Genomic DNA, 115343 nt, shown 5'->3' with positions numbered 1-115343 from the left:
GTTGGGAGAAAAGACGGACTTCCCAAAAACTTTCCAGCAAAAAAATAATGGTAAATACAAATGTTATAGTTTGATTCACTGTTTGTCACCTTAATTAAAATGTAGGCTTAATTTTTAGAGCTTTTTGCCTACTTAAGTCTGCATCGGGATATTTATGCTCAAGAGCTGCTAAAAGAATCTTTTTAGCAATTTCACCATTTCTTGTAAGAATGGGACCGTGGAAATACGAGCAATAAGTATTTTTGTAGATTGCCCCTTCGGTATGGTCTTCACCGTTATTCCCATTACCAGAAATTACTTTCCCGAGCGGCCGTTCACCTTTTCCTAAGAAGGTGCGACCGTTGTGATTTTCAAAACCATGGTATTCTTGATTGCTTTCTTCATTTTTGATGGTAATGTCACCAATGAAACGGTGATTATCCTGACTTAAAGTATAGTGATCAAGGATGCCCAGTCCTGGAATCTTTTTGCCATCAGCACCGATATAGTAGTGACCAAGAAGCTGGTATCCTCCACAGATAGCAAGAAAAGGTTTGCCATCGTTAATAAATTGATCAATCCCCGCTTTTTTGTTTGGGAGATCTTTGGAAACGACAAGTTGTTCGTAATCTTGACCACCACCAAAAAGGGCTAAGTCAAAATCTTGCGGATTAAACTCGTTGTCGATACTAATGACTTTGACATCAATATCGGCATCCATCTGTTTAGCGTAATATTGAAGGGCAATGATATTGCCGACATCACTATAAGTATTTAATAAATCGCCGTAAAGGTGGGCGAGGTGTAAGTGATATTTTGCCATTAGTCCATTCCTCCTTTGATATAGCCTTTTTCTGCTAATTGTTTTCGCAATTGCAGAACGGCTGTATATGTTGCCAGAATATAGACATGTTCAGTTGGCATTTCCTTAATTTTATCAATTACCTGGGTGAGATCTGGTTCATGCCACATATCTTTTACTCCAGCCATTGTTAATCTGGTGGTAATATCTTTATAGCGTTCTCCTCCAGTCATGTATTGAGGAATTTGATGCTGGGTAAGTTTTTCAAAGTCACCGTCCCAGATCCAGCTGGTGTCAATACCATCAGCGTAATTAGCATTTAGTAAGAAGGCAAAGCTAAATGGCTTGTCATCCGTCTCGATCATATCTAAAACCTGATTAAGGCCAACTGGATTTTTAACTAAGATCAAAGTAACTTGTTTTCCATCGATATTAATCACTTCTTGCCGGCCAAATACTCGTTCGTCTGACTCAAAAGCATCTTTAATTTGTGTTTGGCTCACTCCGAGAAAACGGCCAAGCGAGTATGCGGCAAGAGCATTATAAATATTATACAAACCACCAATCCCGATGGTATATTTTTGTCCATCAATTTCAAAAGTTGAATGAGTTGGGGTAAGTTTATCAATTTTGGTAACAGCATACGTTAATTTTGGTCGATGGAAACCACAATTTGGACAGAAGTAGTTACCTAAACCGGCATAAGTTCGCATCCGATATTTGAGAATGTGCTGACATTTAGGACAAAGGAGCCCATCAGTGTTAGCTGGGGCATTAAAGAGTTCTTTTTTTTCGTGGTTAAAGCCATAATAGATGATTGGGTTAGGCAAGTCTTTACTGTTAAAGAGCTGTTCATCCCCATTCGCAATGATGGTTGCTTTTGGTGCTAACTTAACACCTTTTAAGATCTTGTTATAAGTGGTGTAAATTTCACCATAACGATCCATTTGATCACGGAAGATGTTAGTGAAGACAAAGGCGATTGGTGTGATATATTTACATACCTTAACTACATTGGCTTCATCAACTTCTAAGACGGCCAAGCCTTTTTTCTTTGGACGGGGAGCTGTAATAAAGGTGGTTACAATTCCCTGCTCCATATTAGAACCAGTCGGATTAGTAAGAACTTGGTCATACTTTTCCCGTAAAACGCGGACACTTAACGCGGTGGTTAATGTTTTTCCGTTAGTCCCTGTTACAATAACAAGGTCATACTTTTTGCTAAAGGCTTGGAGAATATTTGGATCAAGCTTTAAGGTTAGTTTTCCTGGAAGGGAACTTCCTCCATTCATAAAAGTATGGAGGAACCAGTAGCTTGACCGCCCGGCAAATTCGGCAAATGAACTTCGAACTGTCATGAATATATGTATTCCTTTCGTGTCAATTGTAAGTGATACAATAGTGATGATTAAAATTACCGTTTAATTTTAAACTTTACGATAACAAAAAGAAAGTTATTAAACTGAAATTATTATAAGATTAAAGTTATTCAATGTAAAAAAACTCTTTCCTAATGTAGAAGTATTTAAATGACACAAATTTTTGGATATAATGAAGAGTACTATGCAAACAAAAAGGAGCAATTGTAGTGGCACAACTATTCTTTAAATATGGCGCAATGAATTCTGGTAAGTCGATTGATATTTTAAAGGTTGCCCATAACTATGAAGAACAAGGGAAGCCGGTTGTTTTAATGACGAGTGGCGTCGATGATCGTTCTGGTCGCGGAATTATCGCCAGTCGGATCGGCCTAGAGCGTAAAGTAAAACCAATTATGGATGACACCAATATTTACGATTACGTTAATAAGATGGACCGTAAGATATATTGTGTCCTGATTGACGAAGCACAGTTTTTAAAGAAAGGGCATGTCTTACAATTAATCAAAATTGTTGATGAGCTAAATATTCCAGTAATGGCTTTTGGACTAAAAAATGATTTTCGTAATGAATTATTTGAAGGTTCAAAGTATTTACTAATCTATGCTGACAAAATTGAAGAGATGAAAACAATTTGCTGGTTCTGTCCCCACAAAGCTACGATGAATTTACGGATTCATAATGGTAAACCAGTATATGAGGGTGAGCAAGTCCAAATTGGGGGAAATGAATCATATTACCCAGTATGCCGGAAGCACTATTTTCATCCCCAATTAAAAAAATAGGAGGAATAATCAAGAATGGAAATGGAAGAAATTTTCGATAAACTTCAAGCGGTTGCCGATCGTTATGATGAATTAAATGAATTGATCAGTGATCCAGAAGTAATTGCCGACTCGCAACGTTTTATGAAGCTTTCAAAAGAAGAAGGAAGCTTACGTGAAACAGTTGAAAAATATAATCAATATAAACAAGTCACCCAAACTATTAGTGATGATGAAGAACTATTGCGTGAAACTAATGATGATGATTTAACCGCCCTAACTAAAGAGGAGTTAACAGAAGCGCGAGAAGAACAAGCACAGTTGGAAAAAGAACTTGAAGTGCTATTAATTCCGAAAGACCCTAATGATGATAAAAACATTATCATGGAAATTCGTGGAGCTGCTGGAGGGGATGAAGCAAGCCTATTTGCTGCTGATCTTTATAGCATGTACCTTCACTATGCTGAAAAGCAAGGTTGGAAAGTAGAAGTTGTTGATCGAAATGAAACTGAAGTCGGTGGTTTTAAGGAAATTGCCTTAATGATTACTGGGGATAAAGTTTATTCTAAGCTTAAATTTGAAAACGGTGCACATCGTGTTCAACGGGTTCCGGTTACCGAATCAGCAGGCCGTGTTCACACATCGACTGCGACTGTTGGGGTAATGCCAGAAGCTGAAGACGTAGATGTTGATATTGATCCCAAAGATATTCGGGTTGATGTTTACCGTTCAAGTGGGGCTGGTGGTCAGCACGTTAACAAGACTTCATCTGCGGTTCGAATGACTCACTTGCCAACCGGAATTGTTGTTGCAATGCAAGATGAACGTTCACAACAACAAAATCGGGCTAAGGCAATGCGAATTTTGAAGTCGCGGGTTTATGATTATTATCAACAACAAGAACAAAGCGCTTATGACCAAAAGCGGAAAGATGCGATTGGTACAGGTGACCGATCAGAACGGATCCGTACGTATAACTACCCTCAAAACCGGGTAACAGATCATCGAATCGGCTTAACGTTAAACAAGCTTGATAAAATTATGGCTGGTGATCTCGATGAAATTATTGAAGCATTGATTGTTGCCGACCAAACACAAAAGTTGGAGCAATTACGGAATGAGTAATTGCGTACCGACCAACTATTTTATGGCGCAGCGATGGGCAAAAGAACAATTACAAGGAACAGATATTGATCCAAGTGCTCCTCAGTTTTTACTTCAGCAATCCCATGGTTGGGATGCAACTCACTTACTTTTACATAATCGTGATGAGATGCCAGCTGACGAAGTAGACTGGTGGAAGGATGCTATAACAAGATTGCTTAATCACGAGCCTGCTCAATATGTTGTTGGGCAGGCCCCGTTTTATGGCCGAACCTTTAAGCTTAATAAAAATGTTTTGATTCCAGAAGCTGAGACAGCAGAATTAATTGATTGGGTATTGCAAGAAATGCCTGCTAGTCCATTAAAGGTCCTTGATTTAGGGACGGGGAGTGGGGTAATAGGCATTACGCTTGCACTTGAACGGCCAAACTGGCATGTAAGCCTAAGTGATATTTCAACCGCTGCGCTTGCTGTTGCTCAGGAAAATATGGCTAACTTTAACCTAGAATTGCCGTTGATTAAAAGTGATTTATTTGAAAATATTGATCAGCAATATGATTTAATTGTGACTAATCCGCCTTATATTGACCCGGATGATACGGGTAAAATTGATCAAGCAGTCCTTGAAAATGAACCAGCCATGGCCCTATTTGCTAGTGAACACGGTTTAGGATTCTATCATTGTTTATTTAAGCAAGCAGGGCAGTATTTAACTACGGCTGGTCAAATATTTGGTGAAACTGGTTATGATCAAGAAGAGTCAATTCAAGAATTACTACATCAAACCGATAAACACGCACAGATATGCCCACGACATGATGTGGCAGGAAAAATGAGGATGATACACGCATGGGATTTTTCAAACGCAGGAGGAAGATAGTAAGAATGGATACGAAGATTTTTCGACATGGTGAGATTGCCCAGGCAGCAGCTGCGATTAAGCGTGGTGAATTAGTGGCTTTTCCAACTGAAACTGTTTATGGATTAGGGGCTGATGCAACCAATGAAAAAGCCGTAAAGAATGTTTATTTAGCAAAAGGACGGCCAAGCGATAATCCATTGATTGTTCATGTTAACTCTATTGCAATGGTTGAAAAGTATGCTGCCGAGATTCCTGATAATGCCCGAAAGTTGATGGATACATTTTGGCCTGGTTCTTTAACCATTATCTTGAAAATTAAGAAGGGAGCACTTTCAAAAACCGTCACAGGTGGTTTAAAAACTGTTGCCTTTCGTTATCCAGACTGTCAACCAACTCTTGACTTAATTGAAGAAGCTGGTGTTCCACTGGTGGGACCGTCTGCTAATACTTCTGGGAAGCCGAGTCCAACTACCGCCCAACACGTTTATCATGACTTGCATGGTAAAATCGCTGGAATTGTGGATAATGGTCCGACACGGGTAGGAGTTGAATCAACTGTCCTTGACATGTCAACAGATCATCCTGTAATTTTACGTCCTGGTGCTGTTACAAAAAAGGACATTGAAGCAGTGATTGGGTCAATTGACCTCAATCATCACAAAGTAGGAAAAAATGAAACTCCTAAAGCTCCCGGAATGAAATACAAGCACTATGCCCCTAAGGCTCAAGTATACATTGTTGATGAAGATGCTGATTGGGATAAAGTTGTTGAATGGATACGACAACAGCCATTTGATGTTGGGATGATGGCTGAAGAAAAGGTTCTCCAACAAGAAGTATTACCGATGAACGCCATTCAATTTTCATTAGGGAAGAATGTTGAAGATGCCAGTGCTCGTTTATTTGATGGCTTACGACAATTTGATGATCAACCTAATGTTAAAGCAATTGTTACTCAAGCTTTCCCAGCTCATGATTTAGGGGGCGCATACATGAATCGTTTGAATAAGTCTGCCGGTGGTATGCACTTTGATAGTAATGCGGTAAAATAATAAGAGAACGGAGTGGAAGAGGTACCACTCTTAAAATCTCAATAAAATAATAAGGAGACTGAGTAGATTCCCAGCCTCTTTATTTATAACTAGAGGAGATGTTGTAAATGAACTATGGTAAAAAATCACCCCAGCTATGGGCAGCTATTGAAAATGAAGAACAACGCCAGCAAGATACGATTGAGCTAATTGCCTCCGAAAATATCGTTTCAGATGCTGTTCGTGAAGCGCAAGGATCAGTTCTAACAAATAAGTATGCTGAAGGATATCCTAATAAGCGGTATTACGGTGGTTGTGAGTTTATAGATCAAGTTGAACAATTAGCAATTGATTATGCTAAAAAATTATTCAATGCAGCATATGTTAATGTTCAACCACATTCTGGGTCACAAGCTAATATGGCAGTTTATCAAGCACTCCTCAAACCCGGAGATGTGATTTTAGGGATGGGAATGGATGCTGGTGGGCACCTAACTCATGGCGCAACAGTTAACTTTAGTGGAAAATTATATAAAACGTATGGCTATGGCCTAAATCCAGATACTGAAGAGCTTGATTATGATGAAATTATGGATTTAGCTAAAAAAGTCAAACCGCAATTAATCGTTGCGGGGGCCTCTGCCTATAGTCGGATTATTGATTGGCAGGCATTTCGTAATATTGCTGATGAAGTTGGGGCTTACTTGATGGTTGATATGGCCCATATTGCCGGATTAGTAGCAACTGGTGTCCATCCAAGTCCACTTCCAATTGCTGATGTTGTCACTACTACTACTCATAAAACTCTCCGTGGTCCGCGGGGAGGAATGATCCTCTCTAAATCAACTGAGTTGGGACGGAAAATTAATTCAGCAGTATTTCCGGGAATTCAAGGTGGACCGCTGGAACATATAATTGCGGGTAAGGCTCAAGCGTTTTATGAAGATTTACAACCGGAATATTCGGAATATATCCAACAAGTTGTAAAAAATGCTCAAACAATGGAAAAAGTATTTAATGCTAGTAAACAGATTCGGGTAGTTTCAGGAAAAACAGAAAATCACCTTCTCGTTCTAGATCTTACTAAGACTGGTTTAACAGGAAAAGATGCGCAAAATCTTCTTGACCGTGTCCACATTACAACTAATAAGGAAGCTATTCCGAATGACCCACGGAGTCCATTTATCACAAGTGGTTTACGGATTGGAACTCCTGCTATTACAAGCCGTGGATTTAAGGAAGAGGATGCGCAAAGAGTCGCTGAATTAATCAGTACAGTTTTAACTAATCCAACCGATAAAGAGGGGCTACAAGAAGTAGCAAAAGGTGTACATGAATTAACCACAAAGTACCCGATTAACTAAAAAACTAGAACATAAAAAGTTGTTATGATCCTTTGTCATGACTTGATTTTTTTGGTAGAATAGTGAAGAAATTCAAAGGAGTGTATATAGGCATGGGTAAATTTGAAGTGTTAGATCATCCATTGATTCAGCACAAGCTAACAATGATTCGGGATAAAAATGTTGGGACAAAGTTTTTCCGGGAAACAGTCAAGGAAATTTCAACTTTAATGGCTTATGAAGTTGCACGTGATATGCCATTAAAGGATGTTGAAATTGAAACGCCAATTGCTAAAACGACTCAGAAGGAATTAGCGGGTAAAAAGGTAGCGATCATTCCAATTCTTCGGGCAGGAATTGGAATGGTTGATGGGATGACTGATCTTATCCCAGCAGCTAAAATTGGCTTTATTGGAATGTACCGTGATGAAGAAACATTAAAGCCACATGAATACTTTGTTAAGTTACCTAATGATATTACAGAACGGCAATTATTTATCGTTGACCCAATGCTAGCAACTGGTGGTTCAGCAATGATGGCAATCGAAGCCTTAAAGAAGCGCGGTTGCTCAGAAAAGAACATGAAATTTGCTTGTTTAGTTGCAGCCCCTGAAGGAGTGAGGGCTGTACGTGATGCTTATCCAGATGTTGATATTTATACAGCAGGTCTTGATGATCATCTTAATGAAGATGGATACATTGTTCCTGGATTGGGCGATGCTGGTGACCGTCTTTTTGGTACTAAGTAGATAATTAAAAGATTAAAAGCATGATCTGTAGAAAACTGTTTAGCTTTCACAAATCTTGCTTTTATTTTTTGGGTTTGTGTTGAAAAGGCTTTCGCGTATAATAGGTACTATACCAGAAAAGAGGAATTGATTAATGGGGACTCAAATTAATGGAATCGCAGCTAGTGATGGGGTGGGAATTGCACCTGCTTACTTATTAACGAAGCCTAATCTTAGTTTTGAAAAATATCATATTAGTGACCCCAATAGTGAAAAAGCAAGATTACATAGTGCTTTTGAGAAGATCATTCAGAAATTAAGAGAAACCAAGAAGCGGCTTGTTGATAGGATTAATGCCGAAGATTTGGCAATTTTTGATACTCATATTGCAATCTTAAATGATCCTGAAATGATTAAACAAGTTGAAAACCGGATCGCCAATCAACGCTTAAATGCAGAATCGGCTTTTGCAGAAGTAATTACTAAGATGATTAAAACCCTTCAGGCGATGACTGGAAATGAATATATGCAAGAGCGAGCAGCTGATTTCCAAAATATTCAAGACCAGGTTTTAGCGGAATTAGAAGGAAAGAAGCTCCCTAATTTACGTGAATTAGATCATCCTGTTATTGTAGTTGCTCATTCAATTGGTCCAGCCGATACCTCACAGATGGATAGTCATTTTGTTAAGGGAATTATTACCGATTTAGGGGGACGTACTAGTCATGCAGCGATCATGGCTCGTTCCTTACAGATTCCGGCAATCGTTGGGTGTAATAACATCACTAGAAAAGTTCAGAATGGTCGGCGAGTAATTGTTGATGGATTTGAAGGTAATGTAATTGTTGAACCATCAATAAACGATGTTAAACAATACCAACAAATTGCGGATAAGTTTATGAATGTCCGTCAGCAGTGGAAAAAAATGATTAATCAGCCTTCAGTAACCGCTGATGGTCAGCAGTATAAAATTTCGGCTAATATTGGTTCTTCAGTGGATATTTCGTCAGCAATAAAAAATGGTGCTGATGGTGTTGGCCTATTTCGAACTGAATTTCTTTATATGAAAAGCGATCACCTCCCAACTGAAGAAGAGCAGTTTAATGCCTATCGTCGAGCTGTTGAGCAATTAAATGGGAAACAGTTAGTAGTTCGGACCTTAGATATTGGGGGAGATAAACCACTTCAATTCATGCCATTACCTAAAGAAATGAACCCATTCCTTGGTTATCGGGCTATTCGGATTGCTCTTGACCGGCCAGAAATGTTTAGGACTCAGTTGCGGGCTTTACTTCGTGCATCCGAATTTGGGAAGATTAATATTATGTTTCCAATGATTACCACGCTTGAGGAATTGCAAGCAGCTAAGAAAATATATTATGAGGAACAGCAGAAATTAGCTGTCGATCATCCAGGGATTGGCAATGATGTTCGTCTTGGAATAATGATTGAAGTTCCATTAGCTGCGTTAAATGCTGATCGCTTAGCTTCAGAAATTGATTTCTTTAGTATTGGAACCAATGATTTAATTCAATATTGTTTTGCGGCGGACCGTGGGAATGATTCAGTTTCGTACCTCTACCAGCCTCTAAATCCGACTTTCTTAAAATTAATTAAGCACATTATCGATGCTGGGCATGCTCATGATACAACTGTAGCGATGTGTGGAGAAATGGCAGGGGATCGATATGCCTTACCACTATTAATTGGAATGGGATTAGATGTTTATTCAATGAGTGCTAGTTCTATTTTGCGGACGCGTTCAATGATGAAACAATTGGATAGCAAGAAATGTCAGAAACTCTATCAACAGGCGATTACAACTTGTGATTCAATGATCGGGGTAAAAAAGTTAGTTCAAGAATGGTTAATAGCCAACTAAAAAAGGATTTAGGAAAAGTAAAGATTTTTCTTAAATCCTTTTTTTAGATCTTGTTAAGAGTAAAATGGCAATAGTTTTGCTGTACTAAGGGGATGTAAAGTTGTGATTAAGCAATACTGGACAAAGCAAAGGATCTGGTTATTAATTCTTTTGGTAGTAGTAGGGTTGGGGGCGCTTTTATTTACTAGTCATAATGAGCGCTTCTACCAACAACCAATCGCTAAAGTAACTAGCGAAAAAACCGTGAGTAGGCAAAGGGTGAAAGACCAATTTGACAATGTTGACCATCAATATAATCAGGAGCTCCAAGTAAAATTATTGAATGGCAAATATCGCGGACAAAAATTAACGGTACAAAATACATATAGTGATTCGCAACCGATGGATCAACATTATCGGGTGGGAAATAAAGTGTTTTTGACCCAGCTGCGTAAACGGGGCGGAAAACTAACAGCCAATATTAATGGCTTTAAGCGTGACACAGTAATCGTCTTTTTACTTTGGCTGGTTGTCCTGATGTTGCTTCTGCTTATGGGACGTTCAGGCTTATTTGCATTCTTAAGTGTAGTAATTAATGCTCTTTTATTTATAATTGCAATTGAGATTGACTTAAAACAAAATGGTCAACATATTATGATGCTTTTTAGTATGCTTGCCATAATCTTTACGTTTATTAGCTTATTATTAGTTCTTGGCTTTAGTAAAAAGATGCTGGCGACTTTTGCGGCAACGGTTATTGGGACGTTTGTGGCCTTGGGATTGAGTATGCTTGTCTTTATATGGACTCATGAGCGGGGAATTTACTATGAATCAATGGAATATGTTACGCAGGTTCCTCGTCCACTTTTCTTAGCTGAAACGTTATTGGGGTCTTTAGGGGCGGTAATGGATGAATCAAGCGATATTATCGCCACTCTTTTTGAGTTGAAACAGTTAAATCCTGCTGTTACCCGCAAACAGTTATTTATCTCTGGCCGTAATGTCGGTAAGTCAATTATGGGACCGTTAATAAATGTTTTATTTTTAATTTTTATGGTGGATACTTTTACTGGTAGTCTTTTGTATATCAAAAACGGTAACTCGTGGGGCTATACCTATGCAATGAATATGAGCTTAGGGACTATTCAGAGCCTGATTAGTGGAATTGGGATTGTCCTTTCAGTTCCCCTTGTAAGTCTATTTGGGGCATTGCTCTTAAGAAAGAAGGTGCAAAGATGACGACAATTACGGGTCTTGGTTTGGTCTTGCTAATTTTGATGGTCCTTGTGGGAGGAAAACAGGGCTGGACAGCTTTTTTGAGTTTGCTTCTTAATTTTGGCTTTTTATATTTTGCAATTATTTTAGTTGCGTTTCATGTTCCCCCTTTATTTGTAACCGTGACTATTGGGATTACAATTTTAGCGATAACCATTTTCATGGGAGAAGATGATTTGCGGACAACCGTGACGGCATTTTATGCTTCACTCATCGTGGTATGCTTAATTTTAGTGCTGATCTTTATTATTGAGCACTGGGCAATGGTACAAGGCTTTGGAACAGAAGATAGCGATGAGTTAGAAGGGATGTCAACTTTAATTGGAATTAGTTATTTCAAGGTTTCTGTTACTACTACTATTTTGAGTTCTCTCGGAGCAATTGCGGAAGCAGCAATGGCAATCTCCTCTGGGCTGACGGAAATTCTTGAGAATCATCCCGAAAGAACTAATCGTCAATTGATTCATAGTGGGATGGCGATTGGACAACAGATTATTGGAACAACTTTCAATACGCTTTTCTTTGGCTTCTTTGGTGGATTCTTAGCACTATTTATTTGGTTCTTAGGTCTCCATTATTCTTTTGGCACAATTATGAATAATAAAATCTTTGTGGCAGAGATGATTGAAATCCTGATCTCTTTCATCGGGGTATTGATCACTGTTCCCATGACTGCTTGGGTGATGACAAAGCGTCGTAAATCTGTTATTGACAATTACACTAAAACAAAGTAACATACGAATAACTTATAATTAGACCTTTAATCGGAGTCCTGTGAGGCTTCAAAGGTACGGATAAATTCTCCTTGCTCTTTCCACAGTTAGGATTGGGTAGGAAAATAGACGACTTTGGAGCAGGAATTCCAAAGTCGTTTTTCTTTAGGAGGATTTATATGGCGCACCGTGATAATGTTGTTTTAGATGTAGACGAACGGCCAGCTCCTTGGCAGTGGTTTGGTCTATCCTTGCAACATATGTTTTCTATGTTTGGCTCCACTGTTTTAGTCCCAATCTTGGTAGGATTAAATCCAGGAATTGCCTTGTTTAGTTCAGGGATAGGGACCCTGATGTATTTACTCATTACTAAGCATAAGATTCCGGCTTATATGGGATCGAGTTTCTCATTTGTTGTCCCAATGATGGCCTTAATGAAAACTACTGGTTATCCGGGAATTGCACAGGGGACTATTGCAGTGGGGTGCGTATATTTAATCGTATCAGTAATTGTAACGCTGGTTGGGTCACAATGGATTGATCGCATTCTGCCACCAATTGTTGTTGGTCCGATTGTTGTTGTAATCGGGCTGTCATTAGCAGGAACAGCCGCTAAAGATGCTACCATCAATTCAGCTACTGGCCATTATGATTTACGCTTTTTTGCGGTCGCAATGCTTACGATGGCAATAACAGTTATCTTCAATATGTATTTTAAAGGATTCCTCGGTCTAATTCCGATTTTGATGGGGATTGTTGCTGGTTATATTATTGCGGTCTTGTTTGGAATTGTGGACTTTTCTTCAGTTGCGCATGCACATTGGTTTAGTTTGCCCGACTTTCAGATTCCGTTTGTTGATTATCATCCTCAATTATACTGGGGTGCGATTTTGAGTATGGCACCGATCGCCTTTGTTACCATGACAGAACACTTGGGTCATATTATGGTTCTGAATGAGTTGACTGAACGAAATTACTTCAAGGAACCAGGCTTGAACCATACGCTTGCAGGAGATGGGATGGCTTCAATTATTGCCGGATTCGTTGGCGGACCGCCCGTAACTAGTTATGGTGAAAATATTGGGGTAATGGCAATCACGCGTGTCCATTCAGTTTACGTTATTGCTGGAGCAGCTGTATTTGCCATCTTCTTTAGTTTTATTGGCAAATTAAGCGCCTTGATTGAATCGATCCCTTCACCGGTTATCGGTGGAATTTCTTTCTTATTATTTGGGGTGATTGCCTCTAGTGGTTTGCGAGTGATGATTGAAAATAAGATTAATTTTAATGAAAAAAGAAATTTAATGATTTCATCGGTTATTTTAGTAATTGGGATTGGAAATGCCTACCTTCAATTAGGAAAATATCAATTCTCTGGATTAGCTGTTGCAGCTGTCCTCGGGATAATAATGAATTTAATCCTTCCACAAAAAGCCAAAAGTGAAATGTAGTTTGAATTTTTAAGCAAAGTAAGATAAGGAGGACACTCTCTTCTTACTTTGCTTTTTCGTTTGATAACGAAACAAAAAAATTGAGAGGTCGTGAAAAAAACAGATTGTAATAAAAAGTTTATCAAAGCAACGGAAGCGCTTTCTTCCTGCTTTTAGCAACTGATTAGTAGGTATATATAAATCTAATGTTCTTTTGAATTTTAACGAAATTAATGATATATTAACATTCGTAACTTGGGGTAGTTCGTTTTCTTTGCAACGTTCATCCAATTTACAAGCCAAATTATTGTTATAAGGAAAGAGGTGGAATATGAATGGGCGGTGATGCTTTAACTTTTAAGCTTTTCGGACTCACGTTCAATACTACGAACATTGTTTCTGGACTGATTATCTACGCAATCGTGTTCTTCACTCTTTACGGGATGTCACGAAAGATCCAAATGAAGCCTACTGGCGCACAAAACGTATTTGAATGGTTAGTAGATTTCACTAATGGAATTGTGCGAAGTCAGATGCCAGCATCCGAGCAAGGTCACTATAGTTTCTTTGCCTTTGTTTTGTTTGTCTTCATCTTCTTTGCTAACCAATTCGGTTTGATTTTCCAATTTCATTGGAACGGGGCTGAAATACTTAGAAGTCCAACGGCAGACCCAGTTGTTACGTTAACACTTTCTTTAATGGTAATGGTATTATCATTCGCTGCGGGAGTAGCGAATAATGGCCTTGGTGGATACCTGAAAGGATACACTAAACCATTTACTTTAATGCTTCCTGTTAACATTATCGAAGATTTTGCTAACTTCTTAACTCTTGGTCTCCGTATTTTTGGTAACATTTTTGCCGGTGAGCTTTTAATGAGTTTGATTGCTAATATGGCATTCTCACATGGGATCCTAACCATTATTCCAGGATTGTTTTTGGAACTTGCATGGCAAGGATTCTCTGTATTTATCGGTTCAATTCAGGCATATGTCTTTGTAACATTAACGACGGTTTATATTTCTCGGAAGATTTCCGAATAATAATCCCTAAGGAGGAATTTAAAAATGGCATTAGGAGCAATTGCTGCAGGACTCGCGGCTATGGGTGCCGCTATCGGTGGTGGTATCGGTGACGGTATCTTAATCGGACACACAGTTGACAGTATCGCACGTCAACCAGAATTACAAAGTAGATTACAAGCAACGATGTTTATTGGTGTTGGTTTGATTGAAGCCATGCCTATTATTGCCATCGTTATTGGCTTCCTTGTTATGAACAAGTAATTATTTTAAGTTTTTTATTTTAAGATAAGGAGGTGTCAATAGATGTTTGTAAACAGTGTGTTAGCTGAATCAAACAGTTTATACATTGGTGACTTAGTATTCTACATCGTTACTTTTATCATCTTAATGCTATTAGTTAAGCATTTTGCTTGGAAACCAGTAACAGATATGATGAAGAAACGTGCAGATAAGATTGCTAATGACATTGATAATGCTGCTCGTTCACGTGAAAGTGCTGAAAAGATGGCTGCAAAGCGACAAGCTGAGTTACAAAATTCACGGCAAGAAGCTGCTGATATTGTAAGTAATGCTAAAAAGTCTGGGGAAACTCAGCGAGCACAGATTGTTGAAACGGCGCAAAAAGATGCCCAAGCTCTCAAGCAACAAGCACAAAAAGATGCTGAGCAAGCACGTCGCGATGCATTAAATAGTGCTAAGGATGACGTTGCAAACTTATCTATTGAGATTGCTTCCAAACTCATCCAAAAAGAATTAAAGGCAGACGATCAAAAAGAATTGATCGATTCTTATATTGAAGGGTTGGTAGAACATGAGTCTTGATAAGAAGACAGTTGCTGATCGCTATGCGAAAGCACTGTTTGAATTGGTCGATGCTGATAACGAACTCGATCAAACTTATCAAGAATTGATTGCTTTACGCCAAGTCTTTGAGGACAACGAGGGATTGGACGCCGCACTTGCGGGAGTTCAACTGTCACTTGATGAAAAGAAATCATTGATTAAAGAGTTACAGCAAGGTGCTTCAAAGTATGTTGCAAACTTAATTCAAATGGTTTTCGATTACGGCCGTATTGACTGCATGGTCGCAATTATTGATGAGTTTGAACGGCGGTATGACCGTAGGATGAAACGGATGCATGCTGACGTTACCACAGCGATCCAACTCGATAAACAACAAGAGGATCAACTTAAGGCTAATCTTGCAAAACGTTTTGGTGCTAATGAAGTTACCTTAACAGAACATGTTGATCCAGAAATTTTAGGTGGGGTTATTGTCCATGTTGATAATAAGACATTAGACGGTAGTCTCAGCTCAAAGATTAAGCAAATTCGTCGTTTACTAGTTAGATAAATATATCTTTTTTCAAAGAGGTGAGACCTTTATGAGCATTAAAACTGAGGAAATCAGTTCACTCATCAAAAAACAACTCGCCAACTACCAAGACAAAGTATCTGTCGAAGAAACCGGTACTGTTACCTATGTTGGTGATGGTGTTGCTCGTGCCGATGGCTTAGATAATGCTATGGCTGGTGAGTTGCTCGAATTTAATAACGGGGTCTACGGAATGGCTCAAAACCTCGAAAGTAATGATGTTGGTATTGTTATTTTAGGGGATTACACAGGCATTCGCGAAGGAGACACCGTTAAGCGGACGGGTCGAATCATGGAAGTACCCGTTGGCGATGCATTATTAGGACGGGTCGTTGACTCATTAGGTCGTCCAATTGACGGTCTTGGTGAGATTAAAACAGATAAAACTCGTCCAATCGAACATAAAGCTCCAGGTGTTATGGAGCGTAAGAGTGTTAGTGTACCACTTCAAACTGGTATTAAGGTTATTGATGCCTTAGTTCCAATTGGACGTGGTCAGCGTGAATTGATTATTGGTGACCGTAAGACAGGTAAAACTGCCATTGCGTTAGACACCATTATTAACCAAAAGAACCAGGACGTAATTTGTATTTACGTTGCTATTGGTCAAAAGGAATCAACTGTTCGGGCTAGTGTTGAAACTCTTCGCAAGTATGGAGCATTAGATTACACAATTGTTGTTTCAGCTAGTGCTTCAAATCCTGCTCCAATGTTATACGTTGCGCCATACGCAGGGGCTGCGATGGGTGAAGAATTTATGTATAACGGTAAAGATGTTCTAATTGTTTATGATGATTTATCAAAACAAGCGGATGCATATCGTGAACTTTCATTAATTCTTCGTCGTCCTCCTGGTCGTGAAGCTTACCCTGGTGATATTTTCTATACTCACTCACGGTTACTAGAACGTGCTGCTCGTTTGTCTGATGATCTTGGTGGTGGTTCAATGACCGCCTTACCAATCATTCAGACACAAGCTGGTGATGTTTCTGCATATATTCCTACTAACGTTATTTCTATTACTGATGGTCAGATCTTCTTAGATTCAGATGAATTCTATGCAGGGCAACGTCCAGCTATCGATGCTGGTACTTCAGTTTCTCGTGTTGGTGGTGACGCTCAGATTAAAGCAATGAAGAAAGTTGCTGGTACATTGCGTTTGGATATTGCTTCATATAATGAATTGGCATCCTTTGCGCAATTCGGTTCAGATCTTGATGCAGCTACACAGGCTAAATTGGCTCGTGGTCAACGGACGATGGAAGTCTTGAAGCAGGGATTGCATGATCCACTGCCAGTAGAAGAACAAGTCGTAACATTATTTGCTCTTTCACATGGCTACATCGATAAGGTCGAAATTGAAGATGTTCAACGTTATGAAAGTGAATTGGCTGCTTATATGCATGCTAACCACCAAGACCTCTACGACACCATCAAGAAGACTGGTAAGCTACCAGAAGGCGATGACTTGCAAAATGCTGTTGCTAAGTTCTCTGAAACATTTCAAGGAACTAAAAAGCAAGTCGCTGAAGAAAAATAGTTAATGATGATTAGTCGAAAGGACGGTGAGATTTAGTGCCAGCTTCACTCGCTGCAGTTAAACATAAGATTGATTCCACTAAGAGTACGCGTCAGATTACTTCGGCGATGCAAATGGTTTCAACCGCAAAACTGAATCAAATTCAACACCACACTCAGACCTACGAAGTATATGCTGAGAAGGTTAAGCAAATGTTGTCTGATCTGGTTAAATCTCACAGCGCAACATCTGCAGCTTCGCAAGATGATGTTTACGCTGCACTGTTTAAAAAGCGCGCAGTTAAAAAGACTGGGGTGCTTGTAATTACGTCTGACCGGGGTTTGGTTGGTAGTTATAATAGTAATATTATCAAACAAACGTTAGATTTGATGGCAAAGCACAATCTTGATAAAGACAACACCGTATTCTTGACGGTTGGTAAAACAGGAACAGAATTCTTTAAGAAGCGAGGCATGAATGTCGTTTACGAATATTCAGGCGTTAGCGATGTTCCTACCTATCGGGAAGTTCATAGTATTGTAAAGACTGCTGTTCAAATGTACAGTGACCAGGTATTTGATGAAATGTATATGGTTTACAGTCATTATGTTAACCGAATTACATCAAATGTTATTACTCACGATGTACTTCCAATTACTGAAAAGTCATTACTCGATGATGGAAGTGAAGTACAAGAAAACACAGAATTAAATAATTCTGATGTAAGTACTGCTCATGTTTCAGCAGAGTATGAATTTGAACCGTCAGATACAGAAATCATTTCTGCATTGGTTGCCCAATATGCGGAAAGTTTGATTTATGGAGCGATTCTTGATGCTAAAACATCAGAACACTCTTCAAGTGCAAATGCAATGCGTTCAGCTACAGAGAATGCCGATGACATTATCTCTACTCTCGAATTGCAATATAACCGAGCACGGCAAGCAGCAATTACCACTGAAATTACAGAAATTACTGGTGGGATGACTGCTCAAGAATAATTTTTCTAACGTAGGAGGAAACAACATGAGTTCTGGTAAAGTTTTACAAGTTATCGGACCAGTTGTTGATGTGGAGTTTCCCTTAGATGAAAAACTTCCTGAAATTAATGACGCTTTGAAGATTAAGGAAAGCGATGGTAAGACTTTAACAACTGAAGTTGCCTTGGAATTAGGTGATGGTGTTGTTCGAACAATTGCCATGGACGGTACTGATGGTCTTCAACGGGGGATGGAAGTTGAAAACACTGGTGCACCAATTAGTGTACCAGTTGGTGATGATACTCTGGGACGAGTATTTAATGTCTTAGGGGAACCTGTTGACAACGGACCGAAATTTGGCCCTGATGCGAAACGGATGCCTATTCACCGTGATGCACCAAAGTATGATGACTTAAATAATGCTACCGAAATTTTGGAAACTGGAATCAAAGTTATTGATTTACTAGCTCCATATGTTCGTGGTGGTAAGATTGGTCTATTTGGTGGTGCTGGTGTTGGTAAGACCGTTTTGATTCAGGAATTGATTCATAACATTGCCCAGGGTCATAATGGTATTTCTGTCTTCACAGGAGTTGGTGAACGTACCCGTGAAGGTAACGATATGTACTATGAAATGAAGGCCTCTGGAGTTCTTGAAAAGACGGCCATGGTTTATGGTCAGATGAACGAACCACCTGGTGCCCGTATGCGGGTTGCCTTAACTGGTTTAACAATTGCGGAATACTTCCGTGATGTAAAGGGGCAAGATGTTCTGTTATTCATTGATAACATCTTCCGGTTTACGCAGGCTGGTTCAGAAGTTTCTGCCCTTTTGGGGCGGATCCCTTCTGCCGTTGGTTACCAGCCAACATTAGCTACTGAAATGGGTCGGTTACAGGAACGGATCACTTCAACTAAGAAGGGATCAATTACGTCTATTCAAGCCGTTTATGTTCCTGCCGATGACTATACCGACCCGGCACCAGCTACAACATTTGCCCACTTGGATGCAACTACTAACTTGGAACGTCGATTAACTCAAATTGGTATTTACCCAGCCGTTGATCCACTAGCTTCAACTTCGACTGCTCTTACCCCAGAAATTGTTGGTAAGGAACACTATGAAGTTGCTACACAGGTTCAACACGTTCTTCAACGATATCATGAACTTCAAGATATCATCTCTATTTTAGGTATGGATGAATTATCTGATGAAGAAAAGACAATCGTTGCTCGTGCACGGCGGATTCAAAACTTCCTATCACAAAGTTTTAGTGTTGCTTCCCAATTTACAGGTTTACCTGGTAAATATGTTCCATTAAAGGAAACAATTAAGGGCTTCAAGGAAATTCTTGCTGGTAAGTATGATGATCTTCCAGAAGAAGCTTTCCGGTTAGTGGGACCAATTGAAGACGTTGTTGAAAAGGCAAAGAAAATGAAAGCTGATACTGACGAAGATAGCTCAGAAGACTAGGAGGGATAATTATGGCTGAAAATACTTTTAAGGTCACTATTATTACTCCAGATGGCACCGTCTATGATAATGATAAAGTTACCATGCTTGTTATGGACACTGCTGGTGGACAAATGGGAATCATGGCTAACCACGTCCCATTAATTGCTGCGCTTGAAATCAGTACAGTTCGAATTAAACATTCTGAAGGCACTGATGAAGTTGCGGCGGTTAATGGTGGGATCATTCAATTTGATGGTCAAAATGCTACGATCGCAGCTGATAGTGCTGAAATGCCTGAAGCAATTGATGTTGAGCGGGCAAAGAAAGCCAAAGAGCGTTCTGAGTCTGCAATTACGGAAGCAAAGAAGAAGCAGAATCAAAGTGACTTGTCACGGGCAGAGGTTCACCTCAAACGTGCAATTAACCGTTTGAATGCCGCTTCTAAGCAACGTAATATTTAATACAGAACATTAAAGAAGGATTATGGGAGACCATGATCCTTTTTTCGTTTAAAAGATCATTAAGCTTTTTAACGAATTGATAATTTAATCATGTGATATGATATGATTAAATTTAGTTTAAAAGAGGGTGATCGATTGCAAATTACAGGATTGCGGGCACTAATAGAAATAATAGTACAACTTGCATTTGTTTGGTTAGCATTTATTGCTATTCAAGGGATACATTTGGAACATTTTTTTAACCGACCACCACGCACATTACCTTTACTCATTGTTTTAATGGCTACTGGACTAGGATATCTATGTGCGACATTTTTCTTAAATATCTTAAGTGCAATTGGTAATTTGACATATTTAATTCGATAGTATTTACTGGAGGAACTTATGGAAAAAATTGTTGTTAAAGGCGGTCAGAGGTTAACTGGTCGAGTTAAAGTTGAAGGAGCTAAGAATGCAGTTTTGCCGATTCAAGCAGCAGCTATTTTAGCTTCTAGTGGAAACATTAAATTATCAAATGTTCCAATTTTATCGGATGTAACGACAATGAATCAGTTATTACGGTTTTTAAATATAAAAGTAGATTTTGATAAGAATAAGCACATTTTGACGATTAATGCAGCTGATCCCGTATCGTCTGAAGCACCATTAGAATATGTTAGCCGAATGCGAGCTTCCATGGTAGTTTTGGGACCCTTGTTAGCTCGAACAGGTCATGCACAAATTGCGCTCCCTGGTGGATGTGCGATCGGTTCTCGCCCAATTGATTTACATCTGAAAGGATTACGGCAATTGGGCGCAGTTATTGAACAACATGATGGGTATGTAGAAGCACGAGCTGAACACTTAATTGGTGATCATATCTATTTAGATTTTCCTAGTGTGGGCGCAACGCAAAATCTGATGATGGCAGCTACTCTTGCCCAGGGAATTACAACAATTGAAAATGCGGCTAGTGAGCCGGAAATTGTTGATTTAGCAAACATGCTCAATAAAATGGGTGCGCGGGTTCATGGTGCTGGAACAGATGTTATTCGTATTCAGGGTGTTAATTTCCTTCATGGCTGCGAGCATACGGTAATGGCCGATAGAATTGAAGCAGGGACGTTTATGATTGCGGCAGCCATTACTAATGGTGACGTAGTGGTTGAAGGAGCAGTTGCTAAGCATAACACTTCATTGATTGCTAAATTGGAAGAAATGGGTGTGACTGTTATTAACCAAGAAGATGGGATTCGTGTTCTTGGGACATCAGTTTTAATTCCTACAAATATTAAAACCCTCCCATACCCTGGCTTCCCTACAGATCTTCAACCTCAGATGTCGGTCCTCCAGCTTTTAGCAAATGGGACAAGTACTTTAGATGAGACTATTTTTGAAAATCGCTTTATGCATTTAGAAGAATTGCGTCGAATGAATGCTGACTTCCAAATTAATGGTCCGGTTGCGGTTTTAAATGGGCCAACTCGTTTTAGTGGAGCAGAGGTAGCTGCTTCCGATCTACGAGCAGGAGCTGCTTTAGTACTAGCTGGGTTGGCGGCTGATGGAATTACTCAGGTTCGTAACTTGAAATACATTGATCGGGGATATTACCATCTTCACCAAAAGTTACAACAATTAGGAGCCAAGATTGATCGAATCGACGTTGAAGACAAATTTAAATTGGCGGTAAAGCCTTCAAAGAATAAAACAAATCAAGATTAAAGATTCGTAAGCGACATCTGTTTGTAGCCCTATTTTGTGGTATAATTACGAACGATATTAACGAGTTTAGTGTTAACACTTAACTAGCTAGAAGGAGAAGAAATTAATGGCAAAGGATATTGGAATTGATTTAGGAACGGCCAATGTTTTGATTTATGTTCAAGGCAAGGGTATTGTTCTAAATGAACCGTCAGTTGTGGCGGTTGATACAAAGACCAATAAAGTATTGGCTGTTGGTTCAGAAGCATACCGAATGGTTGGACGTACTCCTAGTAACATTCGGGCCATTCGTCCATTAAAGGATGGAGTTATTTCTGACTTTGACGTTACCCAAGAAATGCTTTCGTATTTTATCGGTAAACTAAGCGTTAAAGGGTTCATGTCAAAGCCAAACATTATGATCTGCGCGCCAACGAATATCACCGAAATTGAACGAAAGGCAATTATTCAGGCTGCCGAACAATCTGGTGGCGGAAAAGTTTATCTTGAGTATGAGCCAAAGGTAGCAGCAATTGGTGCTGGGCTGGATATTTTTAAGCCTCGTGGAAACATGGTAATCGATATGGGTGGTGGTACTAGTGATATCGCCATTCTTTCATTAGGAGACATTGTTTCGAGTCGTTCGATTAGGATGGCTGGTGACAAGATGAATAGTGATATTGCCGCCTATATTAAGAGTAAGCACGGCTTAGTAATTGGTGAGCATACTGCTGAAAAAATCAAGATGGAACTTGGGACTGCATTACGAGTTGATGATCCTGAAACAATGGATGTTCGTGGCCGTGATGTCGCTACTGGAATGCCAAAACAAATCACAGTTAATGAAAATGAAATTGAAGAAGCATTGCATGATACGCTTGAACAAATTGTTGCAGCAGCTGTAAATGTATTAGAAACAATTCCACCAGAGTTAGCTAGTGATATTATTGACCGGGGAATAATGTTAACCGGTGGTACTTCCTTATTAAAGGGTGTTGATCAATTATTCAGTGCTCGTCTAAAAGTACCAGTTGTTGTTTCACAAGACCCATTAGACAATGTTGCTAAAGGTGCTGGTGAAATGTTAGAACGGATGCAGAAGACTGAACGAAAGAAGTAGTTTGAAAATGGTAAGGATTTTATGTGACCTTATTCGATGGTATCAACAAGGTATTTCCGCGCAACGACCATTTCCTATATGTCGCTTTACGCCCTCATGTTCACAATACATGTTAGAAGCTCTGCAGCGCTTTGGCTTAAAAGGAATATTACTCGGAAGTTGGCGTCTCCTTCGTTGTCAGCCGTTTTCTCATGGTGGCTATGATCCAGTACCTAATCATTTTACTTTTCGTCGTCAGGGGTAATAATAGTTATTAAGGGTGAAAAAGTGTCAAAGAAAGATAAAAAAGTAGAAGTCAGCGTTAAAGATATTGAACGTCGTAATCAACCTGTTCAACAAATTTTTATTGGAGACCGGTTAATTGGTGAAGTTGTAACCGATAATGAACGTTTCAAAGCAATGCTGATAAGTGAACAGAGCGAATTTTATGTTCGTTCTCAAGAAGAAGGATTAGAAATAGTTCTTCAACAATATCATCTTCACCAGCATTAGTTTGGTGAACCATCCTCTTTGATTAATAATTTGTAAAGGAGTTTGGTAATGCAACGTTCGCAAAATGATGTAGAAAGTCGGATTGACTGGGGAATTATATTCTGTGTGCTTTTGTTAGCCTTGATTGGACTTGCTTCAATTTATGTCGCGGCAGTTCATGATCGTCAACAAACTAGTGTTGCACGTCAGGTTATTACCCAGTTGGTTTGGTATGCGGTCGGGACAATCCTTATTATTGTAATTATGCAATTTGATGCTGAACAATTATGGAAACTGGCACCAATTGTATACTGGCTAAGTGTGTTTTTAATGTTTGCAATCCTCGTTTTTTATAGTCGAGCTTATTATGCTAGTACAGGAGCTAAGAGTTGGTTTGCGATTGGACCATTTACGTTTCAACCTTCAGAAATAATGAAACCTGCCTATATTTTAATGATGGGGCGGGTCATTACGACTCATAATAATCGATATAGTGTCCATACAGTTGATTCAGATTGGCGATTGATTGGAACAATGTTCTTATGGCTAGTACCAATTTTGATTTCTCTTAAGTTTCAAAATGACTTTGGGACGGGGTTAGTTTTCTTCGCTATTTTCTGTGGAATGATCTTAGTTTCTGGAGTGACCTGGCGAATCTTGGTACCAGCAGCTACAATATTAGTGGTTGTTGGTGGTTCGGCTTTAGCGATGGTAACTAGTTCGGTAGGTCGGCAAATACTAGAACATGTTGGATTCCAAGCATACCAGTTTGACCGGGTTGATACCTGGCTTCATCCGGAACAAGATACAACTAACCAAGGGTATCAGTTATGGCAGAGTATTAAGGCTGTTGGTTCTGGTGGCATTACTGGGACTGGTTTTAATAATTCCAAGGTGTATGTTCCTGTCCGTGAGTCGGATATGATTTTTTCTGTTATCGGTGAGAATTTTGGATTTATTGGTGGGGTTTTATTAATCCTTATTTACTTGTTACTGATTTACTTAATGATTCGGGTAACATTTGATACCAAGAACGAATTCTATGCTTATATATCCACTGGAGTTATCATGATGATTCTGTTCCACGTTTTTGAAAATATTGGAATGAATATTGGACTATTGCCTCTAACAGGTATTCCACTTCCGTTTATTAGTGCGGGGGGATCCTCCTTAATTGGTAACCTGATTGGGATTGGAATGGTGATGTCAATGCGTTATCATCATCATTCTTATATGTTTAGCAGTAATCGTGAATTTAGATAGTGGGGTCGTAAAATGGCAAAAAATTATTTTTGGGTAAAAAAACAAGCAGATGGTACTAAGCGTGTCGGTTTAAACGATGAAGGCCGAGATAAGTTAGGAGAGGTAAGTTTCATCGATGTGCCAGCAGTTGGGACAACTTTGAAGCAGGCTGATAAGTTTATTGCGGTTGAAGCAGAAAAGGCAGTTACCGATGTGGATAGCCCTATTGATGGTAAAATTACTAAAATAAATGAAGCTATTGTTGATGATCCAGCTGGATTAAATTCAAGTGATATGGAAAAAAACTGGATTGTTGAAGTTAAATAAAAAATAGGAGATTAGAACTAGGGAGGCCTGGTGCTTGTCTCCTATTTTTATTGGCAGATTTTTATCGTTCATGTTATACTTAAGATTCTAGGGAAACGGTTAAGATAGAATATTTAAGGTGGTATTTATTATGACCAAGAAATTACATATCGCTTTATTATTTGGGGGAAACTCCTCTGAACATGATGTGTCAAAGCGATCAGCACATAATATTTATGATGCTCTTGATAAGGAAAAGTATGATGTAAGTCTTTTTATGTTTACTAAGGATGGAATTCTTTTAGGAAATAAGGACTCGCAAAAGATCTTTGATGGTGAACCTGAAGATCAAGTAGTGGCAGAAGCATACCAAAAGATGGATATGAGTAATCCATTAGCACCAATTATGGCCTTAAATGAACAAAGGGAAATTGATTTCTTCTTCCCAGTTATTCATGGTAATTTAGGAGAAGATGGAACTATTCAGGGCCTCTTTAAACTCCTTAATAAGCCATACGTTGGTTCAAATATTGCAGCTAGTGCAATGTCTTTTGATAAGGATCTTACTAAGAAGATTATTAGTCAAGCTGGAATTCGTAACACCCCTTATGTAGTAGTTACACCAGAAAATCGAGCTGACTATTCATGGGGGCGGATTGAAGAAAAATTAGGTGATCTCACTTTTGTCAAACCAGCTAAGCAAGGCTCTTCCGTTGGAATTCATCGAGTTACTAACGCTGAAGAATATGAAAAAGCGTTAGACGATGCCTTTAAGTATGACTACAAAATTTTAGTAGAACAGGGGATCGACAATCCTCAAGAAATTGAGATTTCAATTTTAGGAAATGAACACCCCATTGCATCTAAATTAGGAGCTGTTCGTGTTCCTAAGGATGATCCATTCTATGATTATGAAAATAAGTTTGTAGATGCCAGTGGAGTTGTTTTTGAGCTTCCTGTAAAATTACCACAATATTTAGTGGACGAAATTACGGACATGGCATTGAAAGCATATAAGGCATTAGGGATGAAGGGAATGGCACGAATTGACTTTTTAGTTGATCACAACAATGTCCCTTATCTTGGCGAACCAAATACTTTACCTGGATTTACTAACATTAGTTTATACCCCCAAATGTGGGAAGTTTCTGGCATTTCATATCCTGACTTGATTGATCGGTTAATTCAATTAGGATTACAAGAATATGAACGAAATAGTAAGATTAAGTATGATTTTCGTAAGCTCGGGACTGAACGGGTCGGTCAAAAGAAATATAACGAAGACTAAAGAGTAATTATTTAATGGTCAGGATGTTGTGAGTGCAACATCCTGACCATTTTTGTTATCAAAATCATCAAAGGGAGAAAATAATTTTATATTAGTAAAAAATCTTTAGTTTAGTATTGCAGGAATACAAAATTATAATATAATTTATAATGTAATAATATTATGTGATATTTTGTAAGCGGTGGGTTCTCTTACAGTCACGCTATTTGCTGTACTTTATAACTATCATAGAGTTAATCATGAAGATGGTTATAAAGTATTTATTCTTATAAAATTAATCATAAGAATAGTATTAACTTAATTTTAGCTTATAATAAAAGACTTAGTGGAAACTAAATTAATATTTATTACAAATTAGTGATATAATATAATTGGTAATAATGCCGTTTATAGAGTACATGTTTTTTATTCAACAATTATGATTAAGGGAGATAAACAATGAAACTTCGAGGAGACGTATTAAAACAAATTCGTCGTAAGCGTGGATTGTCCCAAACGGCTCTAGCTGAAGGGATTTGTACCCAAGCGACAATTAGCCTAATGGAAAAACAAAATCGCTTACCCAAAATGGATATTTTAACGGCAATATGTGAACGCTTAAATATTTCTTCTGATAGAATTGTCGAAAATGAAATTAGCGGAATAAATGAAATATTTAATCAGATTGTTGATAATTTGATTATACGCAACTTTGAAGATGCTTCAGTACTTTTGAAGAAGGTTCATGTAAAAAATCTAGAAAGTGATTTTGATAAACAACGTTACTACTATCTAGTAGGAATGGTTCAAGTTGAAAATAACCAAATCGATGAAGCTATTTTCAATTTTGAACTCGTATTAACTCAATTTGCTACTACTAGTGCTAATATTTATTTAGCTATGACAACTGCGGGAATGGCTCTTGCCTACTTAAAGCGTGGTGACAAGGAACGTGCAGCACGATTAACTAATCGGTCTGTTAAATTGATTGATAATAAAAAGTTAATTGGGAGTCTTCGGCAATGGGCATCAATTGATTGTCAAATTGCCGAATTATATCTTCAACTTGAGGATCCAGATCATGCTATTGAAGTTGCTAATAAGGGAATTGAACTTTGTCGAGAACATGACTCATTATTCTTATTGGATGAATTGTACTTATGTATTGGTCGTAGCTACATCCTAAAGAACGACAATGAAGAAGCTAAAAAAGCTTTAAAGATTGCGGAAAGCCTTAGCATTGCTCGTAATGGATCAGTAGCAGAAGATACAATTTTATTAGAGTTAAAGAATTTAGAAATTTAGTTAGAATATGTGTAACTAAAAAACGAAGCTGAGAGATGGTTGACATGTCTAAGCTTCGTTTTTTGAGTTTAAAATCAAAAATTTATACGTACAAATAATTAATGAAAACTTAATTGATTATTAAGGACTAATTCCAGTTTTTTTATGCATTAAACCGGAATTAGTCTTTTTTAGTAGTAAAAAAATAAAAATATTTTTCACATGCATAACAGCTTCTAAGTACAAGATAGACACAGGGTCGTTAAATGTATAAAACAACTTTTCACAATTGGTTATGATTAATTTTAAATAATGCACTTGATTTATACGGATAAATATTCTATAGTAATAATTGTTCAATGAAAGCGCGTTCATGTTCATAAATAACTATTATCTTTTAATTTTTAAGGAGGATGAATGTAATGGCTAAAGCCAAGAAGAAAATATCAAGTGCATTTATCTACTTCTTCGGATCATTTGGGGGCATCCTATTTGGTTACGATATTGGTGTTATGACTGGTGCTTTGCCTTTCTTGCAAGCTGATTGGCACCTTGAAAATGAGGCTTCTCTAGTTGGGTGGATTACTTCAGCAGTTATGTTTGGGGCTATTTTCGGAGGTGCATTAGCCGGACAACTTTCTGATAAGTTTGGTCGGCGGAAAATGATTTTAATGTCTGCAATTGTATTTATGATATTCTCCGTTTTATCTGGTGTTTCACCAGATATGGGCGAAGCAAGTGCCTACTATCTGATTATTGTCCGGATGTTTTTAGGTTTAGCGGTGGGGGCAGCTTCAGCCCTAGTACCAGCTTATATGTCCGAAATGGCACCAGCTAAAGCACGTGGACGTTTATCTGGACTTAACCAAACGATGATTGTTTCTGGAATGTTGTTATCATATGTTGTTGATTTCCTGTTGAAGGACCTTCCTGGTGAATGGGCATGGCGCCTCATGTTAGGATTGGCAGCTGTTCCTGCTTTAATCTTGTTCCTTGGTGTTCTTCGTTTGCCTGAATCTCCACGGTTTTTATTACGTAAGGGTGATGAAGCGCAAGCACGAAAAGTTCTTTCTTACATTCGTAAAAATCCAGCTGAAATTGATCAAGAATTAGCAAGTATTAAAGAAACTGCTAAAGAAGAGCAACAAGCAAATCAAAAGACAAGTTGGTCCACATTGTTTAGTAGTAAGTATCGCTACCTAGTTATTGCCGGGGTTGGAGTGGCGGCCTTTCAACAATTCCAAGGTGCAAACGCGATCTTCTACTACATTCCATTAATTGTTCAAAAGGCAACTGGTCAAGCAGCATCTTCAAATTTAATGTGGCCAATCGTTCAGGGGATTATCTTAGTTATTGGTTCCCTAGTATACATGTGGATTGCTGATAAATTTAACCGGCGGACATTGTTAATGGTTGGTGGTGCTGTCATGGGACTTTCCTTCATTCTTCCAGCCGTTATTAATTGGATGATGCCAAATATGAATCCGATGACAATTGTTGTGTTCTTATGTATTTATGTTGCTTTTTACTCCTTCACATGGGCTCCGTTAACATGGGTGCTTGTTGGTGAAATCTTCCCACTAGCTATCCGGGGTCGTGCATCTGGTTTAGCTTCATCATTTAACTGGATTGGATCCTGGTTAGTTGGTCTTATCTTCCCAATTATGACTGCATGCATGCCACAAGAAGCTGTTTTCGCGATCTTCGGAATTATTTGTATCTTAGGAGTTATCTTTGTTAAGACCTGTGTTCCTGAAACTCGTGGTCACACTCTTGAAGAAATTGAAGAGCAAGGAACAAACCGTGGTCGAGTAAAAGCCACCAATCCTGAAAATTAGGAGGAATACTCTATGAATTTACGTGAAACAGCGACACAGTTAAAAAATGGTCAGGCTTCACTTGGAATTGAATTAGGTTCTACCCGAATTAAAGCAGTTTTGATTAATCCTGATTTCGAAACCATTTCTTCTGGGAGCTATACCTGGGAAAACCAATTAAAAGATGGAATCTGGACATACCCACTGGATCAAGTTTGGGAAGGAATTCAAACTGCTTATGCCGAGATTAAGGCAGATGTCCAAAGTAAGTACCATGTGAGTTTGGATGAAATTAGTTCAATTGGTGTCAGTGCTATGATGCATGGGTATTTACCATTTGATAAAAATAACCAATTACTTGTTCCCTTTAGAACCTGGCGGAACAACATTACCGAAGAATCTGCAGATCAGTTAACTGATTTATTTGATTTTAATATTCCACAGCGATGGAGTATTGCTCACCTCTACCAAGCAATTTTGAGCAAGGAACCGCATGTTAAAGATATTGATTTCATTACAACTTTAGCTGGTTATGTTCATTGGAAGCTTTCGGGTGAGAAAGTTTTAGGAATTGGAGATGCATCAGGAGTATTTCCAATCGATGATCAAACATTAACTTATCGTCAAGACTTTATTGAAAAATTCAATTCATTACCAGAAGTTGAACAATACCCATGGCAACTTAAGAATATTTTGCCTGCAGTCCTGGTAGCTGGACGCGATGCAGGTCACTTAACTGCTGATGGAGCAAAGTTGCTTGATCCAAGTGGGACTTTGCAAGCTGGTAGTTTGATGGCCCCTCCAGAAGGGGATGCAGGAACTGGAATGGTTGGAACTAACAGTGTTCGAAAACGGACAGGAAACATTTCAGTTGGAACTTCAGCCTTCTCAATGAATGTGTTGGATGCTCCATTAAAGAAACTTCACCGTGATATTGATATTGTTACTACTCCAACTGGTGATCCAGTGGCTATGGTTCATATCAACAATTGTTCCTCAGATATCAACGCTTGGGTTGGCTTATTTAGAGACTTTGCTAATGCAATTGGGGCTAAGATTGATACCAATACGCTTTACGAGACCCTATTTGATTCAACGGTTCACTCTGACCCAGATGCTGGTGGATTAATTAATTATAGTTATCTTTCTGGTGAAAATATTACCAAGATTCAAGAAGGACGTCCCTTATTTGTCCGTACTCCAAATAGTAAGATGAACCTCGCTAACTTCTTCCTTACTCAACTCTACGCAGCGTTTGCGCCATTGAAGATTGGAATGGATATCTTACTAAATGAAGAACATGTTCAAACCGATGTCATGGTTGCGCAAGGGGGACTCTTTGGGACACCAGTTATTGGGCAACAAGTTTTAGCTAATGCCTTAAATATCCCAATTACAATCATGAATACTGCCAGTGAAGGTGGACCATGGGGAATGGCAGTTCTTGCTAAGTATGCTGAGACTTACGGGAAAGAATCCCTAGCAGATTACCTTGATGAAAAAGTCTTTAAGAATCCAGAAAGTATGACCCTTACGCCAGAACCTGCTGGTGTAAAGGGATACGAAAGCTTTATTACTCGCTACCAAGCAGGCTTACCTGTTGAAGCATTAGCTGGTGACGACATTAAAGAACGTAAAGAGAAAGGGAGTAAATAGTACATGTTAGAAGATTTAAAGAAAGAAGTTTATGAAGCAAATATGCGGCTTCCTAAACTAGGGCTTGTTTCCTTTACCTGGGGCAATGTTTCAGGAATTGACCGTGAAAAAGGATTGTTTGTTATTAAACCTTCTGGAGTTCCATATGAAGAAATGAAGCCGGAAGACATGGTTGTTGTCAACTTGGATGGTAAGGTAGTCGAGGGTGACTTGAATCCATCCAGTGATACTCCTACTCACACTTACCTTTATAATCACTTCCCAAAGATTGGTGGAGTCGTTCATACTCATTCACCATGGGCAGTAGCATTTGCAGCTGCACGGATGGATGTTCCAGCGATGAATACCACGCACGCTGATACTTTCTATACCGATGTCCCAGCCGCTGATGCTTTGACGAAGGAAGAAATTGAAGAAGACTATGAAGGTAATACAGGAAAGGTAATCGTTCGTTCATTTAAGGAACGGGGCTTGGACTATGAAGCAACCCCAGCGGCATTAGTAATGCAACATGGTCCATTTACCTGGGGCCCAACACCTGACAAAGCAGTTTATAATGCTAAGGTGTTAGAAGTTGTGGCAGAAGAAGATTATCATGCAATGCAATTAACGCACCAAGATCTTCACTTACCACAATACTTATTGGACAAACACTATTACCGCAAGCATGGGGCGAATGCATATTACGGACAAAATAATGCGCATTCAAAAGATCATGCAGCTCACGCTTAATTAATTTGGTAGCTACATTTAAAAACTTTTTAGCATAAAAGGAGTGTAATCTCATGGATATTAAGAATTACGAATTTTGGTTTGTTACTGGTAGTCAATTCCTTTACGGTGAAGAACAATTAAAGTCAGTTGCTGCTGACGCTGAAGATATTGTTAATAAGTTAAACAAAAGTGGTAAGTTGCCTTACAAGGTTGTCTTCAAGGGTGTTATGACAACTGCTGAAGGAATCACTAAGTTTATGAAGGAAGCTAACTACAATGACAATGTTGCCGGTGTTATGACGTGGATGCATACCTTCTCACCAGCAAAGAACTGGATTCGGGGAACTAAGCTTTTGCAAAAGCCACTACTTCATTTGGCAACCCAATACTTGAACAAGATTCCATATGACACCATTGACTTTGATTACATGAACTTAAACCAATCAGCTCATGGTGACCGTGAATATGCTTACATTAACGCTCGTTTGCAAAAGCATAACAAGATTGTTTACGGCTTCTGGGGTGATGAAGAAGTTCAAGAAGAAATCGCTGACTGGCAAAATGTTGCAGTTGCTTACAACGAAAGCTTTAACATTAAGATTGTTCGTTTTGGTGATACAATGCGGAATGTTGCCGTTACTGAAGGTGATAAGGTTGAAGCCCAAATGTTCCTTGGCTGGACTGTTGACTACTGGCCAGTAAGTGACTTGGTTGAATATGTAAATGGTATCAGTGAAGATGAAATTGATGCTGCTTACAAGGACTTAGCAAGTCGTTACGAAATGGTCCAAGGTGACAATTCTAAGGAACACTATGAACACTCAGTTCGATACCAACTTCGTGAATACCTTGGTTTGAAGAAGTTTATGGATGAAAAAGGCTACACTGGCTTTACCACTAACTTTGAAGACTTGCATGGCCTTGAAGAATTGCCTGGCTTAGCTGCTCAATTATTGATGCGTGATGGCTACGGCTTTGGTGCTGAAGGTGATTGGAAGTCTGCCGGCATGGACCGCTTATTGAAGATTGCTGCGGATAATGTTGCCACTGCCTTTATGGAAGACTACACCTTAGATCTTCGTCCAGGTCACCAAGCAATTCTTGGTTCACACATGCTTGAAGTTGACCCAACAATTGCTTCAGATAAGCCACGGGTTGAGGTTCATCCATTAGACATTGGTGGTAAAGATGATCCAGCACGGTTAGTATTTACTGGTCGTGAAGGTAAGGCTGTCGATGTTACCCTTTCATACTTCAACGATGGTTACAAGGTTATTGGTTACTCAGTTGATTGTCACAAGCCAGAAGCTGAAACGCCTCATCTTCCAGTTGCTAAGCAGTTATGGACACCAACTGTTGGCTTAAAGGAAGGTGCTGAACGCTGGATGCATGCTGGTGGTGGTCACCACACAATCTTGAGTTTCAGTTTGAAGCCACAACAAATTAAAGATCTTTTCGGAATGTTAGATGTTAAAGTTGATTTTATTGAATAGTTAATTTTAATTGAAAATCCTCAAAATGGTTCTACTCGGCAAACCTCGAGACGAGTAGAATCATTTTTTATCAGGAGATGGAAATAATGAAAACTGAAAAAGAGAAAATGCTAGCAGGGGAAGTTTTTAATGTTTATGATCCTGAATTAGTTAAAGAGCGTCAATATGCCCGCCAATTAGTTGAACGATTTAATGCTCTTGGTGAAATGAACCCGACTGCAAGCAATACTGTGATTCGTCAACTATTTGGGCACGTTGGCGAAAAGTGTGAAGTTCATCCGCAATTTAAGTGCGATTATGGTTATAACATTTATGTAGATGATGATTTCTTCGCTAACTATGATTGTGTCATGCTTGATGTAAGCCCAATTCGGATTGGGAAGCATTGTTTATTGGGACCGCGCGTGCAGATTTATACTGTCAATCATCCCCTTGACCCACAATTACGACGAAATGGAGCTTATGGACAAAGTAAGGATGTCACTATTGGGGATGACGTATGGATTGGTGGGGGATCCATTATTTGTCCAGGTGTAACTTTGGGTAATAATGTAATTGTTGGTGCTGGAAGTGTAGTGACAAAGTCGTTTGGTGATAATGTTGTTATTGCCGGTAATCCAGCACGGATCATTAAAGAGAATCCATATGTAGAATAATTGATTATTTCCCAGGTTATCTTTAACGCAAAAAGGGAACTAAGATATGGTCATGTGACGGCCGTTATCTTGGTTCCCTTTATCATTCTTAATATTTAAGATTATATTCGTAAACTAGTGCTGGTTCTTTACCTACGCGTGTAAAGTTATTTAAGTTATTAATAGCAGTCATTTCCTCGTTGCTTAATGTGAAGTCATAGATGTTAATATTTTGCTTGATTCGCGCTTCATGAACTGACTTCGGAATGAAGGCGACCCCGCTTTGCAAATGCCAGCGGAGGACAACTTGGGCGGCAGACTTATGATGGTTAGCAGCAATCTTATTGAGGGTTGGATTATCGAGGATGGTTCCACGCCCAAGCGGACTCCACGCCTGGGTAACAATACCATGTTCTTTATCGTATTGGAGCAAGGGTTGTTGGTTGAGGCGTGGGTGACGTTCAATTTGATTGATGACGGGCATCTCATGTGCTTGGGTAGCAAGATATTGGAGATGGATCATTTGGTAGTTACTAACACCAATTGAACGAGTCAGACCTTCTTTCTTTAATTCTTCAAGAGCTGCCCAGGTGTCAAAGAAAGCTCGTTCAATTGGCCAATGAATAAGCAGAAGGTTAACATAATCGAGTTTCAATTTTTGAAGTGAGTCTTTAACAGAGTCAATCGTTTGCTTAAACCCTTGATTAGGTTCCGATACTTTTGTAGTAATAAAAAGTTCCTCGCGAGGTAAACCAAGCTCCTGCAAAGCATTTCCAACTTCTGCTTCGTTTTTATATAATTGTGCGGTATCAAAAAGACGATAGCCAGCATCATAGGCATACTTTATCGCTGAGGTAATCGTACTTTGATCAGTGATTTTATATAAGCCAAATCCTTCTTGAGGCATTGATTGACTATCAGCAAGTAATAATTGTTTTACTTCATTATTCATTTGGATTCTCCTTTGAAATAAACGGGGCAGTAGATTGTCCCTTAAGTATCGTTGGGGTATAAACTTTTGAAGAAACTTTTTCGCCAGCAATCATTTTTAAGATCATTTTCCCAGCATCTTCGCCCAGTTGACGTTTAGGGTGATTAGCCGTCGTAAGACTGGGTGAAATAATTTGTGCCATTTCATAGTTATCAAAACCTATTACTGAAATATCAGTTGGAACACGTTTTCCTTGTTTCTGAAGATAACTAATAACTCTTGTTGCCAGCCGGTCATTATAGCAAGCAATAGCGGTAATGTCATTATTACTATTAAGCATCGTATCGACTTTTTTGATAATATCTTCGTAATTTTCATTTGATTGGTACATAATAACATTTGATTTAGTGGTAGGAATATTGTTATCTTGATATGCTTTGATCATTCCAGTCATGCGGTCGACCCCTTGTTGATCATCTATTTGGAATACTCCTAAAATATTAGTATGTCCAAGGCTAAAGAGGTATTTCACTAATTCTTCCTCAGCTTCCCGATCTTTTGTTAGTAAAGAAGGAAAATTAAAACCGGGATAAGTAGAGTGAAATAGTATTGTTGGAATTTTATATTTCTGGACCTGACGATAGAGATCTAAATTAGGATTAGGCATGGCGCTTTCAGTAGGCTCAATAATTAATCCAGCAATTTGTAAATCTAACATATTTAAGATTGTTTGGCGTTCACGTTTATGGTCATTAAGCGTGTTTCCAACAATCATTGAGTAACCTTGTTCTGTTATCACACTATCAATTCCAGAAATAATTGGGGGGAAGATATAGTCAGCCATGTGAGTGCTGATTACCCCAATTATTTTATTCTTTTCACTTTTTGTCCAGTCACGTTGCCAATCTTGGACAAACATTCCACCACCTTGAATACGGTAAATATAGTGCTCGTTTTCAAGATCACCAACAGCGCGACGAATTGTATAACGCGACACATTAAAACGCTTCATTAAGGCACTTTCAGTTGGTAATTTTTCATTGATTTTATATTTTCCATCAATAATTTCATTTCGTAAAGTTTGCTTTACTGTTTCATACTTTACTTCCAATGCATTGCGCTCCTATCTTAATACAAGTAGTTTTGAATATACAAAAAATGCTCCATATAATTAGCAACCTGCTAACATTTATGAAGCATTTGATTGATTTTATCTTGATGTTTAGAACCGACGCTTCTTTGGATTTTCGATTGGTTTGTTATCTAAATCGGTCCGTACTACTAAAACATCACAAATTGCTGTGCGGGTAACGTATTCGGTAACGGAACCGATTAAAATTCGTTCAACAGCATTTAGTCCAGTAGCACCAATCATGATTAGGTCAGCACCCATTTCTTTTGGCATCTCCCGAGCAATAATTGTCTTTGGAGCACCATATTCAATGGAGTAACTAGCATTTTTAACACCGTGCTCTTTAGCATAATCAATGTACTTATCTAAAGTCTTCTTAGCGGTTTCTGTAACTTGTTCTACCATTGAAGTATCGAAACTAGAAATATTTTGGAATGCACGTGTGTCAACAACGTGAAGTAAACGTAATTCAGTATCCGCACCATTACGTTTTGCTACAGCAACAGCTTTCTTAAAAGCTAACTCAGCTTCTTTAGAACCATCAACTGGAACTAAAATATGTTTGTATTCTTGTGCCATAATTGTAGTGCCCTCCTGAAATCTTATATCTTATATTATTTATTATACACTTTTTCACTATTGAGCGTAAAGCGCCTGCGAAACATTACTTGCGATGATTTACCCGAAAATCAGCTGTAATTGCAAAGGCCATTAACGTTTCACTTATACATCCAATAATTACCATCACAACAAGGAATCCAGTATTATTTGTCCATCCAGAAATGATACTTAGGATTCCAACGATGGTCATCACAATTCCCCAATTTTTTAATTGAGGAGCTAAATATTTACTTTTAGTAGGATCAAAAACAAGAAATGGTTTATGAATGTGAGTTAGAAGAAAGAGCCCTTCAAAAAGAGCAATCAATCCAAAAAGGGTCATTAGAATTGGTAACAACATAAAAATCTATCCTATCTATAATGAAATTAAAATAAGGGTGAGAAAAAGCAAAAGTCCTTTCTCACCCTCACTAAATATGTACGAAAACTCCGTTGGTGCCGTTAATTGTCATTCAGTGTTGACCTGTGTTTAAGACAGGTGGGACATGGCTGCCTAATATTCAACTACCAAGTGTAAAGGCATGTTGTCCAAAAGGCAATGCACTAGTCCCAAAGTAATAAGAATGTAAGGCAAACCTGCGTTTAGACAACGCGTACACTACAGAATTTTCACTTTCATAATAGCATTTTTAAGTGGTTGGCGCAATTATTTACTCGGATGATGTTTTCCCCGTAAGTTGTGTTGCTGGGCCTTGCGTAATTGCCAATATTGTTGTCCTAAACTAGCTTCAAACCGCCCATTATTTTTGGGTTGATAGTATTGAGCATCTTTGATTCGGTCTGGCAAATATTGTTGAGCTACCCAATCTTGTGGGTGGTCATGTGGGTAGTCATAATCTATCCCATGCCCCAACTTAGCAGCTCCTTTATAGTGGGCATCTTTAAGATGGGCTGGAACATCTCCAAAGCCTCCTTGACGAACTTGAGCAAGTGCTTCATCAATGGCATTAATTCCCGAATTGGATTTTGGCGATAAGCACAATTCTATGACAGCATCCGCTAAAGGAATGCGTGCTTCGGGAAAACCAACCCGTTCTGCAGTTTGAACCGCCGTAACAGCTCGTTGAACAGCAGGCATATTAGCAAGGCCAATATCTTCATAGGCCGTGACCATTAAGCGCCGTGCAATAATAGGAAGGTCACCAGCTTCGATTAAACGTGCAAGATAGTGGAGGGCCGCATCAGTATCTGATCCACGAATGGATTTTTGAAGGGCAGAGATGACATCATAATGAGCATCACCATCTTTATCAGCAGATAATGCCTTTTTCTGGACGCTTTCTTCAATAATCGGTAGCGTAAGATGAATTTTTCCGTCTTCGCTTGGATCAGTTGATTTTGCGGCAAGTTCTAAGCCATTTAAAGCACTTCGCAGGTCACCATTAGTTGCTGCTACTAGTTGGTCTTCAGCGTTTTCTTCTAGGACTAATGGTAAATTACCCAAACCACGTTCCTTATCAACTAATGCATGTTGGATAGCGATCTTCATCTCATCAGTTGAGAGTGGGTGAACCGGAAAAATTTGAGTTCGACTACGAATTGCGGGATTAATACTAATGTATGGATTTTCTGTTGTCGCTCCGATAAGGATGATTCGTCCATTTTCGAGGTGTGGGAGAAGAAAATCTTGCTTTACTTTATCTAACCGATGAATTTCGTCTAGTAGCAAAATCACAGTCCCGCTCATTTTAGCTTCTTCTGCAACAATTTGTAAATCTTTTTTTGTATCAGTTGCCGCATTTAGTTTTCGAAAAGCATATTTAGTTGAACCAGCAATCGCACTGGCAATACTTGTCTTACCAGTTCCAGGAGGACCGTATAGAATCATTGAAGAAAGCATTTTTGCCTTAACCATACGCGAGATGATTTTACCAGGGCCGACAAGGTGTTGTTGACCGACCACTTCATCTAATGTTCGTGGCCGCATTCGATAAGCAAGTGGTTGTTGCATATATTAGCCACGATCCTTTCTATGGAAGAGATGATGAAAAAAACCTTGATGTTGATCTATTGTTTTTTCAGCCGTACTATTATTTGCATTTACCAGATTAGGATATCGTTTTTTGACATCGACTGGTGATTGGTAGACAGCTGTTTTTGCGGCCACGACAATTGCTAATGAATCTGGGTCAGTTTTATATTCCGGATCAGTTTTTAAGGTAAACTGAGCATTATCTTTAGCGGCAGTTTGAATGTATGGATGAATTTCATCATGAGGAAGATTACCGTTGATAAAGACAAGGTTACCAATTCCACGATCTAACTCGGCAGTTAATGCCTTTGTCCAATCTTGTTCGTGTAGTTCTTGAACACTTATTGTTAGACAGACGCGTTCACGGAATGTTCCGAGGTATTTTCGCTGTTCATCGGGCTTGATTTTTGGTGTACCGTAAACAGCATTGTCAATTCGCTGTTGAGCAGCACTTTTTTCTTGTTCAGACATATTGAACGCCTCCTTATCATGCAATTGTAACACGAAATACAAAAAACTATATTTCTTGATAATGCTATAATTCTTGTTATATCATGATTATGAAGAAATAAAAGTAAACTAACATTATAAGGGAAGTGGTTATTATGTTTAGTGCAGTATTTTGGGTTTTAGCATTTTGGTTTATTGTCAACCTAGTTTGGACAATTGCGCGCCTTAATAATCGGATGATGTCAAGAACGTTTGCCTGGATAAATTTAGTGGCAGTAATAATTGGCTTTTGGACGTTTTACGCTGCCAGCAATGGTGGTGGTGGAATTTCTCCCTGGTTTCGATTGATTAATTGGGCAAACATTGTTCTTGCTATTTTTCAATTTTATAACGGATACCGTCCACATCAATATGATAAAAATCATAGTTCTAATTAAGAGTTTGTAAAAAGGCGAGGCTGGAAAAGTTTTCCAGCCTCGCCTTTGGTGTTTTATTTTACGATTTCGCAGAATTCGATTGTTTCACTGTTAGGACCTTCAATGTTGAAGAACTTAATTCCCTTATCCCAGAAGTCAAGGTGTTGAACTTCATCGTCCTTTAGTTTGAAGCCTTCAGCCTTAGCAGCCTTGAAAGCAGCATCAGCATCGCTAGTATTAAGGGAAATATGGTTAATAGCACCCGTTTCGTGAACTGCACCGTCACCAGTCCAGATTTCTAAAGTGAGGTGACCGTATTGCATAAAGATAACTTCATTTCCTTGGTTATCAGTATCAAATTCACCAAGCTTCTTAAAACCAAGCTTTTCCCAAAAGGCAATCGTCTTTGCCATGTCATCGGTTGGAATCCCAATATGTTGTACATCATCAAAGTAACCTGCTAAACTCTTGTTAAATGCCATAATAAATCACTCCTGTATAAATATAGTCTTAATTACCAATATCAAGTGCCTGGTGCTTTAATTTAGGGAAGATATAACGATCTGCCCAACCAGTGATTGCCCCCTGAAAGACAAGGGCAAATAGTGTTCCTAAACCAAAGTTATAAATCCCGCCTTGCATGAATGCGGCGATAATTGCCATAATTGTTGGAGGAATGTATGATAACCACATCGCAATTGTTGCGTTACCATGGCAATAACGGAAACGAATAATTTGGAACAGGTCATCAGCAGGGTGTAATACGAGGTTGACGCGCTGATAAATTGAAATAGCGGTTCCGATGAAAGCAACCCCTAAGAAGTTAATGAAAACGTAGAGGATAATCATCGGTAAAGTAGTGGCATCCGGCATAATACGATTAAAAATGTCAGAAAACCACTGAATAAAAATAGAAAATGGCAACATGAAAATAAAATTACCACCAATTCGTTGCCAGTCCCACTTATGCATCAAAATTGCGTTGAGGACAGAAGTTAACATTCCTAAAACCATGAAAGCCCAGAAAAGGGTCATCGAATTATTCCCTAAAACGGCAATCCCTAGGTTGTTTTCGGCAGCCGTCCAATAAGCGGAGCCAAGAAATTGTGGATGGACATGTGAACTTGTAACAAGCGTTAGAACATTCCCCAATGAGTTAATAACAATTGACAGTGCAAAGTATGCCCAACTGGTAGTTAATGAAATTGTTCGTTCGGCAACTTGACCTTGTACTGGAACTTTTTCTTGTTCCATTATATTCTCCCTTCAAACTTGACCAATCATTTGGTGAAGTTATTCACTTTCTCTCTTCGATGAATTAATTTACAACCATCAAAAAAGCTTGTCAAGCGCTTCACAAGCTGAAATGACGGGATTTGTCCTATACCAAAATTATTGAAACGATTTACTGAAAGCGTAAACATTAAATGGCCATAGGAAACATAAATCTAATTAGACCAATTAGCTGGAAAAGATTACAAAAAAAATTTTGAAAGGATGAGATATGTGAAAATAATTATTTCTCCAGCACGAACAATGCAAGTTGATACCGACTCCTTACTTTACAAAGATTCGCCAAAATTTCTTCAGCAAACAAAAGATATCTTAGGATGGATGAGGAGTTTATCTTATGATGAGTTACATAAAGTATGGGGGAATTGTAGCTCGCGTTTAGCAATGAAAAATTATCAATGGCTCCATCAAATGGATCTTCAACGAAATTTGACGCCAGCAATTATTGCCTTTACTGGGCTACAATATCAATATATGGCGCCAAGTGTTTTTTCGGATAATGGGCTGAAATACGTTCAAGATAATTTACGGATATTATCAGGATTTTACGGCATTTTACGGCCATTTGATGGGATAATACCTTATCGCTTAGGGATGGGTGACATGGCGCCAGTAAATGGCTATAAAAATCTTTATGACTTTTGGGGGGAACAACTTTATCGTGAACTTTATAAGAAGAATGATTTAGTAATTAGCTTAGCCTCGGTCGAATACGAAAAGGCAATTACTCCTTATCTACAAACTCAAGATCGATTTATCAAATGTATTTTTGGAGAAGAAGTAGATGGGAAGATAAAACAAAAAGCAACATTAGCTAAAATGGCGCGTGGGAATATGGTGCGATACTTAGCAGAAAATCAAATTCAAACAATTGAAGACGTCAAGCACTTTAATATCGGTGGCTATCGTTTTCGGAAAGACTTGTCAACAGATGCAAAATTAGTTTTTGAACTGGTAAAATAATCATATTATTTGCTAACCTTTTTGAATTGTCTTATAAAATAATTGTATACAAAACTACCATCAGCGCACTGATTCTATTGAATTTTTAATGATAAAAGGGGAGTTAAATTATGGTAGGCAATTCTTTAACTAAGACAGGTGCCAATTTATTAATCGAAGCCTTGCAAAAGAATAACATTAACCGGATGTATGGAATAGTTGGAATACCGGTAACTGATTTAGCGCGGCTTGCTGAATTACGCGGAATGAAATATTATGGTTTTCGCCGTGAAGATTCGGCGGTTAATGCTGCTGCAGCAACTGGTTACTTAACGCAAAAACCTGGCGTTGCATTAACTGTTTCAGCACCCGGTTTTTTAAATGGATTAACAGCCTTGGCTCAAGCTACTAAGAATTGTTTTCCATTGATTATGATTTCAGGTTCATCTGAACGCCATATTATTGACTTATCACAGGGCGATTATGAAGGGCTCGACCAATATAATGCAGCAAAACCTTTCTGCAAAAAGGCCTATCGGGTTGATCGAGCAGAAGATATGGGATTAGCTGTTGCAAGAGCCATTCGGACAGCGGTTTCAGGTCGACCTGGTGGTGTTTATCTTGATATCCCGGCTGATACAATCGTTCAGGAGGATGATGCTTCTGATCAAGCTAATTTAGGTGTCTATAAGCTGGTTGATCCTGCTCCTAAACAAATACCTAATGATGAGGCGATATCACGGGCAGTTGATTTAATCAAGAACGCGAAAAAGCCACTTATTATTTTGGGAAAAGGAGCTGCCTATGATCGTACTGAAAAACAAGTGCAACAATTAGTAGCGAAAACTAATATTCCTTTTTTACCAATGTCGATGGCAAAAGGGTTGATTCCAGATGATAGTCCTCATTCTGCTGCTGCGGCTCGTTCACTTTCACTGCGAAATGCTGACGTAGTAATTGTAATTGGTGCACGTTTAAACTGGATGCTTTCATATGGGAATGCACCTCAATTTAACCCGCACGCAAAATTTGTTCAGCTCGACATCGATGCCACGCAGTTTGATTCCTCACAGCCAATTAGTGCCCCGCTCCAAGGAGATCTTAAGTCGATTTTAGATAAATTGGTTCCAGCGCTATTGGCAACTGGATATCAAGCGCCAGAAACATGGTTAGAGCAAATTGCGCAAGATACTGAGAAAAATGACAAAAAATTTGCGCAACGGATTGCTAATGGTAAAGTGGCACAAAAATTTGGCTATTATGGAGCGATTGCGCCTATTGCGGAATACTTCCAACAACATCCTGATACTTATCTAGTCAGTGAGGGGGCTAATACGCTTGACATTGGGCGGGATATGATTGGAATGCAACTTCCCCGTCATCGGCTGGACACGGGAACTTGGGGCGTGATGGGTGTTGGCCTTGGTTATGCAATTGCGGCGGCCGTTGAAACAGGAAAACATGTTGTTGCGCTTGATGGCGATAGTGCATTTGGTTTTGATGGGATGGAGATTGAAACGATCTGTCGATATAAGTTGCCGATTACGGTCGTTATTATCAACAATGGCGGAATTTATAACGGAATCGGCCAGGTTGTTCCCAATCAACTTGGGCCAACTACTCTTGATCCAACTGCAAGGTATGATTTAATGGCTAAGGCCTTTGGTGGTGATAATTATTTTGTAAGTAATTACGATGAGATGAAAAATACTTTTGCAAGGGCTGTTGACTCGGGACGTCCAAATATTATTAATGTTCAAATTGCGCCATCGATGGGAAAAGAATCTGGCCATATTGGGAATTTAAATCCAAAGCTTAATTTACGACCACTTGAAGAAAATGAGAGGAGCCATCATAATGACTGAACAAAGTGAAAATGCACCATTAAAGGGAATTAAAGTTGTGGACTGGACACAGGTTCAATCGGGACCTTCCTGTACGCAGCTTTTAGCATGGCTAGGAGCGGAAGTTATTAAAATTGAACGTACTAATACTGGAGACCCAACTCGTAATGAACTGCTTGATATTAAAGATTCATGGAGCCTTTATTATTTACAATTAAACGCAAATAAAAAATCATTAACGCTTGATATTAAAACTCCAGAGGGTCAAAAAATAATGTATGACTTACTGAAGAAGGCTGATGTTTTTGTGGAGAATATCAGGCCTGGTGCAGCGACTAGGGCAGGTTTTGGCTGGGAAAAAGTACACGAATTAAATCCGCGTTTAATCATGGCTTCCTTAAAAGGATTTAATAAGGGATCACGTTTTGCCAATGTAAAGGCCTTTGAACCTGTTGCGCAATCTGCTGGTGGTGCAGCTTCGGCAACTGGGTGGAATGAAGGAGCTGCCAATATCCCAACACAGTCAGCGGCTGCATTAGGAGATTCTAACTCTGGAATGCATTTAACGATTGCAATTCTAGCTGCTTTGCTACAGCGAGAGCATACTGGTAAGGGAAGCTATGTTTATCAGTCAATGCAGGATGCAGTTATTAACCTTTGTCGGATTAAATTGCGGGATCAATTGATGTTAGACAATCTTGGAGCATTACCATTTTATGCAGTATATCCTAATTATAAATGGGGAAAGGCAATTCCGCGGGCAGAAAATAGTGAAGGCGGGCAAGTAATTGGCTGGACTTATAAGGCGAAAGGCTGGGAGACAGATCCTAATGCCTATGTTTATATTGTTATTCAAAATAAAAACAAAAGTTGGGAGACAATTGCTAATACGATGGGGCATCCTGAATGGGCTACTGATGAACGATTTAAGGATTGGGAACATCGCCAGCTTCATAAGCAAGAAATTTACCCCTTGATTGAATCGTATACCAAGAATTACGATAAATATGAGTTAACTAAAAAACTTGGAGAGGCTGGGATACCAGTTGGTCCAGTTTTAGATTGGCATGAACTCGAAAATGATCCAGATTTAAATGAAGATGGTACTCTGGTTAAGATTAATCAGGGAGGAAATCGTGGCGAATTTAAGACCGTGGGGATGCCGTTTACGATGTCAAACTATAAGCCAACCTATAAGCGCGCCCCAGATCTTGGTGAAAATAATAAGGAGATTCTATCTTCGCTTGGTTATGATCCTGAACAAATTGAAGAATTAGTAGCTAAGGGCGTAATCTCGAAAGTAGAAAAGCCTCATAATCCACGGACAAAAGTTATTAAAAACTAAAAATTATTGTGGCTTATGTGGCTAATAAAAGAAAGGAGGCTGCAAATTAACTTAGCCTTCTCTATCTTCATAAACAATTGTAAGATAACGTGGAAAACAACCTTAAGACTCGAGACTAGGTATAAATAATAATTAGTCCGTGCCGCATCAATTATCGTTTTAGTTTAGCCCATTGTTCTATCGAGAAGAATGTTTTCTACTCTTATCTTTTAATTTAGAATGGTATATAAAAAAGGCATTCCCAATTTTTATTAGGAATGCCTTTTTAGTCGAATTAAACAAGTAATTATCAGATTACTTGTTGTAGAATTCAACGATAAGAGCTTCATCAATATCAGCGTTCATATCTTCACGGGCTGGAATGCGGTTAAGCTTACCTTCAAGCTTGTCGGCATCAAAGTCAACGTATGAAGGACGAGAAACAACAGCTTCCACAGCGTTCTTGATGATGTCTAAGTTCTTAGATTTATCACGAACAGCGATGATTTGACCAACCTTAACTTCGTATGATGGAATATCGACACGCTTACCATCAACAGTGATGTGACCGTGGTTAACCAATTGACGAGCTTGACGACGAGTAGTAGCCAAACCAAGACGGTAAACCATATTATCAAGACGGCGTTCAAGCAATGCCATGAAGTTAGCACCGTGAGTACCTTCCTTGATCTTGCCGGCACGAACGAAAAGATTTGAGAATTGACGTTCAGTCATACCGTACATAAAACGTAGCTTTTGCTTTTCACGTAATTGTGTACCATATTCTGAAAGCTTACCGCGACGATCACGACCGTGGTCACCAGGAGCGTAAGCCCGACGTGCTAATTCTTTACCAGTACCTGAAAGTGAAACGCCAAGACGACGTGAAACACGCCAACTTGGACCAGTGTAACGAGACATAAATAAATTCCTCCAATAATTTTAGTTGGAGTAAAATAATCCGATTGTGAGCTTAGCATTCGTGCAGGCTGATTTGAATTTTTCACCCTAGCAGCCGGGTTACTAAAAACACCGTCTGGCACCAGTCTGTTGACGAGCTTGCTCCTCACTGCTGCATTATTTTACACAAAAACTAGTGTACAACGTTTCACGATAATAAGTCAATCTTTTCTTTAGCAACTTTGTGCTTTTTTCGAACTTTAATCAGGGTGGTGAATAATATAAAAGTTTATTAAAGTAGATGTTTTTTTATATCTTTTAAAGCAGGCGCATTGTGGTATGCTATAATTTTGAATAGGATTATACGGATAATTATTGTGCAAGAGCAATAAACAATAAAAAATAGTAGGTGGAAAAAGTGGTTTTTCAAGTATTGATTGGTATTTTAATTATTGTTGTAGCAATATTAGCTTGCGTATATTTTTATCAACGACGAGTTGTCAAACAAATCAACGACCTGATGGAAAGTGAGAAAAGGTTAGCAGATCAAAATGTAGACCAACAGATAAAGAATGTTGAAGAATTACAGCTAGTTGGGGATGCTAAAAAACAATTCGAAACAGTTAAAAATAAGTATGAAAAACAAGTGCGACCAGCTATCACAGCCTTCAATAAACGGGCGCCACAGTTATTAGCCGATTCACGGACTAGCAAGTTACTGACAATTAATACTCAGATTCGTGATTTACAAGCAGATTTGGCGAAGTTAACGACAATGCTTCAACAAATCCAAAAAGAATTACAACATCTTCGTCAACAACAGCATACGCATAAGCAAGCTGTCGAACAGATTAAAAATAAATATCGTCAATTCCACCGACAATTAAATGAAAAGAGTTTCGAATATGGCGATAGTGAAAAACAATTAAATAGTCGGTTAAATGAATTGGAGGACCAATTTGCTCAATTTACTGATTTGACTAATAAGGGCGATATTGAGGCGGCCCAAGAGATTTTAAGCAATTTACAATCTGAAAATAATAAATTTGAACAAGATTTTAATAAGATTCCTAAGCTCTATAAACCAATTGCAACAGAGTTTCCGGAACAATTATCCGAACTAAAAAGTGGTTATGAAACACTCGTAAAACAGAATTTTCACTTTACGGAGAAAAATATCGATAAGCAAATTAAACAGCTTAAATCTAAGCTGGATCAGACAGTTGACCAACTTAACAATTTACAATTAGATATTGTAGAACAATCTAATAAGGACCTTAGTGACCAGATTGATTACCTATATGGGGTAATGCAAAAAGAAATTGATGCTAAAAATGAAGCAATTCATTTAATTGATGTAATGAAGAATTTTACTCAACATGCTCAACGGCAAAATGATGAATTGGGGGTAGAACTTGACCGGTTAAGTTTGAATTACACGCTTACCAATCATGAACAGGAAACCGTTCGTGAACTTGGTGAACAAATTAAAGCGATTATTAAACAGTATCGTGATGACGCAGAAGCAATCGCCAATAAAACAGCCGTTTATAGCCAAGTGCTTGATCGGCAAAAGTCTAATCAAAAAAACTTGACGGAAATTGAAAAGAGCCAAGAAAAGCTTAATGATGAGGTTGCTAAATTGCAGACTGATGAACAACGGGCCCGGCAAATGCTTCAAAAATATTCTACCCAGATTCGCACAATTCATCGTCAAGTGGAACAATTGAATCTTCCTGGCTTACCTAAAGATTACTTAGATTACTTCTTTGGTGTAAGTGATGAGATTAAAAAGTTAGCTGATGAATTGAATGAGTATAAGATCAATATGGATGAAATTACGAAGCAACTAATTATCGTTGAGTCAGACCTAGACACATTAAATGACAAGACTGATATTCTTCGTGATAGTGCGGAATTAACTGAACGATTCCAACAATATGCGAACCGGTTTAGTGATAACGAAAAGATTGCAGCGGCAGCTAAAAAATCCCAAGAACTTTTTAAGCAGTTTAACTACACTGCAAGTTTAGAGGCAATTGCGACCGTTTTAGAGGAAGTAGAACCTGGTAGCTACAAACGAATTGAAGATACCTATTATCGTGAAATTGGTAAAAATTAAAAGATCTGAGAGGAAATTGGGCAAAGAATCCTGATTTCCTCTTTTCTTATTAAATGATAGTGATAATTAATGCCTAATAGCTAATTTTCTGTTATAATATAAAACCGTTTTAAGAAGAGTCGAAATCTTCAGCAGTAGCCTATCCTATACTGTTGAAATCATAATCAGAGTAGGTTACCCATTTGTAACAACCCTGTGTATTACTTTTAGGAAGGAAATTAGTATGATCTATTTTGATAATAGTGCGACGACAAAGATACTACCGGATGTTTTGTCGACATACGAAACCGTGAGTCAAAAGATCTGGGGGAATCCAAGCAGTTTACATAACTTTGGTGAAAATGCTTGGAACCTTCAAGAACAGGCACGCCAGCAGATTGCAAAGCTATTCGGGGTTAAACCTAGTGAGATTATTTTTACTAGTGGTGGTTCTGAAGGAGATAACTGGGTAATCAAAGGAACCGCAATGGCTAAGCACCGTTTTGGCAAACACATTATTACGACCAGTGTTGAACATGCGGCAGTAAAAAATGCATTGGAGCAACTAAAAGATTTTGGATTTGAGGTTACTTATCTCCCTGTCGATAAAGAAGGACGGATAAATCCTGCTGATGTAAAAGCTGCTATTCGTCCAGATACTATTTTAGTGTCTATCATGGCGGTTAATAATGAAATTGGAACGATTCAGCCAATTAAAGAAGTGGGAGAAATCCTTAAAGATTATCCAAATATTCATTTTATGGTGGATGCTGTTCAGGCAATTGGTAAGGGATTAGATGACCAAGTATTTAGTGATCGCGTTGATTTTGCTACTTTTTCTGGTCATAAATTTCATGCCCCGCGAGGAACCGGTTTTGTTTACGTCAAGAGTGGTCGTAAGTTAGAGCCCTTGATTGCTGGTGGCGGTCAAGAGCGGACACTACGAAATGGAACAGAAAATACACCGGGTAATGTTGCGATGGCAAAAGCAATTCGGCTGGTAAAGGAAAATGAAGCAGAATCAGCCAAACGTGAACAAGCAATCAAAGAACGGATTTACGACCATTTAAGTAAATTTGATCATGTAAAATTGATTTCTGGCCGCGATCAAGGTTTCGCTTCCCATGTACTGTGCTTTGCAATTGTAGGAGTTCGGGGCGAAACGATTGTTCATGCCTTTGAAGACAAGGATATCTATATCTCAACTACTAGTGCTTGCTCGTCTAAAAAGCATTCCGAAGCCGGAACATTAGCTGCCATGAAGGTTCCAGAAAATATTGCGACAAGTGCAGTTCGGATTAGTCTTGGGGATCAAAATACCCTTGAAGAAGCTGATCAGTTCAATAAAACATTTGATGAACTATACGCTGGTTTTAAGAAAATTATTGAATAAAATCTGAAAGGAGGATATAACGTGCAATATACAGAAATCATGGTTCGCTATGGTGAGCTTTCGACAAAGGGACATAATAAAAAGTCCTTTATTGATCGTTTAGGGGTAAACGTACGAAAGGCCCTTCATAGTTTTGACCAAGTAAAGGTGCATGCACAACGTGATCGGTTACATGTTGAATTAAATGGAGCTGACTATGATCAAGTGATGAATCGCTTGAAGTTAGTGTTTGGGATTCAAAACTTTTCGCCATCAATTAAAGTTGATAAGACTTTTGAAGCAACTGCAGAGGCAGCCGCTCAAATGATCGCTGAACAAGTAGATAAACCAATTACCTTTAAAGTGGAAACTCGTCGGTCGGATCACCAATTTGCAATTGATACATTTGAAATGAACAACAAGCTAGGAGGATACCTCTTAGATAAGTTTCCTGATAAATTAAAAGTTGATGTTCACCATCCGGACCTAACTTTGCGAGTTGAGATCCGCCTTAATGGAATTTTCCTTTCAAGTGAAACGATTAAGGGTGCTGGTGGCTTGCCAGTTGGTACAGCTGGTAAGGGAATGATGATGATGTCTGGTGGAATTGATTCACCAGTAGCTGCTTACCTAGGGATGAAGCGTGGTGTTTCAATGGAAATGGTTCACTTCTTTAGTCCGCCATATACTAGTCCCCAAGCTTTAGCAAAGGCCAAGCAACTAACTGAACGTCTTGCAAAATATAGTGGAAGTATTAAGTTTATTCAGGTGCCATTTGCTGAAATTCAGGAAACAGTCAAGGAAAAAGTTCCTGAAGGTTACCTAATGACGATTCAACGGCGGATGATGCTTCGGTTGGCAGCTGCCTTAATGATCAAACGTCATGGCCTGGCTATCTTTAACGGTGAATCATTAGGTCAAGTTGCTTCTCAGACAATGGAAAGTATGCTAGCGATTAATGATGTAACTTCTTATCCGGTATTGCGACCAGTATTGTCATTTGATAAGACTGAAATTATAAAAATTGCCCAAGATATTGATACCTATGATCTTTCAATTCTTCCATATGAAGACTGTTGTACTGTCTTTACCCCGCCATCGCCTAAGACGCGGCCAAATGTTGAGCGGGCTCGTGAATACGAAAAACGACTTGATATTGAAGGATTAATGCAACGAGCTCTTGATGGGATTGAAATTACGGAAATTCATCCTGGCGAAGATTATTTAAACCAAAATGAAGATGTTTTTGCTGAATTACTTTAATTAGGCCTTGACGAGGTTTGATAATTTAGCTATGATACATTTTAATAAGCATTGACCGAAAGAGTAGTAAAGTGGCACCTAAAAAGCGAGATCCTGATAGTGAGAGAGGATTAGTTAAACTTTATGAAGGTAGTTCGGGAGCTGATATACTGAAATTAATAGTAGGTATATCCGGTTCATTTACCGTTATGAAATGATAAAGTGGAGTATTTTATACTCAAATTAGGTGGTACCGCGATGATTCGTCCTATCGATTGTGATAGGGCGTTTTTTAGTTAATGCACAAAATAAAAATGAAGATTGCTTTCTGAAAGGAGTTTCTGCCATGACAGAAAAAGATATGTCAACCAAGTACGATCCAGCGGCGGTTGAAGAAGGCCGTTATCAATGGTGGATTGATCAAGGATTCTTTAAACCAAGTGGTGACAAAAAAGCTCACCCATATTCAATTGTTATCCCACCACCGAATGTTACTGGTAAGTTGCACTTAGGTCACGCTTGGGATACAACTTTACAAGATATGATTATTCGACAAAAGCGGATGCAAGGCTATGATGTATTATGGGTTCCTGGAATGGACCATGCTGGTATTGCCACCCAGGCGAAAGTTGAAGCCCGTCTTCGTAAACAAGGAATTTCTCGTTATGACCTTGGCCGTGACAAGTTTGTTCAACAAGTTTGGGACTGGAAAGATGAATATGCTGATATTATTCACCAGCAGTGGGCTAAGATGGGTATTTCTGTGGATTATGACCGCGAACGTTTTACCCTAGATGAAGGATTAAATAAGGCTGTTCGGAAAGTCTTTGTTGATCTCTACAATAAGGGCTTAATTTATCGTGGAACTTACATCATCAACTGGGACCCACAAGCACGGACGGCCTTATCAGATATTGAAGTTATTCATAAGGACGATAAGGGTGCATTTTATCATGTTAAGTATCCATTTACTGATGGCACTACTTTTAATGGTAAGGATTACATCGAAATTGCCACTACTCGTCCAGAAACAATGTTTGGGGATGAAGCGGTTGCCGTTAACCCTAATGATGAACGTTACAAGGACTTAGTTGGTAAGAAGGTCATGGTACCACTTGTCAACCGGGAAATTGAGATTATTGCTGATGACTATGTAACACCTGAGTTTGGTACTGGGATGGTTAAGATTACCCCAGCTCATGATCCAAACGACTTCAAGGTAGGTAAGCGTCACAATCTTCCTGAACTTAATACAATGAATGAAGATGCTTCCATGAACGAAAATGCTGGTAAATACGAAGGTATGGACCGTTTTGAAGCTCGTGAAGCAATCGTTAAGGATCTTCAAGATCAAGGTTACATGTTAAAGATTGACCCAATTGTTCACTCTGTTGGTCACTCAGAACGGACAGGAGTACAAGTTGAAGCCCGTCTTTCAACACAATGGTTTGTTAAGATGAAGCCATTAGCCGAAGCAGCTCTTAAAAACCAAGATACTGATGACCGGGTTAATTTCGTTCCAGAACGATTTGAACACACCTTTACGCAATGGATGGAAAATATTCATGATTGGGTTATTTCTCGTCAATTATGGTGGGGTCACCGGATTCCAGCTTGGTATAACAAACAAACTGGCGAAGTTTATGTTGGTATGGAAGCTCCTAAAGATGCCGAAAATTGGGAACAAGATAAGGATGTTCTTGATACATGGTTCTCCAGTGCGCTTTGGCCATTCTCAACGATGGGCTGGCCTAATACCGATTCAGCAGACTTTAAGCGCTACTTCCCAACTAATACTTTAGTTACTGGTTATGACATCATCTTCTTCTGGGTTTCCCGGATGATTTTCCAATCGCTTGAATTTACGGGTCGGGCACCATTTAAGAATGTCCTTCTTCATGGTTTGATTCGTGACGAACAAGGACGAAAGATGAGTAAATCCTTGAGCAATGGTATTGACCCAATGGATGTTATCAAGAAGTACGGGGTAGATGCCCTACGGTGGTTCTTAATTACTGGGTCAACTCCAGGTCAAGATATTCGATTTAGCTACACTAAGATGGATGCGGCTTGGAACTTCATTAATAAGATTTGGAATGCTAGTCGTTACGTTATCATGAACCTTGGTGAGATGCCTGCCCCAGTCCTTCCTGATAAGAGCAAGTGGGATTTAGCTGACCAGTGGATTTTGAGTCGGTTAAATGCAACGGTAAAACAAGTTAACGAACAGTTTGATAAGTTTGAATTTGGTGAAGCTGGACGGGCCCTTTACAACTTCATTTGGAATGACTTCTGTGACTGGTACATTGAAATGACTAAGGAGAAGATTAATAACGGTACTGACGAAGAAAAGACAGATACCAAGAATATCCTTGGTTATGTTCTTGATCAGACTTTAAAGATGATGCACCCAATCATGCCGTTTGTTACCGAAAAATTGTGGCAATCAATGCCTCATGATGGGAAGTCAATCATGGTTGCTAAATATCCAGTAGCTAATGAAGAACTTGATGATCCAGCAGCGACTGAACAAATGAATAGCCTGATTGAATTAATTAAGGCTGTTCGTAACATTCGAAATGAAGCTAATGCACCAATGTCTAAACCAGTCGACATTTTGGTAAAGGTTGATAACGATCACCTGGCTCAGATGTTGAATGATAATCGTGACTACATTGAACGTTTCTGCCATCCAGAAAACTTAACTATTGGCAAGAATGTCGACGCTCCTAAGCTCGCAATGAGCGGTATTTTAACTGGCGCAGAGGTTTATATTCCGATGGCTGAATTAGTTGATCTTGATGAAGAACGAGAGCGAATGGAAAAAGAGATTGCTAAACTTGAAAAAGAAGTAGAACGTTCACAAAAGAAACTCGGCAATGAAAAGTTTGTTAATAATGCACCAGAAAAGGTTGTTGAAGCCGAACGGCAAAAGGCAACGGAATGGCAACAAAAATTAGCAGCTGCTAGGGAACGACTTCACTCATTACAACAAGCATAGTATCAATTTATAGTAGGATAATTAATATTTTTAATGATAAATGAAAAAATATATCATTTTATTAAATCGATGAGCCTACTGTGGAGATACTATTTGACGTAATGTTTATAAATATAGTTTAAAATTAGATTAAAAAGGAATTGGCAATTGCTGATTCCTTTTTTAGTTAATATGAAAAATCAATCATACATCACTCGAAAATTTTTATCGTTCGATAAGGCATAAAAAGTTGATAGTTAAGCGTTTTATTTAGAAATTATTTCACATATTTGCCATTTATTTATTGTAATTATTTATCACAAGTATTATGATTAATTGTGGAGAAACAGGAAACGGTTTCAACTATTCTTTTTATTGATGTACTTCGGAGGGAGGTATTTATAATGACTATTCTTAGTCTGGCACGTTTCCAATTTGCCATGACGACGGTTTACCACTTCTTCTTTGTTCCATTTTCGATTGGAACAGCTTTTATCGTCGCCATTATGGAAAGTATGTATGTCTCGACTAAAGACGAAACATACAAAAAAATGGCAAAATTTTGGGGAAATATTTTCTTACTTAGTTTTGCGGTTGGTGTTGTTACAGGTTTGATTCAGGAGTTCCAATTCGGAATGAACTGGTCGGATTACTCACGGTTTATGGGTGATATCTTTGGTGCCCCATTAGCTCTCGAAGCTTTGCTATCATTCTTTATTGAATCAACATTTATTGGCTTATGGGTATTCACCTGGAAAAAGGTTAAGCCAGGGCTGCACCTTTTCTTTATTTGGATGACGAGTTTTGGCTCTTTAACATCTGCTTTATGGATTTTAACCGCCAACTCATTTATGCAACACCCAGTTGGTTATGAAATCAAGGGTGGCCGTGCAGTAATGGTTAACTTTGGCGCACTGCTTAAAAATCCTCAATTATGGTATGAATTTGGGCATGTTATCCTTAATGCTATCATGATGGGTGGAATTATTATTGCTGGTTTAACAGCATTTCAACTTCTTAAAAAGCAAAAACTATCAGAAGCTAATAAGAAGTTCTACAAGAAGTCAATGCGTTTAGGACTTTTAATTTCATTGATTTTCTCTATTGGTGGAATTGCCTTAGGGGATGCCCAGATGCAATACTTAATCAAAGAACAACCAATGAAATTTGCAGCTACTGAAGATGTTTTCACAACTACTGGTAAGCATGCACCATGGACAATTGTCGGTATTGCTGATATGAAAGACCATGAAGTAAAAGGAAATATTGATATTCCATATGCTCTAAGTATTTTGTCATATCATAAAACTACTGGTGCAGTTACCGGGATGAATGAACTTAATGCCCAATATAAGAAAAAGTACGGTAAGAATCTTGATTACTATCCACCAGTAAATACATTATTCTATAGTTTCCGGATTATGTGTGCTGTCGGTGCTTGGATTTTCTTAGTTTCATTAGTTGGATTAATTATGACTAGAGAAAAAAGCAAGAAACCACTTGCACAACGCCGCTGGGCACTTTGGTGTATTGCAATTACCACTTTCTTACCATTTATTGGTAATACTGCTGGTTGGTTTGTAACCGAATTTGGTCGTATTCCATGGACAGTTTATGGCTTGTTTACAATTGCAGAGAGTGTGTCGCCGAACGTTTCAGTTGGATCACTACTAACATCAAATATTGTTTACTTTGTATTATTTACAACTCTTGCAATTACATTAATTTGGTTAATCGTTCTTGAGTTACGTAAAGATCCATCTGAAGCAATTGAACCTAAATTCAAGAAGGTTCTGGACCCATTTGACAAGGAGGCGTTCTAGATGAGTTTTCTTCAATTATTATGGTTTGTATTGATTGGAGTGCTTTTTGCCGGCTTCTTCTTCCTAGATGGATTTGATTATGGGGTAGGAATGGCGGTCGAAACACTTGCTCATAATGAATCAGAGCGTGATCAACTTGTGCGGACAATTGGACCGGTTTGGGATGCAAATGAAGTATGGTTAATCACGGCTGGTGGTGCAATGTTTGCCTCATTTCCATATTGGTACGCTAGTCTTTTCAGCGGATATTATTTAATCTTAATGATTATTCTAGCTGGTTTAATTATTCGTGGTGTTTCTTTTGAATTTCGCAAAAATAGTCCAATGCCACAAAAGCGGATTTGGGATTGGGCATTAGCAATTGGTAGTGCCATCGTTCCATTTTTCCTCGGTATTATGTTTGTTAGTATGATTCATGGAATGCCAATTGATGCTAATGGTAATTTCCATGCTGGATTCTTTGATTATTTCAACTGGCTTTCAGTTGTTGGCGGAATTGCCTTATTGCTATTAACCTACTTACATGGAATTAATTATGTTGCTTTGAAGACGACTGGTCCGGTTCAAGAACGAGCCCGGAACTACGCTGAATTTTTGTACTGGATTCTTTATGCTGGTGAAGTTGTCTTTGCATTATTATTAATCTTTATGACTGACTTTATGGCTGTTCATCCAGTTGGCACAATCATCATGCTGGTATTGATTGTTGGCTTCTCAGTTTTGGCTCAAGCGGAAACCTTTGCTGGTCATGAACTGGTTGCATTTATTTCAAGTGGGTTAACCTTAGTATCATTGGTTGTACTGATCTTTATTGGTCTCTTCCCACGGGTACTAATTAGTAGCATTAGTCCGAAGTACAGTATTCTTATTCAAAATGCTTCCTCAACAGAATATACGTTGACAGTTATGACAATTGCCACTTGTTGCCTTTTACCATTTGTTTTGGCATACACGATCTGGGCTTACTGGATTTTCCGTAAGCGGATTGCAATGCCAGCTATTTCGGAGGTTAAATAAAGATTTATGATTGATCGACTACTCTTCAAAATCGAGGGGAGCAGACATATCATGATTAAGCTTGTGGGGCTTTATGTCCTGCAAGCTTTTCTTATCCTTGGTCAGGGATTAAGCTTGGCTGCTTTACTAACAGGTTTATGGCAGGGGCATTCTCTCTCAAGCCAAGTTTATGGATTAAGTGGGTTTATTGTTTGTTACCTTTTGCGTTATGGACTAACTGAAATTAGCAATAGTTGGCTTGATAAGTATTCGGCCGATGCTGCTCAAAATTTTCGTCAGCAATTATTAAAAAGGGTCTTTGCTCTTGGACCAGTAATTGTTCAACGTGAGGGAACCGGTAATATGGTTACTCTTGCCCTTGATGGAATTAAGGAGGTCGAAAATTATATTCGGCTCATCTATAGTAAGGTAATCAGCATGATGATTATTCCAGTCATTATTTTGATTATTTGTTTTTGGCTTGACTGGATTTCTGGTATTGTTATGTTGTTGGCCTATCCTTTGATTGTTTTATTTATGATTATTTTAGGCTATGCGGCTAAGGCAAAGGCTGATCGACAGTTTGCTGCATTTCAAATTTTGTCCAATCACTTTATTGATTCTTTACGGGGAATTGATACATTGAAGTATTTTGGTCTTAGTAAGAAGTATTCACAAAGTATTTATCGGTCCAGTGAACGTTTTCGTAAGTCAACAATGAGCGTGATTAAAGTAGCAATGTTATCAACCTTTGCTCTTGATTTCTTCACTACATTAGCTATTGCAATCCTAGCGGTTTTCCTTGGCTTGCGCTTAATCAATGGTCACTTATTGTTATTCCCAGCATTAGCGATCCTAATCTTAGCTCCGGAGTATTTTTTACCAATCAGAAACTTCGCAAGTGATTATCATGCAACCTTAAACGGTAAGAACTCATTTCATGCTGTCCTACGAATTCTTAAGATGCCATTACCTAAGAGACCTGCTGTTGAATTACACCAGTGGACAGGAACAGATGAGTTAAATTTTAAGAATGTTGGGTTTATGTATCCTCAAAATGGCAGTGAATTAACAAACCTTGATTTAACGGTTAAAGGGAACCAAAAAATCGGCATTATTGGGATGAGCGGAGCTGGTAAGACAACTTTAATTAACCTTTTAAGTGGATTTTTGGCTCCCACAAGTGGTCAGATTACCATTCAAGGACAAAAAGTAACAACTTTAGATATTCACGACTGGCAGAAACAGATTCTCTACATTCCCCAGACGCCCTATATCTTTGCTGATACGTTAAAAAATAACATTGCTTTTTATACTCCAAATGTCAGCGAAGACAAAATAAAAGAAGCAATTCATGTTGTTGGCCTAGATGGCTTAGTTGCTGAGTTACCTCAGGGATTGGATACGATGATTGGAAGTGGGCATCGAGCATTAAGTGGTGGACAGGCACAGCGAATTGCTTTAGCACGAGCATTCCTGGATCCAAAACGCCGGGTAATGATTTTTGATGAACCTACCGCTCATCTCGATATTGAGACAGAGCTAGAATTGAAAAAGAGGATGCTTCCTTTAATGGAAAAGAGATTAGTCTTTTTTGCCACCCACCGTTTACACTGGATGAAGCAGATGGACTACATTTTAGTATTGAAAAATGGCAAATTGATTGAACAAGGAACATATCAGCAGTTGCTTGATGAACATGATTATTTTACAGAATTAATTGATCAAACACGCGGAAAGGGGATAGCCCATGAATAAGATTCCTTTACTTAAAGCAATGAAACACGATCGCTGGGTGAAACCATTTTTGAAGCGTTACAAGTGGACTCTGGTATTAGCAATTACACTGGGGATCATTACGTTTATTTGTGCTAGTGGATTAATGTTTACTGCTGGTTACTTAATTAGTAAATCTGCAACGATGCCCTTTAATATCCTGTTAGTATATGTTCCAATCGTTCTTACGCGGGCCTTTGGGATTTTTAGACCAGTAACTAATTATTTTGAACGGTTGGTTAGTCATAATTGGGTTCTTAAAATGACTTCTGCATTTCGTAAAAAACTCTATGATTCACTTGAGCAGGATGCCGTTTTCTTTAATAGTAAATATCGAATCGGAGATATTCTTGGCTTGCTTTCCGAAGACGTCGCACATATTCAAAATTTGTATTTACGAACAATTTTTCCGATGCTGGTTGCATTTGGGCTGTATGCCATTATTGTCATTGGGATGGGAATAGTATCTCCGCTAATGGGGCTTTTAATGTTAGTCTTATTTGGTTTAATTATTATTGCTGTTCCGGTATGGTCAGTGCTCGTTAATGGTGCGCGACAACAGCTAGAAAAGCAGTATACAAATACCCTGTATGCTGACCTGACAGATAATATCATGGGAATTACAGACTGGGTATTTGCGGGGCGAAGTGTAGATTATCTGCAGCACTATGACAAAAGCGAGAAAAACGTACTAGCATCCCAAAAGGCAATGAAACGTTTTGAACATTGGCGTGATTATATTCTGCAGATAATGATCCTATTAGTGGTTATTAGCCTTATTGTATGGGGGGCGACTCGTTATGGCGGTCATTGGGGAGGCAGTGCTAATTGGATTGCGGCCTTTGTTCTTTGTGTATTTCCCCTTGATGAAGTGTTGTCTAGTTTGCCAGCAGCTGCTCAAGAGACCAATGTATATACGGATTCACTAAAGCGTTTGAATGAGTTGCCACAACCGCCAGTTCCTTCTAAGACTAATATTGATATTACTGCTCCTTACCATCTTAAAATTAAGGATGTTTATTATCGTTATCCCAAAACGGAAAGGATAGTCTTACAAGGGATTAGCCTTGATATTAAGCCTGGCGAGAAGCTTGCAATTCTTGGTCGCAGCGGGGCCGGAAAGAGCACGTTAGCTAGTTTGATTCGTGGAGACCGTAAACCTACTTCGGGAACAGTAACCCTTAATGATGTGCCAACGGATGAATTTGGGGATAAGATCTCAAATTATATTGGAATTGTTCACCAATCCCCATATTTATTTCATACCACAATCCTAAATAATATTCGTTTAGGTAATGAGGAAGCAACTGAAGAGCAAGTATGGCAGGTTCTTGAACGTGTCGGCTTAGCTACTATGATTAGACGACTGCCAGAGGGACTCCATACTATGGTTGATGAAGCAGGACTCCGATTTTCTGGAGGAGAGCGTCATCGCTTATCTCTTGCACGAATTTTACTCAAGGATGCCCCAATTATCCTTTTAGATGAACCAACTGTAGGATTAGATCCGGTAACAGAAGAAAAGGTTATTGAGACCTTTATGAAGCAGCTGCAAGGAAAAACTTTGATTTGGATTACTCACCATTTACAAGGAATAGAAATGATGGATCAAGTTGTTTTTATTGAGAATGGTAAAATTGCAATGGAGGGCAGCCCTGAAAAATTGCAGAAAACAAACAAACATTATCGTACGTTAAAAATGGCAGATGAGGGTATCTAGCTATGTTATAATAAATAAGATTATTAATGAAGGGATGAATAGTAATGAAAGAAGTTGTTGTACTTGGAGCTGGTTACGCTGGCTTAAAGACAGTTGTATTACTACAAAAAAAGCTAAAAACTAATGTTCATATTACATTAGTTGATCGTAATAATTATCATTATGAAGCAACTGATTTACACGAAGCTGCTGCAGGAACGCAAAGTGTTTCACGGATTACTTATCCAATTAGTGACGTTATCAATCCCAAAATCACTACTTTTATCCAAGATGAAGTTGTAAAGATCAATCCTGATGACAAGACAGTTAAGCTTGCTGGTCATGAAGAATTGTTACGCTATGATTATTGTGTATTGGGGCTTGGCTTTGTTTCAGAATCATTTGGAATCTCTGGTGTCGAAGAAAATGCCCTACCAATGACGAATGTTAAAGAAGCTTTAGCAATTTATGATCACATCATTGCTAAAATGAAAGATTATCGTACCACCCACAATCCAGATGATCTTCAAATTATTATTTGTGGTGGTGGATTTACTGGAATTGAATTAGCAGGGGCACTTGTTGATGCACGGCCAAGTTACGCCAAAATTGCTGGTGTTTCACCAGATGAAATTAAAATTACACTAATTGAAGCTTCCACAAGATTACTCCCAATGTTTAGTGAAAAACTTGCTGAATATGGGGTGAACCTTGTTAAGGGCCTTAACGTACAATTAATTGATGGCTCACGAATTAATAAGATTGAATCCGGCAAAGTTACATATACTCATGGGGATGGTGAAGAACAATCCCTTACTGCTGGAACAATCATTTGGACAACTGGGGTAAGTGGTAACCCGTTGATGGCAGAATGTGGATTTGATGCTAAGCGTGGCCGGGTAATTGTTACTGACCACTTAACAGATCCTAAGCACGATGATATTTACATCATTGGTGATGTTGCTGCCGTAATGCCACCAGATGGTAAACGACCATACCCAACTACTGCACAAATCGCCCTAGCAATGGCTGATTATACAGCTGAAGATATTGTTAGCCGGATTAAGACGGGTAAGCACGAAGCTAAACCCTTTACTTACAAGTCATTAGGAACAGTTGCTTCCGTTGGTAATACGCGAGCATTTGGGGAGGCAATGGGACATGAATTACGTGGATATCCTGCTTCAGCAATGAAGAAAATTATTGCCGACCGTTCCTTGTTAGAAACCGGTGGATTAAAAGAGCTATTTGCCAAAGGGCGCTTTGACTTATATCACTAGAAAATGAATGGAAACTGGAATATTTCTAGTTTCCTTTTTTTATACTTATATGATAAAAAGGTATAATTATAATAACTAAAGGGTGAAATAAATGATTAAAACTTATGATGAAGCATTATCTTTTATTCATGGACGAACACAGTTTAAAAAAATTCCAACACTTACACGAATGAAACGGTTCTTGGCAGAATTAGGAAACCCACAAGAGAATCTTAAATACATTCACGTTACAGGAACTAATGGTAAGGGGTCAACAGTTGCAATGCTGCGATCTACTTTACTAGAGAGTGGACTAACTGTTGGAAGCTTTACATCGCCTTTTATCACGCGTTTTAATGAACGAATTGCATATAATGGAATACCAATTAGCGATGAGGATCTTTTAAGATTAGTTCAAAAAATTGTCCCAGTTATTAAAAAATTAGATGCTATATTAGAGACGGGCGGACCAACTGAATTTGAAATTGATACAGCGTTAATGTTTTGTTATATGGCAGAAAAGAAGCCTGATGTTGTATTACTTGAAGTGGGTATTGGAGGGCTGTACGATTCTACAAATGTAATTACGCCAGTTGTTAGCGTGATTACGACCGTTGGCTGGGATCATATGAAGTATTTAGGCGATACTTTGGCTAAGATCGCCACGCAAAAAGCGGGAATAATAAAAAAAGGTGTTCCGGTTGTTTTAGGTAACCTACCGACTGAAGCGCGAGCAACTATTCTTGCAGATGCAAAGGAGAAAGATTCTCCTGTTTTTGAATTAGGAAAAGATTTTAATGCTCATCAGCTTAATGTTCATCAGTTTTACGCGAAAATTCAGTATCAAGGAAGAACGCTTAAAAAAATCGAAGCAGTTCTTGGCTTGGCAGGAGACTATCAGATAGAAAATGCGGCAGTTGCTTTGATGGCTTTTGAAATTTTTATGGAGAAATGTGGATTAGCGATTGACCGCCATGCCCTGGTAGCTGCCTTAGCAAATACTAAGTGGCCAGGAAGATTGGAAGAAGTGAATGAGATGCCGCTGGTTTTACTAGATGGCGCCCATAATCTTCCTGGTGTTCAAGCGCTAGTTCGGACCATCAAGAATGATTTCGCGGACCGAGAAGTTTATCTCTTAGTAGCAATTCTAGCTGATAAGCAATATGAGTTAATGCTTGGTGAATTAGCAAGTCTCGGGAATGTTCACTTAAACGTTACTCACTTTGCTGGCCCTGGTCCCAAACGACCAAGTGCAGACTTGGCAAGAGCAGTCGCTGATATTCCAACTAAATATCCCATTCAGATTATTGATAATTGGCAATTAGGGATTGGCAAGATCGCAAGGCAAATGAGTGAAGATGACGTAATGATTATCACTGGTTCTCTTTACTTTGTTTCAGATGTTCGTAAGCTATTTTTGAATTAAAAAGTGTAAAATCATAAATTTTTCGTATTTAAATATATAGAGTGTAAAAAGGAGAAATATTTATTTATGGAAAATGAAGTGCTTAACGAATATACAAAACTAGTCTGGACGGCTATTCCTGATAAATTGGGAAAAAAGAAGCAGGAATTATGTCAACGCTTTTTGCGTAAATGCCCTAATCCCCTCGCAATTAAACGTCTTTCACGAATTGAAAAAAATGAAATAAATGAATGGGCACCAGAAATGCTTAATTTCTTTGCTGCAATTGAATTAGGAAAGTTAGTAACCAAAAGTCATGAAGAAATTATTGGACATGCCTACTCAAGTATCGAATTAGGCCGCAAGATGGTTGACCACTTTCAAAGTGAGGAACAAGAAAGTGTATGTATTGCCTGTACAGACATCCATAATGAGATAGTTGATTGGAAAATTTTATTTGTGGGCGGTGGATGTGAATGCATTCTTTATCCTGATAAGATTTTTCAATATGCGCTCCAATGTTCAGCTCAAGGAATTGTTATGATTCACAACCATCCTACGGGAGATATTCAGCCTTCTAAGCAAGATGAATCTTTTACACGACGTTTAGAGCGAGGATGCGAAATTATCGGCCTTCATTTGATTGATTTTATGATTGTCGGCCGTGATACATACCATAGTTGGCGAGAAGCTAGTCTCCTTAATGAACTTAAAAAGTAAAGAAAATTTTAATTTATTACAATAATTGCAGTCCCTTTGCTCATATTAATGTATATTAATGTTCGTATGTACCGAGTGGCTATGGTATAATATGCACGATATTAATTTGATTTTAAGACGAAGGGAAGAAGCAGATTGCTAGGAATTGGAACAAAAAATCTTGGCATTGACCTTGGAACTGCTAATACAATTGTCTATCTTGAAGGTAAGGGCATTGTATTAAGAGAACCATCAGTTGTTGCTCGTAATTCTAAGACTAACGAAGTAATCGCTGTTGGCAGTGATGCCCGTGATATGATCGGACGAACACCGGAAAGCATTATGGCTATTCGCCCAATGAAAGATGGTGTGATTGCTGATTATGACACAACAGTTGCGATGATGAAGTACTATATTGACAAGACACTAGGAAATAATGGTAAACCATATGTTATGGTGTGTGTTCCTAGTGGAATCACGGAAGTCGAAAAGCGGGCAGTGATTGATGCTACCCGGGTTGCAGGTGCCCGTGATGCTTACGTTATTGAAGAACCATTTGCGGCAGCAATTGGAGCTGGATTACCAGTTATGGATCCAACTGGTAGTATGGTTGTTGATATTGGTGGTGGTACTACTGATGTTGCTACAATCTCATTAGGTGGAATTGTTTCAAGTCGTTCAATTCGGATGGCTGGAGATAAGATGAATGATGCAATTGTTCAATATGTTCGGCAACATATGAATTTATTAATTGGTGAACGAACGGCTGAAAAACTTAAGTGGGACATTGGGTCTGCATCTGTCGAAGCTGCTGAAGAAATGGGAACGACACAGGTTCGTGGTCGTGACCTTGTAACTGGCTTACCAAAGACAATGCAAGTATCTGCGAAGGATGTTTCAACGGCCCTCCAAGATGTTGTTGATAGTATTATTACGGCAATTAAAGGGACGCTTGAAGAAACTTCTCCAGAAATTGCTGCGGATGTTATTGACCACGGAATTGTATTAACTGGTGGAGGCGCACTATTAAAACATTTACCAGATGTTATTGCAGATGAAACCAAAGTACCAGTATTTATTGCTAATGATCCTCTTGACTGTGTTGCTATTGGTACTGGTGAGTCATTAAAGAGTATTGATGTAATGAAGAAAAAATAAAATGATTCTCTGACAGTGACGTCAGCGATGAATCATCATTAGTACTAACTAGTGATTGACGGGGCTGATTGCCAAGCAGGATTGTTTGGCAGGCCCCGTCTTAATTACTTTGTGTATGCATTGGAGGGTCATAATGCAGAAATTTTTTTCCAATCGCCGATTAGTTATTGCTGTGATAATTCTAGTTGTTTGTTTTGGACTAATGGCAGGCTCTGTCTCTTTACGGAATAGACGAAATACACCACCGATTATTCAACAATTCGGGAATGATATTGTTGGCTTTGTTGATAGTGCAGTTGCTCTCCCTGTAAATTGGGCACAGACGAGTGTGAGTTCAATTAATGGATTAATGAATACTTATTCTGAAAACCGTGAACTTAAACAGCAAGTAACTGAATTAGCACAAACTAAGGTCCGTGATCAGACCTTAGCTCATGAAAATAAACAGTTAAAGCAACAGTTAAAACTTAATAATTCAATGACCGACTATAATACAGTGACGGCAGCTGTATTAATGCGCACACCATCTTCATGGCAACAACAACTCGTAATTAATAAGGGCCAGTCTAGTGGTATTAAGAAAAATATGCCAGTTATGAGTGGTAGTGGGTTAATTGGTCGTATTACAGAAGTAAATAAAACTAATAGTAAAGTTGAATTATTAAGTGATACTAGTGAATCATCAAATCGTTTTGCAATTACCCTTAATGGTCAAAATGGTAAGGTGATTAATGGAATTATCACCGGATATAATGCAAGAAATAACGAACTTGAAATGGGACAAGTAACTTCTAAAGCTAAAATAAAAAAGGGTACGCGAGTAGTAACCAGTGGAATGGGTGGCGTGACACCAAAGGGCCTTTATGTTGGTCGTGTGTCACGTGTAGGTAAGGATGATTATGGCCTAGCCCAGAAAATTTATATTACTCCAGCAACAGATTTTAATGATATTAATATTGTTACTGTTGCTGAAGCAGCTTCACAGGAGTGATAAATTATGTATCGTTTATCACGTTTAAAATATGTATTCCCAATTGGCTTATTTGTCTGTCTATTTTTAGATGGGGCTTTAAGTCATGTATGGGCACCATTATTTTTCAGTTATCCCTATTCAATGGTGAGTGAACTTGTCTTATTGTGGTTAGTCTTATCGTATTTCTTTCAAGATGATATTGAGATCCCATTAATTCCATTTGCAATTGCTGCAGGTGCAGTTTATGATTTATACTTTTCAGGAATTTTGGGATTATACATTTTCTTGTATCCACTAATTGTAGAAATAACTAAAATCTTATCTCGTTATTTCAGTTCATCATTTCTTTCGATGATTATGATTTTCTTTGTTGATATTGTTATTTTTGAGACATTTAATTATTGGGCGTATTATTTAGTAGATGTTACTAATGTTGGATTTGGCGACTACCTTATTTATACGCTTGCTCCAACGTTAGCATTAAATTTAATTTATTTTGTTATTCTCTTCTGGCCAATTCGCGCAATATATCGCTGGGCATTGAATGATGGTCAAATTTAAAATTAATACTTGACACAATAGATATTCCAGTATAGGATATTTACAACATCATAAATGACAGTGAACAGACTAGTAGAGCTTTAAACATTGCAAAGAGAGTCCTGAATGATGGGAAGGGATCAATGTTTCAACTTGAATCACATCTGTGAGTTGGCCTTCTGAAAGCCATAGTAGGAAGACCCGGGGAAGCCCGTTACAGCGCGGAGTTTATTTTAATGAACTCACTAAGGCTATTTTTCGTGAGAAAGTAGCAAGATGAGGTGGAACCGCGGAAACGCCCTCGTAGCCAGTTTAGGCTCGAGGGCGTTTTTTTATTTCATTAAACTAGACTTATTAAGGCAAATATTGTGAAGTATTTGTAAACATGAGGTGGAACCACGATGTATTCGTCCTCTAGGAGTTATCTCCTAGAGGATTTTTTCTTTTTCTGTTATTTTTATTAGGCAATTATTTAAGGAGGCAATAGTAAATGTCAATGCAATATATAAGTGAAATTCTACCTTCATTATTCCAGGGAGCAGCTCTTACATTACAGATTTTCTTCTGGACATTAGTTGGATCCCTTCCATTAGGGATTTTGGTTAGTTTAGGACTTACCTCTAAAATTAAACCATTGAAGTGGATATTGGAAATTTACGTTTGGTTAATGCGGGGAACTCCTCTGCTTCTTCAACTTATCTTTGTCTTTTATGGATTACCAATTATTGGGATTGTTTTTGAACGTTATGATGCCGCCCTGGTTGCCTTTATTTTGAACTATGCAGCCTATTTTGCTGAAATTTTCCGTGGGGGTTTCCAGTCCGTTGATCAAGGCCAGTTTGAGGCCGCTCGTGTTTTACGATTAAGCTACTGGCAAACACTTCGTAAAATCATCATTCCTCAGGTAATAAAAATTGTTATTCCATCAATTGGAAATGAAGTTATTAACTTAGTCAAAGATTCATCATTAGTTTACGTAATTGGGCTTGGTGATTTACTACGAGCAGGAAACGTAGCGACTTCACGAGATGTCACTCTTGTCCCATTGATGTTAGTAGGATTAATTTACTTGATCCTTGTCGGAATCTGTACGTTAATTCTGCGGCAAGTTGAAAAATGTTATGCATATTTTAAGTAAGGGAGGGAATGTCAATGTTAGAAGTTCGAGACTTAAAAAAGAGTTTTGGCGATCGGCAGATTTTAGATGGGGTTAATTTAACCGTTAACGATGGTGAAATCCTTTGTATTGTGGGTCCCTCAGGTGCTGGAAAAACGACCTTACTTCGTTGTATTACTGGGTTGGAAACCCCTGATAGTGGTGAGTTTTTCATTAACGGTCGTCGATTTGATCCCCAGGGAACGGATGCGGCTGATCGTGTAATAGGTGTAGTTTTCCAAGATTTTAAGCTTTTTCCAAATCTTTCAGTAATGGAAAATATTACTTTGGCGCCAATGATGGTATTGAAAAAGAATAAGCAAGAAGCAATTGATGATGCCCAAAAACTACTTGAAGAATTAGGGCTTAATACAAAAGGAAAGTTATACCCATACCAACTTTCAGGTGGACAAAAGCAACGGGTTGCAATTGCTCGTGCATTAGCAATGAAGCCTGAAATTTTGTGTTATGATGAACCGACATCAGCACTTGATCCAAACCTACGAAAAGATGTTGCTAATATTATTTTAGGATTAAAGAAGGACGGAATGACCCAATTAATTGTTACTCACGATTTAGAATTTGCAGAAGATATTGCTGATGATATTTTACGAGTACAACCAATTGATCAACGCCAGAACAAATAGGGAGAGGAGCAATACTGATGAAAAAAGCAAAAACAGTTTGGTTACTTATTTTGTTAGTAGTCCCTGCCCTTCTTCTCAGTGGTTGTGAAAGTGTAACAAAACGTGCTGATACGCAAGATACATGGAACCGGATTGAGCGACGAAAACGAGTGATTGTTGGGCTTGACGATAGCTTTGTGCCAATGGGGTTTCGGCAAAAAAATGGTAAACTAGTTGGTTATGACGTTGACCTTGCACGGGCAGTTTTTAAGCAGTATGGGATAAAAGTTGATTTTCAACCGATTGATTGGTCAATGAAAGAGACAGAGTTAAAAAATGGAACGATTGATTTATTATGGAATGGTTACTCTATTAATCCTAGCCGTGCTAAAAAAGTCGCCTTTAGTCGTTACTATTTAGAAAATCGGCAGATATTAGTAACTAAAAAGAAGAATAACATTAAAAATTTGAACGGAATGACTGGTAAAACATTAGGGGTCCAAAATGGTTCAACTGGGGTAACTGTTTTGGATGAGAAACCAAAGCTATTAAAAGACAAAATTAAGAATCATACACCAGTCCTTTATGATACGTTCCCTAATGCATTCATTGATTTAAATGCCAATCGAATCCAGGGGATCTTAATGGATGAAGTGTATGCTAATTACTATATCAAACACCAACCAAACAGTAATTCCTATCGAACGTATATTAGTAAAGAGTTGCCAATGGAACATTTTGCAGTTGGAATGCGAAAAGGTGACAAAACCTTAAAGAAGAAGATTAATCAAGGTTTAGGTAACTTGCAGAAAAATGGCGAGTTACGGGGGCTTAACGAAAAATGGTTTGGTCAAAATAGTAACTATTTAGGTCCGGATAACACTAAATGAGAGAGTGTGGAAAATAACCTTCTTGACAAGGTGTAAGCTAAAATGATGATTAGCATGGCAGGGATGATTATCGTTCGTATTTAGGCTCAAGCCTTGTAGCAACACGAAGCTAGTTCCACGTTATCTTACCATTGTTCGTGAAAGCAGTTGAGGCTGAGAGAAAACTTTTGTTTTCTCTCAGCCTCCTTTCCTACAAACAAATTAATAAAAATATGGTGAATTTTCGTAATCGGTTTGTAATTTAGTCGTATTTAACGTATCATTATTCAGTATGATAATTCGAACGTAACTAGGCTGCAGCTAGTGGAATCCCTCTTGCTGCATTTTATATTGAAGGGAGAAAGAGAACGTGGATTTTAATCTTGCTCGTGGCGTGGACTTGCACATTATACCCACAAAACAATTTAAGATGAATCACGTCTTAATAGATTTTGCGACTCCGCAAACACCAACAAATGCTACTGCACGAAATTTATTGGCAAACCTATTAGAGACCAGCACGCATCGCTATCCAACACAGACCGCTTTGGCCCGGCAACTAGCATCCTTATACGGTGCTTATGTTAATTTATATGTTAACCGCCTTGGAACATTACATACTGTTCGGTTGCGGGCGAGTTTTGTCAACAATCGTTTTGTTGACGGGGACGTGTTTGAAAAGATTAGTGGATTAATAAATGAAATTATTTTTCATCCCTTGATTGATGACGGGGAGTTTGATGGGCCTACTTTTAGGATTCAATCTAATAATTTAAAAAGTGCAATAAAGTCGCTCTACGACGATAAGCAATTTTTGGCTAATCAACGTCTGATGGACTTATACTACCAAAATGATTCGGTAATGAAGATTCCTAGCTTTGGTCAAATTACTGATTTGGAGAGTCTAAACGCTAAAAGTTTAGTTTCAACATATCAGTCAATGATTGCCGAAGATAAAATTGATATTTTTGTGTTAGGTGACATTGATCCGCTGCGTGCTCAGCAACTTTTTGCTAAGTTACCTTTTAAGAATCGCAATGTTATTAGTAATTCACTTTTGTACCACCAATCACTGTATGATCAAGTTCAGAGAAAAACAGAATATCAACAAGTGAACCAGGCAAAGTTAAATTTGGCATACTCCTTGCCTACTTATTATCATGATCCTGATTATTATGCTGGGTTGGTTTTTAATGGCCTTTTTGGTGGGACACCATATTCAAAGCTTTTTACGAATGTCCGTGAGAAAGCGAGTTTAGCTTATTATGCTTCTAGCCGGCTTCTTCCATTTAATGGGGTTGTAAGTGTCCAAACGGGAATTCAAGCGAGTGACAAAGAAAAAGTTCAAGATATGATTCAGGAACAATTAATTGCCTTGCAGGATGGTGATTTTACTACCGAGACGCTACGTGAAGTTCAAGATAGTCTGATTAATCAATACCGTGCAGGGCATGATTTGGCAAGTAACGTATTAGAACAACAATTAGTTACCAAATTAATTAATGAATCGGATAAGGACTTTATTACCGAAATAAAAAAAGTAACCGTAGCTGATGTGATGCGGGTTGCTAAACAGATGAAGCTTCAGGCAGTTTATTTATTAAGTGGTGAGAAATAATTATATGGATAGAGAAATTTATCAAAAGTTTAACCAGTCCATTTACCGTGAACAACTATCAAATGGCTTAAAAGTCCAGCTCTTACCAATGGAAGGCTACCATAAGACCTATGCTATTTTAACAGCTGATTTTGGTTCCATTGATAATCATTTTATACCGTACCGTCAAAAAGAGGCCATCACGGTTCCTGATGGGGTAGCTCACTTTCTTGAGCATAAAATGTTTGAGAAGAAGGATTATGACGCTTTTGACTTATTTGGTAGATTAGGAGCGGATTCAAATGCCTTTACTAGTTTTACCCAAACAAGTTATCTATTTTCGACTACGAGTAACCTTCATGAGAATTTAGATGTTTTATTGGATTTTGTGCAGGATCCGTATTTTACGGCAGAAACAGTGAGGAAAGAGCAGGGAATTATCGGACAAGAAATTCAAATGTACGAGGATGATCCGGGGTGGCAACTTTACTTAGGTATTTTGGGGAACTTATACCCCAAAGATCCAATGCGGATTGATATTGCAGGAACTGTTGAATCAATCAGTCATATTACACCGGAAATTTTGATGGATAGTTACCGGACTTTCTATCAACCAACCAACATGAACCTTTTTCTAGTTGGACGCTTAGATCCAGAAGAAACGATGGCATGGATCAGGCAAAATCAAGAACGAAAGCTTTTTGCGCCTGCTGAAACACCGCAACGGTTATTTAGCTTGAATGATCCGACTGCTCATGATGTGATTCCATTCCGGTCATTAACGATGGATATTGTTCGGCCTAAAGTAATGGTGGGCTTAAGAGGAACAAAACAATTTGATGATGGGAAAGAACGACTCCACTACAAATTAGCAATCGACTTGTTATTAGATGTTTTGTTTGACGATACGTCAGATAATTATTTGCGCTTGTACAACAATGAAACATTGGATGACACGTTTAGCTATAATTTTGAAATGCAACGTGGCTTTCATTTTGCATATTTTAGCTCTGATACTGATCAGATGGAGCGTTTTGCAGATGAAATTATTGATATTCTTGAAAGTGCCGATCAGCAAATTGAAGCGGCGCGGACAAGGTTTGAGGGTATAAAGAAAGCAGAACTAGGACGATTAATTAGCTTATTAGATTCTCCAGAAGCAATTGCCAATCGTTATGCTGGAGACCTGTTTGCAGGTGCCAGCTTGATTGATGAGATTGCAACCTTGGAGACTATTACGATTGATGACCTTTATCAGGTTGCAAAAGAATTCATTACGCCTCAAGGTATTTCGGTTTATCAAGTAATTCCACAACATCAATAAAATAAACTTTTCTTATAGATTTATCCCAATAAGCTAATATATAATTGAGATATAATATCTAAGAGTAAAGATAAATGAAAATGGAGATAGAATAATGAGTGAGAACGAGAACGATCAAAAACGACTTGAAATCGGTAAAATTTTACGAAAAGCACGGGAGGAGAAGGGCTATACCCTCGATGACCTTCAACAAATGACTAAGATTCAAAAGCGGTATTTAATTGCGATTGAAGATGAAAATTTTGATGAACTTCCTGGTGATTTTTATGTTCGTGCGTTCATTAAGCAATATGCTAATACAGTGGGCTTAGATGGTAATGAATTATTGCAAAAATACGATGATCAATTGCCACAGACGAAAACAGAAGAGTACTCTGATCACTTAGCTCAAGCAGTTGAAACTCGTGCTAATCAACGAAAGACTGTTAGCGGCAGTGTCGACAGGGTTCGTAATTATATGCCAACAATTATTATTGCTTGTGTGATTGTTTTAGTGTTGGCAGCTATTTGGATTACTGCCATTGCCCGCAATCATCGTGATTCTTCTACACGGATTGATAATAGTTCGGTATCCGTTTCTGGAGAGAGTCGTAAGAAGGCCTCTACCTCTGCTAAAAAGGCAAGTACAAAGCAAAGCAAATCAACAGCAATCAAGCTCCAAGAGGCGCCTAATCGGAATGATACAAGCGTTACTTATACAGCAAGTCAACTTACTAAAGACACAACGCTACAAATTGAACCAAGTGATCGTTCTTGGATGCAAGTAAAAGCAAATAATAATGACTTATTAAATAAAACATTGAATAACAATGAAAAAACAAATATAAAAATAGGTCGTGATACAACCTCATTAGTAATTACAGTTGGTAATGCTCGAGCAACAAAATTAAAGATTGGTAATCAAGAAATTGACTTTACGAATAATGGTCGTTATCAGAATACTCGAAATGTAACGATTAACTTTGGCCAAAACCAAACAAGTAACAGTTCAGCAAGTCAGTCATCAAATAGTTCAAGCCAGGCTTCTTCGTCATCTGCTCGTCCTAATAATGCAACGCAACCTTCTGCTGCTAATAATAACAGCCGTCCTCAGACGAATGTTAGTCAACCAACTCGTTAATTAAGAGTACTAAAGGAGTTAGAACATTGAATTTACCAAATAAACTAACTGTTATACGTTTAATTATTATTCCCTTTTTCTTATTATTAATGGTTCTGCCATTACAAAGTTGGGGAGCTGTAAGCTTTTGGGGAGCAACTATTCCAATGGCTCAGCTTATTGCTGCTATTTTATTTATTGCCGCAACAATTACTGATAATCTTGACGGACAAATTGCACGACGACACCATCTTGTAACTAATTTTGGGAAGTTTACTGATCCGCTTGCTGATAAGTTACTTGTCATGACTGCATTTATCGTTTTAACTGGAAATGGTGTTGTTCCATCATGGGTCACTTCAATCATTATTTGGCGAGAATTATCTGTTACTGGTTTACGCTTACTATTAGTGGAACAAGACGGGGTGGTATTGGCCGCTAAAATGCCGGGGAAGATTAAGACAACTACTCAGTTTATTGCAATTATCTTCTTACTCTTAAATAATGTTATTTTTGCTATTTGGAGTATCCCATTTGGCCAAATCATGTTATATATTTGCTTGTTCTTTACTATTTATTCTGGAGTGGATTACTTCGTTCAAGGACGCGATGTTTTTTCAGATGGATTTAAATAGGATATGGAGGGTGAGAAAAAACTTTTGTTTTTTCTCACCCTCACGTTTTTTATTCATAGTTTTAAGATTTTAGTGAAAATGACTATACTTTACGTATATATATTAATAGGGGATGAAGTTTTATGGATGCAGAAATTATTTCAGTAGGAACTGAAATCGTCCTTGGACAAATAGTTAATACTAATGCAGCGTACTTAGCTAACAGACTAACCCAACTTGACTTACCGGCTACCTATCAAACGACTGTTGATGATCAATCACAAAGGTTAGAACGTGTTATTACTCATGCGTTGGCTCGTGCACAATTAGTTTTTGTTTGTGGGGGACTTGGGCCAACTGCAGATGATATTACAATGCCCACCGTTGCCAAAATCTTAGGAAAAGAGTTGCGGACTGACGAAGAACATTGGAAATGGATTCAAAAAACATTTGAACAACGACAAATAAAAATGGAACCAGAGAATATTCGCCAAGCGCAGTATCCGCAGGGAGGAGAACCACTTGCTAATCCTGTGGGACTTGCTCTAGGATGTTGGTATGAAACTAAGGGTAAAGTTGTGGTTGTCTTACCGGGACCACCTGCTGAATTTAAGCAAATGGTTGAAAAGAGCCTGGTGCCTAAACTCCAACAATATTTCCAAACGGAAAAGCAAATTACTAGTCGGACATTAAACTTTTTAGGGCGGCCGGAGTCACAATTAATGGATGAAATTGAAGGTGCTACTAACGATATACCAGGGATAAGTATTACCTCTTATGTTCAACCAACGGCAATCCAGGTTCGCCTCACCGTGCGAGACTTACCAGTTGATAAAGCTGAAGAAAAAATTGATCAGGCGCAGGAAGCAATTCTTGCAGTTGAAGAACCATTTTTCTTTGGTGTGGGAGATGGACTCACACTTGCTAAAGTCGTTGTTGAACAATTAAAAAATTGCGAGTGGAAATTGACCGCAGCAGAAAGCTTAACAGGGGGGATGTTCCAAAGTACTATTTGTTCCGTACCAGGAGCCTCGACTGTTTTTAATGGAGGGTTTGTTACTTATGCTGCTAGTGCAAAGGAAAAGCTATTAGAAATTCCTCATAACACGATTGAACAGTACGGAGTAGTAAGTTCTGAAACTGCTGCAGCAATGGCGGAAGGATGTCGACGAAAGCTAAATGTTGAAGTTGGGATTGGTTTTACTGGTGTGGCAGGTCCAGATATGTTAGAAGGACAACCAGCAGGTACGGTCTGGATTGGACTAGCAATAAAAGGACGTTCAACTAAAACCGTTCAATTGCATCTTGCATCCTATGTTGGAAGACAAGCAATTCGTACGTTAAGTGTTCAGTATGGGCTTCAATTGATCTATCGTGAATTAAAAAAATAAACGAACTTTTGTTCACTTTTTTCTTGTTTTTTTGGCTAAAACTGTTATTATTAGTTATCGGATAAACCGTGAAAAAGGAGGAATTTGATTTGGCTGACCAACGAAAAGCAGCATTAGATGTTGCTATCAGAAAGATCGAAAAGAACTTCGGTAAGGGTTCTATTATGCGAATGGGTGACGCCACTGATATGAAGATTGCTTCAGTTTCTAGTGGTTCCCTTGCTATTGACAAGGCACTTGGAATTGGTGGATATCCTCGTGGTCGGATAGTTGAAATTTACGGCCCTGAAAGTTCTGGTAAGACTACTGTAGCATTGCATGCAGTAGCGGAAGTACAACGTCAGGGCGGGACAGCAGCCTATATTGATGCTGAAAATGCTCTTGATCCTCAATATGCAGAAGCCTTGGGTGTTAATATTGATGACCTATTGCTTTCACAGCCTGATAGTGGTGAAGAAGGACTAGAAATTGCTGATGCATTGATTTCAAGTGGGGCCGTTGACTTAGTAATTGTTGATTCGGTTGCAGCATTAGTTCCTCGTGCGGAAATTGATGGTGATATGGGTGACACCCATGTTGGATTACAAGCTCGTTTGATGTCGCAGGCTCTTCGGAAACTTTCTGGTGAAATTAACAAGACAAAGACAATCGCTATCTTTATTAACCAGATTCGTGAAAAAGTTGGTGTGATGTTTGGTAACCCTGAAACAACAACTGGTGGACGGGCACTTAAATTTTATTCAACTATTCGGATGGAAATTCGTCGTGCTGAACAAATTAAGAATGGTACGGATGTGATTGGAAATAAAGCTAAAGTAAAGATTGTTAAAAATAAGGTTGCTCCGCCATTCAAACGTTGTGAAGTTGATATTATGTATGGTGAGGGAATCTCTAAGACTGGTGAATTGCTAGATATGGCAGTTGAAAACGATCTTGTTGACAAGAGCGGTGCCTGGTACTCATATGGTAATGAACGTATTGGGCAAGGTCGTGAAAATGCTAAAAAGTGGCTTAAGGAGCACCCAGACAGCATGAATGAATTAATGGATAAAGTTCGTGTTGCGAATGGGATGGAACCATTAAATGAAAAGTCAACGAAAGAAACTGCTGATGATAAAGCCAGCGGTAAGACCGGTGAAAATAAACAAGAAACAATCGAAGAAGCAAGTAAATAATAATATTTGAAATTGAAATTCCCTAATTTTTTAGCATTAATAGCTGAATATTAGGGATTTTCCTTTTTATGATGGCTGTTTAAGTAATTGCTAAATTCAATAGTTGACACCTTAGTGTGGCAAGATTAAAATTTAACTTGTGTGATGTTTTTTTGATGTTACACGGTGAAATTAATTTATTCATACCAACAACATAATAGTTGAAGCGGAGGTGAAATAGTGAAAATTTTAATGTTCGCCGCGCTTGCTATGGTTGTCGGAATTATTGTCGGCTATGTAATTCGCAAGGTTTCATATGAAAAACAAGTTGCAGAAGCACATAATGATGCTAAAGGTATTATTTCTAAAGCAAAACAAGAGGCAGTAACGGCGAAAAAAGAAGCTATTTTAGAAGCAAAAGAAGAGAGTCATCAATACCGCGAGAGAGTGGAAGATGAGTTAAAACAGCGGCGGAGTGAGGTCCAACGGCAGGAAGATCGCTTACTCCAACGGGAGGCTTCTTTAGATCATAAGGATAGTGCTCTAGAAAAAAGAGAAAATGCAGTTGGTGTTCGTGAACGTAAATTAGATCAAGAAAAAGAGCAGCTTCATCAATCAAAGGAACAAGCAGAAGCCTTAATTGAACAACGCAAACAAGAAGTTGAAAAAGTTGCTCAGATGTCACAAGAAGATGCTAAGCAGTTATTATTATCTGAAGTAAAAGAACAGTTAAAGACTGAACGTGCAGTAATGATTCGTGACAGTGAACAAGAAGCGGAACTTTCTGCAGAACGTAATGCAAAGAAACTAATTGTTGAAGCAATTCAGCGTAGTGCTGCTGATGTTGTCTCAGAGACGACTGTTTCGGTTGTTAATCTTCCTAATGATGATATGAAAGGAAGAATAATTGGTCGTGAAGGTCGAAATATTAGAACTTTAGAGACGTTAACAGGTATTGATTTGATTATTGATGATACGCCAGAAGCTGTCGTATTGAGCGGCTTTGATCCTGTACGACGTGAGATTGCTAAGATTGCGCTTGAAAAATTAATTCAAGATGGTCGGATTCATCCTGCACGAATTGAAGAAGCAGTTGATAAGGCTCGTAAGCAGATGGATACTCAACTACGGGAAACTGGTGAACAAGCATTATTTGATTTAGGAATTCATTCAATGCATCCAGACCTAATTAAGACGGTTGGAAGAATGAAGTACCGGACTAGTTATGGTCAAAATGTTTTAGACCACTCAATTGAAGTTGCTAAGTTAGCTGGGATTATGGCTGCTGAGCTTGGAGAAGACGTTACATTAGCAAAACGTGCGGGACTCCTCCATGACATTGGGAAGGCAATTGATCATGAAGTTGATGGTTCGCATGTTGAGTTAGGTGTTGAGCTAACCCGCAAGTACAAAGAAAATAAAGTAGTTATCAATACGATTGCTTCCCACCATGGTGATGTACCAGCTACTTCTGTAATTGCTGTTCTTGTACAAGCAGCAGATGCAATTTCAGGAGCACGTCCTGGTGCTCGAAGCGAGTCATTAGAACAATACATTCAACGTTTAAAGAAACTGGAAAGCATAGCAAACAGTTATGATGGTGTCGACCATAGTTATGCAATTCAAGCTGGTCGAGAACTTCGCGTTATTGTCAAACCGAAGAAGATTTCTGATTTGCAGGCAACAACTTTGTCACATGATATTAAGAACAAAATTGAAAAGCAATTAGAATATCCAGGACATATTAAAGTAACCGTTATTCGGGAAGTTCGAGCAGTTGATTATGCTAAATAAACTGATTTTTTCAGTTCCTATAAAGAGGCTGGGTATAACCTTCAGTCTCTTTATTATTTTAAATAATATCCATCATTAACTGATATCTTGCGGTAAATTTAGACAAAAAATATAATTAGTTTATTATTAAGATTAAAAAGATATTAACGGGGTGAAATTTAGTGGCAAAAAAAACAACGCCGATGATGGAACAATATCAAAAGGTAAAAGATCAATATCCCGATGCCTTTTTATTTTACCGACTTGGTGATTTTTATGAACTATTTAATGATGATGCGGTTAAAGGAGCACAACTTCTTGAACTGACATTGACGACTAGGAACCATAGTGCAAAAAATCCAATTCCGATGTGTGGGGTACCCCATCGAGCAGTTAATAACTATGTTGATATTTTGATTGATAAGGGTTATAAAGTAGCAATCTGCGAGCAGATGGAAGATCCTAAAAAAGCTAAGGGAATGGTAAAACGAGCTGTTACGCGTTTGATTACTCCTGGAACGCAAATGGATTTAAATGGTGAACAAGCACGCGATAACAATTATCTTGCGGCAATTAGTGTGCAAAATGGTTTATTTAGTATTGCCTATACAGACTTATCAACTGGTGAGCTTAAAACGACAAACTTAAATAACGCTAATGATACGGTTAATGAATTAGTAAATCTTCAAAGCAAAGAAGTAGTTGTGGATGGTGAGCTTCCAGGTGAAATAACGACCCAGTTTAAGCAACGAAATATCCTTCAATCACACCAGCCAACAGTCCTTAAAAATGCTGAAATTAGCTATCTCACCCAAGATCTTGCGGATAAAGCCCAACAGCATGTTGTTGCATTACTTGTATCGTACTTATTAACAACCCAAAAGCGCTCTTTGGCACATATGCAGAAAGCAATTGCGTATCAACCTAGCTCCTTTATGAAGATCGACCACTATTCTAAAACAAATCTTGAGTTAATGCGTAATATGCGAAGCGGAAAACGTCAGGGAACTTTAGCATGGCTCTTAGATGAGACAAAAACAGCAATGGGAAGTCGTCTTCTTAAACGATGGATTGACCGGCCATTAATTAATCAAAATGCAATCAGTGAACGACAAGATAAGGTCCAAGAATTATTAGACCACTATTTTGAAAGAAGTAATTTACAACAAGAACTAATTAAGGTATATGACCTTGAACGCTTGGCAGGGCGGGTTGCCTATGGAAGTGTTAATGGACGTGATCTTATTCAACTTAAGACTTCCTTAAAGCAAGTTCCTAAAATAAAATATGTTTTAGAAACCCTTGACTCTCCTGTCTTTGAAGAATTGCAAAAACAATTAGACCCCTTGGCCGATGTGGCAGATTTAATTGATCAATCAATTGTTGAAGAACCGCCAATTGCTGTTACTGAAGGTGGCATAATTAAGGATGGCTATAATGACCAATTAGACCAATACCGCGATGCAATGAATAATGGGAAACAATGGATTGCAGACCTGCAAGAACATGAACGGAAATTAACAGGGATAAATAATCTCAAAATTGGTTATAATCACGTATTCGGTTATTACATTGAGGTCACAAAAGTTAATCTTGATAAGCTTCCTAAAGACCGTTATGAGCGTAAACAAACGTTAGTTAATGCGGAACGCTTTTCTACTCCTGAATTAAAAGAAAAAGAAGCATTAATAATGGGAGCGCAAGAAAAGTCGACAGCCTTGGAATACGATATTTTTGTTAAAATTCGTGAACAAGTCAAGGGACAAATTACACGCCTGCAAAAGTTAGCACAACAACTTGCGGAATTAGATGTGCTCCAAAGTTTTGCGGTTGTTAGTGAAGATTACCATTTTGTCCGTCCTAAAATGAATACTGACCACGTCTTAAAAATTAAAGATGGTCGTCACCCGGTTGTGGAAAAATTTATGGGGCATCAAGAATATGTGCCCAATGATGTTTTAATGGGGGAAGATACTGATATTCTCCTGATTACTGGGCCAAACATGTCAGGGAAGAGTACCTATATGCGTCAGCTAGCATTGATTGCGGTAATGGCACAAATTGGCTGTTTTGTTCCTGCTAAGTCTGCAGAATTGCCAATTTTTGATCAAGTCTTTACGCGCATCGGAGCGGCTGACGACTTAATCTCTGGTGAAAGTACCTTTATGGTTGAAATGATGGAAGCAAATAATGCCTTGCTTCATGCTACTGATCGTAGTTTGATTCTCTTTGATGAGATTGGCCGGGGAACTGCAACTTACGATGGAATGGCATTGGCCCAGGCAATTATTGAGTACGTTCATCAGCATGTTCATGCTAAAACTCTTTTCTCAACTCACTATCATGAACTAACAGCCCTAGAAAAGAGTTTATCTCGACTTAAAAATGTTCATGTGGGAGCAACTGAAAAAGATGGGGAGTTAGTGTTCTTACACAAGGTCAGCTCAGGGCCTGCAGATAAGTCTTACGGAATCCACGTGGCTAAACTAGCAGGAATGCCATCCTCATTATTAAAACGTGCAGATACTATTTTACAAAAGTTAGAGCAAAAGGATGTCAAATTACCGAATACCCCTAAAGCGGCAACAGATACTTACCATACAGAACCAATATCAGCAAAGATAAATGAAGCGGCAACGGTAAAGAAAGAGGCTGCACCAGTTGTTGAAGATAATGGTCAACTTGAATTATTTGCTACTCACCCTGAGAAAAAAGAAGCGAGTGTTGATCGGCGGATCTTACATCAATTAAAAGAACTTAATTTAATGGGGATGACCCCCATGGATGTTATGAATCAAATTTATAAGTGGCAGCAGAAATTGAAATAAGGTGATAGTTAATGGGAAAGATTCATGAATTAGATAATATTTTAGCCAATCAAATTGCTGCTGGTGAAGTAATTGAACGTCCAGCATCAATTGTAAAAGAATTAGTTGAAAATTCATTGGATGCCCATAGTCACCGTGTGGATATTATTGTTGAAAATTCTGGCTTAGATAGCGTGCGCGTGATTGATGATGGGGATGGAATTGCTGCTGAAGATATTAGCCTTGCATTTCACCGCCATGCAACCAGTAAAATTAATTCGCGTCATGACTTATTTAAGGTGCAGACGATGGGGTTTCGTGGTGAAGCGCTACCTAGTATTGCATCAGTCGCTGATGTAACGCTTACGACTGCTCAGGCTGGTCAAAAAGAAGGAACAATGATTCATTTACGAGGAGGAAAAGAATTAGTAGTAAAGCCGGCCGGTGCGCGTCAAGGAACCGATATTAAGGTAACTGACTTATTCTTTAACACTCCTGCCCGATTAAAGTACTTAAAATCCCCCCAAACGGAGCTAACCAGAATTACAGATATCATTAATCGGCTTGCTCTTGCTAATCCAGCAGTTGCTTTTAGCTTTACCCACAATGGGCGGGAACTATTTCGTTCAGCAGGTAATAATAACTTACAACAGGTAGTTGCCGCAATTTATGGCGTTCAAGCAGGACGCAAGATGATTGAGATAAGCGGCGCAGATGATGATTTTAAGGTTAGGGGTTTTGTTTCTTTACCAGAATTAACACGAGCATCACGCCAATATATAACAATCACAATCAACCATCGGTATATTCGTAATTTTGAATTAACAAAGGCCATTATTCAGGGATATGAATCAAAACTAATGGTTGGTCGTTATCCGATCGCTGTAATCAACATTGACTTGGATCCAGTTTTGGTTGACGTGAATGTCCATCCGGCTAAGCGTGAGGTTCGTCTAAGCAAAGAACAGCAACTAGTAGAATTGATTGCTGAGACAATTCGGAAGCGGATAGCAGTCGAAAACTTGATTCCAGATGTAGATGCCGACCAATTTATTCCTAACGATAACGAGATAGCGGACCTTGATCGCCGGTTAAAGGAAGCATCGCCTGTTTATCATGCTGCGCCAATTTCAGCAGTACCAGCAAAGGAGAGGGAAGCAACTGGGATTTCTACTCCAGAAGCTGATAATCCGGCACATGCTGACGCGCTTGATAGTGAAATTCCAGCACCGATCGTTATCCACCATCTTGAAGATTTAAATACACCAGCAATGCAAAAATTTGATGAGCGTTATCAAAATGAGGGTGAAGTTACGCCGTTTTCTGCTCCAGTTCCTATCATCGCTAAGAAGTCCGTAAAATCTACAAATATTGAATTAGATGTTCATGATAAACAAGATCAGCAGCAAAAGCGGTTTCCTGATCTTCAATATATTGGTCAGCTTCAGGGAACCTTTTTATTAGCACAAGCAGGAGATGGTCTTTACATTGTTGACCAACATGCTGCTCAGGAGCGAATCAATTATGAGTATTACCGCCAAAAAATTGGTGAAGTGAGCGCTGATCAGCAAAATTTCTTGGTTCCGCTTGTTCTTAATTATTCGACTGTCGATGCAATGACAATTAATCAGCACCTTGATACGCTGGCAGCGGTCGGATTAGAATTAGAGTCATTTGGCCAGAATAGTTTTATTTTGCGCGCCCATCCCACCTGGTTTAAAGAGGGCCAAGAAGAAGATACGGCCAAAGAAATGATTGATTGGTTAATTAAGAATGGGAAGCTAACCATCAAAGAATTTCGAATGAAGACAGCGATTATGATGAGCTGTAAGCGGGCCATAAAGGCTAACCACCACCTTGATGAACGGGAAGCTAAAGCCTTGCTGAAACGGTTACCCCAATGTGAGAATCCCTTTAATTGTCCACATGGGCGTCCGGTAACTGTTCATTTTAATGATCAGGATTTAGAAAAGATGTTTAAACGAATTCAAGATTCTCATACCCCGTATGCGGATGATTTTGATGACCATGAATTTTAAGGAGGAATTACCTTGTACGAATACTTAACAGGCCTTGTAACCGTTGTTGCACCACAATATATCGTTGTTGATGTTAATGGGGTTGGCTATAAATTATTAGTTGCTAATCCCTATCGTTATCAAGAGGATCAGACTAAGAAGGTCCAAGTATATGTTTACCAAGCAGTTCGTGAAGATAATATTTCCTTGTTTGGCTTCACAGATCAAAACGAAAAAAAACTCTTTATGCAATTAATCAATGTTTCTGGAATTGGACCAAAGAGTGCCTTAGCAATTTTAGCGAACCCTGATCACCAGGGACTTGTTGATGCAATTACTAATAATAATGTTAGCTATCTGACTAAGTTCCCTGGAATTGGGAAAAAGACCGCTTCGCAAATTGTGTTAGACTTACGTGATAAGCTTACTAATGAAAGCAGCAGCTCATTATTTGCAACAACTCAGCTTGCCGTTGATGCAACAGTAAATAGTGAGCTGAAAGATGCTTTAGAAGCATTGGCGGCATTAGGATACAAGGAACGGGACATTAAAAAGGTTCAAAAGACATTAATGAAAGAAGAACAAATGGCAACCGATGAATACTTAAGACAAGCATTAAGGTTGCTTAACTAGGAGGTGTAAGACTTGTGGAAAATGATCATGGTATTTTATCAGATCAACCATCAGGGGAAGAAGAAAACCAAGTGGAGGTGACCCTTCGCCCACAGAAATTAAAAGAATATATTGGCCAACCTAAAATCAAGCACGAACTAGAAGTATATATTAAGGCAGCCCAATCCCGGGAAGAAGCCCTTGATCATGTATTGCTGTATGGTCCTCCGGGATTAGGGAAGACAACTTTGGCGATGGTAATTGCTAATGAGATGGGCGTTAATATTAAAACAACGAGTGGACCAGCAATCGAAAAACCAGGCGATTTGGTGGCTTTATTGAATGAGCTAAAGCCAGGAGATGTCCTTTTTGTTGATGAAATTCATCGATTACCTAAAGTCGTGGAAGAAATGCTTTATTCAGCGATGGAAGATTACTATATTGATATTGTTATTGGTGAGGGACCAACTGCGCATCCCGTTCATTTTCCCCTTCCTCCATTTACATTAATTGGGGCAACGACACGGGCTGGAATGTTATCGGCACCATTACGTGATCGTTTCGGGATCGTTGAACACATGAACTACTATACTCAAGATGAATTAACAAAAATTATTTTTCGTTCTGCTAAGATTTTCCATACGAGTATCCAAGATGAAGGAGCCCATGAACTATCCCTTCGTTCACGGGGAACGCCGCGAATTGCAAACCGCCTTTTAAAACGGGTGCGGGATTTTGCCCAGGTAGCAGGGAAACAAAGTATTGATTTGGCAATTGTAAAGCAGGCATTATCGCTTCTTCAAGTTGATAACCACGGACTAGATGAGATTGACCGAAAAATGTTGTTAACGATGATCAATTTCTACCATGGAGGCCCAGTAGGTTTAAAAACAATTGCGGCAAATATTGGCGAAGAAACTAATACGATTGAAGAAATGTATGAACCATATTTATTACAAATTGGCTTTATCAGTCGTACTCCTCGCGGTCGGTTAGTGACACCGGCAGCGTATGAACATTTAGGGATTGAATATCCAACTGATAAAAATTAATTGAGGAAAGTTATGAGTAAGTTAGAATTTACAATTAATCAAAATGATCGCCAAGCACGAACCGGACTTTTGCAGGTTAATGGACGACAAGTTGAAACACCGGCTTTGGTTGCTAGTGGAGATGAATTAGAAAAATTATCACCCCTTCAGCTTAAGCAGACTGGGATAAGAGCGGTTAAAACAAGTGGCTTAAAGCGTTGGCTAAAATATGACTCGGTGACTGAAAAATTAGGAGACCTCCATCAGCTTTTTCAGTGGGATGGTCTTTTATTTGTGGACTTGGAAACTGAGGAGGCTTATCGCTTAGCAAAGCCACGTGGAAAAAAGCATGATGGTGTTCGATTTCATGATCCAACAACTGGTCAATTAAAATTCTGGCAACCAGCAACTGCTCTTCAAATTCAAGAAGTACTCGGGGCTGATATTTTTCAAAGCTTTGACCAAGCAACAGATTATTATGCGCCAGTTGATGATTTAAAAGCAGGGGTAAAACAAACAAATGACTGGTTATCTGTTGTCGTATCTCAAAAAGAACAAGCACTTGGTTCGATTGTTGGTGGCGGCTTGAGAGATTTGCGGACAGCCAGTATTGAAGCGGTTGATGAAGCCGGATTAAGCGGTTATCGTTTGAGTGGGATTCCTAACAACTTAGATGATCCAGAGTTTAGCCGAATCATTAATGAAATTACGCCTAAACTAGCAGAGCAGAAACTACGCTACCTCCCTGCGGCACTTTCTTTTGACCAGATGCTAGTGGCAATTTTAGCAGGAGTTGATTTAATTGATAGCAATCTAGCAGCCAAAAAAGCGGCTAATGGAACGGCATTAGTTAATCAAGGTGCGTCTGCTCTTCATCTTGATCGTGAACATTTTAGGTTTGATTCACAAGTAATTGATCGTCAATGTGCTTGTATAACTTGTCAAGCAGGATATTCAAGGGCATTACTCCATAGTTTAATTACCAATCATAGTTTTTACGGTGAACAACTCTTGCTGCAGCATAATCTTTTTACCCTCAATAAATTAATGAGTAGTTTGCGACAGGCAATTAAAAATCATCAAACAAAAAATTTTGTTCAAGAATTGTTACAGAATCAATAGAGTATATGGCTTTTTATGGTAAAGTTTGTTAAAGTTAATGTTAGTTAACTTTTTGAAGGGATGGATAGACTGTGAATAGTTTGAGTAGTTTTGTTCTTGGGGCTGCTTCATCTAATAATGCAAGTGGTTACTCCGGAATTATTTTAATCATCTTAATGGTAGCATTAATGTACTTCTTTATGATTCGCCCACAACAAAAGCAACGTAAAGAACACCAAGAGATGATGAATGAATTACACCCAGGTGATGAAGTTGTCACGATTGGTCGGATGCATGGTAAGATTGATTCAATCAATAAGGCTGATCGGACAGTTACTTTAGATTGTGAAGGGATCTACCTTACTTTTGATATGGTGGCAATTGCCCGCGTTATTAAACGAGCAGATACACCAGCTAATGAAGCTTCACAAGATAATAAAACTGTTGCTAAGGATAGTACTAAAGATGCTTTAGCAGATAGTGCTACTAGTGAACCTGCATCTGCAGCGAGTGCTAGCGATGAACAAAAGGACAGCGAAGAAAAGTAATTTAATTTAGATGAAAATAGTCGTAAACTGGCGAATGTTTTCATCTTTTTTATTTGGTTGTCAATCACGTTTATTGCTATACTAAAAGATAGTGTTAAATTTTATTCGGGTAAGGAGAAAAGCATAATGGCAGATCCATTAACAGCAATTTTTGAACAAATCAAAAAATACAATAAAATAATTATTCATCGGCACCAGCGCCCTGATCCAGATGCGATTGGCTCACAAGTTGGCCTTGCAGAAATTTTGCGGGCTTCATTCCCATATAAGCAAATTTACGTTGTAGGGAAGCATATTCCTGGGTTTGATTGGATCGGTGAGATGGATACGATTGATAATCAGACATTTGATGATGCACTAGTAATTGTTACAGATACAGCAAATGCTCCCCGGATTGATGATCGGCGTTTCGACAATGGGGACGCGCTTATTAAGATTGATCACCACCCTAATGATGAACCCTTTGGCGATATTATGTGGGTTGACCCAGATGCTTCTAGCTGTTCTGAAATGATTTATAGTTTTTATCAACGATTTGCAAAAGAATTAACTCTTCCCCAAAAGGCTGCCCATGCCTTATACGCAGGAATTATTGGCGATACAGGTCGTTTCCTTTATCCAGCAACAACTCCACGAACGATGCTAGTTGCAGGTTCGTTAATGGCGGCCGGGGCAAATGCAGCGGAAATTAGTCAGCACGAAAATGAAATTACCTTACCAGTGGCCCGTCTATCAGCATATGTTTATGAAAATTTGCAGATATTAGATAATGGAGCCGCATATGTTATCTTAACCAATGAAATTTTAGAACAATTCGGATTGACTGAAGCCGGGACATCTGCAATTGTTTCTTTACCAGGTCGAATTCATGATGTTATTGCTTGGGCGATCTTTGTAGAGCAAGAAGATGGCCATTATCGCATTCGTCTCCGTTCAAAAGGGCCGACAATTAATGAATTAGCTAAGCAGCACGATGGGGGTGGACATCCCCTTGCTAGTGGCGCTAAGGCTAAAGATGAGGCAGAAATTAAACAAGTGATTGATGAATTGGACCAATTAACACAAAGTTATGCAAACCAAAAATGAAAGGGAAATAGCTATGAGTGATAAAAAATTCGCTGATTTTCAGTTACAACCTTATCTGTTAACAGCAATTCAAAAAATTAATTTTCGTCAACCAACACCGGTCCAACAACGAGTAATACCAGTGATTATGGCGGGACGAAGTGTTGTGGGGCAATCAGCGACCGGTAGTGGAAAAACACATGCCTTCCTTTTACCGATTTTTTCAAAGATTAATCCAGAAGATCAAACCGTTCAAGCAGTAATTACAACTCCTAGTCGGGAATTAGCATACCAAATTTATAATGCGGCAAAGCAACTTAATAAGTATGCTCCTCATCCTCTTACCATTCACAATTATGTTGGTGGTACAGACAAGCAGCATCAAGTTGACCAATTAAGCCGAAAACAACCCCAATTGGTCATTGGAACGCCAGGGAGAGTATTAGACTTAATCAAGAGTCAGGCATTGGATATTCACACAGCGAAAATGTTTGTGGTAGATGAAGCAGATATGACCCTAGATATGGGATTCTTACATGAAGTTGACCAAATTGCCAGTCATTTTCCTGATGACCTTCAGATGATGGTTTTCTCAGCAACGATTCCGCAGAAACTGCGTCCATTTTTAAAAAAGTATATGGAAAATCCAGTCGTTGAAGAGATTCCGACTGAAGCAGTAATTAATCCAGACGTTGATAATTGGTTAATGTCAACTAAGGGGCAAGATCGTAATCAACTAATTTATCGTTTGTTGACTCTTGGTGAACCATATCTTGCGTTGGTATTTGCTAATACAAAAGAACGAGCAGTTGAATTAACTCAGTATTTAGAAAATCAAGGGCTCAAAGTAGCGATGATTCATGGAGGACTAGAAGCTCGTCGGCGTAAACGGACAATGCGGCAAATCCGGGATCTTGAATATCAATATGTTGTAGCAACTGATTTAGCAGCTCGTGGAATCGATATTGATGGCGTATCACTAGTAATTAATGACGACTTGCCAACTGACCTTGAATATTTTGTTCATCGGGTTGGTCGTACAGGGCGAAATGGGATGAAGGGAACTGCCATTACCCTATATGAACCAGCAGAAGATGATTTGATTGCTAAGCTTGAGGAGCGGGGAGTTAAATTTGTACCAAAAGAATTAAAGAATGGTCAACTAGTAACTACCCATGACCGTAATCGCCGGAAGCATTATAAGCGGCGCCAAAATGAACTTGATCCGTCAATGAAAGGTTATGTAAAAAAGACTAAGAAGAAGGTTAAACCTGGTTATAAGAAACGGATTAAAAAGGCGATTAAGGAAGATGAACAGCAAAAACGGAAACTTGAATTACGTCATAAAATTCGGAAAGCTAAACGTGCGCGCCAAAAACAACATCGCCGTGAGCGAAATGCCCGTTGATTTTAAAGTAATTGTTCGCTATAATATGACACGTTTGGGATATGCTATAACTTTTGGAACATTTCAGAGACAGTTGGTAAGGTGTGACAACTGATTTCCTAGCTTTAGTGCTCCCCATTCGGATAATTTGATATTTAACCTTGGGAAACCAAGAAGTAAAGAGGTAAACGAATTCCATCGTTGCAAGCAGAGTGGTACCGCGTCAATCCGGCGTCTCTGATTCGCAATGATGGTTTTTATTTTAGAAAGGGCGATTTGATGAAAGAGTTAAAGCAACTAAATAGTGCTCAAGTACGGCGGATGTACTTGAAGTTTTTTGAAGAGCATGGCCACCAAGTTATGCCAAGCGCTTCATTAGTCCCGGTAAATGATCCAACATTACTATGGATTAACTCTGGGGTTGCCACAATGAAGAAATATTTTGATGGAAAAGTTGTTCCTGATAATCCACGGATGACAAGCTCACAAAAGAGTATTCGGACGAATGATATTGAAAACGTCGGTAAAACTGCACGGCACCATACTATGTTTGAAATGTTGGGTAACTTCTCTGTTGGTGATTACTTTAAAAATGAAGTAATTCCGTGGGCTTGGGAATTGCTAACAGGTGATGAATGGTTTGGCTTTGATCCTGCACGGCTATACATTACTTATTACCCTAAAGATCATGATGCTTATAATCGGTGGCGTGAAGTAGGGGTTGCTGAAGATCATTTAATTGCTGATGAAGATAACTTCTGGGATATTGGTCAAGGTCCATCTGGTCCTGATACAGAAATTTTTTATGACCGTGGTCAAGAATTTAATAATTTAGCCGATGATGATCCAGAAAACTACCCTGGTGGTGAAAATGAACGCTACCTTGAGATTTGGAACATTGTCTTTAGTCAATTTAATCATACGCCAGAAGATACTTATGAACCACTTCCTCATAAAAATATTGATACGGGGATGGGTCTTGAACGGGTTGTTTCTATCTTTGAAAATGCCCCTACCAATTTTGAAACCGACCTATTTATGCCATTAATCAAGCAAGCGGAAGAGTTTAGTGGTACTAAGAAGTATGGTCAAAACAAAGAAGATGATATTCAATTTAAGATCATCGCTGATCATATTCGGACAATTACCTTTGCGATCGGCGATGGGGCTTTACCTTCAAATGTTGGTCGTGGATACGTTATTCGGCGTTTACTTCGGCGAGCAGTTGTTGCTGGAAAGAAGCTGGGAATTGACGAACCATTCTTAGCAAAGATGGTTCCAACAGTCGGCAAGATCATGGAAGACTACTATCCTGATGTTCTTAAAAATGCTGACTATATTGCTTCAGTTATCAAATCAGAAGAAGATCGCTTCAGTGCAACCTTAAATGGCGGATTAAACTTGTTGAATAACGTGATTGCTGAAGCTAAGGAAAATAAGACCAACGAAATTGATGGACGAACAGCCTTTAAGCTTTATGATACTTATGGCTTCCCAATTGAATTAACCAAGGAATATGCTGAAGATGAAGGACTAACAGTTGATGAAAAGGGCTTCCAAGCAGCAATGACAGAGCAGCAAAATCGTGCTCGTAATGCCCGTGACATGGATAACGGGATGGGAGTTCAAACTGATTTATGGACTTCATTCAAGGAAGATAGTAAATATGTTGGTTACACTGATTTGACTGTTGATAATGCAAAAGTTATTGGCTTAGCGCATGATGGTCAACAAGCTGATGAAGCACAACCAGGCGATAAGAACATCGAATTAATTTTTGATGTAACGCCATTCTATGCTGAAATGGGAGGGCAAGTCGCTGATACTGGTGACATTATTGATAACTATGGTAAAAAAGTTGGTCAGGTGATTGATGTACAACACGCACCAAACCAACAAAACCTTCACCGGGTAGAATTAACTGCTCCTATTAAAAAGGGTGCCCGTTACAAACTGGTCGTTGACCGTCTTCGTCACCTTAAGATTGAGAAAAACCATACAGCAACGCACTTATTAGACCAAGCATTGCGGAACGTTCTTGGTGGTCATACTCAACAAGCCGGGTCATTAGTTGAAGAACATTACTTACGGTTTGACTTTAACCACTTTGGTCAAGTAACTGCTGAGGACCTCAAGAAGGTTGAAAACATGGTTAACGAGCAAATTTGGAAGGAAATCCCAGTCAAGACAGTCGAAACTGATATTGATTCTGCTAAGGAAATGGGTGCTATTGCCTTATTCTCAGATAAGTATGGTGATAAGGTCCGGGTTGTAAAAATTGGTGACTTTAACACTGAATTCTGTGGTGGTGACCATGTTAAAAACACGAATGAGCTTGGCCTCTTCAAGATTGTTTCTGAAGGAGGTGTTGGAGCTGGTGTTCGCCGGATCGAAGCAGTAACTTCCAGTGATGCTTTTAAGTTCCTTCAAGACCGTGATAATCTCTTAACAAAGAGTGCTGCTAGTTTAAAGGTTGCCCAAATTAAGGAAGTTCCTCACCAAGTAGAAACACTGCAAAATGAGTTGAAGGAAGTACAAAAACAAAATGAGTCTCTTCAAGCTAAGATTGCTGCTCAACAGGCAAATAATGTTTTTGAAAATGTTCAATCAACCAAGAATGGAAGCTTAATTGCTGCTGAAGTTCAAGTTGCTGGAATGGGTCAATTACGGCAACTTGCTGATACTTGGCGTTCAAAGGCTCTTTCCGATATTCTTGTCCTTGCAACAGCTAATGATGGTAAAGCAAACCTATTAGTAGCTGTTAGTGATGATAAAACTAAAGAGGGCTTAAAAGCTGGTGATCTTATTAAGGCGATTGCGCCAGCTATTAATGGTGGCGGTGGAGGTCGACCAAACCTCGCACAAGCTGGTGGAAAGAATCCTGCTGGAATTAAAGATGCCTTGGGGCAAGCTAAGGACTATCTCGATAAGTAAATCAAGAATAAGAGGGTAAATAACCATCTTTTAATAATATGAAAGATTGAAAGAAATCAGTTTTTAAAGTTCTTTCAATCTTTCTTTTTGTAAGAACTTCTTAAAGTAATAAAAAAATACTACCGGTAAGCCTTATTATCAGCTATAATGGTAAAACTTGTAGTTTGGACTATAATTAATATTACTGTTTACTTACAATTGACAAATGTAAATTGTGATTTTAATAAGAATATAGTAAAATTGATGGTTGAAAAGAATATCTGGAGGTGACGATTGATGGCTACAAATGATAAAACGATGTTCTTTGATTTCGGTCAAGAACGTCAAGAAGATATTAAGCAAACATTAAAGACGGTTTATGAATCATTAGAAGAAAAGGGATATAATCCGATTAATCAAATTGTCGGTTATCTTTTATCTGGTGATCCTGCTTATATTCCGCGTTTGAATGATGCACGTAACTTGATTCGTCAGCATGAACGTGACGAAATTATTGAAGAGCTTGTTCGGTCATACCTAAAGAATAATGGAGAAACTAAATGAGATTAATGGGACTAGACGTAGGTTCTAAAACAGTTGGTATTTCTGTAAGTGATCCGCTTGGTTGGATTGCCCAAGCGGTTGAGATTATTCCAATTGATGAAGAAAACGAAATTTTTGGGATTGATCGTGTTGCCGAGTTAGTAAAAGAAGAACAGGTAGCTGGGTTTGTAATTGGCCTTCCTAAAAATATGAATAACACAGAAGGACCTCGTGTTGAAGCATCTCAGCACTATGGCAAGCTACTACAACAACGTTTTCCAGATATTCCTATTGATTTTCAAGATGAACGTTTAACGACGGTTGAGGCGCACCGAATGCTAGTTGAAGAAGCAGATATTTCACGTGCTAAGCAGAAAAAAGTTATTGATGAAGTCGCAGCAACATTCATTTTACAAAGCTATTTGGATCGTCATGGCCGCCTTGTGAATAAGTTAAAATGAGGTATTAAAATGAGCAAACAAGAAAATAACGAAGACATGATTACATTAATTGATGAGAACGGTAATGAACAATTGTTTAAGGAATTGTTTACGTTTGATTCTGATGATTATGGGAAATCATATATTTTTATTTATCCAGCGGAACAGGAAAATGACGATTCCGTTGATATTCAAGCTTACATTATAGCTGATAATGAAGATGATGATGGACAAGATCTTGTTCCAATTGAAGATGATAAGGAATGGGACATGGTTGAAGAAGTATTAAATACTTTCCTTGATAATGACGGCAATTTTAAAGCTTAATTAAAATTACAGGATAAATAAAATATTAACAAAAGGGGAGCTGTGGACACGTTTGTCACAGTCCTTTTTCTTTACAAACAGGAAGGATCATCAGGATGATTTTAACAACCTTTATTATTTTGATTTTAATGGGATGTTTTATTAATGGTCATCGTCGGGGATTATTGACAATGATATTAATGCTTGGAACATATATAGTGGCTTGGCTTGTTGCTCGTCAAGGGACTCAATTGATTGGTAGCTGGTTAAAATCATTGTTACCAAGTATTGGGAACCCGGCAACTTTTTCGGCAAGTCTGCTTACAAATGTGAATAGTAATCTTTTCTTTTATAATGGGATTGCATTCATGATAATTTTTACAATTGTTTCAATTTTTTGTCATTGGGGGATTCGCCAGTTAAACTGGGTAAAGAGGATTCCAGTAGTAGGGACAGTTGATAAAATAGCAGGTGGCTTAATTTCGTTTTTAATTGGCTATTTGATTATTTACGTTGTTTTACTAATTATGCAACTATTTCCAGTGGGTTGGTGGCAAATGCAAATAGCCAACTCAGAATTAGCACGGTTTATAATTAATCAAACACCAGGAATAGCGCATTTAGTAATTAATACGCTAGTACAGGGAGGATAAAATGAATAACAAAATTTTAGAAATATTAGAGTTTGATCGAATAAAAGGGCAGCTTGCCCAATATCTTGTTTCTGCAGCTGGCCACCGGGAATTAATGCAGCTTATTCCACAAACTGATTATGAGGCGGTCAAAGCACTGCTAACAGAAACGACTGATGGGGCCGATATTTTAAGATTAGAGAATGGGATTCCTATTCCGCAACTGGCTGATATTAAGCCGCAATTGAAACGTTTAAAAATTAAGGCAAATCTGAACGGCACCGAATTAGCACAAATTACTAAAGTGCTGCAAACTAGTATGAGTGTAAAGAATTTTTTTGATCAGATGCGGGAGAAAAAAATCAAGCTTCGCGTTTTAACGACACAAGTTGACCGCCTAGTCACAATTCCTTCAATTACTCAACGGCTAGTTCGTTCGGTTGATCCTGATGGGCGGATAAATGATGAAGCATCGGCTAAACTCCATGGCATCCGTCAATTAATTACACGAACGGAAGCAGAAATTCACCAACAAATGGAAAAGTATACTCACGGGAAAAATGCAAAATACTTAAGTGACCCTATTATCACAATGCGAAATGACCGCTATGTAATTCCGGTAATCGCTCGCTATCGAAATAAATTTGGTGGGGTTGTTCATGACCAAAGTGCTAGTGGACAAACTTTATATATTGAGCCAGCAGCCGTGGTGGAAACTAATAATCGCTTACGCCAGGCGCAAATAGAAGAACGGCAGGAAATGCAACGAGTTTTGATTGAGTTATCACAAATGATTGCTCCTTATCGGCACGATATTGGACAAAATGAAACAATTCTTGGGCATCTTGACTTTATTAATGCAAAAGCGCACTGGGCGCATGATACTAAGGCGACGTTACCCCTCTTAAGCAAAGAAAATCATGTTTTGTTACGAAAGGCTCGCCATCCTTTGATTGATTCCCAGCGCGTAGTGACAAATGATATTAAGATTGGCAAAGATTACCAAGCGATTATTATTACAGGACCAAACACTGGTGGTAAGACCATTACACTTAAAACTTTAGGAATTATCCAGTTGATGGGCCAATCAGGGCTGTTTATTCCGGCAGAAGAAGGTAGCACGATTGGAATTTTTGATAATGTCTTTGCGGATATTGGTGATGAGCAGTCATTGGAACAAAATCTGAGTACTTTCTCTGGGCATATGGATGGAGTAAAAGCCATTCTTGAACAAATTACCAGTCGTAGCTTAGTTCTGTTAGATGAGCTTGGTGCCGGAACTGACCCTAAAGAGGGAGCTGCACTAGCAATGGCAATTTTAGATCATATTGGCAGTAAAGGGACAATGGTTGTGATCACAACGCACTATCCTGAACTTAAAGTTTACGGATATGATCGTGCTAAGACGATTAATGCTAGTATGGAATTTGACCAAGAAACGCTTAAGCCGACATATAAATTACTACTAGGAATTCCTGGACGATCAAATGGACTAGAGATTGCCCAACGGTTAGGAATCGATTCACAGATCATTGATGAAGCGCGGACATTTGTTAGTGATGATAGTCAGAACCTGAATAATATGATTGGCGATTTAGTAGAGCAACGAAAAAAAGCACGCGAAGAAAGTGAAAAGCTGACAAAATTAGTAGCCGAAAATGAAAAAGCTCAACGTAACCTAGATGAAAAACTCACACGCTTTAATGAACAACGTGATAAGTTATATGAACAAGCGCGTTCAAAGGCCAACCATCAAGTCTCAATAGCTAAGAAGAAGGCTGATCGAATTATTCATCATTTGCGTCAGTTAGAAGTTCAACAGGGCGGGAATGTAAAGGAAAATGAATTGATTGATGCACAAGGACAATTAAATGCTCTTCATCGTGATAATCCCCGCTTACAACATAATTCGGTATTGCAACGAGCTAAGCAAAAACATGATTTGCATAAAGGTGATGCAGTCTTGGTAAAATCTTATGGTCAATACGGAGAGCTTTTATCTAAGCGCGGAAACCATAAGTGGGAAGTTCAGATTGGTATTCTTAAAATGGAAGTTGATGAGAATAACCTTGAAAAAGTAGCGAAAAAAGACCTCCCTCGTGAGAAAAATGTAAATCGTCGTCATGCTGTAAGGACAACACAAACAAGAAAGACCTCAGCGCGTCTTGATTTACGTGGACATCGTTATGAACAAGCAATGAGTGAGTTAAGTAATTTTATTGATCATGCATTGTTGAATAATCTTTCAACTGTAACAATTATCCATGGAAAAGGGACGGGTGCGCTTCGTAAGGGAACGCAACAATATCTACAAAGCAACCCACGCGTTAAATCATTTTCTTATGCTTCCCCTAATGCTGGTGGGGATGGAGCGACAATTGTTAATTTATAATCGCTTACTATAAAAAAGTAAGCAACTTGAATGACATTTAAGAAGGGATTTGTTAAAATAGCGGTAAGAATAACAAAGGAGGAATTGAAGATGGCTGTAAATGTAACAACAGATCAAACCTTTGAACAAGATACAGCAACTGGTGTTGATTTAATTGACTTTTGGGCAACTTGGTGTGGTCCATGTCGGATGCAATCACCAGTAGTCGATGCGCTGTCTGATAAGATGACTGATATTAAATTTTTTAAGATGGACGTAGATCAAAATCCAGAAACTGCACAAAAGTTCCGGATTATGAGTATTCCAACATTAATGGTTAAAAAAGATAGTAAAGTGGTTGACCAAATTATTGGTTACCACAGTGAAGATCAATTAAAGCAAATCTTACAACAATATGTTGATTAGAAAAAAGCTGGAAAAAAACTTTTTGTTTTCTTCCAGCTTTTTAATTATTTTAAACCTATTTTTTATCTTTTTTTCGTCGCTTTAGTAACGAATGATGAGTTTCTTTTTTAGGGGCTTCTTCTTTTGCATCCGGGCGGTCAACAGTGATGAATGTTACCATTTCAGATCGCTCGTTGTCGGCCGAATTTTGTGGATCGTTTTGAATCAAAATATCAATATAATCATGGTGACGGTCTAAGATCTTTGCCTCTGCAACGGTTCCTAGTTGAAATTCTACTTCTTGAGCAAGAAAACCACATTCTAAACCAAAAGAGGTCTCTTCTTCATCTCGTTGAATTCGTTCCTTGACAATTACTCCTGATAACCGCCATATTTGGGAAGTATTGCTTTTTTTACGTAAAGTTAAGCGGCCAAATCCTAGTTGGTTAGTGAGATATACTAAATCCTCAATCGTAGCAACAGGATATACCCGAGCGAGATCTTTACCAATCCAATATAGCATCTCATCCGTTTCTTTACCCAGAATGGCTGGAAGAATAACGTCGCGCATTGTTCCAGTCCCTAATCCTTGATGACCTGCTATTAACTGATTATATAATTTTTGACTCATATCCACTCGCTCCTTTTTAACAATCATTATTATTATACTTAAAATTCAAGATCTTAATAGGGTTAAACTTGAAAAACTTGCAAAATCTTGAAGAGAAAAGGATAATATAGTTTCAAGGTTCTAACCGTTTAAATGAATTAACGAGGTGGAGAGAATGGATAAACGACCAATCGGGGTTATGGATTCAGGGTTAGGTGGACTATCTGTAATTCGGGTACTTCGTGAACAACTACCCCATGAATCTGTAATTTTTGTGGGTGATCAGGGATATTTTCCATATGGAACTAAGACAAGAGAACAGGTTCAGCAATTAGCATTACGAATTGGAAAATTTTTGGTAAAACAAGATGTAAAAATGATGATAATTGCATGCAATACTGCGACTGCCGCAGCTCTTCAACTTCTTCAGAATGAATTACCAATTCCGGTAATTGGAGTGATTGAGCCAGGAGCAAGGGCGGCCACTCAACATCATTATAAAAAAATTGGCGTAATTGGTACCGAATCCACTATTAAAAATGGTGCCTATGCTAAAATATTAGCTAAACTTAACCCTGCGCTAGGTGTTATCAGTTCTCCCGCCCAACCACTGGTTTCAATTGTTGAACATGGACAAACAGGGACAATTTTGGCCCAAAAAACTGTGGATACTGAATTAGAAGTATTTGATAATCAGTCGATCGAAGCTTTAATTCTAGGATGTACCCATTTCCCATTTTTACAAAAAGAAATTCATAATAAATTAGGAGCTAATGTTCAGTTAATTGATCCTGCATTTGAGACAATTAGGCAGGCAAGGGAACTATTAACCAGTGAAAACCAATTGAGTGATAATTTAACGTCAAGGGTTGAACTTTATTCAACAGGAGATGTCAAAGACTTAGTTGCTGGCGCGCAAAAATGGCTACCGAATAGGTATAACAAATGTGCACATATTCAATTAAATGAGGAAGATTAAAATGAAAACAATTGTAATCGCGACAAAGAATACCGGGAAAGCTCGTGAATATCAAGAGATGCTTGCTCCCTTAGGAATTGAAATCAAAACCTTAGCTGATTTTACCCCGATAGTAATTAATGAAAATGGTAAAACATTTGAAGAAAATGCAACAATTAAGGCACTTACAACTGCTGATCAACTACAACTACCGGTCATGGCTGATGACTCGGGTCTAATGGTTGATGCCCTTGGGGGAGCTCCAGGTGTCCGGTCCGCAAGATATGCTGGTGATCATGATGATGCTGCTAATAATGCTAAACTTTTATCGGCATTAAAAGATGTGCCTGATGAAAAAAGAACTGCTCACTTCCATACGACTATCGTTGGTATTAAACCTGATGGGACAAAATTAGTTGCTAATGGTCGGGTTGATGGTCATATTCTTCATCAACTCACTGGAGAAAATGGCTTTGGTTATGACCCGCTTTTTTATGTCGATGAACTAGGTCAATCAATGGCACGGTTAACAGCAGACCAAAAGAACCAAATTAGTCATCGTGGACGAGCATTACGATCATTTATGAAGCAATTTAATGATTGGTGGCAATAAAAATGAAGATACTAGTTGTAAGTGATAACCACCGTGAAGAAGAGATTTTGACAGAGATTGTTCAGAAATTTGATGATAAAGTTGACCTAATGATTCACTGCGGTGATTCGGAATTGGCCCCTGATAAAGAACCAATGAGCGATTTTGAAGTAGTGAAAGGAAATAATGATTATGGCTTGTCATATCCTAATGAGTTGGTAGTTAATGACTGTCAAGAGCGACTTTATGTTACTCACGGTCATTTACAACGGGTTAATTTTTCACTTACTCCGCTGATGCTTACTGGTCAAGAAAAGGGTGCCTCTATTGTGTGCTATGGTCATACTCATCAACTAGGGGTTGTTTATGACCATCAAATGCTAATAATTAATCCTGGCAGTATTAGTTTTCCCCGTGGCGAATATGCTAAACTTGGGGGTACTTTCGCAATTATTGATGCGCAACCTGAATGGTTTATTGTAGACTATTATAACCGCCAGATGAAGGCTGTTTCCAATTTACATTGTGAATTTAGTCGTCAAAAATAAAGGAGTGTATTTTTGTGATTGATCAGCATTTGCGGACTTTGTTGCTGAAAAATAAGCAGAAGTTTATGATTCCCGCTAGTTTAGTTGCGACAGTAAACCAAAGTAATAGTTTAGCGCATGCATTCTTAGTGCTTACTAAGGATCGTTACGCTAAAATTATTGTGATCGACAATCAAAATCATTATTGTGGTCAAGTTTCTTTAGCAATGATTACTGACCAATTATTGGAGACAAAACGGATCAATGTGGAACGTTTAAATGAATTAACCGTTAGGGATGTGATGCAAACGGATACTCCGGTTATCCATGATCCAACTGATATTGAAGAAAATTTACACCTCTTAATTGACCAGTCGTTTTTACCGGTAGTGGACAATCAGAATTATTTTTGTGGGATTGTGACGCGTCGGGAAATGTTAAAAGCAGTCAATTATACAGTGCATACTTTTGGAAAATAATAAAAAAGGAACTGGGACATAAGTCAGGTGGCTTTCATAAAAACAAATAGCGTAATACAACAATAGGCCTCCAACGTTCGGTTTTATCGAACGTTGGAGGCCTATTCTTTTTATCGTTCATTTTTAATTAACTGGTTAATAGTTTGTAAGACGCCATCATGATTATTATCAATTGTTGTGGTGTGGGCGGCTTGTATTTGAATAATCGGTTGTGCATTCTGCATTGCGTAACTTTGACTGGTCATTGCTAACATCCCGAGGTCATTTTCATTGTCACCAAACGTAACAATTTCATTTGCTTTTAAATTAAAGTGGGACTGCAAAAGGCTGAGGGCGTTTTGTTTAGTCGCAGCAGCATTACCAATTAAGTCAGTATTAAAGCCCGAATTTTCCATGATTAAGGATGGCGGTAAGTAACCATCTAAGGTTGTTGCAACTCTTTTAAGATCGATATGATTAGCAAAATTAATCGATATCTTGGTAAAATCTTCAGTTGGCCGTTGAGTAAAAATCTGCCGAATGTCAGGAACGCGCTCCACATTTTCATAAAATAGTTTAACAATATTGAAATCATGAGCACTCATCCCCTGATCGACATAAGATTTTTCACTAGTAGAGATTACTAATTGATTAATATCTTGCGGGCCATAGAAACGGTCAAGGACATGAATAACCCGTGCTAAAGATTCTTGATCAATGGGAAAAGATTTAAATAATTTACTTCCTAAATGAATAACTGAACCATTTTGCGAAATGAATCCCATTTTGGCGGTGTAGTCTTTAAATTCTCGTTGCAACCGTGGGAAACTGGATCCACTAGCAGCGACAAAGTAAATATTATGACGTTCAAGTTGACGAAAGACTTTTGCGAATAAGGCATGGTTGTAAGTATGGTCGTCTCGTAAAAAGGTACCATCCATGTCAGTAGCAATTAATTTAATACTCATTAGGTACTCCTTCCCAAGCAATTGGAATATTATTTGCGCGTAATTCTTTAAGATAGGCAGCTAAAAAGCGACTAGCGACAGATGACTGTTTTCCGCTAACTGCTGTTATTGTTACACGAAAAACGAGTGCACCATCTGGGGTAACGACTGGACCCACAATGACTGGTTTTAACTGTAGTGCTTTTGTTTGTGGTACTAGTTTTTTATTAACTTGCGTAACAATTTCTTCTACCTTGCTAAGAGGGGTCTTCGAAGTAATCCGAATATCAACGTTGCTAACCATATTATTTCGTGAAAGATTTTGAACAATAGTAATATTACGGTTAGGAATAAAATTAAGTGTCCCATCGGAACTAGTAACTTGTGTGGTACGAATTCCAAGTGCAGTAACCGTTCCTTTGACTTGGCCAATTTGGACTGTATCCCCGACATCTAATTGTTGCTCAAGTAGGATGAAAAATCCAGTCACAATATCACTAACGAGGCTTTGCGCACCAAGCCCTAATGCTAAACTAAAAATTCCGGCTCCAGCTATCAGAGTACCCACTGGAACGCCAATTTCTGATAATACAGCGTACAATAAGAAAAAATAACAAGTATAACGATAAATATTTAAGACAAGGGTTTTTACCGTTGCCATCCGGTTGCTATTTTTAAGCACGTTGTATTTTTTTGATTCTTGAAAAAGGTGGACAATGATAACTCGTCCTACCCATAAAATCATTAAAAATAAGACAAACGTAACGATAATTAAAAGAAATTTACTTAAAAGCTGTTGTGAAATTTCGTGCCAGGATAAATCTGTAAAAGCTTTTTTTAATTGTTCCATTTGTTTTGATGTAAGTGAAGTGGCACCAGTAATCATAATAACCTCCTAAAAAATACTAATAAACATTTTAACAGGGAAGACAAGCTTCTGTCGACTACACTAGATTATCGTTTTTATTTGTTTTATGATATTCTTAGTATTGAATAAGTATTTTGAAAACAAAAGGAGGGATTATCAGATGACTTTTGGCCAGTTGGCAGGGTTAATTGCGGCAATCGCATTCCTAATCCTAGTCATTTTTGCATGTATCCTGTTGAATCAATTGAGTAAGACAATGAAAGAAACAAATAAAAGTATTACAACTTTAACGCGGGATGTTCATTATCTTAGCCAAGAAATGGAGGATGTGTTAAGTAACACGAATACATTGTTAGATGATATTAACCATAAATCAGAACAATTAGATCCAGCTGTTAAAGCAGTTGCAGATGTAAGTCAGAGTGTTTCAGAAGTAAATGCTTCACTTCAAGAAATGGTTGATAAAGCTCGGGTGCGTCGTGAAAAGCGACAATTGGATCGAGGTATTTTTAAATTTGCAGGTAAGGCACTTGTTTTAGATGTCTTCAATAAATTTAGACAGCACCGGAAGCAAAAGAAAGGAAATGACAAATAATGAGTAAAAAGTTACTTACTGGGATGTTATTAGGTGGCGCTGCAACATATGCTGCATGGAAGAAAATGGCACCAGCTAAAAAGGAAGCGTTGAAAGGAAGTATCAATGAAAAATTTAATGAAGTTGCGGATTATGTAACTGATTATACTTTAGATGCATTAGACATTGTTGATGATCTTATGAGTGATTCTAACTTGAATGATAAGGTGAGTGGCGCTGCCGATGCTGTTAATAATGTAACAGGTAAGGTAAAGAATAGTGCTAATAAAGTGGTTAACCATATAACTAACGATGACTTTGATAAGCAAACTGCTGAGATTCGTGAAGAATTAGCGAAGAATAAAGAAGCAGATGAAGATAATAATGATATTATTATTGACGCTACTAATGATCAAAAGCCATCACCTACTGAAGACGATGAAGTAAGCCAAGATGATGATAAAGAATAACTGCAAAACGGAAGCAAGCTAGAAAAGACCGCTAACGCTCAGTAACACCGAACGTTAGCGGTCTTTATTTTACGCTGATCGACTTATGTTCCAGTCCCTCTAATTAGGGAAAGTTAATAGTTCTTTAGTTGTATGTGTAAATGATTCGCAACCATCTTCTGTAATATGAACGCAGTCTTCAATCCGTACGCCAGCAAAACCTGGGATATAGATGCCGGGTTCAATCGAGAAGCACATTCCTGGCTCAAGGACTAACTGATTGCCATTCATGATTGATGGGAATTCGTGTTCACTACTACCCATACCATGTCCTAAACGGTGAATAAAGTATTCACCATAACCGGCTGCAGTAATAATATCACGAGCAATCTCATCTAATTCTTCGGCAGTAATTCCAGGTTTGGCGGCATCTTGAGCAGCTAATTGCGCTTCTAAACATACCTTGTAGATATCTTTTTGTTTGTTAGTTAAAGTTCCCACGGCCACAGTTCGTGAGGCGTCACTAATATAGCCATCAACAATTGTTCCTAAATCAAAAAGAACAAGCTGATTATTCTGGATCTTATTATTAGAGGTAGCACCATGAGGTTCAGCCGCATGAGGTCCTGCTTGAACAAGTGTATCAAAGCTCATTTTATTAATTCCGTGTTGCTTAAGAGCGTATTCTAAATCTGCGGCAACTTCTTGTTCTGTTTTACCAATTTGAATTGATTCAAATCCAACCTTAAAAGCAAAATCAGCCCATTTCCCAGCTTCGTTTAGCTTGGCGATTTCATCATCGCTTTTAATCATCCGCATCTTTGCTATCAATGGAGATAGATCAGTATTAAAATGAGCATTAGGGAGGACTTCTTTTAAGGCCCGAAGACGATCAACAGTTAAGGATTCTTCCTCAATCCCCCAGTTAATTGGTGAGTCAGCATGCTGATTGATATGTTTGGCAATAAGGTTGAAGGGTTTTTCGTGGTCTAAGTATCCATATACCGGATATTTCCAACCAGTATCCTTTATTGCTTCTACTTCAAGAGCTGGCGCAAACAAAAATGGCTCATTATCAGCAAAAAGGATTAGGGCTAATACTCGTTCTACTGGATCACTGTAGAATCCAGTTAAATAATTGATGGTCATCGGATCACTAATGTAAGCCGCATCTAATCCCTTTTCAGTAAGAGTACTTTGTAGTTGATTAAGTTTTGTCACGGCATTCACTTCCTAAAAAAGATTGCGAATATTATAACATATTGTTATGGTAGTAAAAAAATAATGAAGAACGTTTGCTAATTAAAACTAAATCTGCTATATTAACTAAGTTATGAAAAAATATGAAAACAGATTATACCAATAAAGAAAGGGCTATCTTATGGAAAAACAATCAGTAACAATTTACACGGTTGCCCGAGAAGCTCGTGTCTCAATGGCCACTGTTTCACGGGTAGTAAATGGTAATCCAAACGTAAAACCAGAAACTAGACAAAAGGTTTTAGATGTAATTAAGCAGCTTAATTATCGTCCTAATGCAGTTGCACGGGGATTAGCTTCTAAAAAGACAACAACAGTCGGGGTAGTTATTCCCAATATTACTGATCCATATTTTGCGGAATTAGCATTGGGAATTGATGATGTTGCTTCAATGTATAAGTACAATATCATTTTAACTAATTCTGATTCTGATGATGAAAAGATTCTAAAAGTGGTTCGGAGCTTGCTTGCTAAACAAGTCGATGGGCTTATCTTTATGGGGCATGATGTTTCTGATGATCTACGAAATGAATTTGAAAGCACAAACACACCAGTTGTAGTAGCCGGTTCTATTGTTAACGATGATGCTTTACCAAGTGTTCGGATTGACTATCAAGCAGCTGCTAAGGAAGCAACTGAATTTTTGCTAAACCATGGCGACCAACAAGTTGCCTATATCACGGGCCCATTACGGTACTCCATTAATAGTGGCGATCGGCTAAATGGATATAAAGAAGCATTGGCAAATAATAATGTAACATTCAATGATTCATTAGTCATCGAAACGGATGGGTCCTATCAAGCGGGATATGCCAAGGCTCAAGAAGTGATTGAAAAGGGGTTAAAGGCCGCTTATGTAACAGATGACAGTTTAGCTGCTGGTCTTTTAAATGGCCTTACAGATGCTGGTATTAGTGTTCCAACTGACTTTGAACTAATTTCATCTAACGACACTAATTACACAAAAATTGTTCGTCCAACAATCACTTCAATCACTCAACCCCTCTATGACTTGGGGGCTATTTCAATGCGATTGCTTACAAAATTATTGGATGGCAATGACGGCAATGATGACGAAAAGAATGTTATTTTAGATCATGGCTTTGTTGAACGCCAATCAACTCGTAAGTAGGTTGTGATGTGTTGTGACAACCCGAAGTGAATTACGGCGAACACAACGGCAAGAAAAAGTTGAGCAATCAATAGAGGCAACATCGCAAAAGCATCATTTTTTATACTGTTTATGGGGTGTAATTTGTGTGACTTTGCTCGGATTAGCCTTACTAGTTAATTCGACGCTCTTAAATGTCAACTTTATCAAAAAAGAAGTTACAAGTTCGTCGCTTGAATCGGTTATATTAAGTCAAGTTAACAGTAGCCTAACCCAGTACGGGATTTCAACTTCTGTCTTGCAGAAAAGTGATACTGATAAGCTAATCAACCAGGCGATTGATCAGATATATGCGGGTGAAAAAATTAAGCTTGACTTATCACCTGTGGTTAATAGTGTGAACTCATCTGTTAATTCCCAATTAGCTCAATATGGTTTGTCAACTTCGATGCTTCCAGCAGGTAGTTCTTCAGCAATTACCAGTAACATTAATTCGATGGTTAATAGTCAATTAAATACTCCAGAAGTTGCACAACTAATTAATGGAATTAAAATTGCTAAAACGATTACCAATTTTATTTTAGCGATTTCAATTATCGGTCTCATTGTATTAATTCTTAAGGGATTATGGAGACGACACTTAATTAGTAGTTTTAGGTGGATTTGTCTGTGGGGAACAATTTTATATACCGGAACCGTTATGGCTATTCATGCGCTTGCTTTGCAAATAGGTGAAGGGCAACCAGATTTAAGCCCTTTTATTTCCCAAGTTGCTAATGATTTTCAACAGACGGGATTTCACATCTCAATGATTATAATCGTCGTTAGTATTGTGTTGTTTATTCTGCAATTTGTAAAACGGAAATGGCGACCTCGCCAATAACCTTGAATTAGCGATGAATATTTGCTAAAATTTATCTGTTTGTATTACACTAATAAAGAAAAGAGGAGTCAGTAATGTCAGGACATTCAAAATGGCATAACATTCAGGGACGTAAGAACGCCCAAGATGCTAAGCGTGGTAAGATTTTCCAAAAGATTTCACGTGATTTGTACCAAGCAGCTAAAGCAGGTGATCCTGATCCAGCGAACAACGCTCAATTACGGCTTGTAATCGATAAGGCACACGCGGCCAACATGCCTAAAAAGAATATTGACCGTGCCATTGCTAAAGCTTCAGGTATTGGTGGAGCTAAGTTCGAAGAAGTTACTTATGAAGGTTATGCACCAGGTGGAGTAGCAGTAATGGTTTCTGCTCTTACTGATAACAAGAACCGGACTGCATCTGCTGTTCGTTCAGCATTTAGTCACTCTGGTGGTTCGTTAGGTGCTAGTGGATCAGTTTCATACATGTTCGACCGTAAAGGATTAATCGAAATCCTTCGTGATGGTCTTGATAAGAGTGAAGATGATATGTTAATGGATGCTTTGGATGCTGGGGCTGAAGATATGAAGGCAACTGAAGAAAAGTTCCAAATCTTCACTGATCCAAGTAACATGACAGATGTTCGTGATGCTCTTCAAGGACAAGGTTATGAATTAGATACTGCTGAAGTTACCATGATCCCTCAAAATCGGACAGAGGTACCTTCAGATAAGGCAAAGCAATACCGTCATTTAATTGATGAATTAACTGAAAATGATGATGTTGCTGATATTTACGAAACTGGTATTTTACCAGACGTAGATGACGATGAAGAATAGTTTAATCGTTATTATTAAGAGGTTAAAAAGCATTTTGCTTTTTAACCTCTTTTTTAGTTTTAAATTTTTTTAGTGCATTTTTAGAATTTATCCGTATTTAAATAATAGGGAGGTTAAAATATGCCGAGTTTTGAAGAAGAATTAACAGGAATAATTCGTAAACAACCAAGTGACCTATATATCTTGCCTCATGATAGGTATTATCAATTATCGTTAGCGATAAAGGGGACCCTATCTCCCTTTAAACAGGTTACATACGACTATGGTCAACGTTTTATCTCGTACTTAAAATATTGCGCCAATATGGCAGTTAGTGAACACCGGCGACCCCAGTTAGGCGCTTTTAAATTTAATTATAGTCACCAAAAGATTAATTTACGTTTATCAAGTGTTGGTGATTACCAAGGAAGGGAATCATTAGTTATTCGTTTTATATATCCCCTTAATGAACTTAATTTTAATTTTTTGGTTCCTAATCAGTGGAGAATATTACAGGAATATCGCCATCAACGAGGGCTAATTCTTTTTGCCGGGCCAATGGGAGCTGGTAAAACGACTACCATGTACCAACTTGCACAACAGTTAATACCGAAACAAATTGTATTAACAATTGAAGATCCGGTAGAAATTGATCATCCAGATTTTATTCAATTGCAGGTCAATGAATTAGCAGGGATGGACTATGAAAGTTTATTAAAACTTGGCTTACGTCATCGTCCAGATGTTTTTATTATTGGCGAAATTCGTGATTCGCAGACAGCAGCGATGGCCATCCAAGCTGCATTAAGTGGCCACTTAGTTTTAGGAACGATCCATGCACGAAATGCTTATGGAGTTGTTGCACGTCTTCAACAGTTAGGAATAGATTCTTATTACCTTAAGCAGGGGCTAACGGCGGTATCTTATCAGCGCTTGATCCCATTGGTGAATGGAGAACAAGCCATCTTATGTGATCTGCTAGATCGACACCAATTTAGTAATTTACTTAGTGGTATTAAGCAAGGAGGAGTATCTGATGACTGGACAAAAAGCCTTCAGCAGGCTGTGGAAAATGGAAAAATTACGGAGAATACTGCGCGGCAATATCGTCAAGGTTAAATTCACTCACCAGCAACAGGCAAATTTCTTTCTGCTATTAGCAGCTTTGTTAAGTGTTGGCTTTTCTATTAGAGAAGCTCTTGGTTTCATTAAAACTGTGAAACCTAAGTTAAGTCCATGGATTGATTCTGTAGATAAACGCATGCGAATGGGAGCGAGTTTTGCCCAGAGTTTACAGACAGAAATAAAAGATGATCTGTTCTATCAATTACTATTAGCAGAAAAACATGGTAACTTAACAAAAACATTGAGTGAAATAGGGAAAATACTTGCGGCACGGGAACGGCAACGAAAAAAGTTATTTAGTCTCTTACAATATCCATTAATTCTTTTAGGGATGTTAGGAGTTGTGATCTGCGGATTACTTTTATTTGTCTTTCCGGAATTGAAGGTCTGGCAAGGAGAAGGGGAAACCTTGCCGACGATTCACATGATTACGTTAGGCACAACTTATCTTTTTACCATTATCTTTATTAGCACCGTATTTCAGTGGCTAAGATGGTATCAAATGGACAAGGAACAACGATTAATAAAGATTTGTACAATGCCGATTGTTGGCAAATGCTATTGTTTTTATTTTCAATATTATCTAACTAGTATTTTAGGATCAATGCTACAACAAGGATTATCGTTGGCTGAAATTTGTGAAATTACTCAGAGCTTTGATAAGGAATCAATTCTTTATATTTTTGGTAACAAAATAATGAAGACAATTCAACGCAACGGAGATATTTCAGAGATGATGGCTACTTATTCTTTTCTCCCTAATGAATTAATCATTTTTATGAATAAGGGAGCGACAAGGGAAAATGTTGGACGGGACTTAACTGTTTTTGCAAATTTGAAATTTCAGGCCCTCACGACTTCAATTGAGCGTTTACTAATTTTTGTTCAACCAGTTATCTTTAGCATTATTGCAATCATAATTGTTGTTTTATATCTTAGTATCTTATTGCCGATTTATCATTCATTCCAAGGAGTTTATTAATGAAAATTTTAAAAAAGAAACAAGCAGGATTTACCTTACTTGAAATGTCAATCGTCCTCTTTATTATTAGCTTATTAGTATTAATCATGATTCCGAATCTCTCGCAACAACGAAAACATGCTAATAGTATTCATGGGAAGGCAATGACATCCGTAATTCAAACCCAAATTGATGCATATGAAAATGAAAATGGGACTGATAATGTTAGTTTAGAAGAATTAAATAAAGCAAACTACCTGACCGATGCGCAAATTCGACAGGCACAGCATGAAAAAATTGTAATTGTTGATGGAAAGGCAATCCAGCGATGAATCTTCGGGAAGAGGGTTTTACGTTCCTTGAAACAATAATTGTTTTAGGGGTCACGGCCCTCCTTTTACTAATTACAATTCCGAATTTTACAAAAACACGTCAAAAACTAGCTGAAGAACAATTTTGGCAATCATTACGTCAAGACTGGCAGTGGGCCCAATTAGAGTGTGAGAATAAACATCAATTTATTGTAATTCGTTATGATAAAAATGGTGAAATGATTACTTTTCGCATAAATGATCAAACGAGAAAAACAAAAGTGATTCCCATTCCCTCAACGCTGAATGTTGAGTGGTTTGGTGAACTCTATCTTACACCCAATGGCTATACTCGCCCCTGCACTCAACGATTTAAATCATTAATCAATGGTCGTTATTATTACATGAAAATTCAGTTAGGATGGGGAGGGTACCGAATTGAAGAACGCTAAAGCATTTATGATGGCAGATAGTTTAATTAGTTTACTTGTTGTAGCAATGGGAATAAATTTGTTTTTTATTTGCGAAAAGCAGTTGTGGTTACAAAATAGGAATCTTCAGTTAAAAATGGCTGCAACGAGGTTAGGAAAAGAGGCTAGTGATTTATATGCATTTAAAAAGCAACCAGTCATTTTAAAGGATGGTGATTTAACTGCAAGAGCAACATTACAAAAGGTAGTTGTATATAATAATGATCGATGCCTTTGTCGGGTTGAAAAATGAAGAAAAAAGCCTTTACTTTAGTAGAAGCGACTTGTGCATTAATTATTTCTTCATTAGTGATTATCAGTATAAGCCTAGTTACAACTAGTATGAAACAAGTAAGTAAAATGAATTTGGAACCAACAATCACCTGGCATTTGTTTTTACGGGAGCTAGAGTCAGCTAATCATCGTTTCGAATTAATAGGAATTCGTGATAATCATTTATTGTTGTACAGTCAGATAACCGATCAAAAATATGATTTAAAAGGGAATCACACTCTATACTTAACATGCCAAAATGAGGGTGGTTATATGCCATTGCTAGATAATATTAAGGATCATGAATATTCGTTTACTCAACTTGATTCTCAACGAGTATTGATTAAAGTGACAAGGAAGAATGGAGAGAAAATGAGTGCAATTGTTAGGCTTTATCCATCAAAATAAAAAAGAAGGTTCTATTTTATTTGTAAGTATTGCAGTATTACTTATAATTAGCTCAGTTTTATTATTTCAATATCGCTATTATCAGAATTATCAGGAAATAGGCCGAGATCTTTGTTCGATTTATATTGATGGAATAAAGGATAATCTAAGTGGCCATTAAGAGTGTTATCTTGAATTTGCTAGAAATAATAGTTAAACTAATAGGGTAATGATTGTATTATTTGGAGGCGACTAGCACTGACACAGAAAACACCACAGCAATTATTTGAGCTTTTTGATAAGGCCACTGAAATTTTACAAGCAGCATTAAATTGTTCATATTTAGATGCGCTATTAGAAAACGCAGAAAATATTATTGACGATAATACTGTTCGTGTTGATGACGGTGTTCCTAATGAAAAAACTGTAAAAGAATTGCAGAAAATATACCAAGAATTAAATTTACAAAATGTGAAGCCAGAAATTATCCGGCAAATTATCCAGCTGAGTTTTTTGAAAGTAATTCGAAAAGACGCAATTCAGGCTAATCATCAAATGACTCCTGATACAATTGGCTTAATCATGGCTTTCTTAATTGAAAAGGTTACAAAAATTAAGGAGATTAAGACAGTTTTTGATCCTGCCGTTGGAACAGCTAATTTATTAACAACCGTTATGAATCAGTTGAAAGTAAATGGAGATAAAGATATTGTTGGTTATGGAATAGATAATGACGAAGATATGTTAGAAGTTGCGAGCGTAAGTACAGAATTACAACACCTTAATGTAAAGCTGTACCATCAGGATGCTGTAACGGCTTTGGATATTCCTCAATGTGATTTAGCTATTTCTGATTTGCCAATTGGTTACTACCCACTTGATGAAAACGCTAAAAACTATCAAACACGGGCTAAGGAAGGGCATTCCTATGTTCACCATTTATTGATTGAACAATCTATGAATTATCTTAAGCCTGGTGCATTTGGAGTGTTCTTGGTGCCTAGTAGCTTGTTCCAAACTAAAGAATCACAATCATTTGTTAAATGGATTCAGTCTGTTGCTTATTTACAAGGACTTATCAATTTACCGGCAGAACTTTTTGCTAATCCGAATGCGCAAAAATCAATTTTATTATTGCAGCGTCAGGGCGGAGATAGCAAACAAGCAGTTAAAGTTTTGTTGGGTGAGTTTCCTTCATTTAAGGATAAAGCAAAATTTGCTTCATTCATGGATGATATCAGTAAATGGGTAACAACGAATTTACGTTAAAGGAGAAAAGTCAATGTCAAAAACAATTGCAGTTAACGCTGGTAGTTCAACCCTTAAATTCAAATTATTTGATATGCCAAGTGAAGATGTAGTGGCTGAAGGTACGATTGAACGTATTGGTGAAAAGATGGGTCATGCTAAGATTAAGTATGGTAATGATCAAAAGCATGAAGAGGATAAGCCGTTTGCTGATCATGCTGCCGCAGTTAATTATTTGTTAGATAAGTTAATTGAATTAAAGATTGTGGCAAGTTACGATGAAATTACAGCAGTAGGTCACCGAATCGTTGCGGGTGGGGAATTCTTTAAGGATTCAACAATTATTGATGATGATGTTATTAGCAAAATTGATGAATTGTCAGAGTATGCCCCACTCCATGAGCCTGCAGAATTAGTTGGTATTAAGGCTTTCCGTAAAGTATTACCACATGCATTTGCGGTTGCTGTTTTTGATACATCATTCCATGTTGATATGCCAGAAATGAATGCGTTGTACAGTGTACCTTATGATTGGTATAAGAAGTATGGTGCTCGTAAGTATGGTGCTCACGGTACAAGTCACCGTTATGTATCTACTCGGGCTGCGGAAATGTTAGGGAAACCGATTGAAGAACTTAAATTAATCACCATGCATATTGGAGCAGGTGCATCAATTACTGCCGTCAAGAATGGCAAATCATTTGATACGTCAATGGGTTTCACCCCGGTTGCAGGAATAACAATGGCAACTCGTTCAGGGGATGTTGATCCATCATTAATTGCTTTTATGCAGGGTAAACTAAACTTATCCTCTGATGAGATGATTGATATTTTGAATCATAAGTCTGGTTTACTTGGAATTTCTGGTATCTCACCGGATATGCGTGACATTCTTGCAGCCGCTGAAAAGGGTGACGACCGGGCACAACTTGCATTAGATATTTATGTTAACCGCATTGTTCGTTACATTGGGGCATATATTGCTGAGATGGGTGGTGCAGATGCTATTGTCTTCACTGCAGGTGTTGGTGAAAACAGTGTTCCAGTACGAAAGATGATTACAGATAAGCTTGGCTACTTTGGCATTAAGATTGATCAAGAAAAGAACAATTGTCATGGTGTTGAACGTGATCTTTCCGCTGATGATGCAAAAATTAAGACATTGTTAATTCCAACTAACGAAGAATTAATGATTGTTCGTGACATTGAACGTTTAAAGAAAAATAACTAAGCACTAAATAATTTGCCCAAAGATGACTAGTTGACGAGAGTATTTGTCTCTAGTCTCTTTTTATTTTAGAATTTAAGATAACTATTATTGTCTTTTTAAGAAAGAAGATTCTTTATGAAATTTTGCACGTCAGATACTCATTTTTTTCATGATAGTCTCCTTGGTACAAATCAATTTGCCCCAAGACCATTCAATGATGTTGATGAGATGAACCAAACGATTATTAATAATTGGAACAATAAAGTCGACGAGAATGATATTGTCTATCATTTAGGAGATATTGCTCTATATTTTATTAAACCTCAACGGGATGCCTATCAAGCAATTCTTAAGGTACTATTACAGCTCCATGGACACTTAATACTGATAAAGGGTAATCACGATAGTCGGGCCCTTTTTAAGTACCTAGAAAATAATAACTATGAATTTAATGGGCTTCCTAAATTTCAATTTCATGATGTAGGAGTACTATTAAAATACAATCATCGTCAATACTACTTAACTCATTACCCACTTATGTTAGGAATAGCACCACAAATTATTAACCTCCATGGCCATATTCATCATTATTCTGTTCCTGTTAAAGAGAATATAAATGTGGGGGTAGATGCTCCTGAACTGGATTATCTTGAAAATAAGCCGAAGTTTGGAGCACCACTGAATTTTCATGAAATAGAAGAAATAGTGGCTAAGAAAACTATAAAATATCCGAGATAACAGTAATAAAAAGAAGGTGGAGAAAGATGAATCGGGCTAAGATTCAAGACTATATTGACCAGCGTGAAGAGCAACGCTCATTAATCTATCATATTGAGAAAAAAGATCGAACCCATTTTACTGTTAATGGTCATCCCTACGAATTAGTAAAAGATTATCGTAACGGCTTCAATCCAGAAAAATTTGCAGAACGTTTTAGTAGTGTTTTAAGTAAATATGACTATATCGTTGGTGATTGGGGATATGACCAATTACGGTTAAAAGGTTTTTATGATAATAGGAATCCTTTGTTTGAGCCAGAGTTAGCTGCTGATACGATTGAAGATTATTTATTTGAGTATTGTAATTTTGGATGTGCGTATTTTATTCTTCACAACGATGATGTTTATATTCCGCGGCAACATGGACACGGTCGCCATCAACGTCGAAAAAAAACTACACCAATCATTCATGAGCGGCGGCGGAAAGTTAAACAGCCGAATGTGTTTCAACGGCATGATCAGCGCGCAGAACGTGTTAAAAACGGCCATCGTCAAAAGTTTGTGATTCATCAACGGAAGAAAAAGAGGAGTTAAGTTAAAACGATGAAAGATTATCAAGGATATTTTATTGATTTAGACGGGACTACTTATAAGGGAAAAGAACAAATTCCAGCTGCTAGGAGGTTTATTAAGCGACTTCAAGAAGCGGGGAAAGAGGTTTTGTTTGTAACTAATAATAGTACTAGAACACCAGAGTATGTCGCTGAGAACCTCCGTAATAATCATGATATTAACGTTATATCGGAAAATATATATACAACAGCAATCGCAACTGCGGACTATTTACGGACAATAGCGCCGTCTAAAAGTAAGATTTATGTTATTGGTGAATCGGGATTGCGTTTAGCTTTAGAAAAGCGCGGTTTTATCCTGACCGATGACCAACCCGAATATGTAGTAGTAGGATTAGATACGAGCGTTACTTATGCAAAACTTGAAAGGGCGGTTTTGCTAATTAGAAATGGCGCTAAATTTATTGGGACTAATGCTGATAGTAATTTACCAAATGAACGGGGAATGGTTCCGGGAGCAGGCTCGCTTATAAAGTTAGTAGAATATGCAACTCAGGTAAAACCTGTGATGATTGGTAAACCAGAAGCAATAATTATGGAAATGGCACTTGAAAGAGTTCGATTACCTAAAGAAAAGGTAATTATGGTTGGTGATAACTACCATACCGATATTGAGGCAGCAATTAATGTAGGGATGGATAGTTTATTAGTTTATACTGGCTTATCGCGCCCGGAGGATGTTACAAAAGAAAAAAATCAGCCAACATATCAGGTGAACAATCTTGATGAATGGAAAGTTTGAATTTGTTCAATGGGGAAGAGCAATATTATTGACACTACTTAGTTTAGTTGTTGCTATTAGTATTGCTCTTTTTGTTGTTATTAATATCTCACCTTTTTTTATTACAATTCCTAAGCATCTTCTAGGACTATCTGCCTCTGAATTAATATCCGACTATTGGAGAGTAATTAAATATATTCAGCTTCCGACACAACAAATTCTCAAACTAAGGTATTTACCGATTGCTCCTTCTGCGCTTCAACATTTTAAGGATGTGAAGCACTTGATTTTATTGAATGAAGCTGTGATGGTGTTTACAATACCAATGCTAGTATATGAATTTAAAAAACAAAAACGGCAAAATCAGCTTTGGCGCTTGATCCTACCGTTTCAGGTGTTATTTATTTTATTGTTTTTTAGTGGATTTATAGGGGTAATAAATTTCAGTGAATTCTTTATAAAATTCCACTACCTCTTCTTTAACAATATGGACTGGCTATTTGAACCGCAAACAACACCAATCATATTATTGATGCCCGAAAAATTTTTTACAGTGTTATTTGAATTATGGTTAGGATTGACATTAATCATATTACTTTTAATCTGGGGATGGTTAAAGCTTATGTTACGCATCTTCTTTAACAAAACGTGAACGTAATGCTCCAACGATAGCGGGAATTAAAGTAACTACAATGATCGCAAGGATGATTACAGAAAAATGTTCTTGAACGAATGGGAGATTACCAAAGAAGTAACCACATCCACAACAAAGTGCTACCCAGGTAACACAACCAACTACACTATAACGAATAAATTGCTTATATGGGAAGCCTGAACCAGCTGCCGCAAATGGAGCAAATGTTCTAATGATCGGAATAAAGCGGGCTAGAATAATAGCCGGGGCACCATGCTTTTCAAAGAAGGTCTCAGCACGTTCTAGATTATCTTTGGCAATCAGTTTTCCAAAAAGTGAATGGTTAGAAAGACTCTTCCCAATCTTATGACCAATTAAAAAGTTAAGGGAATCACCACCCAAACATGCACATAAGAATATAAAAATGAAGATCCAAATGTTAAGATGATAGCGAGGGTCGGCAGCTAATGCGCTGGCAGCAAAGAGAAGGGAATCTCCGGGTAGAAATGGCATTATGACCGCACCAGTTTCAATAAAAATAATAGCGAATAGAATCAAATAGGTCGCATCGCCGAATTGATTAACAATTTGGATTAAGTGAACATCAATATGTAGTATAAAATCAATAAGAGTTGCCAAGGTAATTCTCCTTTTTGTAATTAAGATAATACTGTTAAAGTGTAGCAAGATAGAAAAATGTTGTGAAGGGGCGTTTAAAACTTTTAATAATTTTTGAGAAAATATATTCATCGGTGAATAAACATTAATCGTATGGTTGATTAAGCATTCTCTTCAAATAGTGTTGAATGGATCTTTGATTTTTGGACGGATGAATATCCTTTGTTATCATTTATCATACTGAGAGCAAACTAAACGAAAAAATAAGTAAAAATTGAAAAAAGTATTGACGAAGAAGAAATATCCATGTATAGTAGTTATCGTTGTCAAAACAGTTAAGTGCTGTTGAGATGGTTTGACAAAAAAGTTAAAAATAATTGTTGACATCTGTTTAACGACATGATATATTAATAAAGTTGCTGATTGAGTTATCGATCAAAGAAATTTGAAATTAATTAAAATTTCTTCTTGACAAGCCGATTTGGTACATGTTATAATGAATATGTTGATTGGCTGCTTAGTTAGTTAACAGGTAGACCTTTGAAAACTGAACAAAGTTTCGACGAATCAAATGTGTAGGGTCTTCAATCACGAT

The 115343-nt window shown here is 38.2% G+C and carries 113 protein-coding genes and 2 other annotated features (1 of these 115 running past the window's edge); of the genes, 96 read left to right on the top strand and 17 right to left on the bottom strand.

The window, feature by feature from the left end; translation table 11 throughout:
* The 3 genes in view from H5R88_RS02810 to H5R88_RS02800 are tightly spaced (at most 15 nt apart) and all read right to left on the bottom strand, a layout consistent with a single transcriptional unit that may run on beyond the window.
* Positions 1-79, bottom strand: the 5' portion of a protein-coding gene (locus tag H5R88_RS02810; protein WP_003667545.1) for a hypothetical protein. 224 nt of this gene lie to the left of the window's left edge; the window shows 79 of its 303 coding nt (coding positions 1-79); it begins with the start codon at positions 77-79; its stop codon lies off the left edge, out of view.
* Positions 80-94: 15 nt separating this feature from the next.
* Positions 95-802, bottom strand: coding sequence for a type 1 glutamine amidotransferase (locus H5R88_RS02805; protein ID WP_182578006.1), 708 nt, complete (start codon positions 800-802; stop codon positions 95-97).
* Positions 802-2139, bottom strand: coding sequence for a Mur ligase family protein (locus tag H5R88_RS02800; RefSeq protein WP_182578007.1), 1338 nt, complete (start codon positions 2137-2139; stop codon positions 802-804). The genes H5R88_RS02805 and H5R88_RS02800 overlap by 1 nt, the downstream gene beginning before the upstream one ends.
* Positions 2140-2369: 230 nt before the next feature.
* Here H5R88_RS02800 and H5R88_RS02795 point away from each other — a divergent pair, with 230 nt between their 5' ends.
* The 32 genes from H5R88_RS02795 to H5R88_RS02640 all read left to right on the top strand — a co-directional run bounded on the left by H5R88_RS02795 (position 2370) and on the right by H5R88_RS02640 (position 33793).
* Positions 2370-2945 carry a thymidine kinase gene (locus H5R88_RS02795; protein WP_182578008.1) on the top strand — a complete coding sequence of 192 codons (576 nt, stop codon included), beginning with the start codon at positions 2370-2372 and terminating at the stop codon, positions 2943-2945.
* A 21-nt stretch (positions 2946-2966) separates the two neighbouring features.
* A complete protein-coding gene (prfA, locus tag H5R88_RS02790; RefSeq protein ID WP_182578112.1) occupies positions 2967-4049 on the top strand; it encodes a peptide chain release factor 1 in 1083 nt (360 codons plus the stop codon).
* Entirely contained in the window at positions 4042-4908 is an 867-nt protein-coding gene (prmC, locus tag H5R88_RS02785; RefSeq protein WP_182578009.1) for a peptide chain release factor N(5)-glutamine methyltransferase, read from the top strand. Before prfA ends, prmC begins: the two co-directional genes overlap by 8 nt.
* Positions 4909-4913: 5 nt before the next feature.
* On the top strand, positions 4914-5942 hold the full coding sequence (locus H5R88_RS02780) for an L-threonylcarbamoyladenylate synthase (protein WP_182578010.1): 1029 nt from the start codon (positions 4914-4916) through the stop codon (positions 5940-5942).
* 107 nt (positions 5943-6049) lie between these two features.
* Positions 6050-7285, top strand: coding sequence for a serine hydroxymethyltransferase (glyA, locus tag H5R88_RS02775; protein ID WP_182578011.1), 1236 nt, complete (start codon positions 6050-6052; stop codon positions 7283-7285).
* Positions 7286-7377: 92 nt separating this feature from the next.
* Complete coding sequence (upp, locus tag H5R88_RS02770; protein ID WP_182578012.1) at positions 7378-8013, top strand: uracil phosphoribosyltransferase; 636 nt, start codon at positions 7378-7380, stop codon at positions 8011-8013.
* Between the two features lie 133 nt (positions 8014-8146).
* Positions 8147-9874, top strand: a complete 1728-nt coding sequence (gene ptsP, locus H5R88_RS02765; protein WP_182578013.1) for a phosphoenolpyruvate--protein phosphotransferase — start codon at positions 8147-8149, stop codon at positions 9872-9874.
* A 102-nt stretch (positions 9875-9976) separates the two neighbouring features.
* The gene (locus H5R88_RS02760) at positions 9977-11092 is read left to right on the top strand and encodes a YibE/F family protein (RefSeq protein ID WP_182600192.1); all 1116 of its coding nucleotides are present in this window, start codon (positions 9977-9979) and stop codon (positions 11090-11092) included.
* Complete coding sequence (locus H5R88_RS02755) at positions 11089-11862, top strand: YibE/F family protein (RefSeq protein WP_182578015.1); 774 nt, start codon at positions 11089-11091, stop codon at positions 11860-11862. Before H5R88_RS02760 ends, H5R88_RS02755 begins: the two co-directional genes overlap by 4 nt.
* Before the next feature lie 158 nt (positions 11863-12020).
* A complete protein-coding gene (locus H5R88_RS02750; protein WP_182600191.1) occupies positions 12021-13292 on the top strand; it encodes a solute carrier family 23 protein in 1272 nt (423 codons plus the stop codon).
* Positions 13293-13606: 314 nt separating this feature from the next.
* Positions 13607-14314, top strand: coding sequence for a F0F1 ATP synthase subunit A (atpB, locus tag H5R88_RS02745; RefSeq protein ID WP_182578017.1), 708 nt, complete (start codon positions 13607-13609; stop codon positions 14312-14314).
* Between the two features lie 24 nt (positions 14315-14338).
* Positions 14339-14557, top strand: coding sequence for a F0F1 ATP synthase subunit C (gene atpE, locus H5R88_RS02740; protein WP_003666561.1), 219 nt, complete (start codon positions 14339-14341; stop codon positions 14555-14557).
* 42 nt (positions 14558-14599) lie between these two features.
* The gene (gene atpF, locus H5R88_RS02735; RefSeq protein WP_182578018.1) at positions 14600-15118 is read left to right on the top strand and encodes a F0F1 ATP synthase subunit B; all 519 of its coding nucleotides are present in this window, start codon (positions 14600-14602) and stop codon (positions 15116-15118) included.
* Positions 15108-15650, top strand: a complete 543-nt coding sequence (gene atpH / locus H5R88_RS02730; protein WP_182578019.1) for an ATP synthase F1 subunit delta — start codon at positions 15108-15110, stop codon at positions 15648-15650. Before atpF ends, atpH begins: the two co-directional genes overlap by 11 nt.
* A 31-nt stretch (positions 15651-15681) precedes the next feature.
* Positions 15682-17211, top strand: a complete 1530-nt coding sequence (gene atpA / locus H5R88_RS02725) for a F0F1 ATP synthase subunit alpha (RefSeq protein WP_182578020.1) — start codon at positions 15682-15684, stop codon at positions 17209-17211.
* A gap of 35 nt (positions 17212-17246) precedes the next feature.
* Positions 17247-18191 (top strand): F0F1 ATP synthase subunit gamma, encoded by a 945-nt coding sequence (locus H5R88_RS02720; protein ID WP_182600190.1) that lies wholly within the window; start codon positions 17247-17249, stop codon positions 18189-18191.
* A 25-nt stretch (positions 18192-18216) separates the two neighbouring features.
* Positions 18217-19644 carry a F0F1 ATP synthase subunit beta gene (atpD, locus tag H5R88_RS02715; protein WP_182600189.1) on the top strand — a complete coding sequence of 476 codons (1428 nt, stop codon included), beginning with the start codon at positions 18217-18219 and terminating at the stop codon, positions 19642-19644.
* Between the two features lie 11 nt (positions 19645-19655).
* The gene (locus H5R88_RS02710; protein WP_182578023.1) at positions 19656-20087 is read left to right on the top strand and encodes a F0F1 ATP synthase subunit epsilon; all 432 of its coding nucleotides are present in this window, start codon (positions 19656-19658) and stop codon (positions 20085-20087) included.
* A 102-nt stretch (positions 20088-20189) separates the two neighbouring features.
* Positions 20190-20453 (top strand): DUF1146 domain-containing protein, encoded by a 264-nt coding sequence (locus tag H5R88_RS02705; protein ID WP_182578024.1) that lies wholly within the window; start codon positions 20190-20192, stop codon positions 20451-20453.
* An 18-nt stretch (positions 20454-20471) separates the two neighbouring features.
* Positions 20472-21788 (top strand): UDP-N-acetylglucosamine 1-carboxyvinyltransferase, encoded by a 1317-nt coding sequence (gene murA / locus H5R88_RS02700; RefSeq protein WP_182600188.1) that lies wholly within the window; start codon positions 20472-20474, stop codon positions 21786-21788.
* Positions 21789-21894: 106 nt separating this feature from the next.
* On the top strand, positions 21895-22887 hold the full coding sequence (locus tag H5R88_RS02695; protein WP_182578026.1) for a rod shape-determining protein: 993 nt from the start codon (positions 21895-21897) through the stop codon (positions 22885-22887).
* 7 nt (positions 22888-22894) lie between these two features.
* The gene (gene yidD / locus H5R88_RS02690) at positions 22895-23131 is read left to right on the top strand and encodes a membrane protein insertion efficiency factor YidD (RefSeq protein WP_182578027.1); all 237 of its coding nucleotides are present in this window, start codon (positions 22895-22897) and stop codon (positions 23129-23131) included.
* 23 nt (positions 23132-23154) lie between these two features.
* A complete protein-coding gene (locus H5R88_RS02685) occupies positions 23155-23379 on the top strand; it encodes a DUF2969 domain-containing protein (protein ID WP_182578028.1) in 225 nt (74 codons plus the stop codon).
* A 48-nt stretch (positions 23380-23427) separates the two neighbouring features.
* On the top strand, positions 23428-24621 hold the full coding sequence (locus H5R88_RS02680) for an FtsW/RodA/SpoVE family cell cycle protein (protein WP_182578029.1): 1194 nt from the start codon (positions 23428-23430) through the stop codon (positions 24619-24621).
* Positions 24622-24633: 12 nt separating this feature from the next.
* Positions 24634-24927 (top strand): glycine cleavage system H family protein, encoded by a 294-nt coding sequence (locus tag H5R88_RS02675; protein ID WP_182578030.1) that lies wholly within the window; start codon positions 24634-24636, stop codon positions 24925-24927.
* A 130-nt stretch (positions 24928-25057) separates the two neighbouring features.
* Complete coding sequence (locus tag H5R88_RS02670) at positions 25058-26194, top strand: D-alanine--D-alanine ligase family protein (RefSeq protein ID WP_182578031.1); 1137 nt, start codon at positions 25058-25060, stop codon at positions 26192-26194.
* Positions 26195-26632: 438 nt separating this feature from the next.
* The gene (locus H5R88_RS02665; protein ID WP_182578032.1) at positions 26633-27478 is read left to right on the top strand and encodes a helix-turn-helix domain-containing protein; all 846 of its coding nucleotides are present in this window, start codon (positions 26633-26635) and stop codon (positions 27476-27478) included.
* A gap of 392 nt (positions 27479-27870) precedes the next feature.
* Entirely contained in the window at positions 27871-29295 is a 1425-nt protein-coding gene (locus tag H5R88_RS02660) for a sugar porter family MFS transporter (RefSeq protein WP_372457366.1), read from the top strand.
* A gap of 12 nt (positions 29296-29307) precedes the next feature.
* Positions 29308-30930 (top strand): xylulokinase, encoded by a 1623-nt coding sequence (locus H5R88_RS02655; protein WP_182600186.1) that lies wholly within the window; start codon positions 29308-29310, stop codon positions 30928-30930.
* Between the two features lie 3 nt (positions 30931-30933).
* Positions 30934-31662 (top strand): L-ribulose-5-phosphate 4-epimerase, encoded by a 729-nt coding sequence (locus tag H5R88_RS02650; RefSeq protein ID WP_182578035.1) that lies wholly within the window; start codon positions 30934-30936, stop codon positions 31660-31662.
* Between the two features lie 53 nt (positions 31663-31715).
* Positions 31716-33137 carry an L-arabinose isomerase gene (gene araA, locus H5R88_RS02645; RefSeq protein ID WP_182600185.1) on the top strand — a complete coding sequence of 474 codons (1422 nt, stop codon included), beginning with the start codon at positions 31716-31718 and terminating at the stop codon, positions 33135-33137.
* A gap of 86 nt (positions 33138-33223) precedes the next feature.
* Positions 33224-33793 (top strand): sugar O-acetyltransferase, encoded by a 570-nt coding sequence (locus tag H5R88_RS02640; RefSeq protein ID WP_182600184.1) that lies wholly within the window; start codon positions 33224-33226, stop codon positions 33791-33793.
* Positions 33794-33881: 88 nt separating this feature from the next.
* On the opposite strand, the gene H5R88_RS02635 is transcribed toward H5R88_RS02640, so the two are convergent.
* From H5R88_RS02635 to H5R88_RS02610, 6 genes are all read right to left on the bottom strand, one after another.
* On the bottom strand, positions 33882-34724 hold the full coding sequence (locus tag H5R88_RS02635) for an aldo/keto reductase (protein WP_182600183.1): 843 nt from the start codon (positions 34722-34724) through the stop codon (positions 33882-33884).
* The gene (locus H5R88_RS02630) at positions 34717-35814 is read right to left on the bottom strand and encodes a GntR family transcriptional regulator (RefSeq protein WP_182578039.1); all 1098 of its coding nucleotides are present in this window, start codon (positions 35812-35814) and stop codon (positions 34717-34719) included. Before H5R88_RS02630 ends, H5R88_RS02635 begins: the two co-directional genes overlap by 8 nt.
* Positions 35815-35925: 111 nt before the next feature.
* Entirely contained in the window at positions 35926-36414 is a 489-nt protein-coding gene (locus H5R88_RS02625) for a universal stress protein (RefSeq protein ID WP_182600182.1), read from the bottom strand.
* An 85-nt stretch (positions 36415-36499) separates the two neighbouring features.
* Positions 36500-36796 carry a hypothetical protein gene (locus H5R88_RS02620; RefSeq protein ID WP_182578041.1) on the bottom strand — a complete coding sequence of 99 codons (297 nt, stop codon included), beginning with the start codon at positions 36794-36796 and terminating at the stop codon, positions 36500-36502.
* Positions 36797-37102: 306 nt separating this feature from the next.
* A complete protein-coding gene (locus H5R88_RS02615; protein WP_182578042.1) occupies positions 37103-38407 on the bottom strand; it encodes a replication-associated recombination protein A in 1305 nt (434 codons plus the stop codon).
* A gap of 3 nt (positions 38408-38410) precedes the next feature.
* Positions 38411-38899, bottom strand: coding sequence for a YueI family protein (locus tag H5R88_RS02610; RefSeq protein ID WP_182578043.1), 489 nt, complete (start codon positions 38897-38899; stop codon positions 38411-38413).
* 134 nt (positions 38900-39033) lie between these two features.
* Between H5R88_RS02610 and H5R88_RS02605 the strand changes: the two genes are divergently transcribed.
* On the top strand, positions 39034-39315 hold the full coding sequence (locus H5R88_RS02605) for a hypothetical protein (RefSeq protein ID WP_182578044.1): 282 nt from the start codon (positions 39034-39036) through the stop codon (positions 39313-39315).
* Positions 39316-39368: 53 nt separating this feature from the next.
* Here the strand turns inward: H5R88_RS02605 and H5R88_RS02600 are convergent, their stop codons facing one another.
* Positions 39369-39776 (bottom strand): VOC family protein, encoded by a 408-nt coding sequence (locus H5R88_RS02600; RefSeq protein ID WP_182578045.1) that lies wholly within the window; start codon positions 39774-39776, stop codon positions 39369-39371.
* Positions 39777-39804: 28 nt separating this feature from the next.
* Positions 39805-40548, bottom strand: coding sequence for a DUF6198 family protein (locus H5R88_RS02595; RefSeq protein WP_182578046.1), 744 nt, complete (start codon positions 40546-40548; stop codon positions 39805-39807).
* A gap of 252 nt (positions 40549-40800) precedes the next feature.
* Here H5R88_RS02595 and yaaA point away from each other — a divergent pair, with 252 nt between their 5' ends.
* From yaaA to frc, 3 genes are all read left to right on the top strand, one after another.
* Entirely contained in the window at positions 40801-41550 is a 750-nt protein-coding gene (gene yaaA, locus H5R88_RS02590; RefSeq protein ID WP_182578047.1) for a peroxide stress protein YaaA, read from the top strand.
* A gap of 110 nt (positions 41551-41660) precedes the next feature.
* The gene (gene oxc, locus H5R88_RS02585; RefSeq protein ID WP_182578048.1) at positions 41661-43394 is read left to right on the top strand and encodes an oxalyl-CoA decarboxylase; all 1734 of its coding nucleotides are present in this window, start codon (positions 41661-41663) and stop codon (positions 43392-43394) included.
* Complete coding sequence (gene frc, locus H5R88_RS02580; RefSeq protein WP_182578049.1) at positions 43387-44718, top strand: formyl-CoA transferase; 1332 nt, start codon at positions 43387-43389, stop codon at positions 44716-44718. The genes oxc and frc overlap by 8 nt, the downstream gene beginning before the upstream one ends.
* Before the next feature lie 294 nt (positions 44719-45012).
* Here the strand turns inward: frc and rpsD are convergent, their stop codons facing one another.
* Positions 45013-45618, bottom strand: a complete 606-nt coding sequence (gene rpsD / locus H5R88_RS02575; RefSeq protein ID WP_003666632.1) for a 30S ribosomal protein S4 — start codon at positions 45616-45618, stop codon at positions 45013-45015.
* A 397-nt stretch (positions 45619-46015) separates the two neighbouring features.
* Here rpsD and ezrA point away from each other — a divergent pair, with 397 nt between their 5' ends.
* From ezrA to trxA, 39 genes are all read left to right on the top strand, one after another.
* Complete coding sequence (ezrA, locus tag H5R88_RS02570) at positions 46016-47719, top strand: septation ring formation regulator EzrA (RefSeq protein ID WP_308182834.1); 1704 nt, start codon at positions 46016-46018, stop codon at positions 47717-47719.
* A 223-nt stretch (positions 47720-47942) separates the two neighbouring features.
* Positions 47943-49091 carry a cysteine desulfurase family protein gene (locus H5R88_RS02565; RefSeq protein ID WP_182578051.1) on the top strand — a complete coding sequence of 383 codons (1149 nt, stop codon included), beginning with the start codon at positions 47943-47945 and terminating at the stop codon, positions 49089-49091.
* A gap of 21 nt (positions 49092-49112) precedes the next feature.
* Positions 49113-50333, top strand: a complete 1221-nt coding sequence (thiI, locus tag H5R88_RS02560; protein ID WP_003666641.1) for a tRNA uracil 4-sulfurtransferase ThiI — start codon at positions 49113-49115, stop codon at positions 50331-50333.
* A 42-nt stretch (positions 50334-50375) separates the two neighbouring features.
* Positions 50376-50586, top strand: a binding site (T-box leader).
* Positions 50587-50658: 72 nt separating this feature from the next.
* Positions 50659-53313, top strand: coding sequence for a valine--tRNA ligase (locus H5R88_RS02555; RefSeq protein ID WP_182600181.1), 2655 nt, complete (start codon positions 50659-50661; stop codon positions 53311-53313).
* A 383-nt stretch (positions 53314-53696) separates the two neighbouring features.
* On the top strand, positions 53697-55115 hold the full coding sequence (locus tag H5R88_RS02550) for a cytochrome ubiquinol oxidase subunit I (RefSeq protein WP_182578053.1): 1419 nt from the start codon (positions 53697-53699) through the stop codon (positions 55113-55115).
* Positions 55116-56132, top strand: a complete 1017-nt coding sequence (cydB, locus tag H5R88_RS02545) for a cytochrome d ubiquinol oxidase subunit II (RefSeq protein WP_182578054.1) — start codon at positions 55116-55118, stop codon at positions 56130-56132.
* Positions 56133-56138: 6 nt separating this feature from the next.
* The gene (gene cydD, locus H5R88_RS02540) at positions 56139-57869 is read left to right on the top strand and encodes a thiol reductant ABC exporter subunit CydD (protein WP_182600180.1); all 1731 of its coding nucleotides are present in this window, start codon (positions 56139-56141) and stop codon (positions 57867-57869) included.
* Positions 57862-59607 (top strand): thiol reductant ABC exporter subunit CydC, encoded by a 1746-nt coding sequence (gene cydC / locus H5R88_RS02535; protein ID WP_182578056.1) that lies wholly within the window; start codon positions 57862-57864, stop codon positions 59605-59607. The genes cydD and cydC overlap by 8 nt, the downstream gene beginning before the upstream one ends.
* Positions 59608-59651: 44 nt before the next feature.
* A complete protein-coding gene (locus H5R88_RS02530) occupies positions 59652-60866 on the top strand; it encodes an NAD(P)/FAD-dependent oxidoreductase (RefSeq protein ID WP_182578057.1) in 1215 nt (404 codons plus the stop codon).
* A 91-nt stretch (positions 60867-60957) separates the two neighbouring features.
* Entirely contained in the window at positions 60958-62271 is a 1314-nt protein-coding gene (locus H5R88_RS02525; protein ID WP_182578058.1) for a bifunctional folylpolyglutamate synthase/dihydrofolate synthase, read from the top strand.
* A gap of 66 nt (positions 62272-62337) precedes the next feature.
* The gene (locus tag H5R88_RS02520; RefSeq protein ID WP_182578059.1) at positions 62338-62970 is read left to right on the top strand and encodes a JAB domain-containing protein; all 633 of its coding nucleotides are present in this window, start codon (positions 62338-62340) and stop codon (positions 62968-62970) included.
* Between the two features lie 135 nt (positions 62971-63105).
* A complete protein-coding gene (locus tag H5R88_RS02515) occupies positions 63106-64107 on the top strand; it encodes a rod shape-determining protein (RefSeq protein WP_182578060.1) in 1002 nt (333 codons plus the stop codon).
* A 133-nt stretch (positions 64108-64240) separates the two neighbouring features.
* On the top strand, positions 64241-65098 hold the full coding sequence (gene mreC, locus H5R88_RS02510; protein ID WP_182578061.1) for a rod shape-determining protein MreC: 858 nt from the start codon (positions 64241-64243) through the stop codon (positions 65096-65098).
* Positions 65099-65104: 6 nt separating this feature from the next.
* A complete protein-coding gene (mreD, locus tag H5R88_RS02505; RefSeq protein WP_182578062.1) occupies positions 65105-65641 on the top strand; it encodes a rod shape-determining protein MreD in 537 nt (178 codons plus the stop codon).
* Between the two features lie 51 nt (positions 65642-65692).
* Positions 65693-65926, top strand: a binding site (T-box leader).
* A gap of 184 nt (positions 65927-66110) precedes the next feature.
* Positions 66111-66758 (top strand): amino acid ABC transporter permease, encoded by a 648-nt coding sequence (locus tag H5R88_RS02500; RefSeq protein WP_003666654.1) that lies wholly within the window; start codon positions 66111-66113, stop codon positions 66756-66758.
* A 14-nt stretch (positions 66759-66772) separates the two neighbouring features.
* Positions 66773-67423 (top strand): amino acid ABC transporter ATP-binding protein, encoded by a 651-nt coding sequence (locus H5R88_RS02495; protein WP_182578063.1) that lies wholly within the window; start codon positions 66773-66775, stop codon positions 67421-67423.
* A 17-nt stretch (positions 67424-67440) separates the two neighbouring features.
* Positions 67441-68292 (top strand): amino acid ABC transporter substrate-binding protein, encoded by an 852-nt coding sequence (locus H5R88_RS02490; RefSeq protein WP_182600179.1) that lies wholly within the window; start codon positions 67441-67443, stop codon positions 68290-68292.
* A 349-nt stretch (positions 68293-68641) separates the two neighbouring features.
* A complete protein-coding gene (yfmF, locus tag H5R88_RS02485; RefSeq protein WP_182600178.1) occupies positions 68642-69889 on the top strand; it encodes an EF-P 5-aminopentanol modification-associated protein YfmF in 1248 nt (415 codons plus the stop codon).
* 4 nt (positions 69890-69893) lie between these two features.
* A complete protein-coding gene (gene yfmH / locus H5R88_RS02480) occupies positions 69894-71192 on the top strand; it encodes an EF-P 5-aminopentanol modification-associated protein YfmH (RefSeq protein ID WP_182578066.1) in 1299 nt (432 codons plus the stop codon).
* A 94-nt stretch (positions 71193-71286) separates the two neighbouring features.
* The gene (locus tag H5R88_RS02475; RefSeq protein ID WP_182600177.1) at positions 71287-72312 is read left to right on the top strand and encodes a helix-turn-helix domain-containing protein; all 1026 of its coding nucleotides are present in this window, start codon (positions 71287-71289) and stop codon (positions 72310-72312) included.
* 26 nt (positions 72313-72338) lie between these two features.
* Entirely contained in the window at positions 72339-72926 is a 588-nt protein-coding gene (gene pgsA / locus H5R88_RS02470) for a CDP-diacylglycerol--glycerol-3-phosphate 3-phosphatidyltransferase (protein WP_182578068.1), read from the top strand.
* 122 nt (positions 72927-73048) lie between these two features.
* Complete coding sequence (locus H5R88_RS02465) at positions 73049-74296, top strand: competence/damage-inducible protein A (protein WP_182600176.1); 1248 nt, start codon at positions 73049-73051, stop codon at positions 74294-74296.
* 89 nt (positions 74297-74385) lie between these two features.
* Positions 74386-75471, top strand: a complete 1086-nt coding sequence (gene recA / locus H5R88_RS02460; protein WP_182588744.1) for a recombinase RecA — start codon at positions 74386-74388, stop codon at positions 75469-75471.
* 231 nt (positions 75472-75702) lie between these two features.
* A complete protein-coding gene (gene rny, locus H5R88_RS02455) occupies positions 75703-77244 on the top strand; it encodes a ribonuclease Y (protein ID WP_182600227.1) in 1542 nt (513 codons plus the stop codon).
* A gap of 161 nt (positions 77245-77405) precedes the next feature.
* Positions 77406-80051: a DNA mismatch repair protein MutS gene (mutS, locus tag H5R88_RS02450; RefSeq protein WP_182600175.1), complete on the top strand. Its 2646-nt coding sequence runs from the start codon at positions 77406-77408 to the stop codon at positions 80049-80051.
* Positions 80052-80062: 11 nt separating this feature from the next.
* A complete protein-coding gene (mutL, locus tag H5R88_RS02445) occupies positions 80063-82069 on the top strand; it encodes a DNA mismatch repair endonuclease MutL (RefSeq protein WP_182600174.1) in 2007 nt (668 codons plus the stop codon).
* A gap of 12 nt (positions 82070-82081) precedes the next feature.
* Positions 82082-82681: a Holliday junction branch migration protein RuvA gene (gene ruvA, locus H5R88_RS02440; protein WP_182600173.1), complete on the top strand. Its 600-nt coding sequence runs from the start codon at positions 82082-82084 to the stop codon at positions 82679-82681.
* 14 nt (positions 82682-82695) lie between these two features.
* On the top strand, positions 82696-83712 hold the full coding sequence (gene ruvB / locus H5R88_RS02435) for a Holliday junction branch migration DNA helicase RuvB (protein ID WP_182600172.1): 1017 nt from the start codon (positions 82696-82698) through the stop codon (positions 83710-83712).
* A 12-nt stretch (positions 83713-83724) separates the two neighbouring features.
* Positions 83725-84813: a tRNA-ribosyltransferase family protein gene (locus tag H5R88_RS02430; protein ID WP_182600171.1), complete on the top strand. Its 1089-nt coding sequence runs from the start codon at positions 83725-83727 to the stop codon at positions 84811-84813.
* Positions 84814-84884: 71 nt separating this feature from the next.
* Positions 84885-85340: a preprotein translocase subunit YajC gene (gene yajC, locus H5R88_RS02425; RefSeq protein ID WP_182578076.1), complete on the top strand. Its 456-nt coding sequence runs from the start codon at positions 84885-84887 to the stop codon at positions 85338-85340.
* A 126-nt stretch (positions 85341-85466) separates the two neighbouring features.
* Positions 85467-86426, top strand: coding sequence for a DHH family phosphoesterase (locus tag H5R88_RS02420; RefSeq protein WP_182578077.1), 960 nt, complete (start codon positions 85467-85469; stop codon positions 86424-86426).
* 13 nt (positions 86427-86439) lie between these two features.
* Positions 86440-87813, top strand: a complete 1374-nt coding sequence (locus H5R88_RS02415) for a DEAD/DEAH box helicase (protein ID WP_003676050.1) — start codon at positions 86440-86442, stop codon at positions 87811-87813.
* Between the two features lie 258 nt (positions 87814-88071).
* Positions 88072-90726: an alanine--tRNA ligase gene (gene alaS, locus H5R88_RS02410; RefSeq protein ID WP_182600170.1), complete on the top strand. Its 2655-nt coding sequence runs from the start codon at positions 88072-88074 to the stop codon at positions 90724-90726.
* Positions 90727-91002: 276 nt separating this feature from the next.
* Complete coding sequence (locus H5R88_RS02405) at positions 91003-91269, top strand: IreB family regulatory phosphoprotein (RefSeq protein ID WP_003666685.1); 267 nt, start codon at positions 91003-91005, stop codon at positions 91267-91269.
* Complete coding sequence (gene ruvX / locus H5R88_RS02400; RefSeq protein WP_182600169.1) at positions 91266-91709, top strand: Holliday junction resolvase RuvX; 444 nt, start codon at positions 91266-91268, stop codon at positions 91707-91709. Before H5R88_RS02405 ends, ruvX begins: the two co-directional genes overlap by 4 nt.
* A 9-nt stretch (positions 91710-91718) precedes the next feature.
* The gene (locus H5R88_RS02395) at positions 91719-92015 is read left to right on the top strand and encodes a DUF1292 domain-containing protein (RefSeq protein WP_182578080.1); all 297 of its coding nucleotides are present in this window, start codon (positions 91719-91721) and stop codon (positions 92013-92015) included.
* A 95-nt stretch (positions 92016-92110) separates the two neighbouring features.
* A complete protein-coding gene (locus H5R88_RS02390) occupies positions 92111-92647 on the top strand; it encodes a CvpA family protein (protein WP_182578081.1) in 537 nt (178 codons plus the stop codon).
* Between the two features lies 1 nt (position 92648).
* The gene (locus H5R88_RS02385; protein ID WP_182578082.1) at positions 92649-95018 is read left to right on the top strand and encodes an endonuclease MutS2; all 2370 of its coding nucleotides are present in this window, start codon (positions 92649-92651) and stop codon (positions 95016-95018) included.
* 90 nt (positions 95019-95108) lie between these two features.
* The gene (gene trxA / locus H5R88_RS02380) at positions 95109-95423 is read left to right on the top strand and encodes a thioredoxin (RefSeq protein WP_182600168.1); all 315 of its coding nucleotides are present in this window, start codon (positions 95109-95111) and stop codon (positions 95421-95423) included.
* Between the two features lie 55 nt (positions 95424-95478).
* On the opposite strand, the gene H5R88_RS02375 is transcribed toward trxA, so the two are convergent.
* Positions 95479-96033: a YslB family protein gene (locus tag H5R88_RS02375; protein ID WP_231794678.1), complete on the bottom strand. Its 555-nt coding sequence runs from the start codon at positions 96031-96033 to the stop codon at positions 95479-95481.
* Positions 96034-96187: 154 nt separating this feature from the next.
* On the opposite strand from H5R88_RS02375, the gene murI reads away from it, so the two are divergent.
* From murI to cbpB, 4 genes are read left to right on the top strand one after another with little or no spacing between them, the layout of a single operon-like run.
* The gene (murI, locus tag H5R88_RS02370) at positions 96188-96991 is read left to right on the top strand and encodes a glutamate racemase (protein ID WP_182600166.1); all 804 of its coding nucleotides are present in this window, start codon (positions 96188-96190) and stop codon (positions 96989-96991) included.
* Position 96992: 1 nt separating this feature from the next.
* Entirely contained in the window at positions 96993-97583 is a 591-nt protein-coding gene (locus H5R88_RS02365) for an XTP/dITP diphosphatase (protein WP_182600165.1), read from the top strand.
* A gap of 2 nt (positions 97584-97585) precedes the next feature.
* Positions 97586-98110 (top strand): metallophosphoesterase family protein, encoded by a 525-nt coding sequence (locus tag H5R88_RS02360; RefSeq protein WP_182578086.1) that lies wholly within the window; start codon positions 97586-97588, stop codon positions 98108-98110.
* Between the two features lie 14 nt (positions 98111-98124).
* Positions 98125-98568, top strand: a complete 444-nt coding sequence (gene cbpB / locus H5R88_RS02355) for a cyclic-di-AMP-binding protein CbpB (protein ID WP_182600164.1) — start codon at positions 98125-98127, stop codon at positions 98566-98568.
* Positions 98569-98678: 110 nt separating this feature from the next.
* Here the strand turns inward: cbpB and H5R88_RS02350 are convergent, their stop codons facing one another.
* Together H5R88_RS02350 and H5R88_RS02345 are read right to left on the bottom strand one after the other, a co-directional pair.
* Positions 98679-99515, bottom strand: coding sequence for an HAD-IIB family hydrolase (locus H5R88_RS02350; RefSeq protein ID WP_182600163.1), 837 nt, complete (start codon positions 99513-99515; stop codon positions 98679-98681).
* On the bottom strand, positions 99505-100380 hold the full coding sequence (locus H5R88_RS02345; protein WP_182578089.1) for a mechanosensitive ion channel family protein: 876 nt from the start codon (positions 100378-100380) through the stop codon (positions 99505-99507). The genes H5R88_RS02350 and H5R88_RS02345 overlap by 11 nt, the downstream gene beginning before the upstream one ends.
* Positions 100381-100522: 142 nt before the next feature.
* On the opposite strand from H5R88_RS02345, the gene H5R88_RS02340 reads away from it, so the two are divergent.
* Entirely contained in the window at positions 100523-100957 is a 435-nt protein-coding gene (locus H5R88_RS02340; RefSeq protein ID WP_182600162.1) for a DUF948 domain-containing protein, read from the top strand.
* Positions 100957-101406 (top strand): hypothetical protein, encoded by a 450-nt coding sequence (locus tag H5R88_RS02335; RefSeq protein ID WP_182600161.1) that lies wholly within the window; start codon positions 100957-100959, stop codon positions 101404-101406. Before H5R88_RS02340 ends, H5R88_RS02335 begins: the two co-directional genes overlap by 1 nt.
* 99 nt (positions 101407-101505) lie before the next feature.
* Here the strand turns inward: H5R88_RS02335 and H5R88_RS02330 are convergent, their stop codons facing one another.
* Positions 101506-102606 carry a M24 family metallopeptidase gene (locus tag H5R88_RS02330; RefSeq protein WP_182600160.1) on the bottom strand — a complete coding sequence of 367 codons (1101 nt, stop codon included), beginning with the start codon at positions 102604-102606 and terminating at the stop codon, positions 101506-101508.
* A 160-nt stretch (positions 102607-102766) separates the two neighbouring features.
* On the opposite strand from H5R88_RS02330, the gene ccpA reads away from it, so the two are divergent.
* The 15 genes from ccpA (at position 102767) to H5R88_RS02255 (ending at position 114148) form a co-directional block, all read left to right on the top strand.
* Positions 102767-103777, top strand: a complete 1011-nt coding sequence (gene ccpA / locus H5R88_RS02325; RefSeq protein ID WP_182578093.1) for a catabolite control protein A — start codon at positions 102767-102769, stop codon at positions 103775-103777.
* 13 nt (positions 103778-103790) lie between these two features.
* On the top strand, positions 103791-104639 hold the full coding sequence (locus H5R88_RS02320; protein WP_182600159.1) for a hypothetical protein: 849 nt from the start codon (positions 103791-103793) through the stop codon (positions 104637-104639).
* Between the two features lie 74 nt (positions 104640-104713).
* Complete coding sequence (locus tag H5R88_RS02315) at positions 104714-105460, top strand: YebC/PmpR family DNA-binding transcriptional regulator (RefSeq protein ID WP_182578095.1); 747 nt, start codon at positions 104714-104716, stop codon at positions 105458-105460.
* A 120-nt stretch (positions 105461-105580) separates the two neighbouring features.
* The gene (gene comGA / locus H5R88_RS02310; RefSeq protein WP_182600158.1) at positions 105581-106558 is read left to right on the top strand and encodes a competence type IV pilus ATPase ComGA; all 978 of its coding nucleotides are present in this window, start codon (positions 105581-105583) and stop codon (positions 106556-106558) included.
* Positions 106476-107546, top strand: coding sequence for a type II secretion system F family protein (locus H5R88_RS02305; protein ID WP_182600157.1), 1071 nt, complete (start codon positions 106476-106478; stop codon positions 107544-107546). Before comGA ends, H5R88_RS02305 begins: the two co-directional genes overlap by 83 nt.
* Positions 107546-107857: a competence type IV pilus major pilin ComGC gene (gene comGC, locus H5R88_RS02300; RefSeq protein ID WP_182578098.1), complete on the top strand. Its 312-nt coding sequence runs from the start codon at positions 107546-107548 to the stop codon at positions 107855-107857. Before H5R88_RS02305 ends, comGC begins: the two co-directional genes overlap by 1 nt.
* Entirely contained in the window at positions 107854-108288 is a 435-nt protein-coding gene (locus H5R88_RS02295; protein WP_182600156.1) for a hypothetical protein, read from the top strand. Before comGC ends, H5R88_RS02295 begins: the two co-directional genes overlap by 4 nt.
* A 7-nt stretch (positions 108289-108295) precedes the next feature.
* Positions 108296-108559 carry a hypothetical protein gene (locus H5R88_RS02290; protein WP_372457367.1) on the top strand — a complete coding sequence of 88 codons (264 nt, stop codon included), beginning with the start codon at positions 108296-108298 and terminating at the stop codon, positions 108557-108559.
* Positions 108556-108987: a ComGF family competence protein gene (locus H5R88_RS02285; RefSeq protein ID WP_182578101.1), complete on the top strand. Its 432-nt coding sequence runs from the start codon at positions 108556-108558 to the stop codon at positions 108985-108987. Before H5R88_RS02290 ends, H5R88_RS02285 begins: the two co-directional genes overlap by 4 nt.
* A gap of 237 nt (positions 108988-109224) precedes the next feature.
* Positions 109225-110235 (top strand): class I SAM-dependent methyltransferase, encoded by a 1011-nt coding sequence (locus H5R88_RS02280; protein WP_325065026.1) that lies wholly within the window; start codon positions 109225-109227, stop codon positions 110233-110235.
* Positions 110236-110248: 13 nt separating this feature from the next.
* A complete protein-coding gene (locus H5R88_RS02275; protein WP_182578102.1) occupies positions 110249-111445 on the top strand; it encodes an acetate/propionate family kinase in 1197 nt (398 codons plus the stop codon).
* 114 nt (positions 111446-111559) lie between these two features.
* A complete protein-coding gene (locus tag H5R88_RS02270; RefSeq protein ID WP_182600155.1) occupies positions 111560-112162 on the top strand; it encodes a metallophosphoesterase in 603 nt (200 codons plus the stop codon).
* A 26-nt stretch (positions 112163-112188) separates the two neighbouring features.
* Positions 112189-112737 (top strand): YutD family protein, encoded by a 549-nt coding sequence (locus H5R88_RS02265; RefSeq protein WP_182600154.1) that lies wholly within the window; start codon positions 112189-112191, stop codon positions 112735-112737.
* Between the two features lie 9 nt (positions 112738-112746).
* Positions 112747-113517, top strand: a complete 771-nt coding sequence (locus H5R88_RS02260; RefSeq protein ID WP_182578105.1) for a TIGR01457 family HAD-type hydrolase — start codon at positions 112747-112749, stop codon at positions 113515-113517.
* Positions 113501-114148, top strand: a complete 648-nt coding sequence (locus tag H5R88_RS02255) for a TIGR01906 family membrane protein (RefSeq protein ID WP_182578106.1) — start codon at positions 113501-113503, stop codon at positions 114146-114148. The genes H5R88_RS02260 and H5R88_RS02255 overlap by 17 nt, the downstream gene beginning before the upstream one ends.
* Here H5R88_RS02255 and H5R88_RS02250 read toward each other — a convergent pair.
* A complete protein-coding gene (locus tag H5R88_RS02250; RefSeq protein ID WP_182578107.1) occupies positions 114122-114769 on the bottom strand; it encodes a VTT domain-containing protein in 648 nt (215 codons plus the stop codon). The genes H5R88_RS02255 and H5R88_RS02250 overlap by 27 nt on opposite strands.
* Positions 114770-115343 lie beyond the last annotated feature (574 nt).

This window comes from Limosilactobacillus agrestis (assembly GCF_014145585.1).
GTDB lineage: Bacteria > Bacillota > Bacilli > Lactobacillales > Lactobacillaceae > Limosilactobacillus > Limosilactobacillus agrestis.
This window is presented reverse-complemented; position numbering and strand designations above follow the sequence as displayed.

Coding starts and splice junctions, on each gene's coding strand:
- atpH (WP_182578019.1), top strand. CDS start 15,108: ATGAGTCTTGATAAGAAGACAGTTGCTGATCGCTATGCGAAAGCACTG.
- H5R88_RS02625 (WP_182600182.1), bottom strand. CDS start 36,414: ATGGCACAAGAATACAAACATATTTTAGTTCCAGTTGATGGTTCTAAA.
- H5R88_RS02755 (WP_182578015.1), top strand. CDS start 11,089: ATGACGACAATTACGGGTCTTGGTTTGGTCTTGCTAATTTTGATGGTC.
- H5R88_RS02335 (WP_182600161.1), top strand. CDS start 100,957: ATGAGTAAAAAGTTACTTACTGGGATGTTATTAGGTGGCGCTGCAACA.
- frc (WP_182578049.1), top strand. CDS start 43,387: ATGACTGAACAAAGTGAAAATGCACCATTAAAGGGAATTAAAGTTGTG.
- H5R88_RS02465 (WP_182600176.1), top strand. CDS start 73,049: ATGGATGCAGAAATTATTTCAGTAGGAACTGAAATCGTCCTTGGACAA.
- H5R88_RS02565 (WP_182578051.1), top strand. CDS start 47,943: ATGATCTATTTTGATAATAGTGCGACGACAAAGATACTACCGGATGTT.
- H5R88_RS02385 (WP_182578082.1), top strand. CDS start 92,649: ATGAATAACAAAATTTTAGAAATATTAGAGTTTGATCGAATAAAAGGG.
- H5R88_RS02345 (WP_182578089.1), bottom strand. CDS start 100,380: ATGATTACTGGTGCCACTTCACTTACATCAAAACAAATGGAACAATTA.
- prfA (WP_182578112.1), top strand. CDS start 2,967: ATGGAAGAAATTTTCGATAAACTTCAAGCGGTTGCCGATCGTTATGAT.
- H5R88_RS02315 (WP_182578095.1), top strand. CDS start 104,714: ATGTCAGGACATTCAAAATGGCATAACATTCAGGGACGTAAGAACGCC.
- H5R88_RS02650 (WP_182578035.1), top strand. CDS start 30,934: ATGTTAGAAGATTTAAAGAAAGAAGTTTATGAAGCAAATATGCGGCTT.
- H5R88_RS02360 (WP_182578086.1), top strand. CDS start 97,586: ATGAAGATACTAGTTGTAAGTGATAACCACCGTGAAGAAGAGATTTTG.
- H5R88_RS02395 (WP_182578080.1), top strand. CDS start 91,719: ATGAGCAAACAAGAAAATAACGAAGACATGATTACATTAATTGATGAG.
- ptsP (WP_182578013.1), top strand. CDS start 8,147: ATGGGGACTCAAATTAATGGAATCGCAGCTAGTGATGGGGTGGGAATT.
- H5R88_RS02610 (WP_182578043.1), bottom strand. CDS start 38,899: ATGTCTGAACAAGAAAAAAGTGCTGCTCAACAGCGAATTGACAATGCT.
- atpA (WP_182578020.1), top strand. CDS start 15,682: ATGAGCATTAAAACTGAGGAAATCAGTTCACTCATCAAAAAACAACTC.
- H5R88_RS02655 (WP_182600186.1), top strand. CDS start 29,308: ATGAATTTACGTGAAACAGCGACACAGTTAAAAAATGGTCAGGCTTCA.
- H5R88_RS02520 (WP_182578059.1), top strand. CDS start 62,338: ATGGAAAATGAAGTGCTTAACGAATATACAAAACTAGTCTGGACGGCT.
- cydD (WP_182600180.1), top strand. CDS start 56,139: ATGATTGATCGACTACTCTTCAAAATCGAGGGGAGCAGACATATCATG.
- H5R88_RS02615 (WP_182578042.1), bottom strand. CDS start 38,407: ATGCAACAACCACTTGCTTATCGAATGCGGCCACGAACATTAGATGAA.
- H5R88_RS02490 (WP_182600179.1), top strand. CDS start 67,441: ATGAAAAAAGCAAAAACAGTTTGGTTACTTATTTTGTTAGTAGTCCCT.
- H5R88_RS02265 (WP_182600154.1), top strand. CDS start 112,189: ATGAATCGGGCTAAGATTCAAGACTATATTGACCAGCGTGAAGAGCAA.
- cydC (WP_182578056.1), top strand. CDS start 57,862: ATGAATAAGATTCCTTTACTTAAAGCAATGAAACACGATCGCTGGGTG.
- H5R88_RS02270 (WP_182600155.1), top strand. CDS start 111,560: ATGAAATTTTGCACGTCAGATACTCATTTTTTTCATGATAGTCTCCTT.
- H5R88_RS02350 (WP_182600163.1), bottom strand. CDS start 99,515: ATGAGTATTAAATTAATTGCTACTGACATGGATGGTACCTTTTTACGA.
- H5R88_RS02530 (WP_182578057.1), top strand. CDS start 59,652: ATGAAAGAAGTTGTTGTACTTGGAGCTGGTTACGCTGGCTTAAAGACA.
- araA (WP_182600185.1), top strand. CDS start 31,716: ATGGATATTAAGAATTACGAATTTTGGTTTGTTACTGGTAGTCAATTC.
- atpB (WP_182578017.1), top strand. CDS start 13,607: ATGGGCGGTGATGCTTTAACTTTTAAGCTTTTCGGACTCACGTTCAAT.
- H5R88_RS02290 (WP_372457367.1), top strand. CDS start 108,296: ATGATGGCAGATAGTTTAATTAGTTTACTTGTTGTAGCAATGGGAATA.
- H5R88_RS02295 (WP_182600156.1), top strand. CDS start 107,854: ATGAATCTTCGGGAAGAGGGTTTTACGTTCCTTGAAACAATAATTGTT.
- rpsD (WP_003666632.1), bottom strand. CDS start 45,618: ATGTCTCGTTACACTGGTCCAAGTTGGCGTGTTTCACGTCGTCTTGGC.
- mreD (WP_182578062.1), top strand. CDS start 65,105: ATGTATCGTTTATCACGTTTAAAATATGTATTCCCAATTGGCTTATTT.
- yfmH (WP_182578066.1), top strand. CDS start 69,894: ATGGATAGAGAAATTTATCAAAAGTTTAACCAGTCCATTTACCGTGAA.
- H5R88_RS02500 (WP_003666654.1), top strand. CDS start 66,111: ATGTCAATGCAATATATAAGTGAAATTCTACCTTCATTATTCCAGGGA.
- H5R88_RS02405 (WP_003666685.1), top strand. CDS start 91,003: ATGGCTACAAATGATAAAACGATGTTCTTTGATTTCGGTCAAGAACGT.
- H5R88_RS02805 (WP_182578006.1), bottom strand. CDS start 802: ATGGCAAAATATCACTTACACCTCGCCCACCTTTACGGCGATTTATTA.
- H5R88_RS02365 (WP_182600165.1), top strand. CDS start 96,993: ATGAAAACAATTGTAATCGCGACAAAGAATACCGGGAAAGCTCGTGAA.
- H5R88_RS02415 (WP_003676050.1), top strand. CDS start 86,440: ATGAGTGATAAAAAATTCGCTGATTTTCAGTTACAACCTTATCTGTTA.
- H5R88_RS02275 (WP_182578102.1), top strand. CDS start 110,249: ATGTCAAAAACAATTGCAGTTAACGCTGGTAGTTCAACCCTTAAATTC.
- H5R88_RS02675 (WP_182578030.1), top strand. CDS start 24,634: ATGGCAAAAAATTATTTTTGGGTAAAAAAACAAGCAGATGGTACTAAG.
- H5R88_RS02390 (WP_182578081.1), top strand. CDS start 92,111: ATGATTTTAACAACCTTTATTATTTTGATTTTAATGGGATGTTTTATT.
- H5R88_RS02495 (WP_182578063.1), top strand. CDS start 66,773: ATGTTAGAAGTTCGAGACTTAAAAAAGAGTTTTGGCGATCGGCAGATT.
- H5R88_RS02340 (WP_182600162.1), top strand. CDS start 100,523: ATGACTTTTGGCCAGTTGGCAGGGTTAATTGCGGCAATCGCATTCCTA.
- H5R88_RS02600 (WP_182578045.1), bottom strand. CDS start 39,776: ATGGCATTTAACAAGAGTTTAGCAGGTTACTTTGATGATGTACAACAT.
- H5R88_RS02800 (WP_182578007.1), bottom strand. CDS start 2,139: ATGACAGTTCGAAGTTCATTTGCCGAATTTGCCGGGCGGTCAAGCTAC.
- H5R88_RS02620 (WP_182578041.1), bottom strand. CDS start 36,796: ATGTTGTTACCAATTCTAATGACCCTTTTTGGATTGATTGCTCTTTTT.
- glyA (WP_182578011.1), top strand. CDS start 6,050: ATGAACTATGGTAAAAAATCACCCCAGCTATGGGCAGCTATTGAAAAT.
- H5R88_RS02260 (WP_182578105.1), top strand. CDS start 112,747: ATGAAAGATTATCAAGGATATTTTATTGATTTAGACGGGACTACTTAT.
- H5R88_RS02430 (WP_182600171.1), top strand. CDS start 83,725: ATGAGTAAGTTAGAATTTACAATTAATCAAAATGATCGCCAAGCACGA.
- H5R88_RS02705 (WP_182578024.1), top strand. CDS start 20,190: ATGATTAAATTTAGTTTAAAAGAGGGTGATCGATTGCAAATTACAGGA.
- H5R88_RS02525 (WP_182578058.1), top strand. CDS start 60,958: ATGATTAAAACTTATGATGAAGCATTATCTTTTATTCATGGACGAACA.
- H5R88_RS02695 (WP_182578026.1), top strand. CDS start 21,895: ATGGCAAAGGATATTGGAATTGATTTAGGAACGGCCAATGTTTTGATT.
- H5R88_RS02285 (WP_182578101.1), top strand. CDS start 108,556: ATGAAGAAAAAAGCCTTTACTTTAGTAGAAGCGACTTGTGCATTAATT.
- H5R88_RS02555 (WP_182600181.1), top strand. CDS start 50,659: ATGACAGAAAAAGATATGTCAACCAAGTACGATCCAGCGGCGGTTGAA.
- upp (WP_182578012.1), top strand. CDS start 7,378: ATGGGTAAATTTGAAGTGTTAGATCATCCATTGATTCAGCACAAGCTA.
- H5R88_RS02750 (WP_182600191.1), top strand. CDS start 12,021: ATGGCGCACCGTGATAATGTTGTTTTAGATGTAGACGAACGGCCAGCT.
- cydB (WP_182578054.1), top strand. CDS start 55,116: ATGAGTTTTCTTCAATTATTATGGTTTGTATTGATTGGAGTGCTTTTT.
- H5R88_RS02680 (WP_182578029.1), top strand. CDS start 23,428: ATGCAACGTTCGCAAAATGATGTAGAAAGTCGGATTGACTGGGGAATT.
- H5R88_RS02670 (WP_182578031.1), top strand. CDS start 25,058: ATGACCAAGAAATTACATATCGCTTTATTATTTGGGGGAAACTCCTCT.
- H5R88_RS02780 (WP_182578010.1), top strand. CDS start 4,914: ATGGATACGAAGATTTTTCGACATGGTGAGATTGCCCAGGCAGCAGCT.
- H5R88_RS02550 (WP_182578053.1), top strand. CDS start 53,697: ATGACTATTCTTAGTCTGGCACGTTTCCAATTTGCCATGACGACGGTT.
- comGA (WP_182600158.1), top strand. CDS start 105,581: ATGCCGAGTTTTGAAGAAGAATTAACAGGAATAATTCGTAAACAACCA.
- atpD (WP_182600189.1), top strand. CDS start 18,217: ATGAGTTCTGGTAAAGTTTTACAAGTTATCGGACCAGTTGTTGATGTG.
- H5R88_RS02660 (WP_372457366.1), top strand. CDS start 27,871: ATGAATGTAATGGCTAAAGCCAAGAAGAAAATATCAAGTGCATTTATC.
- alaS (WP_182600170.1), top strand. CDS start 88,072: ATGAAAGAGTTAAAGCAACTAAATAGTGCTCAAGTACGGCGGATGTAC.
- H5R88_RS02605 (WP_182578044.1), top strand. CDS start 39,034: ATGTTTAGTGCAGTATTTTGGGTTTTAGCATTTTGGTTTATTGTCAAC.
- H5R88_RS02420 (WP_182578077.1), top strand. CDS start 85,467: ATGGCAGATCCATTAACAGCAATTTTTGAACAAATCAAAAAATACAAT.
- H5R88_RS02375 (WP_231794678.1), bottom strand. CDS start 96,033: ATGAGTCAAAAATTATATAATCAGTTAATAGCAGGTCATCAAGGATTA.
- atpE (WP_003666561.1), top strand. CDS start 14,339: ATGGCATTAGGAGCAATTGCTGCAGGACTCGCGGCTATGGGTGCCGCT.
- ccpA (WP_182578093.1), top strand. CDS start 102,767: ATGGAAAAACAATCAGTAACAATTTACACGGTTGCCCGAGAAGCTCGT.
- murA (WP_182600188.1), top strand. CDS start 20,472: ATGGAAAAAATTGTTGTTAAAGGCGGTCAGAGGTTAACTGGTCGAGTT.
- mutL (WP_182600174.1), top strand. CDS start 80,063: ATGGGAAAGATTCATGAATTAGATAATATTTTAGCCAATCAAATTGCT.
- mreC (WP_182578061.1), top strand. CDS start 64,241: ATGCAGAAATTTTTTTCCAATCGCCGATTAGTTATTGCTGTGATAATT.
- trxA (WP_182600168.1), top strand. CDS start 95,109: ATGGCTGTAAATGTAACAACAGATCAAACCTTTGAACAAGATACAGCA.
- yidD (WP_182578027.1), top strand. CDS start 22,895: ATGGTAAGGATTTTATGTGACCTTATTCGATGGTATCAACAAGGTATT.
- H5R88_RS02665 (WP_182578032.1), top strand. CDS start 26,633: ATGAAACTTCGAGGAGACGTATTAAAACAAATTCGTCGTAAGCGTGGA.
- comGC (WP_182578098.1), top strand. CDS start 107,546: ATGAAAATTTTAAAAAAGAAACAAGCAGGATTTACCTTACTTGAAATG.
- H5R88_RS02255 (WP_182578106.1), top strand. CDS start 113,501: ATGAATGGAAAGTTTGAATTTGTTCAATGGGGAAGAGCAATATTATTG.
- atpF (WP_182578018.1), top strand. CDS start 14,600: ATGTTTGTAAACAGTGTGTTAGCTGAATCAAACAGTTTATACATTGGT.
- H5R88_RS02640 (WP_182600184.1), top strand. CDS start 33,224: ATGAAAACTGAAAAAGAGAAAATGCTAGCAGGGGAAGTTTTTAATGTT.
- H5R88_RS02475 (WP_182600177.1), top strand. CDS start 71,287: ATGAGTGAGAACGAGAACGATCAAAAACGACTTGAAATCGGTAAAATT.
- H5R88_RS02635 (WP_182600183.1), bottom strand. CDS start 34,724: ATGAATAATGAAGTAAAACAATTATTACTTGCTGATAGTCAATCAATG.
- H5R88_RS02710 (WP_182578023.1), top strand. CDS start 19,656: ATGGCTGAAAATACTTTTAAGGTCACTATTATTACTCCAGATGGCACC.
- ruvX (WP_182600169.1), top strand. CDS start 91,266: ATGAGATTAATGGGACTAGACGTAGGTTCTAAAACAGTTGGTATTTCT.
- prmC (WP_182578009.1), top strand. CDS start 4,042: ATGAGTAATTGCGTACCGACCAACTATTTTATGGCGCAGCGATGGGCA.
- H5R88_RS02305 (WP_182600157.1), top strand. CDS start 106,476: ATGACTGGACAAAAAGCCTTCAGCAGGCTGTGGAAAATGGAAAAATTA.
- rny (WP_182600227.1), top strand. CDS start 75,703: ATGTTCGCCGCGCTTGCTATGGTTGTCGGAATTATTGTCGGCTATGTA.
- oxc (WP_182578048.1), top strand. CDS start 41,661: ATGGTAGGCAATTCTTTAACTAAGACAGGTGCCAATTTATTAATCGAA.
- murI (WP_182600166.1), top strand. CDS start 96,188: ATGGATAAACGACCAATCGGGGTTATGGATTCAGGGTTAGGTGGACTA.
- H5R88_RS02595 (WP_182578046.1), bottom strand. CDS start 40,548: ATGGAACAAGAAAAAGTTCCAGTACAAGGTCAAGTTGCCGAACGAACA.